The organism is Ferruginibacter profundus (assembly GCF_054783275.1).
Genome location: NZ_BAAGQW010000003.1, coordinates 1,290,116 through 1,405,458, shown reverse-complemented (window position 1 = coordinate 1,405,458; position 115,343 = coordinate 1,290,116). Strand labels below are relative to the sequence as shown.

Genomic DNA, 115,343 nt, shown 5'->3' with positions numbered 1-115,343 from the left:
GGATGAAATTGGTAAACTGCACCCTAATAATATCAAGGGTATTTTACAGTTTGCCAACGACAGAAATATTTTGCTCATCAACGGTTCGCCTACCGAAACCAATGCACTTAATTACAAACACATTTATAAACTGGAAAAAGACGATAAGCGAAATACAAAAATTAAAAGAATCATTACTCAATTATCGCCGGCATAGATGAAACTGCCTCTGCATATAGCAAAAAAAATGCAGCAACTGTTGCAACCCGGCCAAACCCTTGCCGGCAGTTGTATGCAACATGCTTCAGTTACAAAAATGCTGGATGATGGCTTATTGCAAAAGCAGCAAACAGGTAAAACCAAAACCCTGTTATTTATCACCGGTAAAGAAAAAGTGGCCGCTTATCTAAGCAATCATTTTGGCATCAATGACCTTGATGAATACATTTCTACGCTTGAGAGTAATGAGCAAAGCAGGGCAGCAAATATTGCAGTATCTGGCAATTCAAAACTGCAAACCGTAAAAACCTTTAAAGGATTTTTAGTTAACAGTTATAACGCTATTAATTGCACATTAAATGGTCGCCCTTTTCAGATTAATCCTGCCGCAGGCAGTTACACTTTTATACATGATTACGAAACGTTTATTCCTGATGCTGCTGTAACGATTATTGGTATCGAAAATTCCGAAAACTTCAGTCACATCGATAAGCAGCAATATTTATTTGAAGGTTTGCAACCATTATTTGTAAGCCGTTATCCGCAAAGTAATCACCTGGTAAAATGGCTGTCAGGTATTCCTAACCAGTATTTACACTTTGGTGATCTTGATTTTAGCGGCATCAGCATTTACCATTCTGAGTATAAAAAATACCTTGGTGAAAGGGCTACATTTTTTCTACCTGAAGACATCGTAATGCGTTTAGAAAAATATGGTAACAAAGACTTGTTTAACAAACAATATAATCCACTGGTTAATTATGCCGCAGATGAGCAAAATATACAGGAGTTGCTGAGGCTTATCTTTAAATATAAAAAAGTATTGGAGCAGGAAATATTTATGCTGCCCCAATAATTCTTTTTTTATCCAATAACATATTCCACTTCCATTGCTTCCCACAATTTGGGCACTTCCAGTTTATCAATCATTTTTTCTATTGCATTACCCGGTATTGTAAATTCCCTGTTTTTGTTTTGCGCCAAAAGCTTTGCATAGCTTGTCTCCACATACACCATTTTTATCCTTGGCTTATACGGTTCCATTAAATCAATCAGCTGTTCTCTCATTTGCAAAGTAATATTGGTGGCATTCCATACAAATGGTATTGCTTTTCGCAGGTATTCTTTTGCCTGTTCTTTTGCAGCCTGTATAACCCGGCCATTGCCTTTAGTGTCGCCATAATTTATTTTTAATGTCCGCCGCATATCATCTAAAGAAACAACCGGAAGCGAAGGATAATTTTTAAGTATATAGAAATCCTTGCCACTACCTGCAATACCCGACATGATGATCACATCCGTTTTTGTATCCTCAAAAGCTTCAAAATCCGGGTGCCGGTCTTCTTTTCTGAAATATTGGAATTTAGAGAGGTTGCTGGCGAACTGTCTGGGTTTATCCCGGCAATCATATTCAACAGCCAACTCATTAAACAAATCTATTTTGTACAATAATTCGTCTGCATCACTGCAAACTCTTCCCAATACATCAGCTTTTGCCAGCATTACCAGCAAACCAATATTCACTTCCAGGCTTGCTTGTAATAAAGCCTGCACAGGATTGGGTTTTTCAAATACCCACAAAGGCAATCCATGATAACGTACCAGTCCAACCACCTGTTCTCTTATATCAAACGGAACAACAAAATCCCTGTACAAGATTTGTCTTGTTGTTACAGCGCCTTTTTTTGCATGACCAGGAGACATAATATTGCCGTTCTCATCTGTAACTGTCGTTGATCTTTTTTCAATATCATGCATTAACGCAGCTGTCCAAATAATTTCCTGTTGCTGCTCATCTAATGATTTAAACTCAGCCAGGTTTTCTAATGCAGCCAATACCATTTGTGTATGTGTAGCCACATCACCTTCGGCATGGTATACCGGGCTTTGCGGTACGCCATACATATCATTTACCCAGCTTAGTTTTTTCAGCTGCTCCCAGTTTTTATCTTTTGTTAATGCCCACATTGCTTTCAAATTTTAAAGGTGCCCGCTTCCAGTTTCTTGTCCAGTGTTCGTCTGTTTTTACATGGCCTTTACGCACATATTTAAAAACATTTTTTTCAAAATCATCAATGTTGTATTCCAATATATTCCTGCTTACAATACCTTCCCTGCTGCAGGGTTTATTGGTTTGCACATCAATTGATTGATATACACTTTCTTCTTTTACCAGGGCCAGTATATTCTTTTCAAAAACTTTTTGTTCCGAAAAATCAGCTACCGTTTCCAATACCGGTACTACTGGTAAATCAAACATAGCAGCAATAAATTTTGTTTCTTCCCAGCTCAACCACTTATCCGATTCCCTTACCCCAAATACATAATAGTGTTCTTCAATTAAGGGGTATTGTATAGAATGGATGGCGTATAAATTTTCGCCGAAGATCTCATAATCTTCCAGGTCGTTTTTTAAAACTGCCCATTTTTCTCTCAGCTGTCTTGTCCATGGAGATGTTGTTGGTGCTGCATGCGATCTTGCAAATACACCATTGCGGCTTATACAATTATTTTCGCCGTCCAATTTTTCGGTATGAATAATTGTTGACAAAAGACTGATGTCCTGCCAGTAGTTGATATTAATTCTATCGTCGCTTGTTGTACCCGGAGAAAAAGGGTAATGAAATGTCCTTCCGTATTTTCTTGATATAGACATGATATAATTTTTAGAATGAAAAACTTAAGCGGCAAATAGTTTGCTGCTCATTAATCGGTATGTATTCTAAAAATTACATTGTATAGAAGTTGTAAAAGTTGATGCTTTGCTGATTAATAGATTCTATTCAATAGCTAAAGATTTTGCAAAACTAAGTATTGTTTTGTTTAGATTTATTTATTTCCCAATAATATTTTTTACCTCCCGGTCAATTTATTTCCCTCTTTTCTTTAACTTACTTCTTTAATCAATTACCACTCATGCGGCTGATAAAACAATCCTTTCTCTATTTTAAAGAAGGCAATTCTGATAAAGTGTATGAAATTGATCTGTGCGATGTAGGCAATGATAAGTACGTGGTTAATTTTCGTTATGGCAGAAGAGGAGCACAGTTAAAAGAAGGCAGTAAAACACCTGTACCCGTTACCCTGGCAGAAGCAGAAAAAATTTATGATGCCCTTGAAACAGAAAAATTAAACAAGGGGTATACCACATCCGAAAGCGGCGAACCAACTATTCCTGCAAAAACAGCTTTTAGTTTAGATAGCGGTACTATTGTGTTAAATACTAACTGGACCATTTTGCCGGCAAGCCGTAATAAAGCCATTTTACAAAGATTGCACAATGCTGTAAATGGCACAACAACTGATGCAAAGTTTCAATGGAAATTATCCCGTGTAATATGGAAAGCGGGCACTTACAAAATAAAAGAAGCCGCACCCTACATTATCAAACTATTCAGCAATGGCAACCAGTTGCACCAGTATTGTTGCACATGGGCACTTGTTCGTTGCTTTGATGGCAATGCGCTTACTATAACTGCATTAAAAGCAATTCATGTAACACATCCCGTTGCAGCTATTTCAAAATTAGCCGGCGCTGGTTTGGTTAAACACAGTGAAGGTATTGAAAAGGAAACACAGCTAACACAATATACCAACCGGCTTCCCGAAGACCTGAAAAAAGCTATTGCTGCCGAAAACGAAACTGCATTAAACCAATTATTACAGGTAAGAATAGTGCAGCAGCAACCTAATTATAACTGGCTGGAAGACCTCTATATTATTGCCACAGAAAAAAGATGGGTAAGAACCGGCCTGAAAAAAATATTGAACGAAATACCATTTCGCCCTAATTATTTTAAACACACCCGCGCTATTTTTAAACTGGCCGAATTACTGGATGATTTTGAAATTACCGGGCTGCTGGCCTGCAGGTTTGAAAGAGAGCAGGAAATGTTCCGGCACAATATTTCATTTGCCAATGCAGCAGACGAGGAAATATATATTCCTGAAATTGAAGAATGGGTAAAACTGCAAAAAGAATTTAAAAAGAACAGCAGCCGGTTGGCTTACTCACAAAAAACACGTTGGTATTTTCACAACAGGGTTTTCAGGCAATTATTATTAACCGGCAAAAATGATGATACTGATTATGTAAAACTGGCCACCGCATTATTGATCGGCTATAAGTTTACAAAAGATTTTAAAGCACATTATTCTACCTATAATTATGTTTGGAACAGGGGTACCTATGACCGTATTGAAACAAGGTTTTTGCAAAATGCGCAGGCTGTTTTTTTACACCAGGTGTTAAGCGGCAATAACCCCGAAATTGTTTTGCAGTCAAACCACTTATGGCGTATACGCACCGGCAACGAAAAACCGGCTGCCGGTTCAAACCAGCAAAAGCCCAAATCAACGGAAGGCGAAGGCCTGGGTGGCTTGATAAAAAAAATTACAGGGCTTTTTAGTAAGAAAAAAGAACCGCTTTTGCCAGCACCCGAAGCTGCAAGTACCAACCCTGTTGAAAATACTGTTGATAAAAACGGTACGCCATTTCTTCATTTATGGAATAAAGTGCCGCAGGCTTACCTGCAATTGATGATGGATGGAGAACTGGAAGAAGTACACCAGTTTGCTGCAGACAATCTTACTATTCATCCTGAGTACAATACCATAAAACAAAGATTAGATAAGCAGGCGTATAAACAACTGTTATTATCAGCATTTGAAATTCCTGCAAATTTTGGCTTTACCCTTGCGGCAGAAAAATATTCCAATTCTATTCCCGATGATGACCTGGTATTAGCTATGCTCAATAGTATTAATACAGAAGCTCAAAATAAAGGCAGGCAATGGGGAGAAGATTATAAGGCTACTTATTTTCAACAAAGCAATTTTATTACTGCATTAATTTTTGCAAAACATGCCGCAATAAGAAGCTGGGGGAAAGAGCTGATAAAAAATAATACCTTAACCGCTGACATAAAAAATGCAGTAGTTGGCAAAGCTGTTGCGGAATTGATGAGTTATGGTGAGCAAACAACCGAAAACGAGCGCATTATCAAAGATGCCGGCGATACTTTATTTGAACTGTTTGGCGACGCTTTACAACAGGTAAATATTGGCGTTACCGCAGATATGCTGCAGCATGAAAATGCAGCTGTTCTTTTATTTGGGTTAAGATTATTAAAGATACAAAAGCAACAGCTTGATCTTGACAATTTATCAGGAGCATTTTTATCTGGCTTATTGCAACATCAGCAAGCACTGGTAAGAGAAGAAGGTATTGAATTTTTAAGCAGTATGAGCGATGCCGCTTTACTACGGCACCAGGAGGATATCATTGGCTACTGTTTATCGCCTTATGAAAACTTAAGAAAAGGTTTGCCGCCGGTTATTCAGCGTATGGCGCAAAAAGAAAATGCTTTTGGTGTAAAAGCTGCCGAAAACTTAATGCCGTTTTTATTAAGAAAAGAAACTACAGAAGGCCTGCATGCTGATGTAAGTAAACTCTTGTGCAACCAACTGAGTAATTACCTGCAAAACGCCAATAAAGAAACGGCTTTAAATTTATTGTATTCCAATTACAGTGCTGCACAAAATGTAGGTGTTATTATTTTAGAGAAATATACTGATCCTTCGCAACTGACTATTCCGCAGGTAATTGCTTTAGGCGGGCACGAAAATTTAAATGTAAGAGAATGGTGTTGGAAATTTTACAGCACACAATCCCCCCGTATTAAATATGAAAAAGAAACCAGCATAAGAATAACAGAAAGTAAATGGCAGGATACCAGGCAATTTGCCATGCAGTATTTCAGGGAAAATTTTACTGAAGCCGACTGGAATGCGGAAACACTAATTACATTGGCCGATTCTATAAAGCCTGATGTGGAGGCTTTTGGCAGAGAGCTCATCACTAAATTTTTTACCGCCGAAAATGGGGTGCAGTATTTATTACAACTCAGCCAGCACCCCAGCGAAAAGATGCAGTTGTTTGCCACCAACTACCTGGAACGTTTTGCTGCAGGTGATGCCCACAAAATTCAGTCGCTGGATTTTTATTTCCGCTCTGTTTTAACCAGGGTAAACAAAAGCCGTATTGCTAAAAACAGGATCTATCTTTTTCTTTTGGAGGAGGGCAGAAAATCGGAAGCCGTTGCAAAAGTGGTATGTACCATTTTATCTGATGTATCTGCTATTGCAGCTATTGGCGATAAGGCAAAGTGTATTGACATCCTGCTGCAGTTAAAAGCATTGTATGATGTAATTACACCGGTGAAAATAAAAGAAACAGAAATACGTATGGCTTCAAACGCCAGTTAAAAATAATTATCATGTTATTTAATTATCGTTTTGCAGGAAGCACCAATGTAAGTAGTTCATCCTATCAAACCAGCATGAGCTTTGCACCCGACACCTTACGTGAAAGCGCCTGGTTTGTTGGTAAGCTGAATAAAAAAATTGCTTTTCGTGAAGCCATATCCGCATTGCATGATGTAGTGGTAAGTGACCTGCGCTTTAAACCAAAAGATAAAACTGCTTATAAAGAATGGGTGGCACAAAATGAAAGTTTGTTTTTAGCAGAATATATGGCTGGTTACGATGTAAATGTTGCCAATAACAGGATTGAAGAAATTAAAGCCACGCTTACAGCAGTAAGGGCAGACAAAGAAAAAATTATGGGGCCGTTTTATAAAGCCCGTCAGCAATATTTTAATTACCTCTACAGCAACAACCGTGAAGCATGGATCGTTCTTGACCCCGTAATTACCATTCACCCCGATGAATTATTTTTTGAGTGCTTTAGCCAGGATGAAAGTACGTATGGAAAACTGGGTTGCAACTATAATGTGTTTACTGCTATTGATGATTATAAATGTGGCACCACCAATGTTGATTACTCAAGAGAATTGTATGAGGAGTTTCAAAAGATTCGTGACTATAAAGAAACCGAATTAAAAGTTGATCCATCAGGCTTTACCGTTCAAACAACAGCTGAAGAACAATACAAAGAAGTAAAGATCGATTTGCCCGATAGCTGGGTACGTGGTTTTTTACAGGTAAGCAGTGCCATGACTTTACCTACCATACAATTCGATCTGCACCCGATGGATATTTACAGCATTTGTTTGCTGCTGCGCCGGTTTAAAGAAAAAAGAGGCCCCCGTTCTTTACGCTATATTTTAGAACCGGGACTGCCGGTAAAAATTATTTTAGAACCATGGGGTAAAGAGATAGTTTGTGCAAGAAGTGTATACACCGGCAATAGTAAACACGAAGTAAGAACCTGGGGCAGAAGGCGCTTACTGGTTTTGGAAAGATTGATACCTGTTGCAAAGAAATTTACAGTGCACTTATTAGGCACCGGTTTGCCGGCATTTTATATTGCTGATTTAGGCGACATGAATTTTACTCTGGGCCTTAGTGGCTGGACCAGTAACGACTGGAGCCATGCCGGAAATTTTGATCTGCTGGCACCACGTTTACAGGTAGATGATGCTGTTAAAGAAAAAGTTTTTCAATCATTGCAAAAAAACTGGTTCAATACGTCTCAGCAAATTGCAACTGATTTAAATATCGGTAATGCACAAGCTGCCGGTGCATTAAGTGCATACACACAGGCAGGAAGAGTTATTTATGATCTTAACCGAAAAGTTTACCGACTCCGGGAACTAAGCCGTGAGCCATTGCCATTTGATAAACTAAGGTTCAGTAATCCGCAGGAAGAATTAGCGGAAGATATTTTAAATAAGCAGGAGGTAAAATTTGCTGCACAGGAATTGCCAGATAAAAGCTTGCAATTAACCGGCACAGTAAAAGGCAAAAAGAAAACATTTAACCCTGCAATGGTAATAGATGCGGATGAAAAAATAAAATCTGCTCATTGCGATTGCAGTTATTATGTAGAAAATAAATTGTACAAAGGGCCCTGCGAACACATGCTGGCCATTCGCCAGGCTTTTAATAAAACAAGAATACAGGCTGATAATATACAGTAACAGAAATACAAAAAATAAAACAGTATAAACCGGTAAATTTAAAAACAGCAAACTATATTTGTTAACCGCATTTCATGTTCTTTGACAGAGTAAAAGTAAAGCTTGCACCTTGCTTCCTGAAAAGGAAAGAACGATGTTTCGTCGTTCATGCAACATGAGTTGATCATGCATCACCAAATGTAATCTTTACTATGGCATACGGGTCCTATCGCACTATTTACAGTGCAGGCACCGTGTGCCCAAATAGTGCGATAGGACCCGTATGCCTGGCGTTGATTAATCTGGTCGCCGGCGGGCACGAAGGCAGCAACTGCTTTTACTCTGTTAATACATGAATTTTTTCTTTCTAATTATGGCCGACATCAGATTAACCCGTCAACAGATCTACGACCGCATCAGGGAAAGTTCCAAAGAAGAATTTATTTTGGCAGAAATGAAACGCCTTGGCTTTTGGGGTAAAAAAGATGGTGAGCCCGGCATTCCGGAACTACTTATAAAAAAAGAAGCTGATCTTCAAAAAGAATTAAATCAACTCTGGGAAGAAAAGAGAAAATACCAGAACAGGGAAGCGGTGCTTAAAGAAATGCGTATGAAACGCATGGCCGAAGCAAAATTAAAACGGGAGGAAAATAAAAAGAAAAGAGAGCAACAACGTTTTGAAAAAGCTGAGGCATGGAAGAATAAAAAGAATACCGAAATAATTTATTTGGGAGAAAGTGTTTCCCTGGGGCTTAACCACACTGACAACAATATTGCTGCATTGCAAAAAAACAACCTGCCAGTTTTTGCCAATGAAACAGCTCTTGCCACAGCAATGGGTATTGATTTAAAAGAATTACGTTTTTTGGCTTTTAACAGAAAAGTTTCTACCGTTAGCCATTACCGCAAATTTTATATGCCTAAAAAATCGGGCGGTAAAAGAATGATATCTGCACCAATGCCCCGGTTAAAAAAAGTACAGTACTGGATATTGGAAAACTTGTTGAACAAAGTTGCCTTACATGATGCGGCCAACGGATTTACTTTAAACAAATCCATTGTTACCAATGCGCAACCGCATGTAGGCAAAGACCTGGTAATAAATTTAGATGTAAAAGATTTTTTTCCTTCGGTACATTTTAAAAGAGTGAAAGGATTGCTGCAACAATTAGGTTATGCCGAAAAAATTGCCACTATACTTTCTTTGCTTTGTACCGAAGCTGTAACAGATGAAGTAGCTATTGATGGTAAAAATTATTTTGTACAAAAAGGCAGCCGTGTATTACCACAAGGGGCACCAACCAGCCCTTCCATAACTAATATTTTATGTTTTAAACTGGATAAGCGTTTACAGGGCTTAGCCAATAAACTCCATTGCAATTATACCCGTTATGCAGATGATATCACTTTTTCCGGTAAAAAAGATACTGATGCACAACAATTGGTATGGCGTATAAAAAGAATTTTGCAGGACGAAGGTTTTACACCGCATCCCGATAAAATACGCATCATGCGTAAAGGCACACAACAGGAAGTAACCGGTGTGGTGGTAAATAAGCAATTAAACGTAAACAGAAAAAAGCTAAGAGAATTCCGTTCTTTATTGCATCATTTAAAAACAAAAAAGGATACCGATGTAAAATGGGGCACAGGCGGATTAACCAATAGCATTCTTGGCTATGCCAATTTTGTAAAAATGGTAAACCCGGTAAAGGGTGCTAAAATTCAGCAGGAAATTATTGCATTATTTCAAAGCAATACTTTACAGTTGCCCAAAAAAAGTATGCCGTCAGTTTCAACCCAAAAAGATGAAACGCCACCTGCAAAAAATAAATTGCCGGGAAAAGATGATACTGATAAGCCGTGGTGGAACGTAGTATAGAATATTAAAGCTTATATCTTATCATTTAACAATCACCGGCCAGTCGCTTTCCCATTGCAACTTTTCCATCCTCAGTTTTGATCTGCCGATGATCTTCTTGTAAGTACTCTTTACTCCCTTTTTGCAATTGTCAATAGAAGCAAATTAATAAATGATCGCTTTTAGAAAACATAAACGACAGCATCATTAAAAACATTGAGGACACTGATCCTGGTGTGGAAAAGCTGGCCGGGTTAATGAACATGAGTAAACCCACTTTATACAGGAAGATAAAATCACTTTCCGATCTTTCTCCCAATGAACTGATCAATATTACCCGTTTAAAAAGAGCTGCAGAATTACTGGCCGAAGGAAACTGTAAAATTTATAAGGTGGCTGATATGGCCGGTTTTGGTTCTCAAACCAATTTTGGAAGAACCTTTCATAAGCAATTGGGGATGACGCCTACCGAATAGGTGAGCCAGAAAGAAGCTGAACGAAACAAACAATAAATAAACCCTTATTTCTTCAGCGGCCCAAGCAATTCCTCTAGCCCGTTTATCTTAATTTCATAAATAGTAGCTAATAAAACACCCAGCTTTCCCTCGGGAAAACCTTTTCTTTGAAACCATTCTAAATAAGAAACGGGTAAGTTACAAAGTACCGTTCCCTTATACTTTCCAAAAGGCATCTTCATACTTACCAACTGTAACAGCAGCTCCCCATTCGGAACATTTTCATTATTATCCATAATCAAATCTAATGCGTAAACTTTATACCAATTATTATTCATTCAAAATTAAAGCCAATGTTAATGCAACGGTTATTCACATTTAAATACAATTAATCCACTTATTCAATAATAATCGTTAATTATCTTTTTTATTATTCAATGTATTTATACATTTACTATAATCAAAATAATTGTTTCCGAAAATTAATTCTGTATTAAACTTTTCTATACTAACCCATTCTAAATTCACATGAATACAACTACTGTTACTACCCCAAACTTTGAAGTAGTCAGCAATCATGCATTTGGTGATGTTTTGCTAAACACTTCTACCAATCAAAAATCATTGCATGCCACTGTTGCCATTCAACCCGGCCAGGTCATCAGTAAGTTTCATGCAGGCATTACGCAATCGTATGCTACGTACTTAACCGTGCAAACCGGTTTGGATACTCATATTACGTTGCAGCCGGAGTTTTTGCAATACATTAATCACAGTTGCCAACCCAATGTATTTTTTGACACCACTACCTTTGAACTGGTTTGTTTAAAACCTTTGCAACCGGGTGATGAATTAACTTTCTTCTACCCCAGTACCGAATGGGATATGAGCCAGCCTTTTGTTTGCAATTGCCAAAGTAAGGATTGTTTACAGTTGATCAACGGTGCTTCCCATTTAGATCAATCTACTTTAAATAAATACCGCTTAACAGATTTTATAAAGCAGCAGGCCGGTAATAAATCTGCTGTTTAAAAGATCATCTTACTATATGTCGTTACCGTCTGCATTTTTACCAATAGTTCCTCTTGAAAATCTTAAGGTTTGGGTACTGGCGCCACACCTGGTTACCAACGACGCAAATATTGATTACTATTACGATTTCAGCCAGAGTATTGAAGAATATACCAAAACCTTTGCTGCATTAAATATTGAATGGAAATGGCAACCCGTTACCATGCAGGATTATGCTGCAGTAATTGATACTATTGTGGCCGAAAAAACTGCAGGTATTTATACACCGGTGGTATTTAATATTTGCGATGGCGATGAAATAAATGGTACGCCAGGCGTTTCAGTTGTAAAACTATTGCAAGAAAAAGGATTGGTATATACCGGCTCCGATGAATATTTTTATACCATCACCACTTCTAAAATTCCCATGAAGGAAGCCTTTGATAAATACAAAGTGCCTAATGCAAGATGGGAGCCCATAAAAGTTAAGGATCAATATACCAATGGAATTTTCGACAGGTTAGGTTCACCTATAATTGTAAAACCCTCGGTAAGCGGTGGCAGTATGGGCGTGGGTATAAAAAATGTGGTAGAAAATAAAGCAGAATTAAATGAACAGATCGGTAAAATGTTTGATGGTTACCGCGGCTGGAATTTAGCAGCCGATGGTTTGATTGCCGAATCTTTTATTACCGGTCCGGAGTTTACCGTTTTAATTGTAGGCAGTTATGATAAACCCTCCGAAGCAAAAATTTATACTCCGGTAGAACGCATCTTTCATCCTTCTTTGCCCGATAAAGAAAAATTCTTATCCTTCGACCGGCTTTGGGAAATTTATGAAGAAGAAGAAGCCATGCCCAATGAAGGTAATTTTTACGAATACGAAATTCCTGATGCATCATTAATTGATGAAATTAAAAAAATAAGCTGGGATGCATATGTGGCTACCAGGGGAAAAGGCTATACAAGAGTGGACGTAAGAATGGATAGCAAAACAAAAAAATTATATGTGCTGGAAGTTAATGCACAATGTGGCCTTAGCGAAGATGAAAATTACACTTCTATTGGTGCTATATTAAGAATGAGCAATAAAACTTTTACAGAACTGGTAATTGAGATCATTAATGATGCATTTGTTCGTGTTGAAGAAAAAACTGCCGCAATATTACCCGGATAATAATAATGGAACATTCTCAAAATAATATTTCTTCTAAAAAAATAAACGGCACTGCAGTTACCCCCAACAAGTTGGGGAGCAGCGGTGAAGGTTTAAATATTTGTGTACTTCAACCCGACTATTCTACCTCCGGTGTGGATTACCAGTATTATGACCCTGCAAGAGACCTTTCTCATTTAATACCCGGTGCAAATTTTACACATGTACTTTTAAATAAGTTGACCACTTACAAACAACTTAAAGAACTTAAGAAAAAAAACTACGACATTTTTGTTAACCTCTGCGAAGGTTATTTAGAATGGGAAGTGCCCAGCATAGATGTTATTTATACTTTAGAATTATTGAACCTGCCTTTCACCGGCCCCACAACCTTACTTTACGATCCGCCAAAGGAACTGATGAAGTATGTGGCGTATACCGAAGGCATCAGCACACCGGCTTATGCTTTAATAGAAAATGAAGATGATATAGAAGCGGAATGCAAGCACTTAAAATATCCTTTGTTTGTAAAGCCTGCAAAAGCCGGCGACAGTTTAGGCGTGGATGATAAAAGTTTGGTGCATACTATAGAGGAGCTCAGGCAAAAAGTGCACGCCATTATTGATGAATACGGCCCTTTATTGGTAGAAGAATACATCAGCGGCAGGGAGTTCACTGTAATGCTGGCCGCTAATGATGATGGTAAAACAGTTACTGTTTTTAAACCTGTAGAGTATATTTTTCCTGAAGGAAATCAATTTAAAACCTACGCATTAAAAACTTCGGAATTGCATCCCAATGCCAATATTGCCTGCAACGATCCGGAACTGGAGTTGCAATTAAAGGAAGCTGCCACGCAGATCTTCCGCAGTTTTGGTGGCGTGGGTTACGCAAGATTAGACTTCAGGGTAAACGATCAAAAGGAAATTTTCTTTTTAGAGATCAACTTTACCTGCTCTGTTTTTTACAAAGACGGATACGAAGGAAGTGCTGATTATATCTTAAAACACGATGGTTTTGGCCAGTCCGGCTTCCTTAAACATATTATAAAAGAAGGTATTGCAAGACATCGCCGCAGGCAGAAAAAATACGTGATGAAGGGCAATTCCATAGCCGGCTACGGCATTTATGCCACCCAGGATATTACAGCTAACGACGTGATTTTCAAAGGAGAAGAAATGAACCAGCGCATTGTTACCCGCCGTTATGTGGAGCAAAACTGGGATATTAAAGAAAAAGAAATCTTTGCAAAATATGCCTACCCTCTCAGCAATGAAGTATATTTGCTGTGGGATGATAACCCCGGCGGATGGGCTCCGCAGAATCACAGTTGCAATGCCAATACCGGTTACTCCGGTTTAAATGTTGTCGCATTAAGAGACATTAAGAAAGGCGAAGAACTAACCCTCAACTACGCATCCTTCCTGGATGAAACGATGGAGCCCTTTAATTGCCGGTGCGGTGCACCCAACTGCCGTGGCTTAATAACCGGAATTACCCATAATTCGGTTACCGAGAGAGAAAAGATAGCCACGCTTTAAACTAACCCAACATCTTTCGGTCTTACACGAGCCCATTAAATTCTGGCTACGAAATCATATTTCGTATTAGAAATTTATTATTATAACGATTCAACCGAGCAAACCTATGTCACGTTTTCAAATTTTAAAGAGCTTAATGAATAAGCACCGTAGCCAGCTGTTGCTTACCTACATTTTATTTTCCTTAGAGATGCTGGGGGGATTGCTTAGGCCGCTGTTTTTGGGCATTGCCATTAATGACTTGCTGAAAGGTAGTTACCAGGGGCTGATTTTACTTTCTGCAGTTCATTTTGCCACACTTGTTATTGGTACGCTTCGCCACATGTATGATACCAGGACGTACTCAGCCATTTATGTATCGCTGGTAACAAAATTTTTAAGTCGCAGGGTGTACAAACAAGATGTAAGTAAACTTAGCGCCCATTCTACTTTAGCAAGAGAGTTTGTTGATTTTTTGGAATTTGACCTGGTATATGTAATTGAAGCGGTGTATAATTTATTCGGCTCGTTGATACTGATGTTTTTTTACGACGCTTCTGTGGTTACGCTATGTTTGATTGTTCTAATTCCCGTTATAGGTATCAGTTATGGTTATGGTAAAAGGATGAAACGCCTGAATAAATTAAAAAACGATGAGCTGGAGCAGCAGGTAGATGTTATCAGCAGCTTTGATAAAAAAACGGTACAAACGCATTATAACAATTTGCGTAAATGGCAGATAAAAATTTCTAACCAGGAGGCGTGGAATTTTGGTTTTATGGAGTTTTTAGTAATGATCGTTTTAGGCGCAAGTTTATTATTAACCTACAAAACTTCCGGCCCGGCAATTCTTGCGGGTAATGTGGTGGGTATTTTTTTCTACGTAAGCAATTTTGCCAAAGGCCTTGAAACTATTCCGTATACAGTACAACGCCTTACTTCTTTAACCGATATTACAAGAAGGATTGAATTGCAGGCAGAAGACTTTCCTGAAGATAATAACAAATTAAAACCGGTGAGGAAAGAGAAGAGGGCGAAAGTGGGAGATATGGCTGCGTAAATTTTAATCTCAAAAAATATTTTAAATCCATTTGCTTTTGTGAATGGATTTTTTTGCATCTATATCCGACACTGCCTGGTTATTAACCGGCCATCAACAAGTCTTATTTCTTTAGCCACCTGGTATAAAACTTCTCCTTCTTCAACAACCTTGTTATAGATTCTGCAATTCTTTTTGTTTTTGTTGCTTCCTGCTTCGCCTCCTTTATCCATTTAATGTAAAAGCTTTGTTCACTTTCGCTGAGTGTAAAAAAGAATTGTTTTGCTGCTGGTTCATCCTCTAAGCATAATAAAAATTCCTGTGGTATTTCTACAGGGCTGTTATCGGCGTATAAAATTACATGTATCGTATCTCCTTCTGTTTTACCAATGGCTTTTCGTATTTCGGCACGTACAGGTAAAAACAATTTACCATCTCCCATCGGCATTAATTTGTAGCGCTTTAATTCAAAACTATCAATAGTGCCCCTCACCTGCACCCACCCAAACCTGGCTTTTTTATCCGGTGCAATCTCTTCAATAACGGCATATATCCAGCCGCCTTTGCCGGGATATTTTTGCAATGTATATTTTTTATTTACCAGTGGCTTATCCATACAATAATTACAACAGTGCTATTTCTCTTTGTAAATTTTCTTTTGCCTGTAATTCAAATCTGGTAAAGAAAAAATCGGTTTTAAAGATTCTTTCCATCTGTAAAAAATGTTGCAGTACTTTTTTTCTTCCGGGGGTGTAGATGAGATCCGGGTAAAGTGAATATTCTTTTCTTACATTTTTAAAATACTGCTCATAAATTTCCCACGGTTGTCCTAAAATAGAAAGATCGGCATCAGTAAAAAAATTAGTATCGCTATCATCGCTTACAAGATGATCTTTTGTTGCCATTATCTGTTGTACGCATTTTTCAATTGCCGGTTGCGGAACACCGATCAATTGCATTTTTATTTTTGCAAACTCCGCACTTTTTTCTTCATTCGTTCTTTTTAAAGCATTATAGATCACATCATGGTAATAAAGCGAAAATAAAATGGTATTCCAGTCTTTAATATATTCCTTTACCTGTTGCAGCAGCAGTAATAAATTTTCCAGGTGTTGTAAAGTATGGTAATGTCTTTTTTTATCAGAATAGTTGTCTTCAATTTCCTGCCACAATTGTTTTACCAACCGGTCTTCGGTAGTGGGGCTGCTGATTAATTGTATAAATGTTTCTTTAAGCAAAAGCGATAGTTTTAATTATTCCTCATCTCTTTTTACAATCAAATACCAATTGTTCTCCAATGGCAGATAGCCATATTCGTAACAGTAAAAATAGGTCTTATCGGTTTTAGTGTGGTATAAATGGGTATGGTATTTAAACTGAAAACCTTTTTCAATCAGTTTATCACGGTTAGCTTTTGCTGTGGGTTCTCCTTCGGGTAAAAGGCTTTCTAAAATGCGGCGGTTTTTTCCTAAGGCATTATTGATGTTGCGGATGAGGTTGTTGGCAGCGCTTTTCAGCTCGTTATTATAGGCGGCCCGGCAATAATCATCACAAAATTTTTTGTCGCTACGGCCTTTTACAGTTTTTCCGCAGCTCAGGCATACTTTTTCTTCTTTTTCTTTTAACATAGTACCAGCAAGGGTTTGGTGGAAAAGAGGAGAAGGTTTTTTTGTATGCACCCGTTTACATACGGTTATAAAGGTAAGTAAAAGGCAATGATATAGAAGTTTACACCAAAGCCTGCATAAAATCCAAACGGGCGACAATTAGGTCGAAAATCAGCTTCAAAACTGCAAAGAGTTTTACTCGGATAGGATGCTCCATAGCATCAAAGCGTTTTCTACTATTTAAAGAACTCTTGCACAAGTATGCTAATTGATTGCTCCTATAGCTACGGCCATCACCGGTACTTGTCGGTATAAAGATAATATTTTTCCCTTTTATTATAAAATCATAATTTTATGCTCTGTTCAGATGAAATAGCGTTTTATGAGGACGCTCGAGCCTGAGACGCTCTGGGTTGGTTTTGACCAATCAGTAATTAACCTGTAAAACTGGTTAATATGAACTCCGAAAAAAAGAACACGCTTAACAGGCGTAGAATTTTCAAGGTATTTTTATTCTGGTTACACTTTCTGCTTCAATTTGTGATAATCACACTTGATATAATTATAATAACCAAACATTAATAATACCAAAAGCAGGCTTAATAGCCTGCTTTTTTTATTGAAAAGTTAGTAACGATTAGGGTTTAATTATCAAAGAGTCAATATTTTCTGTTTTATATATAGTTGTTGTATTATTTTTAGTGTTATACAAAAACATAGCAGACTTTGTCTGTCCGACAAAGCGAATAGTCGAATCTGTTTTTACAATTGTATTTTGATATTTAAAGCTATAATCAGGGCCTAACCCCTTTGTTGACATAACTGTAAGAGCTTGCCCACTTCCAAGAGCAATTAAATTGAATATTATTGAAAAGAAAAATAGACCAAGGTATATCTTTGGATTACCTTGTATTTTTTTAAAAAAATCTACTGACATAACCCCTATGGCAATCATTGAAAATAGCATCATAAAAATTAAGAAAGTAGAAAAATTATTAATAGTATTTTCAAGATAAGTACCAGAATTATGGTTCCCAATAAAGAATTTTACAGCAGTTGAACCAAATAAAATAATGTATATTATTATTACAGCAGGTTTATTTCTTTTCTTAAAATTTATTTTGACTTCGCCATCACTAAAAATAATATTAGGAATAAATAAAATAAAAGCAAACAACAAAAAAAACATTGGTATAATTAGCCATGTTGATATTGATATTACAACTTCAGAAAAATCAACAAATAATAGAATGTCAATCCCAAAAGGTAAATAATAAAAAAATAGATAAGTAAATTTAATTATGAAACTTATTAGAGTTAATAATGACGAGTACTCTATAAATTTTTTTATCATTTTTGCAATTTTTACAATATAAAAATAATCATTAAAAAAGCCTCACTTATGAGGCTGTATTTTTATTTGCTTTTTTTAGGTGGCGGCACACTTAATAATCCTTTAAGTTGCTTATCAAAGTCTGTTAATTCATTTTTTTTTGTGTTTGCAGTATGGGTACTTTCGGTTGGTAATCTGCCGGTGCTTTTCATTATATCAAGTGCTTTTTTAAACTCTGCTGTTTGGTCTTTATCCTGTATTATTTTATATTTTGCGTATTCGGTATGGGCAAAGTTATCCGCTACATCTTTTCTTATGCTTCCTGCATTTTCTAATACACTGTATTCATTAAACCTTAGAAACGCATCAACTCTTTGTATCCAATCTTTCATTTTCATTAATTTGTTTCTTTCTGCCTGTAGTTCGGCATAATCTAAAAACATTGTAACTAATGTATTCAATTCCCTTATTTCTTTTTCTTCCAAATAATTTTTTGCAACTGTAACATCTGCTTTCTGTATATCACCCCCTCTCTTCGCATTCTTAAAAGTTTTCAAATTCATGTTAGGTAATTCTGAATTTGCTCTTGTCTTTATTATTTCGGCGGCTGTTTGACCCACAATAGCATACTCTAATTTGTTTTGGATTTTAGCAAAGAAGGCTATTGTTTCTGGTGCGTTTTTGTCATAGTCAACACTTGTTGCGTAAAGGTCTCGGATTTTTTCATAGAACATTTTTTCAGATGCCCTAATCTCCCTTATCCTATCAAGTAATTCTTTAAAGAAATCCTTATTAAATAAATTATTCCCTTGCTTTAGCCTTTCATCATCAAGCGCAAAACCTTTTATTAAATATTCTCGCAGTATTCTTGTAGCCCATATTCTAAATTGTGTGGCCTGGTATGAGTTTACTCTATACCCCACGGCAATAATTACATCAAGATTATAAAAATCAACGCTCCTTGTTACCTCTCTATCTCCCTCTTTTTGAACCAGTGCATTTTTTGCACTGGTTGTGTCACGCTGCAATTCGCCGGTCTCATATATATTCTGTATATGCTTAGTAATGCCCGTTCTATCAATACCAAAAACATCTGCCATCCCTGCTTGTGTCATCCATACAGTTTCGTCTCCAATAATTACCTGCACATGTATTTTTCCGTCCACCCCGTTATAAAACAGGAATCGAGATGACCCATTAATTTCATCAAAACTTAATTCTTCCATTTAGCATTTTTTTAAATTATTATAAGTTAACCTCTTATTTGAAACAGCAGATAATATTAAATCAAACCTGCCTTGTGTTGCTAATTTACGAGTATTAAACCGATATGTAAACTCGTCAACATAAGATTGTAAATGTTCTTTTGATACCCAATGATAAATACCATCAATACCTCTTTTTAAATGAGACCAAAAGTTTTCGATACCATTGGTATGTGCCATTGCATTAACGTATTCTTTTGCACTGTGGTTAACTGTCTGGTGTATGTAGTCTTTCTTTAAATCATTGTAAGCAGGATAATCGTCTGTCATTAAATAACTTTCTCTTTCTACCACGTTACGGATAATCGGCAATAATGTTTCTTTGTTACGGTCAGGCACTACGATTGCAACCACATTGCCATCTCTTTCTCTCATACCAATAACTGGCTGTTGTTCGTGCTTAGTATTGCCGTCCTCATTTTTAGTTTTCTTATTAGTATGTTTATTCTTTGCTTCGCCACCGATAAAAGCCTCATCAATTTCAACCACGTTGCCTAATGTCTTTTGAAAATTAGGATGGTCAAAAGCATAGCGTAAACGGTGCAATAAAAACCATGCACTCTTTTGAGTAACTGAAATATCTTTTGCTAACTGATGGCTGCTGATACCTTTCTTATGAGAACTAAAAACGTATAGGGCTAAGAACCATTTTTGTAAAGGAATCTTTGTGTTATCGAATATAGTGCCGGTACGTACATTGAAGTACTTGCCTGTGTTTTTGCATTTGTATTTGTTACCTGCACATTTATAAACCTTGCTTGTTGCATCAAAAGGAGATACCGGATTACCAGCCCAGCTAAGATTTTCCAAATGGTCAATACATGATTGTTCTGTAGGAAATGCTTTCAGTAAATCGAAGATGCTTTTAAACTCTGGTAACATATCTCGTTGGTTTATGGTGTAAAGATATGCTCAATATTTGGCAATTGCAAATATTTGGTGTAAAATTATACTCTAATTAGTATTGGTTTTTATTTCTATATTTAAAAACTAATAAAACTAACTAACCTAAAATATTGCTGTGCCAAAAAAAGCTACAGAGGGCAAAGACTTAACGACTGCTGAAAAAAACAAATTGTTACAATATCTGAACACATTTGCTACATGGCTGTTAGAAAAGGGAATAATAAAAGAGTTGCCGGCACTAAAAAGGACTATTGATTTGCCCGATACCAATGAAGACTGGGTGATGAGATTTAATCCGAGAGACCAAAGTGTTTCTTTTAATACACACCTTCGTAAAAGATGTTCCTTTGATTATTACATGTCTATTGTAATACATGAGTTTTTCCATTTGGCTGTACAAAAGGTTCCAAATAAAGAAGATGCGGTTAAAATAAAGGACGATTTTGGGGATGAATGGATGAAGATAATTGATATTGAGGCTGACTTTTTTACCGCTGTTTTTTATAAAGAAAAACTAAATTTCACATTGGTTCAATTTTTGGAGTTATTCTATCAGAGTGGGCAAATTTTTGGCGATAAATGGATAAGGAAAGGTAAGTTAGAGCGTTACATTGGCACTTTGTTAACCGTTTGTAAAATGTTTTTGACCCATCCTAACAAAACTCCATTGGTAACAACCTATGATTTATATTTGCCTTCAATTGGTGCGTTATATACCGAAGAGAATCTGCATGTTATTGTATTAAGGAAAGAGCATATTTATTTTGAACAAATAGATGTAACCTTTAAAGATGTAACGCCTATAATGAAGTGCTATACTAATGTTGACAGTTTAACGTTAAAGGGATATGTAGAATTTATTGTAACCTTTACCTCAAAAGCCCTGTCTTTAAAAATACCCTTGAAGACCGAAACCGAAATAGGCAATCTAAAAAATTAACCATATGCAACTAGAGCAAACAATCCCATCTGCACAACAAATAATTAAAGGCGAACTTAAAAGCCTAGGGTACTATAAAATACATGTCAACAAAGAAGAGTCTGACGCACTTCAAATAGTTGCTGATGGCAATTTAAGAAGTATATTTTTAGAAGTACGAGTAACACCTGCCGCCGAATATAAAAACGGGCATACTTTCTCAAAACAAGAAATTGCTTTAATAAAAAAAGAAGCAGAGCATATTAAAAAAGAACCGTGGACAGCTGTAATTAAAATAGGCACTGATGGCAGCTTAATTGAGAGCATACTTTGGACTAATCTTTCTAAGAAATCATAAGATAATATTAATTCAATATAAAAAGGGATAGCATAAATGCTATCCCTTTTTTGTTAACTATAACGATAGGACGAAAATACATCTGGTGTAAACTTCTATATCATTGCCAAGTAAAAGGATAAATTCCGGCTAACGCTTTTTTGTGATCGCATCTTTGCATTGTCAATCGGAACAACACAAACAAACCCGGTTGGTTGAAATAAATTAAATCATCGCACGGCTTTAAAACATCAGCACGGCACAAAACGAAACAACATGTACGCATTAAAAAACAAAGTTCAATTGATTGGTAACCTAGGCAACGCTCCGGAAGTAAAGAACACCGAAAATGGTAAAAAGCTGGCCCGCTTCAGTATGGCCACTAACGAAACCTACCGTGGCCGTACCGGCGAAAAAATTACCGAAACCACCTGGCACAATGTGGTAGCCTGGGGTAAGGTGGCAGACGTTGCAGAAAAATTTTTAACCAAGGGTAAAGAAATTGCCATTGAAGGCAAACTCATCAACCGCAGCTACACCGATAAAGACGGTATCAAAAGATATGTTACCGAAATACAGGTAAACGAGTTGCTGATGATAGGAACCGAAAAGCCTGCAGCGTAAACAAGCTTGCGCCACAAAAAATCATATCCGTGAAAATCTGTGTAATCCGCGGCCAGGGAATTTTAAGCCTACGGCTTAAAACGAAACTCTTACAGCCACGGATTACACAGATTTTCACGGATTTTTAAAAACTGATTTATGCCAATACTTATTCATGAAGATTTGACCTATGGAATTATCGGGGCTTGTATGAAAGTACACCGTTTTTTAGGGCATGGATTTTTAGAAATTGTTTATAAAGATGCTATGCAGATTGAATTTGAAAAAGCCGAAATAAATTATGTAAGAGAAAAAAAGTTTGATATCGATTACAAAGGAATAATTTTACCACATAAATTTTATGCAGATTTTTTTGTGATGGATAATGTAATTGTTGAAGTAAAAGCTACTAAAGAAGGGATATCCAATGAGTTTATTGCACAAACTTTAAATTATCTTAAGGTTTCAAATTGCTCACTTGGCTTAGTCATTAATTTTGGCAAATCAAACCTTGAATATAAAAGGTTAGTGCTATAATCCTTCTTTTGTATTTGATCCGTGTAAATCTGTGTAATCCGTGGCTGACTTTAAATAAGCCAAAGGCTTAATTCTTCTAATAAAAAAATAATTGCTGTGGCAACAATAGAACGCAACGAAATATTTGACTTAGCTTATCGATTCGTAACAGAAACAAGTGAAAATATTTTCCTTACCGGCAAAGCCGGTACCGGTAAAACCACTTTTTTAAAATACTTAAAAGAAAACGCCACTAAAAATATTGTGGTGGCAGCTCCTACCGGCGTGGCCGCCATTAATGCCGGTGGTGTAACGCTGCACAGTTTATTTCAATTGCCCTTTCATCCGTTTTTACCTACAAGAAATCATAAAGAACAATTACTGGGTACAATACGATACAACAGGCAGCGCCAGCAACTACTTCGTAAAATGGAAGTTTTGGTAATTGATGAAATAAGTATGGTTCGTTGCGATGTGATGGATGCTATTGATACCATTTTAAAAAGTATCCGCCGCAATTATGATACCCCCTTTGGCGGGGTACAATTATTATGCATTGGGGATTTACATCAGTTACCACCCGTAGCACAAAACCAGGAGTGGAGTATTTTACAGGAATACTATGCCACACCTTTCTTTTTTGATAGTTTGGCTATTAAAGAGCAAATGCCTTTGTTAATAGAGCTCAATAAAATTTACCGGCAAAAAGAAGATTCATTTGTACGATTACTGAATAAAGTACGCAACAATCAAATGGATGCGGATGACTTTGAAGACCTGCACATGCGTTACGATCCATTGTTTTCTCCCATGCCGGGTGAAAAATATATTACTCTCACGTCGCACAATAAACAAGCTGCAGAGATCAATCAGAATAAAATAGAAAACTTATTTACTAATCCTTTTATTTATAAAGCTGAAATAGAAGAAGATTTCCCTGAACATATTTTTCCTGCGGAAGCAGAGCTGCTATTAAAAGAAGGTGCACAGGTGATGTTTTTAAAAAACGATATCGTTGCTAAAAGATATTTTAATGGAAAGATTGGTGTGGTAAAATTATTAGAGAAAAATAAAATTGTTGTTGACTGTGATGGTATTGACATTGAAGTAACCAAAGAAACCTGGGAAAATACCCGTTATACCTTAAACCGCAACGATGGAAAACTGGAACAGGAAACATTAGGCACATTTACACAATACCCTCTACGTCTGGCATGGGCCATCACCATTCACAAAAGCCAGGGACTTACGTTTGAAAAAGTTATGATTGATGCCGGCGCATCTTTCAGTAGCGGGCAGGTGTATGTAGCATTAAGCCGTTGCACCAGTTTAGAAGGTATTGTTTTGTTGAGTAAGCTTTCATCGGCAACGTTGTTCAGCAATGACAATGTAATTAAAGGCCAGCAATCACTTACACACAAGGGCTCACTTGCAGAGCGTTTTACCGGAGCCCGGCAGGTTTTTACCCAACAATTGATAAGCGATCTTTTTTCTTTTAATGATATTGAAATTGCTATTGCTTTATTATTGCACCATATCACTCAACAACAGGAAAAATTAAATGCCGAAAGTTTACCGTGGATAGAAAATATCAAACAACATTTTATTACGGATAAATCGGTAGGCTTAAAATTTATTGATGTAGTAAGTGGTATTATGAAAAACGAACCGGTGATTGAAAATAATGCAGCTGCACAAAAAAGGATCAGTGACGCTGCCAATCATTTTGAACCTAAATTTCTGGCCTATCAAAAAGCAGTACAAAATCATCCTTTAATTACGGAGCATAAGGAAACATCTAATATCATCAATGAGCAGTTAAACCAGCTGGCTTTGGCCATCCACAGTAGTGTTTATTATTTACAATATTGTAAACAACCATTTTCAGTAACTACATTTTTACAGCACAAACTAAAATTTGCACAGCCTAAATTTAATCTTACCTGTTACGCCAGTGGAAAAAAAGAAGCATACACAGATGTAGCCAATACAGAATTGTACAATACCCTGAAACGGTGGAGAGACATAACAGTGGAGGAAGAAAATTCTATTATTTATATGGTAGCTAACCAGGCTACACTAAAGGAAATTGCAACTTATCTTCCGCTTACAAAAAAAGATCTTTTACAAATAAGTGGTTTTGGAAAAGCCAAGGTGGATAAATATGGTGATGCAGTTTTAGAAGCTGTAGAGGAATTTTGTTCCCGTAATGGTCTTGAAACAAATATGCATGCTTTGCCCAAAAAGGCAGCAAAGGAAAAATTGATGAGAGAAAAAAATACAGTAATAAAAACTGATACTAAAACGCTCTCGTTTAATTTGTATAAAGAAGGGAAGACAATTGCTGAAATTGCCGAGGAAAGAAAGCTTAGCGTTGCAACTATTGAAGGCCACCTGTTGCCATTTATTGGTGATGGTAAAATTGACCTTAACGAACTGGTACCTGTAAAAAAACAGCAATTAATTTTAGATGCTGTTGCTATACACGGTTCATTAAGCCATAAAACGCTTATTGAAAACCTGCCTGATACAATTACTTACAGTGATATAAAAATGGTATTAGCGGCAGGAAAAACAACAACAGAATAAAAATGAAACTAACAGAAGAGCAAAAAGATATTATCGATTCAAAAGGCGATATAAAGATAAATGCCGTTGCAGGCTCAGGAAAAACAACCACTATTATTGAGTACGCTAAAACAAGACCACAGAACGCAAAAATTTTATACCTGGCTTTTAATAAATCGGTAAAACTGGAAGCCATTAAAAAATTTGCAGAAAAGGGTTTAAGCAATGTAACTGTAGAAACAGCACATTCGCTGGCTTATAAAAATATTGTTTTCAGGCATCAGTATAAAGTACTGGCACAGGGATATAAAACACACGAACTGGCAGCTTTGCTTGGTTTGCAGGGCAATGGCGAAAAACATCATGAGTATGTAATTGCCAACCACATCAATAAATTTATTGCACTTTTTTGTAATAGCGATAAATTAAAAGTTCAGGATGTAAATTATTTAGACACCATCAGTGATGCCAAAGCCAAAACATTTGTAAAAACTTTTTATCATTTTATAGAAACTCAAACCAGGGCTTTATTAGCTAAAATGGATAAAGGTGAAATTGACATCACACATGATTTTTACCTGAAAAAATTTCAACTGCAAAATCCTGTTTTGCCATTTGATTATATTCTATTTGATGAAGGCCAGGATGCTTCACCTGCAATGCTGGATATTTTTTTACAGCAAAAGGCTACCAAGGTAATTGTGGGAGATACACATCAGCAAATTTACAGCTGGCGTTATGCAGTAAACTCCCTGGAGAAAACCAATTTTTCCTCTTACAATCTCAGCCACAGTTTCAGGTTTGGTGCAAATATAGCCAACCTTGCCACACAGGTTCTTTTTTGGAAAGACATTATCAGATCCACAACGCCTCTTGCTATTAAAGGGCTGGGTACAACTGGTGATACAAAAACCAGGGCCGTTATTGGCCGAACTAATTTAGGTTTATTATTAAAAGCGATTGAGTATGTAACCGAAAAGAAAAATATTAAACAAATCTATTTTGAAGGCAATTTCAATTCTTATACTTATGCGGACGAAGGCGCTTCTCTATACGATGTATTAAATCTGCAGAATAATAAACTCCATCAGATAAAAGATGCCTTGATAAAATCAATGGGTTCTATAAAAGAGCTGGAAGAGTATATTGAAAAAACAGAAGATGCACAATTAAGCATGATGCTGGAAATTGTAAAAAAATATGGTAATGATATTTACGATATTATTAAAACCATAAAAAACAAGCATGTTGAAAACGATGCGAAAGAAAAAGCGGAGGTTGTTTTTTCTACGGTTCATCGCTGCAAAGGCATGGAATATGATTCTGTGCATTTGGTAAAAGATTTTATTACAGAAGATAAAATAAAACGACAGGTGGCAGATTTGGAAAATGATGAAAAGAAGATCAATAAGCTTAATGAAGAAATTAATTTATTGTACGTAGCCATTACCAGAACAAAAAATTCTTTGCATATTCCCGAAGAATTATTGCCTGCCGATTTTCCAAAACTTGCACAAATAAATATTATAAAAAAGGAGGAGCCAAAAGAAATTAAACCTGTTGTAATTGAAACGCCTAAATCAAAATATGGATATTCAAAATACACCGGCAGTTCTGGCAAAACCTTTTCGGTAGAATTGCTACGTACCAAACATGGCGAAGCCTATAAACCATGGACGACGGAGCAGGATGAAAAATTAACGCAGCTATTCAACAATAATGTTTCCGATTCTGAAATTATAAAACAGTTTGGCAGAAATGCCGGAGCCATACAATCAAGATTAAGAAAGCTGGGGTTGAAGTAAATCTGCCACAGATTAACACGGATTTTTTTTCGCAATAATTAAGACCGTTTAAATTATATAAATTGAAAAGGCAGCCGATAAAAATCAGCTGCCTGAAATATAGTTTTGTATTTATCTGTGTAATACGTGGCCAACCCCTATCTTCCAAAATCATCCTGCACCCTTACTATATCATCTTCATCGCTTGGGTTTGCTGCATCAGTATGGCGCCAGATCTCGGCAATAATTCCCCAGCCTGATGTACCCAATAAACGATGGCGCTCGCCTTGTTTTAATTGTATAATATCTCCGATACTTAAATCTTTAGTTTCTTTTTCTTCATCCGTATCACTGGTTACCACGCCTGCAACACCACCAATCAGTTTCCAGATCTCAGCACGGCGATGATGATATTGCCAGCTTAATCTTTTGCCAGGTGCTACTACCAAAATCTTAGGACTTAGTTTTCCTGAAATATTCAATTCTTCCTTAGTGAGATGCGGAAAATATAAACTGATAAATTTTTCTGCTTCATTTTCTTCAATCACAAAAAAACCTCCCCATGGCCTGGTACTATCCTGTTTGTGAACTTTTAAATTTTTGTGGTGCAGGTATTCTGCAACATTTTCAAAAACTAATTCTTTTGGTGTATCTGTATTAAAATTCAATGGCATTTTTAAAATTTTGTATTTAACGCTTTGTTGCAGAAAATATTTTGATTGTTCATATTTTTATTATGTTTAATATCATCTACCCATAAATACCATCAATATCTGCACATCACTTGGGTTTACACCGGATATACGTGACGCCTGTCCTAAAGTACGGGGTTTTATTTTCTTAAATTTCTGTTTGGCTTCGGTACCCAAAGAAACCAGTTTTTCATAATCAAAATTATCAGGAATTACCAGATCTTCCAGTTGACTCATTTTAGCCACCAGCTCTTTTTCCTTCTCAATATAGGTATCATATTTCAATTGAATTTCTGCCTGTTCCAATGTGTCTGTATTAAAATCTTTTAACGCAGTTTTTAAAGAAGGAATATATTCCATCATTTTTTCAAGTCCAATATTGGGCCTTAGTAAAACCTGTGCTGCCTTTTGTTTTGCTACTAACGGCGACGATTGTACGCTTTCCAAAAATGCGTTGGTTTCGTCCGGTTCCAGGCTGATAGCCGCCAATATTTCTTTCAGTTTTTCTACCCCTTCCTTCTTTGCTTTTACCAATTCCATTCTTTCCTGCGAAGCCAAACCAAGGCGATAGCTTTTTTCGGTTAACCGCAGGTCGGCATTATCCTGGCGCAACAAAGTACGGAACTCTGCCCGGCTGGTAAACATGCGATAGGGTTCATCTGTTCCTTTGTTAATTAAATCATCAATCAATACACCAATATAGGCTTCACTCCTTTTCAATACCACCGCTTCCTGTTCACTGGCTTTTTGGTGGGCATTTATCCCTGCCATTAATCCCTGGCAAGCCGCTTCTTCATAACCGGTGGTTCCGTTTATCTGGCCTGCAAAAAACAGGTTCTCAATAAGCTTTGTCTCCAGGCTGAACTTTAATTGTGTAGGTGGAAAATAATCGTATTCTATGGCGTACCCGGGACGGAACATCCTGCAGTTCTCAAAACCAACTACCGACCTAAGGGCCTGAAACTGAACCTCCTCCGGTAAAGAAGAAGAAAAGCCATTCACGTATATCTCTACCGTATTAAAGCCTTCGGGCTCAACAAACAACTGATGCCTGTCTCTTTCTGCAAAACGATTGATCTTGTCTTCTATACTTGGGCAATACCTTGGCCCTGTTCCCTGTATTCTTCCCTGGAACATTGGACTTTTCTCAAAACCCGTTTTTAAAATATCGTGTACTTCGGGGCTGGTATATGTAATCCAGCAGCTGCGTTGTTGCGCTGCGGTAATTTTTTTAGTGGGCAGGTAACTAAAGCCTACCATTTCTTCGTCACCTTTCTGTTCTTCCATTTTGGAATAGTCCAGGCTGCGGCCATCAATCCTGGGAGGTGTTCCGGTTTTTAAACGATCGCTTTCAAAACCTAAAGACACCAATTGCTCGGTTATACCGGTAGCAGCCTTTTCCGCCATACGGCCTCCCCCCAGTTTCTTCTCTCCAATATGAATAACACCATTTAAGAAGGTGCCATTGGTTAAAACCACTGATTTTGCCTTTATTTCATGACCTAAACCCGTTACAACTCCGTAAACACGACCACTTTTTACCAAAAGTCCGTTCACCATATCCTGGTAAAAATCAACATTCCGGGTATTCTCCAGCATTTCCCTCCATTTGCCGGCAAATAACATGCGGTCGCTTTGTGCCCTTGGGCTCCACATAGCCGGGCCCTTACTTCTGTTCAGCATTCTGAACTGGATCATGCTTTCATCAGTAACAATCCCACTATATCCACCCATGGCATCAATTTCTCTTACAATCTGCCCTTTGGCAATACCGCCCATGGCCGGATTACAGCTCATTTGGGCAATCGTCTGCATATTCATAGTAATCAGCAGCACTTTACTGCCCATATTAGCGGCAGCAGCGGCAGCTTCACAACCGGCATGGCCGGCTCCTACTACTATAACATCATATTCTGGAAACATGTGGCAAAGGTAGTTTAGAAATTATTCAGGTTATAAAGAAGTTTAAAGAGAGCGTATCTAGCTACCAAACTTCCTGAGTATCTCTCTTTCTAACAGAATATCTTTGATTGAGGTGCCTTGATTGAATTTTTCGAACTCATCCTGGCTTAAAGTAGCAATATTTTCCAGGTGCTCTTTATTATTGATGATAAAGTTCTCAATGGCGGGGTGACTTTCGATATTAGCAACCTCTATTTGTGAGAGCTTATCAATCATTTGAAGGCAAAATCCATAACCGGTTTTATCATACAGGTCCTGGAAATAAGGTTTTGCAGCAAGTACATCTATCCGGTTACCCCTGTTTTTGTTTAATTCAAGCTTTTCTACCCTGATATTTATGAAGTTCCAGCAAAGCTTAAGGTCTTCTTCATTGTCAAAATCAAAGTAGGTAACAGGCACTATATGATCAAATTGCCAGGCCTTAGCAAAATTACCCCAGTTCAAATCTTCCGTAAACTGTAATTCGATCCAACCCCTAAAACCATTTACATCCAAACCAAAGTATGGCGCATAGGCGGCAGCGGCTTTTTTCTCCAGTATATACCGCCTTAGTGCTAATTGCCACTTACGTTTCTCTCTAAATTTTAGCAAAGCATCTGTTATCTCTTCTTTCGGTGTCCATTTCTTTCTTTCCATACCCAAATATATATTATGTTTCCGGTTGAAACTGGGATTCGTGGAACCAAGAGGTTATTGCTAAGACTTGGATGAATTTAAAAATGGGATTCGTGGAACATTACTTAAAATAAGCAGTCAAATACCTGTCTTCTGCCGCCCTCATCAGCCTGGCATCCTTTGGCGACTTATCCTTATACCCACAAAGATGCAATGCGCCATGAAAGATAACACGGTGTAATTCCTCCTTAATAATAACTCCCAGTGTTGCAGCGTTATCTCTTACCCGGTCAGTACTAATATAGATTTCCCCGGTTATCGCTCCTGGTGTTTCAGATAAATCGAAAGTGACAATATCTGTATAGTAATCGTGATTAAGATGAGACTTATTGATCTCTAAAAGGTAGTCGTCTGAACAGAAGATATAAGTGAGATTCTCCAGCGTCTTCTTTTCTTCCTTGAAGATGCTTTTAATAAAAGTCTTCAGAGACGACCTCCGGGTAAGTGATATGTTTTGCTGCAGGAAAAAGAATTGTATTGCCATAGCTATTTTCTAAAATCGAAATTATTAAACAATTATGAATGAATACTTTTGCAGTAAATAAAACAATAAGGATGGACAGGCGATTATCGGAAGTTGAAGTAGGAAAGACGGTGGTTATTAAGCATTTTGAAAATGACGATATTTTTTTAAAGCTGATGGAGATGGGTTGCGTACCTGGTGAGAAAATAATTGTTGAACAGATCGCTCCACTTGGCGATCCAATTTCTATCCTGGTAGCTGGTTATATTTTAAGCCTCAGATTAAATGAGGCGGAAAATATATGGGTAGAAGAAATCCCTGTTTTCTCAAAATAAACATAAATAATTCATTATCAAATAGTTAATGAAAATAGGACTATATTTTGGCTCATTTAACCCTGTTCATGTAGGACATTTAATTATTGCCAATCATATTATCAATAACACAGCTCTGGACCAGGTATGGTTTGTTGTTTCTCCCCAAAATCCATTTAAAACAACGGCTTCCCTGCTGAACGAATACCAACGGCTGCATATGGTAAATGTAGCTATCGAGGGCGAAACCAGGTTAAGAGCAAGTAACGTGGAGTTTAAATTACCCAAGCCATCATATACTATCGACACGCTCACCTATCTCCGGGAAAAATATCCTGATTATGAGTTTGCTATTATAATGGGAAGCGACGGCTTTCAAAATATCAATAAATGGAAGAATTATGAAAACCTGGTAAAAAATTATTCTTTCTATATTTATAAGCGACCAGGCTTTGATGTTTTAGAAACCTTTGGTGCAAACACCACCATACTTAATGCCCCGCTACTGGATATTTCAAGTACAGAAATCCGTAAACTAATTAAAGAAAAAAAATCAATTCGTTTTTTGGTTCCCGATGCAGTAAAAGAAGAAATTGAAAGGAATGCTTATTACAGGGTATAATTAAAAAATAAGGCCCAGCAACAGACAGAATAAAACAATAAATGGTGCCGGTATTTTTGTAAGTTGTAATAATAAAAAAGTGCCGGTAATAACACCAATATTTAAAAAACTAAGTGTATCAAACGAAATTATAGAAACGTCTTTTAACAGATACAAAGTAGCCGCCCACATTATTCCAACTACCACAGCATTTATTCCTTCCAGTGCCCGATAGACTACCACATACTTTTTTAGGTATTGCCACACGGGGAAGAAAAATAATACCAATAGTGCACTTGGTAAAAAAATGGCCACTGCTCCTATTATACAACCCAACAATTGCATTTCTTTTCCTTCCTTTTTCATGGCTACTCCACCGGTAAAAGAAGCAATTGAAAAAACCGGCCCCGGTATTGCCCTTACCATACCTGCCCCCGTAAGCAACTCATCTCTTTCAATCCTGATTATATTCGGATCGTTCTTTTGAATAATTCTATCCGAATTTGGCCTGGCTACATACTGATCCAGCATCAGTGGTATCAATACATCGCCGCCACCAAATACAAAACTTCCAAACCGGTAAAAGTTTTCAAAAAGGTTAAATGCCTTTCTGTTCTCCCAGTTCTGCTTTCGTGCTGTTTCGCTTAATGCACCAGCTATTAAAAATATCAAAACAAATACCCAGATATTGGTCCATCGGATATGCCGCGGTTTTATTACTTCCTTTTCGGGAATACGTCTGCTGCTGAAATTGGTGGCAATACCACCGGAAACAATCAGGGCCGGAAATACCCATGGCGTTTTGAATAAAAAATAAGTGGCTATCATAGCCACCAGCATTATTACCTGTGTAATAAAATTATTAATAGAAATCTTAAAAGCTTTAAAAGCCGCATAAGCTAAAAATCCAATGGCCATAGGTTGTATGAATTGAAAAATACTTGTATTTAGTTTTTGCGTACCAATACCCGAAACTAAAAATGATAATCCCCCCATTAAAAAACAGGCAGGCAAGATCCAGATAATCAGTGTTAACACAGCTAAGGGTACGCCTCCCCGTTTGTAACCGATTAAAGTAAGTATTTGAGTAGATGATGCGCCAGGCAAGAGCTGACAAAAAGAATTATATTCCATCAATTCTTCTTTGGTCACATCTTTTCTCCTGTCCACAAAAGTTTTCATCATCATACCCATGTGCCCCTGCGGACCGCCAAATGCGGTTATACTGTGCAGGAACACAGACTTTAAAAAAGAAATATGCCGGAGTAGTATCAATGTATGTGGCTTACTTATTTTTTCAATCCTATTTCCCTCAGTCTTTCGTCAAGATATTCACCTGCAGTGGCATCCGGGTAGGCCTTTGGATGACTGGCATCAATACAACTGCTTAAGCACTCAAGACTCATACTGCTTTTTGGATGAAGGAAAAAAGGAATAGAAAAACGGGACGTATGCCATAGTTCTCTTGCAGGATTTACAACACGATGAGTTGTACTGCGCAATTTATTATTGGTAAGTCTTTGCAGCATGTCACCAACATTCACAACAATCTGTTCGGGTAAGGATGTAACACCTACCCACTCATTCTGTTTGGTAAGAATTTGAAGGCCATCTGCAGAAGCACCCACCAAAAGTGTGATCAGGTTTATATCTTCATGTTGTTCTGCACGTATGGCACTTTTAGGCTCACTTGTAATTGGTGGATAGTGTATACTTCTTAAAATTGAATTTCCATTATGTACATATTCATCAAAATAATGCTCATCCAGCCCTAAATACAAAGCAATTGCCTGGAGCAGTGCGGTACCGGATTTTTCAAACTCCCGGTAAGCATGTTCAAAAGTGGGATTAAAGGCTGCAATCTCATTTACTGCAACATTAGGTGGATATTCCTCTTCATCAAAATTATCTCTTGGTACCTGGCCATACTGAAAAAATTCCTTCAGATCCGGCGCATCACTACCCTTTGCATGTTCTTTTCCAAAACTTGTATATCCTCTCTGCCCCGCCAATTCAGGTATTTCATACTTCTTTTTTTGCTCAGAAGGAAGGGAGAAGAACTCCTGAACATATTGATACAGATCGGCAATTAACTCGTCCGGCACCCCGTGATTTTTAACTGCTACAAAACCTACTTCCTCATAAGCTTTCCCCAACTCCTGCACAAATGCTGCTTTACGCACAGGGTCACCGCTTAAAAATTCTGCTAAATCAACTGAAGGAATTGCCATATAGATTACTTTTATCGTTAACGAATGTAGATTTGTTTATGAAAAATTACAAAACTTCTTTTTTATTCAGCATTAAAATTTCAGCTTTTTTACTTTGCATCATACTCGTTTCCTGCACAAAAAAAAATTATCCGGCGATAACCAACCATCAATCGTATACAGCTACCAATAAGCCGGATTACTCAGACCTGTACTACTGGGCAGCTCATCCCTGGAAGAAAGATGCCAGTGATAGTGTTCCCAAACCCCTTCGTTCATCCTATCATCCTGATTCGAGTGTTGATGTTTTTTTTCTTCATCCTACCACTTTAACTAATTATAATGACCAACGATGGAATGCGCCTATTGATGACTCGGTTATAAATAGCAAAACAGACAGGTCCACAATTTTATACCAGGCAAGTGTATTTAATGAACAATGCAGAGTGTTTGCACCTCGTTACAGACAGGCACATATCAAAGCATTTTTTATTGCCAGTAAAGAGTCGGAAAAATATTTTGACACTGCTTATGAAGATATCAAAGCCGCTTTTATTTACTACCTCGAAAACTTTAATGGCGGAAGACCAATAATAATTGCCTCGCACAGCCAGGGCACCAAACATGCTGCCAGGCTGTTAAAGGAATTTTTTGAAGACAAGCCCTTGCAGCATAAACTGGTATGTGCTTATATTCCCGGCTTAGCTGTTCCGGAAAATTATTTCAGTTCTATACCGCCATGTAAAGATTCCACATCAACCGGATGTTTTGTAAGCTGGCGCACTTTTAAAAGGGGTTATACAGAACCAGATTTTGTAGCGAAAGAAAATTTTAAAGCAGTTGTTATTAACCCGCTTACCTGGACCTCGGATACTGCGCTGGTACCTGCTAAAAAAAATTCTGGTGGCGTATTATTAAAATTCAATAAAATTGTTCCTCATGTGGTTAATGCTAATATTTACCGCAATGTGCTGTGGACCAGTAAACCCAATGTTGCAGGAAAACTGTTTTTTACTAAAAAGAATTACCACGCAGGTGACATCAATTTGTTTTACATGAACATCAGGCAAAATATAAAAACAAGGATTGCAGCATTTTGGAAGCAATAAAATCTGTTACCGGCTATAAACCATATTTAGCGCTAATCTCCAGCATCCTGTCAATTGGCTTTTTAGCAGCCAGCCGCAATTCCTCATCCATAGTTATTTCGGGTAACTCGTATTCCATACACAAATACAATTTTTCCAACGTATTCAATTTCATATGCGGACAATCGTTGCAGGCGCAACTATTATTTGGCGGAGCAGGTATAAAAGTTTTGTTGGGGTTATTTTTTTGCATCTGGTGTAAAATACCGGTTTCGGTTACCACAATATATTCACTGGCATCGTCCTTTTGTGTAAACTTCAATAAACCGGTTGTGCTGCCAATATAATCAGCAATGGCCAAAACAGGAGCTTCGCATTCGGGGTGTGCAATAATTTTTGCTTTAGGGTGCCGGATTTTTAATCTGGTAATTTTTTCGAGACTAAAAATTTCATGAACCATACAGGCCCCATTCCACAGCAACATATCTCTACCCGTTTGTTTGTTGATATAAGCCCCAAGGTTCCGGTCTGGTGCAAAAATGATAGGTTGGTCGGGCGGTAAGCTTTCAATGATTTTTTGGGCATTAGAAGACGTACAGATGATATCACTCAGCGCCTTCATACCTGCAGAGCAATTAATGTAGGTAATTACCAGGTGATCAGGATGTTTATCCTTAAATAATTTAAATAAAGCAGGAGGTGCACTATCACTTAACGAGCAACCTGCATTTAAATCGGGTAATAAAACTTTTTTACCGGGATTTAAAATTTTTGCCGTTTCTGCCATAAAATGAACACCTGCAAAAACTATGATATCAGCTTTTGTTTTTTCAGCTGCCTGTGCAAGGCCTAAACTATCCCCGATAAAATCCGCCACGTCCTGGATATCCGGTTCCTGATAGTAGTGCGCCAGGATAATAGCATTCTTTTCTTTTTTTAATCTCTCTATCTCTGCAAACAGATCCATCTCGGGGTTTATGTTTACATCCAAAAAACCGGCGGTGGTTAAATTATTTTTTGCGCTGTTAATATCTACCATAATATGTATTAATACTTATTATTTATATAATCACTTACTACTACTATGGGTGTTAATAAGTGTAAAGAAATATTTTTCTCTTTGATGTAAAATTAAAACCTTTTACTTATTCACCTTCATCCACATCTAATTAACATAAAAAAAATTGCAGATATACATTTATAAGGCCCGTTACCACTGCATAATATTTTTTTGCTGCTTTAATTATAAACAGTGGTTAATAAAAAATGCAGAGGAAAACTAAATCAACAATTTTTTAAAAAGGCCTGTTAATATCCGTGGTATAAAATGTCATCTTCCAACATTATGATTTATGAATTTACATTTTGTAGATTTTAAACCCATTTTACAAAGACTTTTTAATGACAAAAACTATCGTTATCAACACTAAACAGGGTTTATTAACAAACAGGTGTTAAAAACCCTGTTTTATATATATGTTGATAAAAATAATCCGGCCATCCGGCCAGGCGGCTTAAAAACCCTGCTACTACTCAATTTTTAGTGCTATAAAGGCCCAAAATTTAAATGTTAATATCTTATTTTCCCCTATTTTTGCCGTCCATTTTAATTACAGGAAAAATATGCAAGTAATTCAGACAATTCGTGACAAAGGTGCTGCAGTGGTTATTGCAGTAATTGCTTTAAGTTTAATTGGCTTCTTATTAATGGATGCTAATTCAGGTACTAAAGGCGGCGGTGGTTTTTTTAAATCGTTAGCCAGTAATGTAGGTAAAGTTAACGGAGAAGCGATTGAAAAAAGTGAATTTGACAGGAAATATAATGCTGCTTATGATATGGATAAAGAGCAGTCGGCACAAAGTGGAAGAACCACCGAACCTGAAAGAATCAGGGAGCAGGTATGGAACCAAATGATTAACGAAGCTATATTTTATAACGAAGCGGATAAACTTGGTATTGATTATACTTCTGAAGAGCTGAAAGCTTTTCTTTATAGTAACGATCCTTCCAACCCTATGTTACAGGATAAAAATATGGTTGACCCGGCAACAGGTAAACTGGATCCTGCAAAAGTTAAACTGGCCATTGCTGATCTTAAAAAAGCAAAAGACAAGCGTTTGGAAATGATACAATCCCGTTTACTGGAACCACAAAAAATTGCCAGTGTATCAGGAAAATATTTTGCCTTGCTTAATGCAAGCGCTTACTATCCTGCCTGGATGCAGGAAAAAGACAAAGCAGAAAATAAAAACTTTGCCAATATATCTTTTGTAGAAGTTCCATTTAGTGTAATCAGCGATAGTACTATCAGGGTTAGTGATGATGAGATTAATGCTTATGTAGCTAAACATAAAAAGCAATTTAAACAGGAAGAAGGCCGGATGATATCTTATGTTGCGTATAGCCAGTTGCCTAACAGCGAAGACAGCGCTAATATTAAATCGATTGTGGCTGGTTTAAAAGATAGTTTTGCTACTGCTCAAAACCCGGCTAACTTTTTAGCAAGAAATGCCTCAGTAATTCCATTTGACACCAGCTACCAGTCTAAATCAAAAATCGGTTCATCAGCAACTGATACTATAATAAAACAACCAATCGGAACAGTATATGGTCCGTTCCTTGACGGAGGTAATTATGTACTGGCAAAAGTACTGGGAACAAAAAACTATCCTGATAGCGTAAAAGCAAGACATATATTAATACCAACAGCCGATCCGCAAACCGGTCAGCCGATTATGGAGGATAGCGTTGCAAAAAATAAAGCCGATAGCATTTTAACCGCAATAAAGGGCGGAGCAGATTTTGCAGTACTGGCAAAACAATTTGGTACCGACGGAACCAGGGATAAAGGAGGAGACCTTGGATTTTTTGGTTTTAGCGGCCCGATGGTGGAAGAATTCAATCAACAGATTTTTGGCAAACCCGTAGGAACAAAAGAGGTAATAAGAACCCGTTTTGGTTACCACGTAATAGAATTGACTGCAGAAAAAGGCAGTATAACTGCTTATAAAATTGCCTTTATGGCAAAAGAAATCAGTGCCAGCCCCGCAACAATCAGTACTGCCAACTTAAATGCAACTAAATTATCCGGCCAAAAAACAGCTAAAGATTTTGAAGCCTATGTTGCTAAAAACGGTTTGCAAAAAATAACCTGGCCAACAATTGTTAAAGAAAACGATTATGCTGTAGGGCAATTACAAAACGCCAAAGTATTGGTAAAATGGGTTTTTGATGCTAATGTAGGTGATGTAAGTGAGCCCTTCAATATTGGCAATCAATTTATAGTAGCTACAGTAGATAAAGTACAGAGCGAAGGCATACAGGATGCAAAACAGGCAAGGCCAATGGTGGAAGGCGTGATACGCAATAAAAAGAAAGCCGAAGCTATAATTGCTAAACTGGGAACCCCGGCTACGCTGGAAGCAGCAGCAGCAGTATATAACCAACAGGTTTTAACTGCGGGTGCAGACAGTTCATTAACCTTTAACAGCCAGATCATTCCTAATGTAGGGCCTGAACCAAAAGTTATTGGTGCAAGTTTTAATAAGGATAATCAAAGTAAGATTTCTGCACCAATTGAAGGTAATTCAGGTGTATTTGTAATTAAAGTAAATAGTGTAGGTACCAAACCGGCTGATACTCCCGAAGCTGAAGCACAAAGAAAGGCACAGCAAATTACAACAATCCGTAACCAGGTTGGTGCCGGCTGGTTTGAAGGTATAAAAGAACAGGCTAAAATAGAAGACAGCCGCAGTAAATACGGTTATTAATACCTGATAGATATTTTTTTAACAGCCCCTGCTTTAGCGGGGGCTGTTTCATTTACGAGAAAAAGAATTTTTTATAAGGCCAGGCTTTGCCGGCATATTATTGGTATAACTTTGTACTATGGAAGAAATAATGTCCAATAAGGTAGCAGAAAGCGGTATCATCACCCTGAACCTGGAAGATTATTATCCCAAGGGGGATACAGCTGTATTTGACCTGAAGGATTATTTATTTATGGGTTTAATATTAAAGGAAAAGGATTTCAGGGAAGCACTGAAAAATTTAGACCTTACACCTTACAGCAACAAAAATGTGGCACTTACCTGTACTGCTGATGCTATTATACCCATGTGGGCATACATGCTGGCAGCCAGTTACCTGCAGCCAGTTGCAGCCAATGTAGTTTTTGGAAACGAAGATTTTTTGCAAAAAACATTATTCTTAAAAAATCTCTATAGTATTAACACAGCAGATTTTACTGATAAAAGAGTGGTGATAAAGGGTTGTGGCGATCTGCCTGTTTCAGAATCTGCCTATGTGGAAATTACAAACCTGTTAAGGCCGGTTGCAAAAAGTATTATGTATGGGGAACCCTGCAGTACAGTTCCAATTTTTAAGAAGAAGGCGTGAGTCGTGAATGGTGACACGTGAATTGGTGATCTGTCAAACAGCCTTATTAATCATTGACCATTCACGTCTAACGCTCTAAAACCATCCCCGTTTCCTAAATATCCTGATCATAATTAGCGGAATACCTATCATAGCAAATGCAGCAATTATAAAAGTAGTATTTGTGTGCAGCCATTTCATGTTTTCAAAATTCATCCCAAAAATGCCACCAATAACGGTAGCGGGTGCCAGCAAACAGGTAACTACGGCCATTACTTTCATCACCTCATTCATCTTTAAATTAACGTTACTTAAATAAAGGTCATTTAAGTTCATCATCATATCGCGATAGTTTTCTGCCAACTCGTTAGCCTGTAAAATATGGTCGTACACATCTTTAAAGTATTTTTCGGTACGCTCTTCAATCAGTTCGCTATCGCTTCGTAAAACACCATTTACCAATTCCCTTACCGGGGCAATGCTTCTCTTTAAAACAATCATTTCTTTTCGAAGCATATTTATTTTGGCCAATGTACGGGTGTTGGCGTTGCGTACAATATCTTCTTCAAGGCCCTCGATCTTTTCTCCCAGCTTTTCCATTACCACAAAATAATTATCAACTATCATGTCAATTAAAGAATAAAACAGATAATCAGCCCCATTCTGCCGCACTTTACTGCCCGGTATTTTTAAACGCTCCCGTAATGGATTAAATACATCTTTTGCTGCATCTTCCTGAAAACTGATCACAAAATTTTTGCCCAGCACAATGCTTATTTGCTCAATTTCAACAGCCGAATCCTTTTCATTGAAATACATCATATTCAGCAGGCAAAAAACCAGCCCGTCAATTTCATCCATTTTGGGGCGCTGGCCAATACTTAAAATATCTTCGGTAATAAGATAATGAATGCCATAGTGAGCACAGATCTTTTCCACATCTACTTTGCGCAAACCATCCACATTTAACCAGGTAATTTTTGGAGAATCCAGGAATGCAAAGCATTCGGGCACTGTTTTCAGCTCCCTCATATCTGCCTGGGTAGCATTATAATCAAAAACGAAGATCTTTATTTCTTCGGGCTCCACCCTGGGAGCAGCCACAGTAGGGTTTACCTGCAATACCTTTTTGGTACGCAGTAATTCCAGTGGATTCAATATATAGGAAAAATATTTTTTACTCTGTTCGAACATGGACCGGTATTTAAAAAACAATTTACAGAATATTTTTTATACCGGATTTTGTTTTAAAAGAGGCTATTTTTTGTCTATCTCCGTTCAATATTAATTTGTTATAAGAAAACAGCATTTAACACAGGCGAATGAAACAATGCCAAAAATAATATAAGGTAAGTGTAAACCCGAACAAGAAATTTTAATAGAAAAGAAGCGCTTAAATGATAAGGTTATTTTCCGGCAACAAAAAGACTGTAGCCATTTTACTATACCGTGTAGACGAAAAACTACCGGGCTAATCTTTAAAGAAATCTTCCAGAGAAATTTCAAGCGCTTTACTTAGCTTATATAAAGTGCGAATAGTGGGATTTGATTTTCCGGATTCTATCCTGGACAAACTTGCTTTTTCAAAATCACACTCCATAGCAAGTTGATTTTGAGTCATATTTTTACTAACTCGAATTGTTTTGATTCTTTCGCCCAGTTTTACAAGCACTTTATGCTCACCCATCGTTTGGTTGTTTTTTACAAAAGAAGTGAAGATAATGGGATAGATTGTTGTCATAAAGGACAATTATCATATAAGTAGCTGATTTAAATCAGTTGTATAAACAAAACAAAAACAGGTGTATATCAGAAAAAATATTAAGAAAAATTTCTTTTTGTTGTTTTTTATTACAACTTTTGTTTAATAAATTGTACCAATAAATTAAACTATCCCTTTCGTATTAATTTAAAGGCAGCTCCTGGCTGGTAAAACAATAAGCTTACTGTAATAAATAAGCATAGCTATGCCTATAAAATAAATGAAAAATAATAATACGATAATTCCGGGGCATTTTGGAAGAGAGCCTTTTTTCTGCATCAATGCAAACGGTTGTATAAATGATGTTAATCATGCTGCTGAAAAGATTGCGGGAAAACTTTTGCAGGAATTAAGCGGTAGTTATTTTAAAGATTTATTTACTAATCCGCAAAGGGCAGAGGAAATGTTGCACAGGATTTTAACCGAAGGTGCTATCAGTAATTTCAGTTTATCATTTTGCTCGGATAATGAAGAAAGAAGGAAACCTGTTTTATTGAATGCTTTTTGCCTGCCTGAAGGCTATAAAAAAGAAAAAACAATTTTTGCAATAGCATCGTTACCGGAAACAGAGGAGGGCAGGTTTCAAAAAATACTGAAAGAAATTGCTGATTATAAATATGCACTGGACGAATCTGCCATTGTAGCAATTACTGATCAAAAAGGTATTATTACTTATGTAAATGACAATTTTTGCAGTATTTCAAAATTCAACAGAACAGAATTGATTGGAAAGGACCACCGGATCATTAACTCCGGCCATCACCCTAAAGAATTTATCAGGAACCTTTGGCTAACCATTGCCAGCGGAAAAATCTGGCGTGGAGAATTAAAGAATAAAGCTAATGATGGTTCCTATTACTGGGTAGATACCACCATTGTTCCATTTCTGAACCAGGATAATAAACCCTACAAATATTTAGCTATAAGGGCAGATATTACTTCCAGGAAATCGGTGGAAGAAAACCTGCAAGCCAGCCTTAAGGAGATATCTGATTATAAATATGCGCTTGATGAATCTTCCATAGTGGCTATTACCGATCAAAAGGGTATCATTAAATACGCCAATTATAATTTTTGCAAAATTTCCAAATTCAGCTACGAAGAATTGATAGGAAAAGACCACAGGATCATTAACTCGGGCCATCATCCCAAAGAATTTATCCGGAACCTTTGGGTAACTATTGCCAATGGAAAAATCTGGCGTGGCGAATTAAAAAACAAAGCCAAAGACGGCACTTATTATTGGGTGGATACCACGATAATTCCTTTTTTGGATGCTAACGGTAAGCCATACCAGTATGTTGCAATAAGGGCCGATATAACACAGCGCAAGCTGGCAGAAGAGGAAATAATTGTATTGAATGAAGAACTGGAAAAAAGAGTAAAGGAGCGGACAGAAGAAATAGAGTCCTTTTCTTATTCGGTATCGCATGATTTAAGAGGCCCTTTAAGAGCGGTTAATGGTTATGCTAAAATACTGGAGGAGGACTATAACACTATTTTTGATACAGAAGGAAAACGTTTGTTAGGGGAAATACAATATAATGCAAAAAAAATGGGGACCCTTATAGACGACCTGCTTTCATTTGCAAGACTGGGAAGAAAAGAAGTACAGGGTTCGGTGATTGACATGAATAAATTAGTGGCAACAGTTATCAGGGATATTAATCAAAACACGGTTCATCATGCGGCAATAAAAATAAAAAAACTGCTGCCTGTAAAGGGAGACTATGTTTTGCTGGAACATGTAATGAATAACCTTATTGGCAATGCGATAAAGTATTCTTCAAAACAGGAAAAGCCAATCGTGGAAATAAAATCGAAAAGGGGGAACAGGGAAATGATTTATTCCGTAACTGATAATGGCGTGGGTTTTGAGATGGAATATAAACACAAGTTATTCGGCGTATTTCAACGGCTTCATTCGGCCGAAGATTTTCCCGGTACAGGAGTTGGCCTGGCAATTGCATACCGGATTATTGAAAAACACAACGGAAAAATATGGGGAGAAAGCATACCGGGTAAGGGGGCTACTTTCTTTTTTTCGTTACCGGATATTAATCACCTGTAAAACAACACCCATGGAAAATACAGAAATAGAAATACTACTGGTAGAAGATAACAGGAATGACGCCGAGCTAACCATCAGGGCACTTACCAAAGGCAAAATTGCCAATAGTATTGTACACCTGCAAGACGGAGCAATGGCAATTAATTTTTTATTTGGCACAGGCGACTTTGCACATAGAAATATTAACAACCGGCCTAAAATTATATTGCTGGATTTAAAAATGCCTAAAGTAGACGGTCTTGAGGTATTGAAAAAGATAAAATCGGACGATCTTACAAAAAAAATTCCTGTGGTTATTCTTACTTCTTCAAAAGAAAACCCCGATATTGAAAGAGCTTATGCCCTTGGAGCAAACAGTTATATTGTAAAACCTGTTGAATTTGATGGATTTGCCAAGGCTATAGGCGACCTGGGATTTTACTGGTTGCTGCTCAATCAAAACCCCTACTAAAACGTAAACTGCTATGGAAACAAAACTAAAAATACTGCACCTGGAAGATACTGCGTATGATGCAGAACTGGTGGAACGGGAATTAAAAAAGGGCGGCATTCTGTTTGAAAAAATAGTGGTTGATAATGGCAGGGATTTTGAAACAGCACTGAATGATTTTATTCCCGATATCATTTTATCAGATCACTCATTACCTTCCTTTGATTCGGCAGGAGCAATTAAAATGGTACAAAAAAAATGCCCCGAAACCCCAGTGATATTAGTTACGGCAACAGTATCTGAAGAGTTTGCAGTAAATATTTTACAACATGGGGCAGCAGATTATATTTTAAAAACAAACCTTAACCGGCTCCCGTCAGCAGTAAAAAAAGCAATAGAAAAAAGCCGTATGATACGTGAAAGAGAACAGGCAGAAGAAGAATTAAAGCATTCTTACCTGCAGATACGAAAGCTGGCCTCCCATTTACAAAATATAAGAGAAGAAGAAAGGGCATCGATGGCAAGGGAAATACATGACGAGCTGGGCCAGCATTTAACGGCACTTAAGCTGGATGTATCGTGGCTATCGATAAAACTTAAAGAAACTGATCCCCAGGTTTTAGAAAAAGTAAAAGGCATGGAAAGATTGCTGACCACGGCACTTATTACAGTAAAAAAACTGGCATCAGAGCTGCACCCGGCTTTGCTGGATAAATTAGGCCTTATTGAAGCTATAAGATGGCAAAGCAGGGAATTTGAAAAAAGAACCGGTATTAAAATAACGCTTGACCTGCCAGAAGAACTGACGGGTATTTCCAGCAAAACAAATATTGCACTGTTTCGTATTTACCAGGAATCGCTTACCAATGTTGCCCGGCATTCAGGTGCGGCCACTGTTTATTGCAACCTTAAAAAAGAAAATGAAAACCTTTTGCTGACAATAACAGATGATGGAAAAGGTTTTGACGTAGCGGAAACGGAACAAAGACACTCGCTGGGTTTACTGGGCATGAAGGAACGTTCTGTAATGATCGGTGGTAAATATACACTCACCAGTGAGCCGGGTAAAGGAACAACAGTAGAAGCTATTCTGCCGGTTAATGAAATATCCTTACCCGAATTATAACTTATAACTATTGGCAAGTTCCTTTAACTCCAGGATATTAGTAACCTTTAGTTTTTCAAACACTCTGGATTTGTGCGTACCCACTGTTGATATCTGCAGGTGCAAAGTTTTTGATATTTCGCTCACCGATTGACCTGTTAACAACAAGGATGTAATTTCAAATTCCCGGGGAGATAATTTATCAAAAGGGTTATCCGGTGTACCTGCAAAGGAAGCATCGGCCAGCATTTCGGCAAAAGATTCACTGATATATTTGCGGTTATTTAAAACCATATTGATGGCTTTCTTGATCTCGTCCAAAGACGAATCTTTAGATAAAAAACCCATAGCACCGGCTTTTAAAAAGCGTTTGGCATAAATATTTTCTGCACTCATTGAAAAGATCAGCACTTTTGCTTCAGGGTACCTTACCTGGATATATTCCATCAACCCCATGGTGTCGCTGTTGGGCATTTGTATATCCATCATAATCAGGTCGTACTGATGTTGTTTCAATTTTTCTGTAGCACTCTCACTGTCACCGGCTTCATGAATTTCGCAGGGTTTAAATATTTCGGAAAGTAAACCCTGTATACCGGAACGGACTACAATATGGTCATCAACCAATAAAAATTTTTTCATAGTAAGGCTTAAGCTATACTTAAATATAGGAACAATTCTACATAAAGTCAATTCTTTGTACTAAGAAATACCAAACCAGGCTGTATGATATTTGTACAGTCAGTAAAATCCAATCCTGTACCAAACCCTTGACCATGATGTCCCGTTTTATATCCAATAATAATATGAATGCTCCCAAAAGCGGGCCAGAATGTTTACGTCATTTGGTTGCCCGGCCACGCTTTTGTGTGCCCCTGACTGCAGGGCGCAACATATAATAGTATACCTATGAAACCAACTTATATAGGAGAACTGCAGTTGCAGGTAAAAGAAAAATCAGACCGGCAGATGAATTATTTTCTGATTGGCTTTTTTTTTATTGGCTTGCTGCTGGCTTTTTACTACGATACCTGGTTAATTGCTATTGGTGTAGGTGGTCTTTCATTACTTTCTTATTATTCCGCCAAATTAATTTTACCCAATTCAAAATTTTACCAGTATACACTGGCTGTAGTACTGGGCATTTTTATGGCGCAATTTATTTACCAGATGCATGGCTTGTTTGAAATGCATTTTTTTGCTTTTATAGCAAGTGCTGTTTTAATAACGTACCGTAACTGGAAACTGCAGATTCCCCTGGCCATAGTAGTAATATTGCATCATGCTGCATTTGGCTATTTACAATTTACCGGCTTTAATACAATTTATTTTACGCAGCCGGAAGTGATGAGCCTGCAGGTTTTTACTATTCATATTCTGCTGGCAACATCTATATTTTTACTTTGTGGTTTAACAGCTCATAACTTTAAAAAATCCGGGGAGCATGATGCCAAACAAAGTTTTGAAGTAGGTAAATTACAGGAAGCCAATGAGCAGAAAGAAGTTTTGATTGTAATGAGCGAAAATCTTAAGCAGAGTAACGAAAAATTGAGACAAGCGAATGATGAGCTTGAAAAAATATTCAATACTGTAGATGAAGTGCTGTTTTCGATGGATATGGTTAATTACAGGATCAAACATATATCCATTGCCTGCATAAAAGTATATGGGTATACGCCGGATGAATTTATGACAGACAGGGATCTCTGGTTAAAATTAATTCACCAGCACGATAAAATTTTTGTGGGAAAGATTTATGAAAAGTTACAAGCGGGCAATACTGTTTTTAACAAATACCGCATCATACATCGTGACAATAACATCCGCTGGGTAGAAACTAAAATGATACCAGCGCTGGATACAAGAGGACGGCTTATACGCATTGACGGTATTTGTAATGATGTGACAGAAAAAATGAAACTGGAAAAAAAATTAGCCACAGAAAGAAAACAGCAGGTGCAGGAAATAACTGCTGCTGTAATTGCGGCACAGGAAAAAGAAAGGGCATTTTTAGGAGAAGAGCTGCATGATAATATCAACCCTATTTTGGCAACGGCCAGGTTGTATATGGATTGTGCGGTATCAAGGGAAGAAAGCCGCATCAACCTGATAAAAGACAGCAAGAACTTTATTACTACGGCAATGGATGAGATAAGAACACTTTCTAAAACGCTGGCAGCACCATCATTGGGCGACATCAGTTTAACCGATGCCATTGCGGATATGATTAGCCATATTGAAAATGTACATGAACTGGAGTTTAGCACTAAATGGGCCTGCGAGGATGAAGGCATGATCAACGATAATCTTAAGCTGGCCATTTACCGGATAGTGCAGGAGCAGTTGAACAATATTTTAAAACATGCCAGTGCCAAAACCGTGTTTATTACTTTACAACAGCAAGGCACTAAGGTTGAGCTGAATATTACGGATGATGGTATTGGTTTTGATGTTACCCAAAAAAGAAATGGTGTGGGTCTGCAGAATATTATAAACCGTAGTGCCATATTTAATGGTAAAGTTAATATAGCATCTGAACCGGGCCAGGGTTGTGAACTTACGGTACTGTTTAATGCTGCAGAAGAAATAACTGCAAAAAATATGGCGAGGGCATAAGATTATTTTGCCGGGTGTAATTTCTTTTTATTGGCAATAGCATTTTTTATCATTTTCATTAAAATGCCGGTATCAATGTCTTCCAGTTTTTGAATGTGAATGCAACCACCATCAACTTTATGTTTCCCCAGTTTCAATAGTAACTCTTCTCTTTTATCAAAAGTGGCCCCAAGATAAAATGTAAGGACATTAGCTCTTGGAGCTATACTGAGCAGGGCAGCTTCCCCCTCCCTGCCGCTATCGTATTTGTAGTGATAACTGCCAAAACCAACAATAGCGGAGCCCCACATTTTGGGTTCCAGTTTTGTAGTTTTTGTTACCAGTTCAATTACAGCCAAAAAATCGTTACGCTTCTTCTCGTCTTTTATTGCAGCTACAAAAGCAGCAACACTATTCCCGGTTTCAACGGTTTTGTTTTTTGCCATGATGCAGAGTTATTTAAACGATTATGTTGACAGCAGATTTACCTGTCGAAGCCTAAACAAAATTGAAAATAAAATTGATTATTTCTGTCAACCGGTGCGTTAATAATGTCTCCTCCTCTCATTTGCCAGGCAACATCTTTTAAACCATATCGATAACCTACTCTAAAAATTTGCCAATAGAAATTTGCTGCTTTAGGACTTTTGAGTTTTAAACCTAGAGCAAAATCAAGATAGTTTTGAGAATGAGTTAAATTAATTGTGCTTGCCTGGCCTGTAAACAAGTCATTAAAATTTGCTTGTGTTGCTGATTTGTGAATATACATATTTAAAAAACTACCTACATAGCCAATCTGTGGGTGTAATACTATCGGGCTTTTCTTAAAGAGGTTTGTTGCTATGTAAAATCTTCCATGTACTCCTTTAAAACTTGCATTTTTGTTATCGAAAACATATCCGTTCAACTCCACACCATACGTCATAATTGGTTTGCCAATAGCTAAACTTGCCCCAAGGCCTGGTACAGTAGTTTTTATTTCCTCTTGTCCGATTGATTTTAATCTTTTGTTCAGGTTTTTAAAATCAGTAAAATAGAGCCCTATATTGGCTAACAATTCCACCGTTACAACCTTGCCTCCATTTTTATTATTTAGCTTCCCAACAATTTCTTTATATCTATCAGAATTTTTTAAGGAGTCATAATTGCTTCGCCAAAGTTTATTGAGTTCTCTTTGATAGTATTTGACAGAATCTTTTACCGGCTTTTGATTTGGGATTTGTGCATTTGAGAATAACGACAAACCGGAAAGAAAAATTAAAAAAATATATTTCACATGTAGAATTTTTGAGTCTTTTAAAACCTGTAGCTAACTCATAAATATCCGCAACGGTACGAAAAGCGTTAACAGCCTGTACAAAACTATTACAATGATAATTTTGAAAGCCGGGTATTAAAAACTACAATTGCTCATACAAAGCCCTCAGCTTTTCCCTGGTCATAATTTTTTCCCAGTCTTTACCCAGGGCATTTTCCCAAAGTGGTTTCATGCCTAATGATACATTGATCATTTTATCAAAATCTTCATCACTAAGCCCGGCACAGATATGTTGAGGAATATCGATCTTATTTTTTGCTACCATTATTTTAAACTCTTTTACACCTTCGGGATAATACTCCTGCAATTTATCAAACACAATACAATTACCCACGCCATGTTTTGTACCCAGCAAATAACTGAGGCCATAACTAACGGCATGGGCTACACCCACCTGGCTGTATGCAATACTCATACCGCCTGCATAAGAAGCCATCATCAGTTTATCATCGCTGTCGGCATCCCAGCCACTCTTGTTTACATATACTTCACGGCAAAGTTGCAGGGCTTTTTCGCCATAACTTTTGCTGAATTCATTTAAATAAGTACCGGTTAAACTTTCAATGCAATGGATATAACAATCCATGCCGGTATAAAAACGCTGGTTGGCCGGCGCATCGGCAGTTAATTCAGGGTCTAAAACGATCTGGTCAAAAGGCGTAAAATCGCTGTTCATGCCCAGCTTTTTTGTGGGCCCGGTTAATACAGTTGTACGGCTTACTTCGGCACCGGTACCGCTTAAAGTTGGAATACCCACTTTATATACCCCGGGTTGTTTTACAAGGTCCCAGCCCTGGTAATCGGCAGAAGAACCGGGGTTGGTCATCATCAGCCCTACTGCTTTGGCAAGGTCCATGGCCGAGCCGCCGCCAATACCAATCACACCGCTAACGGTACCAAATTCATCTTTCAGCTGGTTGGCTAAACTATCTACATAAGTGGTTTTAGGTTCGTAGGTAACATCCACAAAAATGATCTTGTCGTTGCCACGAAGGGGTACCCTACCGGCCAATGCCTTGCCTTCAAAAAAATGATCTACCAGGAAAACCATTGGTGCTCCGGCCTTACGGTGTGGTGCAATAATTTCATCTAACTGGTTAAAACTACCGCGGCCATAAATTACATAGCCCACCATTTTAAAATTTCTGAATGCCATAGAATGTTTTTTTAGCCGTCACGAAATTAGTGAAAATGCCACAGATGCAGGGCAATACAGAAGATGTTTTGCCTGTGGCAAAAACCAGCCACGGATTACACAGATTTGTTTATTCCTTAAGAGAATAGGAAAACTGTTATTTTGTAACTACAACATCTTCTCTGCTCTCTCCAGATCTTCCGGAGTATCAATTTCTACACCCATATATTTTGTAACCACCATTTTCAATGGCACACCATTTTCTAAATAGCGGAGGCATTCTACTTTTTCTGCTGCTTCCAGTGGCGTCATGGGCCAGTTGGTAAAGTTGAGTAGTGCCTGCTTGCGAAAAGCATATACACCGATGTGTTCGTAATAGGTAACGGACACATTTTTATCTCTCGGGTAGGGTATCACACTACGGCTGAACATTAATGAATTCATGTTTTTATCAACGGCAACTTTTACATAGTTAGGGTCGTTAATAAATTTTTCATCGTACAATACCTGCATGAGTGACGCTACCTGTACCGATTCGTCAGCAAATGTCTGCAGTAATTTCTCTAACGGGTCTCTTTGTACAAAAGGTTCGTCGCCCTGCACATTTACCACAATATCTACTTCCATACCGGCAATGGCTTCTGCAATACGGTCGCTGCCACTTTCATGCGTTTTTATACTCATTTTGGCTTTGCCGCCGTGCTGTGTTATTTCGTTAAAAATAATTTCACTGTCGGTTACCACCATCACCTCATCAAACAAGCCTGTAGCAACTGTATTATCATACGTATGCCTGATAACAGTTTTATCTTTTAATACCTGCATCAGTTTGGCAGGAAAACGGGTGGCAGCATAACGTGCCGGTATCATGGCAATGGTTTTCATCTAAAAAAAATTAATACACAAAGTTACCAATATTATGGCATGTGCTGCATACTCCTTTGGAACGGCGATATCAAGGAAAAAACTTATTATTTATATCACCGGATTCTGTTCCGCCGCATTACAATTATAAAAACTGTTTTTGTTTAATCCCTTTTTAAAACAAACTGAATTCCCTATATTTGAATACCTGACTTTTTCCGATTGCAAGCCTTAATTTTTTAAAACTAACTGTTATGCAAGCAAGCGAACTGGTGCAATCGTATTTGGTAGATGCAAATACCTGGGATGAAATGTATAAAGATACTGCCGTAAGGGAGCAGTATAAAAAGGCACTGGATTTTTTGCAGCAACTCTCCGTAGATGAACTGAATAAAAAAGAAGAACTGGCCAAGCGTTTGTTCATGAGCCAGGGTATTACTTTTACAGTATACAGCAGCGGCGAAGGCATTGAAAAGATATTTCCTTTTGATATTATCCCCCGTATCATTACCGCACCCGAATGGGATTTTATTGAGAAAGGCATTAAACAAAGGCTGCGTGCCCTTAACCTTTTTTTAAAAGATATTTACAGCAACCAGTTCATCATTAAAGATGGTGTGATACCGGCGCAAATGATCTACAGTTGCCCGCATTATTTAAGAGAGATGCACAACTTTCCTGTGCCGTACGATATTTATGTGCATATATCAGGTATCGATCTGATAAGAGACAGCGACGGCTCGTTTTATATTTTAGAAGATAATTTGCGTACACCCAGCGGTGTGAGCTATATGCTGGAGAACCGGGAGATCACCAAACGTATCTTTCCCGATCTGCTGCCGCAAAATAATGTAAGAACGGTAACGGAATATCCGAATATCCTGCACCGCAATTTAGTATCGCTTTCGCCAAGGCAGATTTATAACCCCACTATAGTTTTATTAACACCGGGCATTTATAACTCTGCTTATTTTGAACATACCACATTGGCAAGGATGATGGGTGTGGAATTGGTGGAAGGAAAAGACCTGGTGGTGGATAATCATAAAGTGTATATGAAAACCACATCGGGCCTGCAACAGGTAGATGTGATCTACAGAAGGGTGGATGATGAATATCTTGATCCGCTGGTTTTTGACCCCGGAAGTTTATTGGGCGTTGCCGGTATTATGAGTGCTTACCGTAAAGGCAATGTGGCCATTGTAAACGCAGTAGGCAATGGTGTGGCCGATGATAAGGCTATTTACACTTTTGTTCCGGCCATGATACGGTATTATTTAAACGAAGAACCGTTGTTAAAAAATGTACCTACCTATCAATTGGCCAAAGAGGATGAAAGGGAGCATGTATTTAAAAATATTGAGCGCATGGTGATTAAAAAAACCAATGCCAGCGGCGGCTACGGTATGCTGATGGGCAGTGCAGCGGATGAAAAGGAAATAGAAGATTATAAAAAAGAAGTGTTGATTAATCCAAGAGAATTTATTGCACAACCCATCATTAGTTTATCCAGTTGCCCTTGTTATATGGATGGCACTTTAAAAGCAAGAAGAATTGATCTGCGCCCTTATGCCTTATGCGGTCCTGGTGGAATAGAAATTGTTCCCGGTGGATTAACGAGGGTGGCGCTTAAAGAGGGGTCGCTGGTGGTGAATTCGTCGCAGGGAGGTGGTAGTAAGGATACCTGGGTGCTGGCGGAGTAATTGTGCCGCAGATTACACAGCTGTCGCTGAGGCGAATGAATAAATATTTTAATCAACAACTAAAAATCAATCTGCGCCTGCAGCGAAAACTGCGGGCCAAATAAAAACGATGTTAAGTAGAGTTGCAGACAGTTTATTTTGGATGAGCCGTTACATGGAAAGAGCGGATGGTATTTTAAGAATGCTGAAAATTAATTATGCTTCTTCGCAGGATGACATACAGGAATTTTCGTGGAAACCGGTATTAAGGATATTTACTTTTTTAACGGATGAAGATGCTACCCGTTTAGCAAAAGATACCAGGGCTGTTTTGCAATTTATGGTTACAGATAAAGATAACCCTAATTCGGTGTTGAATGTGGTAACACAGGCAAGAGAAAACGCCAGGAGCGTACAGGATCACATCACCAAAGAAATGTGGCAATGCCTGAATGATTTTTACCATACTGTTCGCCAGGAAAGGCTGATCTATTTATTGCAGAAAGAAGATCCAATAACTGTATTGGATACACTAATAAAAGAGGGCTTATTGTATTATGGTACTACCGATGTTACCATGGCAAGAGGAGAAGGCAACTCTTTTATTAACATTGGAAAATTACTGGAAAGAGCCATCCAGTCTGCCGATATTTTAGATATTAAATTCAGTGACTTAAATTACCAGTTAGATAAGCCAGCTGATACCACTTATTGGAAATACCTGCTGATGTCTATTTCCGGTTATGAATTGTATCTTAAATCTTATCGTAGTGGGTTTGAAGCTAAAAAAGTAATGGAGCAGATCATATTGAATGAAAATTTTCCCCGTTCGGTAATTTATTCTGTAACGCACCTGCATAAATATTTCAGCCGGTTGAAGAATAACAGCAATAGTATGAGCTTTAATGAGATTGATTTTATGATCGGTAAGCTGGAGAGCAAGATAAAATTCTCTACCCCCGATTCTATTATCGACGAAGGCCTGCATCATTATTTAATGGAAACCAAGTCGGCACTATTTCAGATCGGCAGTACGTTAAGCAAAAATTATTTCGGCAACAGCTAGGGCGTGAATGGTGAATAGTCAATGGTGAATAAACACTTTATTTTTAATCTCTATTATTCACCATTCACTATTGATGATTCACAACTGCCGACTCACCACCCACGATTTTAAATTATAAAAGCACTCCAACCATGCCTCAGTTTGTAATTCATCATGCCACAAAATATACTTACCCCGAACCAGTAATGGACAGCGCTAACCAGATCATGCTGTTTCCACTAAAAGATGAATTCCAGGAAGTAAAAAGCCAGCAGCTCTTTATTACCAACAATCCTTTTTTAGAGGTATTTAAAGATTATTACGGCAACGAGATCGGTTCGTTTATGAATATTGCGCCACACCTGGAGTTGCGTATAGATTCTACCATTTCGGTGGTAACCAAACCACGTTTATTACCCGCTGATGATGAAGATACCCCGGTGCAATGGAGCCATTTGGAAGATATAAAATACATCATTCCCTTTATAGATTTTTTAAAGCAGGAAAATTTTAAAGATCTGGCTGAAGTAAAAGCCATTGCAGATGCAGGATTTTATAAAACTGTGTCTGTATTTACTGCAGTAAAACAACTGAATGAATATGTGTATAAAAACTTCAATTACATAAAAGGCATTACTACTGTTGAAACAACTTTAGACGAAATATGGAAATTAAAAGCCGGTGTTTGCCAGGATTTTGCTCATATTTTATTGGTGATGCTGCGTTTGCTGGGTATACCTGCACGTTATGTTAGCGGGTATGTTTGTCCGCACGACAGCAGCCTGCGTGGTGAAGGTGCTACTCATGCCTGGGTAGAAGCGTATATTCCTTTTTATGGCTGGCTGGGTGTTGATCCCACCAATAATTGTATGGTGAATGATCTGCATGTACGCTTAGCAATCGGCAGAAGTTTCAGTGATTGCTCTCCTGTAAAAGGCACTTATAAAGGCACTGCCAAACAAACTTTGGAAGTAGGCGTTTCTGTTTCGCATGAGGATGGATCTGTGGCGAGACAGGAAGCAGCGATATTAACGCCACAGGTGGTAACCGCTTCTTTGATCAGTGATGAAGATGACGGCAATAGTTACAGAAGGTATATGCAAATGGTGCAACAGCAACAGTAGCCGTGTGCTTTAGCTCACGGACGTAAAACCGAAGTGATAACTTCAGCGTACTACACGCCGGAGGTCCAGTAAATTACCGCCTGATCATTCAGTAAAAAAATCTCAAATTCTGTAACGGCACCTTGTGTACTGGTGATGGTTATTTTTTTCGTCATCCCCGGCTTTCCATCAAACATTTCATGCTCTACATCCACCGTTTTTTCGCCAACGGCAGTAGTAACAACTGATTTTTTTGTTGGAAAAGGATCTTTCTCTGCAATAAGATCAGGGTATTGATTGAGGATGCGTAACAATAAAAAACATTCTTCTATACTAAAGCCGGGTAAGATATACACTTGCGAACTGGTTTCATAACCTTGCGCTTCGTGCCACTCCATGCCATTTTTAAAAAACTGCTTGGTAAGAGAAGATTCGCCCATTTCATTCAGCGCTTCGTCTGTTTTTTTAATTACCAGCGGACTGCCGGTGGCAGAGGACAGTTGTGCAAAATATTCTTTTAATGTTTTAGTGCCGGCTTTGGGCGGAGGAACAGATAATAAATAATTACTTACTACATAACCTTCCTTGTTGTTGTATTTTACTTTCCACCAGCGGCCGCTAAAACCTTCTGTGGTAATTGCTTTAGGCGGAAAAGTATCTGCTAAAGAAATTACCTTTTCTGCATAATTAATTTTCTCCATCACTTTTGCACCGGCGTTAGGCGTTTCCCTTAAGCTGATGCCGGTTTTAGCTGCAACATAAAACACGTTTTGCGCTGGTGCAGAAAAAGCGAAGGCAATAAAAAGCAGTAAAAATATCTTTTGCATGGTACTAATTTTACGATGCAAGTTTACAAAAAGAAACAGCTATGCAGGTAATGGACTTATTATATGGTGCTGCTGAAATAGTAAAAGGTCTTTTACACTATCAGCATTTAAAAGCTAAGAGGCAATTCATCCACCACACTTTTGCAATGCCGGCAGCGGTATTTTTTACTATAGGTGGAGGTTTGCCCGTAAGCGATCTGGTTTTTTAGTTTACCCCAAAAACTTTCCGGCTTATCTATTTTTACTTCTGCACTTAAGCCGGTTTGCTTGCAATACGGGCAAATAAGTTCATCCAGGTATAATGTTTCTGCTTCTTTAATTAAATCAACAGCTCTTTCTACCTGCGTTTCTTCCACCATTAGTTTTATGCCACCAACGGCGGGGTTAAGTAAAGGATCGATGGTAACGATATTTTCATCTTTTAAATGACAGTTGATATAATTTTCTTCCAGCATGCCCAGCGTCATATTGGCCAGCATAAAATTATCAAAAGTGGCAATCTGCTTAAAACCCATATTATTTTATTGTTTTCCGTCGATGATCAATGGTGTATTTCCCTTACCCATCACAATCACTTTTGCATTAGCGCTTAAAGCCAATTCTTTCATGGCTTTAATTTGTTCGTATTGCAATTGCTGATCGGTAAGTCCGGTGTTAATGATGCGCTGGTAATCTGCAATACCCTGCGCCTCTACTCTTTTACGTTCCGCTTCCTGTTTTTCTTTCTGCAAAACAAATTCCATTTTCTTAGCATCCTGTTCTGCATTTATTTTAGATTCAATAGATGCTTTTACAGAGTTAGGTAAAGTAATATTTCTAACCAATAATTGCTCCAGCATTAAACCCCGTTTTTTAAAATCCTCTTCAATACTTTTATAAATGCGTTGCTGAAATTCGTCTCTCTTATTACCAAACAGGTCTACCGCCTGGTAGTACACTGCGTTATCCCGGATCTTTGTACGGGTAAGCGGACGAACAATTTTATCTTCATAATCATTACCGGTTTCTTTCAACAATTTTGGCGCTTCGGATGCAACAATGCGGTATAAAACGGTAAGGTCAATTGTAACTTCCAGCCCGTCGCTGGTCAATACCTTAATGGCATCATCTCCTGATTTACGGCCTTCGTCATTTACACCACTCATGGTATAATTCTGTGTTTTTACGTCTAATTTTTTAATATCCAGCAATGGATTTACAAAATGCAGGCCACTACCCAGCACATCATTTTGAACACTACCGAATAAAACCTTTACGCCAATTTCGCCTGCATCTATTTGTTTAATGCAGGAAGTTAATATGCCCAATACTATAAAAACAAGGCCTGCCAATCTTCCGATAGGTTTAAATTTTTCCAGGGCAGGATTATTTTTTAAAAATGCGGTAACACCAACAAAAATGATAATACCGAGTACAATTAAAAACATGGTTTATAAGTTTAGAGCTGTAAGTTCGGTAGAAGAATTAAGAATCGGGGGAATGGTTTTGCACATGAAAATTGCTGCTGCATTAATCACTAATTCGTGATTTGTGTAATAATGCCTCTATCAGCACGAAATCTTTGTGAATTGAAAACGCAATAACCCAATCGTTAAAATAAGTACAGCGAAGATCTAGTTTATTAAAGGTAAGGTTATGACAGTGTTTAATTTGTGTAGGTTTAAAAAGAGTTTTTTGTAAAAATGCCTCATACCTGCTTAGCCAACGTAAGCCGGCATTGTGAGTGTTTTTACTTTCAATAAAATTTATAAGACTAAGCAGAGAAGCGAAGGCATCTTTTGTGTAGTTAATCTGCATTATACTTGTCCCTGATTATTTTATGGGCCTGCTCGATTGAAATTATACCGCTTGCCCTGCTTTTTTCAATTAATTGCGTTAGCTCTTCGGGAGTAAGGGGTTTGCCGGGAAGGTGCAGGTTATTGTCAACATCATCAATTAATGATAATTTCAGATGATTTTGTTCTGCAAAAGCTAATAGCTTATCAATATTTGCTTTGTTTGTATTTTCCAGTTGTAAAAGCATATATAAATATACAAAATCCTTTTCTATAATAAAAAAACCGAAGCTATTAACTCCGGTTTCAAATATATCACACAGTCTCCGCAAATTCCTCCTTCAGAGAGCGACGGCGATTGCTTAATTATTCAGCATCAATGGCATCACCAGCATCAGTAACTCTTCATTATCTGCCTGTTCGGTTGGTTTGATGATACCTGCTTTTGTAGGCGTGCTCAATTCCATATTGATCTCAGGAGTATCGGCACCATTCAGCATTTCAATTAAAAATTTAGCGTTAAAAGCAATTTGCAGGTCTTCACCATCATATTGGCAGGCCATGCGTTCGTTACCTTCAAAACTAAAATCCACATCCTGTGCAGCCAGTTGTAATTCGCTGCCGCTGATGCTTAATGCAACCTGGTTGGTGCTTTTGTTACTGAACACACTTACGCGGCGCAAAGCATTTTGAAAATCACTTTTGCTGATGGTCATTTTATAAGGATTGTCGACAGGTATCACCACTTTATAATCGGGGAAACGGGCATCTATCAACCGGCACACTAATTCGGTACCACCATGTTTTACAAATAAATGATTGCTGTTGTAGCTGATGTTTAATTCATCTTCATTATCAGGTAAAGAACCTTTTAATAAACTCAATGGTTTTTTGGGAACGATGAATGAATCTTTTTTAGGACAGCTTACATCGGTTCTGGTATACCGTACCAAACGATGGGCATCGGTGGCAACAAAGGTCATCCCTTTTTTATCCAGCTCAAAAAACACACCCGTCATTGCAGGGCGCAGGTCATCGTTGCTTACCGCAAAAATGGCTTTATTGATAGCAGTAACCAGTGCAGTAGAAGTCATGGTAAAACTGTTGGCATCATCTGCAGCCGGTTCTTTTGGAAAATTATCCGGGTTTTCTCCCATCACTTTATACTTACCATTATCGCTGGTTAATTCCACACCAAAATTCTTATCAATATTAAAAGTCAATGGTTGTTCCGGAATGTTTTTTAATGAATCCATTAAAATTTTTGCAGGAATACACACTTTGCCACTGTCCTTGGCTTCAATATCCAGGTGTACTTTCATTACCGTTTCCAGGTCGGTGGCCACTACGGTGAGTTTATTTTTTTCAATTTCAAACAAAAAATCTTCCAATATCGGTAATACCGTATTGGCATTAATAACACCACTGATCTGTTGCAGTTGTTTCAGCAAAGCCGAAGAAGAAACGATAAACTTCATAAAATATATATATTATAGCTCCAAAGATAAAAGATTGCTTGTAATGAAGATAATAAAAATTGGTGCCCTTGTGAATAACTGGCTAATATTGTTATTAAAGCTTGATTTTGCTGTAAGCAGTCTATTTTTGCACCTGCATGAACCCTCAAAAATTTACACCACAACAGGCCCTGCCCAAAGCCAAACACTATTGTGCTTACCAGGAGCGTTGCCATAGCGAAGTAAAGGAGAAGTTGTATGGTTTTGGGTTAAACACCAGGGAGGTGGACCAGATTGTAAGCACCCTGATTGAGGAAAATTACCTGAATGAAGAACGTTTTGCCATACAATTTGCCGGAGGGCATTTTCGCAGTAAAAAATGGGGACGGGTAAAGATCGCTTATGCATTAAAGCAAAAACGGATTTCTCCTTATTGCATAAAAAAAGCACTGAAACAAATTGACGAAGACGAATATTTAAAAGTGCTGCAAAAGCTTTTTGAAGAAAAACTACGGACGCTGAAAAGTGAAAAAAACAGCTTCATTAAAAAAAGAAAACTGCAGGATCATTTGATGCAGAAGGGTTATGAAACTGATTTGATAAGGGAGCTGATGAATGCACTTTAAGCTGCCTGCGGCGGTTGAGACGGGAACGCAGATTTTTATGATAATTAAGATTTGCACAGATGAATCTTAATTTATCATAACCATCATAAAAATCTGTGTTCCCGTTCGATAAAAGCACCGCAGGTGCTTTCTCTATTCTTTACTCTTTTTCTCTGTCACATAAAACACTTTCGGTTCGCTTAAACTTTCGCCATTACCATCAGTTTGGTTTAAAGGCTGGCCAAGATTATCTAAAGTCTGTATGGTCCAGATAAATTTTTTACCCATCATTTTTTTTGAAGTGAGTGTATCCGGTTTGTTTTCTTCACCAACATAAGGCAGCATACTTATTTGTGGTTGCCAGATAAATTGCGTGGTGCCAATAATATTCTTATCTAACAAAGGTTGATTGCTTCTTAATGCCTGTACATCATGCTGGTTTTCTAAAATTTCAAAAACCCGAAGGCGGTAAGTAACCGGTGTGGGAGATGAAGGCACAACCGGTGTCCAACGGAAAGTAATGGCAGTTTGTGCCAGCATGTTATTTAATGCCGCATCATTAGCCGGTTGTGTTAAAATAGGTAATTGATATGCGGCAAGATAAAAAGTTTTGCAAACTTCTGCAGAAGCAGGCTTATAATCAGGAAGGCTGAGCAACTGCACACAAAGCATATAATTATCTGCAGGTAATTTGCCGGTCTTTGCTAATGTAGTTTGATATTTTCCGGAGAAGATCACATGCTCCAGCGGCAATACATCCAGGGCATTTAAAATTGTAGAAGCGCCTTGTTGCGGTGTAAATATCCTGGCTGTGTTTACATTGGTTGATCCGATAATTGTACCATCTAAAGTTTTAATGGTGGTTTTTATTTTTACATCGGCCTGCACGCTTTGAGCAGGCCCCATGATCAACGTTAATACATCTTTTCGGTTTCCCCATTCGCTTAAATTAGCAGGCGGCCTTCCGGCTAAAGAGAGATTTACACTGATTTGTGCCTGCAATGATTGCATGGCCAGTAATAAACTTATTATGGTAATGAGCTGCTTCATAATTACTTCGTTTTCTTTGTGTCAAACTTATATTGAAAGCCGGTGCGGCAGGTACTTTCCAAGTAGTTTGCACCGTTGGGAACAATAGCATTGCCGTATTTAAAATAATTGGTGGATAAATAGGTGTTCCAGCTGAACTGTTTGGTGATCTTCCAATCCACACTGCAGGAAGCAATACAATTATTATCTCCTTTATACGCATTTAGTTTAACTACATTGTATTGCAACTGCCCACGTAATTGTATTTTCTTTTTAGCAACCGGCATACTTAAACCACTACTGATGGTAGCTAATTTTGTTTTGGCTAAGGGCACATCATTGTAAAAATACATCGCACTAAAATCAGGTGTAATGTCTTTGGTAAAATAAGAAGGCACATAGGTAAGCAAGGCCGTGTGGGTATTATTGCTGGTGGTTAATCCTGTTAAAACATCCCGTTCGTCGTATTTGCTGTAATTGTAACTAAAGCTGAGCAGGTTACTCATTTTGGTATTGCTCCAGGTATAAGCAGGACTGATACCTAAATCGTTATTTACATTTTTTATACCATAAGGATTAAGGCCGCTGGCAGATTGAAAACCAAAATTATTGTAGTTCACATTCAAGCTCCATTTGTCATTGAACTGTGTAAACCAGTTGAGGTTACCAATAAACTGGTTGGCTCTTAAACTGGTATTGCTGATATTATTTACACGCTGCCCGACACTGGCAACAATATTCATTTTATTTTTCCAGGTATTCCATTTGGTGTTTACGGTATAATCTAAACGGTCGGGTTGTAAATAAGGATACCCCACTGTTTGAAAACCGGCACCAAAATATTTACTACTGATGCCAATATCAAAGTTTTTACCTTTTTTACCAATAGCGCCGCTACCTGCATAATCTCTTGTGGTGGAAGTGTGTGCTTTAATAAAGGGTTCAAATGCTTTTATTAAAAGTGTAGAAGCTGTGGTTAGATCTTTAGTAAAAACAGATTGAGCACCTTCAATTTTGACATACCAGCCTTTGTTAAAAAAAATATTGGTAACTAAGCTGGTTACAAATCCTTCCTGTGGTTTTATGGTTAGTGGCGGAGGTGCAGATGAAGTAATAGCATCTTTTCCCTTTGCAAAATTAAACGCTACCTCATATTTACCTTCCTTTTCTTTACCCACCTGGAACATCCAGTTACTGCGTTTAAACGCTCCTGTAATGTTGGGCGGGCCGGCAAAATAATTTATGCCCGGTTGCGATGTACCCATAAAGAATTTAAAACGGTATTGCCCTGGCCTAAGATCAAAACCTGCACCAAATACACCAATATCGCCGGTACTTAATTCGCTGTAGCGTAAATATTGTGTGCCCAGTTGCAACTCCGCCCATTTGTACCTGGGATTAACAGCAATATTGTTTACAGGGTTAGCAATCCATTGTTTAAAATTTTGTTTTGGTCCACCGGGAATATAACCGCTGTAAGGCCCTGCAAAATTAGTAGGCAATGCTGCCAGGTTAATATTAAAGGGTACAGAAAAATTTTTACCAAACTGAAAGTTGGGCATAAAATTAAACCGTACCTGGTTCCATGGGCGGCGTGGTGTATAGCCCGTCCAGCCGGCAGGATTTCTATCCAGACCATAACCCTCATAACTCACACCCATGATACCGCTCACAGAAAACGATGGCTTTTTAGTTTGTGCATTTACACAAAAACTATTAAACACCATATAAAAAAATATTCCTACAATCTTCACTTTCATAAGCATTTTTTATTGGGGTATAATTACCGTTAGCCTGCAATCGCATTTGGTACCACCGCAGGTGCCCGATAAATTATAGGTGTAGGTACCAGGTTGTAAAAAAGTGAAATTATAATTCGGCCCGGTTAAAACGGAAGTAACCCCGGATATATTGTTGGTAATGGTTACCGCTAAATTTGATGGTGTACAATTTTGTGAGGCCGGCGTACAGGTAAATCCGGGATTTAGTGAAACCGGAATATTACCTTTCATTAAAGTGACAGAACCGCCACAAGCTACTTCTTTTTTGCCGCCTTCGTAACTAAATACAGGTTTCCAGTTACAGTTACATACATTCCCATCATCATGGCCGCCACCGCTGGTTTTACAATCTTTACCATTATAGGTTTTATAACAAATGGTTGTATCGCACATTACACAGGCGGTATCAGTAAATGTGTAACGTAAACAGTATTCAATTGTATCGCAGCAGCAGGCAATAGGGCTGCGTGGCGGCAAAGGAATACTGAAGTTTAATGGCACGCCATTGGTAAAATTATAACCGGCACTGTCTTTCCATTGTATCAAATGAGTGAATGGAACATTTGCAGGAACGGTATTAAATGGTAGCGGACTGCTAAGGTTAGTAATGTTGCCAAACTGTTTAGGATTTTTTACACAGAAGTCGCAATCCTTCGGATGTTTCACTTCAAAATTTACTAATGAAACCGTTACTTTTTTAAGTTTAACAGGCCCTGCAGTTAATGTGGCGTTTATAGTTAACACATCATTATTTACACTCTGCGTAGTGGTAATTTTTTTCAGCAGGTCTTTACAACAACCTGCAGGTGGTACTTCCGGTGTTACCACTTCAATACAAACAGGGTTACTTTCAACAGGGTTGATGGTATACGCACCGGTTGTAGCTTTGGCAATAAAACCAACCGTATTACAATCAATTAATCCATTTGCGGTGCCTGCCGGTATTTTTGTTTGAAAGGTGTATGTATAACTGGCTCCTGGCGCCAATGTAAAAGTAGGATTAAAAGTAAATTTCACTCCGCCATTGGCAACTGCACCGCTCCATACACCGGCAAAAGAAGGCGTACCTGTGGCCGGCCACAGGGTATTTATATTTTGTGTGCCGGTATATTGCGCTGTATAATTAATATTGATGGGTGCTGTAAGCATCTGCATATTAAACTGGTTACTCACCGGTGCCGAAGCCGGGCTACCCAGTATCGTCAGGTTACCAATTGCAGGGACCCTGTCTATCACTACTAAATTATCTACAGCAATCGTTCCCGTATTGCGAACTGTTATTTCATAGTCTACGGCAGTATTAGGGGCACCATTACCGGTAGTACCAAAGCTGCCATTCAAACTTCCCTTTACTTTTTTATCAATACCAATAGCAGCAAAGGCACAGATATTAAAAGACGTATAACAAATATAATTTTGAGGATAGGTTAAATTACCGCCGTATGCAGTGTTGTAAAATCCATTAGGACCACCCACAGCACCGCTTTGTACTACTGCTTTAAGGCAAATTTTATACGTGTTGGTTCCTACAGGAATATTAGGCAGGTTGAACTTAATATTAGTTGCCGGCATGATGGTAGGATTGGGAGAAAACCCTGTGTACACCACGCTTGAAGTAATGGCCTGCAACCAGGATGGCAGTTGTATATTATAGATACCACCAACTAAAGTAGCATCACCATTGTTGAGGAATTCATAACAGAGATCGATAGTATCACCAATGTTTTTACAACCGGGAACAGAAGGTTGTGCCACACAAACAATATTAGGTTGCGGATTATAAACAATCACCGGGTTTTGTGTTCCGCCAGGTCCGCATGGAATGCAACTCACCGGAGGTGCCACGCAATTATAGCTTATGGCCAGGCTATCTTTATATGGAGGATTACCGGCAGGACCACTGCATGATGAGGTAAGATCGTAATACAAAGTAATACCGGCGTATTGGCCGGGCATTAAATTATTAATGGTGTGATCGAATTTTGTAGTGTTGGCTGGCGCATTATTATCGGTGGCACCATTACCAAGTAATGCATAGGGACCATTTGGAACAGAAGTACAATTGTAATATTTAACCGCACCCACTAATCCCGGCTGTGTAGTACTTTGCGATACCGAAGTTGGCGTGGTTTTTAAATGTACTGCCGGTAAAAAATTAGTAGCCGTTAAGTTAAGCGGCGTATTGCCGGAGTTAAAAATATTGTAGGTAAAGCTGGTAGCCGATGCACTTGTGTAAACTGTAATGCCTGGTGTGGCAGCCGGTGCCGCAGGAATTAAATACGACGCTGCAACCGGGCCTTTAATGGTACTATTGGCTACACCACAGTTTACGCCCTTCATGGTTACATTGCTGGTTAGCGTTTGTCCCAAACCGGTATTACATGGCAACTTTACCACGTAATAAAAACAATCGTAAGCCCATTGATTAAAAGCGGTGGTGTTAGGTGTAATGGTTGTACCCGAGAGCGTGTACGTATATGCACCACCATATACAGAGGTGATGGTGCCCAACGCAGGTGATAACGCAATGGTAAAGCCTGGGTTTTTAATTTTAAAACAATCAGGATTATAAAAACAAACCTTGTAAGTGACTTCAGCGGTAAGCTGGTTAAAGGAATGGAAATTGTGCGATAAAGAAACATTATTGTTTAAGATACCATTAGCTGTACAGGTTGAGTTTTGTGTGGTAGCTAAATTATCGGTAAGTACACCTGTAAACACCGAGGGTTTAACTACACCGGTACAGGAATCGGGACAATTAAATTTAAAACATACATTAAAACTGATAGCACCGGTGTTGGTACAGGCTGATAAGCTACTCATAGTAATGGTCAACTGGCTACCGCTATTGGTGATTGCCATACATGCCGGCAAACTTGCTGCACAACTGGCATCGTAACTTACCAGGGTACTGTTGTAGTTGATTACAACGGTAGCACTGGTGGTAGTGGGTGTCCAGTTAAAAGATACATTTAAGGGAAAGGTGGTGCCTAAGTTATTGGGCGCTGCTGCCGTGGTAATTGAAAAACCATTTACCTGCGCTCTTATATTACCACACAAGGTTATTGTTGCGATAAGTAAAATGAGTTTGAAATATTGAGTTATCTTTTTCATAATAATTTTTTTTGGCTTTTAAAATAGGTTTACTGTGCTTTGCGTTCTATTTCGTAACACTTCACTATATCACAAGCATGGCAACAAAAATCCCAGATGGTATAGCGTATGCAAACCTTTATTTTATCGCCGCAGCATTTTAAACTGCTACCGGGTGGCACCGCAACAGGCAGAGAAAAAGTATTGAGTTTTATTCCCGGATTAGGATTGATAATAATGATGGGCCCTGTACCGGCATTGGCAAGTTTAGCATTTTCAATTTCTTTACTATCTGCGGCAACACCTGTTCCGCAGGTAGCACATTTGGCTTGTGGATTACCATGGTCAACACCTCCGCCGGTTCCGCCACCGTGGCTGTCACATTCTTTTTGTACTGTGGTTAACCAGGTCCATTCCCTGCCAAAATTCACACCGTTTAAAACACCGGGATTATAACCTGAAAAATAAGCGCTTGAAGGTTTTATAAAATTACCCCACTCTTTATTCTCTGCACATTTCACACAATTGCTGTCGCCGGTTTGTACAATATCATAGTACACCAGTTCCATCGTTATCTTTTTAACTACAGACGGATTTAATCCGCTTAATAAGCCCGATAACAATATTTGTCCGCTGTTACTTGCCGTTGTGGTAAGGGTATCATTCTTTAAACTAACACCCATTGTTTTGCAGGGATCGCATTCGCATTGTAATGTATCACAGGTATAACTGCTTGCTGTATTCAGTAATGGATTGGCTTGTTCTTTTATGTATGCCTTTAAACAAACGGTGGTTATTGGTGTGCCATAGGTAAAGGAACCCGAAACATTAATATTTCCATTGTTAGGAATGGTGGAACCAATGGGAGGAATAGTAGGTGTGATATTTATTGGCGTAATGGTAACACCATTTACCACCACTACTTCTATCCTGTCAAAAATGGCAACGCTGTTATTGGGGTTACCAACATTAACTGTAAAATTATAACTGTTGCCTTTAGGGCATTCTACAATAAGGTTTTGAATGGTGATGCCATAATTGCCCATCACACTAAAACTCCATGGCTCGCTGGTACCATTGTTATTACCTATCGGGTTGCCTTGCCTGTTCAATGCCTGCACAGTCCATATATAATCGCAGAGGTAAGGTGGTTTACACGGGCCTGTAAAAATATTTGATATCATTGCCTGCGTAATATTCTCTACATCTTTTGTAACAATGGGTTGGTTACTTTTCATTGCAGCGGTACCATTTTGGCCTTGCATTAATTGCCACACTTTTAAACGATAAGTAACAGGTTCTTTTGGTTTGGGCACTAAGGGTGTCCACCTGAAACTTAAAGGCCGTTTTATTTCAGCTTCGGTATAAGTTTTGCCATTCGCCGGGGTGATCAAAGTGGGCGGAGCATAGTCTTCGGCTTTTGCACTTTCTACTTTAAACTCTTTACATACTTCATTGCTGATGGCAATACGGTCCTGGTTATAAAACTGTACGCATAGCTGGTAATTACCTTCTTTTAATACGCCACAATTACCCATCATTCCCGTAAGTTCATTGGTGGTAAGTGTTTTTACATCAAAAGGGCTCATAGGGCTTGCTGTGGCCACATTGTTACCGCAGATAAGGGCACCATTACTTTTAATTTGTATTACCAGTTTGGGTTCTTTCAATTGTACGGTGGGTGCTTTTTGTGCCGTAAGAATTAATGCGGCAGGTATACTTATCCAATCGTCGATCTTGGCGGGCAAAGTATTTTTTACCTGGAAGCTCACAATTTTTATCTGGCTGATCTGGCTGAGTGCGGCTGTGCATGCAAAGCATGTTAATAGCAGCAGTAGTTGTAGTTTCTTCATTGAAGCAATTTTTTTTGCATCATAAAGATTGAAAGAAAGAATGGGGCTTTTTACCAGATTGTATACTTGCGCTTTGGCATTGTATAAGCGTTAACAGGAACACGGACCAGATAGATCTAATATGATTTTCCCTGGCTTAAAAGATTACTGAATCAAATAACAGACACTGTTTTTATCCGTTCAGCCCGTGCCCTCCGTGTGTGTGCCTGCACTAATTTTTCCGTTTGATCCATTTTTCAAACCGGGAGAGGAATTCTTCTTTACGACGTGTGGCAACAGGCAATTCCTTACCATTTTCCAATACCACATCGCCGCCACTGCCTTTAATGTATTCTTTGATGTAAGAAAGATTGATGATGTACTTATCGTGTATGCGGATAAAGTTTATTTCGGGTAATAACTTTTCATATTCGCCCAACTGGCGGCTTACCATTATTTTTTTATCCTCACACAAATAAAAATTAGTGTAGTTGCCACTGCTTTCGCAATACATGATATCGCTGAGTTTTACAAAGATCAAACCGTTGCTGGTAGAAAGCGGAATTTTTTCCGGTTCGGATTTCTGTGTATTCTGTTCTAATAAAGAAAACAGGTTTTTATTGATATTTTTTGCTTCAATTCTTTTTGCAGCAGTATTAACCGCAGCAATTAATTTATCTGTGTTCACGGGCTTGGTAATATAACCTGTAACCCGGTGTTCAAATGCTTCTACTGCATAATGACTGAAAGCTGTTACAAAGATCACTTCAAAATTTACAGGCTCCAGTTTCTTCAGTAATTCAAACCCGTTAAGGTGTGGCATTTCAATATCTAAAAAAACCAGCTGCGGCTGTAGTTGTTCAATTAACTGCACTCCGTTTTTGGCATCGGTATCTGTTGCCAGAATTTTTATATCAGGGCAATGCATCTCCAGCATTTTTTGCAGCAGCTTAATATTCTTTGCTTCATCGTCAATTATTACACAGTTGATCATGGCTTAAGGTCTAATGGAATTTTTACAATTATTATTGTGCCGGCAGGTTTCCCTTTTTCATCTTTTTTATCAATTATCTCCTGCTCAATATTATACAGTTCGGCTCTTCTTTTAGAAATATTCATTCCCTTGCTCTGGTATTCAATATGCATCCTGCTCTTTAGTTCGGCTGCCCTTGCCCTGCCAATCCCGTTATCCTCAATAGCACAAACTAAAACATTGTTTTCAATTTTTGCTGTGATATTTATTTTTCCATCCCTGGTTTCTAAAAAACGCATGCCGTGCCTTATTGCATTTTCAACATAGGGTTGTAATAACATAGCAGGCACAAAAACCTTTTCAATATCTACAGAAATATAAATATTGATCCTGTACTCAAACTTGTCTTCAAAACGAAGTTTCTCTAATTGCAGGTAATTATCCAGGTAATGCATTTCATCTTTTAAAGAAATAATAGAAGCATCCGAATTATCAATGGTACTTCGCATAAGTTCTGCAAACCTGTCGAGGTAGCGATCGGCCTGTTTATAATCCTTATCATAAATAAAACCCTTGATGCTGTTAAGGCAATTAAAAATAAAATGCGGATTGATCTGTGCTTTTAATGCCTGCATTTCCAGTTCGGTAATTCTTTTTTCTGTCAGCACTTTCTGTAATACAAGTTGTTGTTTTCTTTTGTTACGGCGTTGCTGTAAATACCACAATACTACCAGTAAAAAAGCAACTACCAAAGCCCAGAAAATATTGCTCTGCCAGAAAGCCGCCTTAATTTCAAATTTAACCAAAGCCTCGTTGGTACTGGGTTTTCCATCGCGACGGATAGCACGTATTTTTATCTTATAATATCCCGGAGCTAATTTTTTCAATTCAATTTTTTCGGTACGTTCCCATTTGCCGTCGTTAACATTGTATTCAAAAAAGGGAATAAAACCAGTAAGGTCAACACCGGAAAAATTGATGGTAATATCATTTTCATCGTGTTGTAAAGTATAGGATTCCTTTAATTCTCCGGCAGTACTGTTGATAGCTACACCCGAAATAAAAGTGGTGATGTTGGAAACCGGCAAGCGGATATCCCGTGGCATATAACTGATGCCTTCATTGGTAGCTACATACACTGTACTGTCTTGTATGGTGATATCGTTTATCTGCTCGCCAATTAAACCATCGGCAGTGCCAAAGTATGTATTGCTATAATGGAGCTGATCGTTGGAATAAGTATAATTGATCCTGTTCAACCCTTTATTGGTACCCAACCATATTTCACCGGCTTTATTACTGTATAGCGATTTACAAATGGTACCTGGTATAATATCACCCAGCGCAACGGATGCCAGCCATTTACCTTCCTTCATCAACATCAGGCTATCGGAGCCCAAACCAATCCACATCAAATTATCGGGAGAGCAGGTAATGGCGTTTATTTTATACGAAAGCCCTTTATGATTTTCTGCTGTGGCGATCAGCTTTTTTTCTTTCCATAAAAATAAGCCTTCATTGCTGCCGATATAAATATTGCCCGACAGATCGCACCCCAGGCTTACCACACGTTTGTTGATGCTGTCGGTTACTTTACCGGTTCTTAAATTGTACCGGTAGGCAAAAGCGTGGCCGCCCAATAACAATACCGAATCGTTGATTAAATAAGCCGCTTTGGTACTGCGGTTTTCAGCGCCACGAAAGGCTTTTTTCACCGTCATGGTTTTTTCATCTACCAGAAAAGAACCGGACTGTGTGGCTATATAAAGGCCATAGCCGGTACTGATTATTTTACGAACCCAGGCATCGGTGTTTTTATCCGTATTAGGCATGAGCTTTTGTACATACAGGCCATCATACTTTATTAATGCACCATAATTGTTACCGGCAAATATGTTTTTGGTTTTAATGATGGCATTAAAGTTTTGTTTCAACTCAGGGTTTTCTAATGATGAAATTCTTTTTTGCTGCACTTTTACCAGGCCACGGTCCATGGTAGACAACCAGATATTATCATCTTTATCTTCCTGTACATTTCTAACCGGCAAGCCTTCTGCAGCAGAAACGATTTCAGAAATATCCAGCGTATTTTTATCCAGCAGATAAGTTGTACCATTAACTGATGTAACGGCAAAACGTTTGCCGGTTTTGCAGAATATCCTTAATTGAAAAGGATAAATTTTTTCTGCCAGCAGCTGTACATTGCCACTGCTATCAAACTGGTATGTAAGAACAGCATTTGTGGTGGCAATGTATACTTTGTTGCCAACAGCCTCGCAGGTGATAGCTGTTTTATTTACAGCCAGCCTGCTTTGTATTTTTCCATTATTAAAGTCCCTTATACTGTCTTCTGCAAAAATTAAAAACCTGTCTTTTTGATACTCTGTAATTTTTAAAGGTGTTCGGGCATAAGGGCTGTATTCTTTTAAAAACGATTGTGTTTTATTGTTGGCATAGATAAATATCTGGCGGTTGCCATTACTGAAAGCCACACCACCAAATTGTAATATATGCGGTCTGTTGGAAGTGCCCAGCTGTATTTTTGCCAGCTCAGGTTTACTTTCATCATTCTCAAATTTATCGGTAGTGGAATTATAATAACAGGGTGAACGGCGAAAAGGAATAACCCACAATACCCCGCTGCTATCAGTAAAAAGATCGGTTATCTCGTTATCAGTAAGGCCATCGGTTGTACTATAATTCCTGAATTTTTTTCCGTCGAAACGGCTAAGCCCGATTTCTGTAGCGATCCATAAAAAACCCTTTGCATCAATAATACTCCGGTACAAAGCATTTGAAGGAAGGCCGTCTTTTACAGTATAAATGATTGTTTGGGTATTTTGAGCAAAAGAATAAACGGGTAAAGAATAACAACCAATAAATAACAAACAGAACAGTAATAACTTTTTATGAAGCAATTCAGGCAAAGGTTTGATTTGGTATTCATGCAGCATTCTGCTATAAATATAAAAAAAGCGAAGCAATAATATTGCCCCGCTGTATAAGTTGTTCGTTTGATTGTATAAGTGCTCAACCTGACCCTCGTTTATTGATCAAACAGGGTAAAATATAAACCGGAACTTAAAAGCTCCGGTTTGTATGTATACATGGCTTTACTTTTTACAATCCCATTTCATCGGCACTTGGCCCGTAACTGCCGGGGATAGGCACATTCAGCAAACGAAGGAATACACCCATTTGAGCACGGTGATGAATGATCTGCCCGAAACACATTCTTAATACATCGTGTTTATTATCATTTACCCAGATCTCTTCGCCGTTACGCATGATCCAGTTATCTTTCAGCTGTTCATCTTTTCCGTTAGCCAAAGCAGTTCTTCCCTGTACTAAGTTTTTTTCAAATAAGGTCATCAGCTCCGGTGTTGTGTTTACCTCTTCAGCCTGGTAAGGATTTTTGGCAAAGTCCAGTTCGCTGGTATTTATCACCATACCAAACCAGGTAAAGATGTCGGCAATATGAGTAGCCAATGCTTTAATGGTCATACTTTTTTCGTGTGGCTTCCAGCCAAACTTGTCGGTAGGGATAACGGATAGCATTTTGCGTGTGGTTAATGCTTCTCTTTCTAATTCCTGTTGAAATGCGGTGATTTGTGACATGGTATAAGTTTTTGTTTATACCACAAAGAAAACAAGGGGTTATGACAGCCTTATGTCAGCAGTAAAAGATTTATTTTGAAATGGATCGGGATTATTGAAATAAGCCCTTTATTCGAACCATATTTTTATGATCTTTTGCGTAAATCTTCATCATCATAAAAATCTGCGTTCCACAAAAAATGGCCGCAGGCCGCTGTATTATTACTTTACTTTCTTACCAATTGAGATCAATAATTCTTTCACAATCACCTTCAATTCCGGCGGCTTAACAATATCAGCATTATCACCAAAATGCATATACCATCTTGCAAAACCATTTAATGACGCAGATAAAAAAGTCATTTCAATTTTATCACCCAGTTCTTTTTGTGACACAAAGCCGTTGTAATATTTCTGATCGCCAAAATAAGGAAGAATATGTTTATCAATTAATAACACCACGGTCTGCAGGTTTTTCTCTTTCGATTCTTTAGATAAAAAACTTTTTAAAGAAGGATGCTGTTGTTTAAAATGTTCATCAGTAACATGAAGTTTATTAATGCTGCCGAATTTAAAAGTGCGGTAATCTTTACGCAGCCTGCAATAGGCCACCATATACCATTTTTCTCCTAAATAATAAATACCCACCGGCTCCACATCACGTTTACTGTGCTGTTGATTATGATTGGCAAAATAATCCAGCTGCAACACATTTTTTTGTGCAATGCTTTGCAATACATTTTGCAAGTGAATGGTGTCATTGGTTCGCTTAGGCACATACTGGTTTTCTATTACCTCAATATGCTGTTCCATATCTTCCAGGTAATCTTTTTCGGTAAGGCGCAATACCGCTTTTACTTTAAGCATGGCGGTAGCGTAATTTTTTTGGGTAGAATCATCGGTTAATTTTTCTACCAGTTTTTCAGCTGTTAAAAAAGCAGTGGCTTCTTCTTTGGTAAACATCACCGGTGGTAAACGATAGCCTTCCATAATAGAATACCCAACACCGGCTTCACCAATGATAGGCACACCAGCTTCATCCAATGCTTTGATATCACGGTAAACAGTGCGTAAACTCAGTGTAAACTTATCAGCAATTTCCTGCGCCTTTACAACTCTTTTAGATTGCAGTTGAACAAGAATAGCAGTAAGACGGTCGATGCGGTTCATGAAAAAGGTTTATCTTCAAAAGTAAAGCAACTTTAAAAACTTTAGAAGAGAAATAACCAAATCATAAAACAAAAAAGTGAAGTTGTACAAACTAGTATTTTTTCAGCGTATCAGCATACGCATTAAAATCAGTAAAGTTGTTATCCCATGTGGTTATTGTAAACTCATAATCCCACGGTTCAATATAACGGGCCCTTATAAATTTGGCCTGTTCAAAAACTTTGGTATAATCACCTCCCGGAAAACTGGCTGTATTATCAGAACGATCAATTACCTGGCAATAAATATCACCCGGAAAATTCTTTAATACTGTGATGAGTGCGGATTGATATGTGGTGCCACCCGATATCCACCACATGGCCGCACCCACACGATGGTCCAAAATATTATCCGCCCAGAGCGAATTAATAATAGATGAAGCAGGCGTGGAAGAATTAAACAGGTCGTGCACTTCAAAAGCCAATGCTTTTTTACTGAACGCCGTGGCAAATCTTTTTGCGTTTTGAACAGAGGCGTTGATCCATTTAGCTTCGGTATAACCAGCGTTTATAAAACTGGTTTGGTTAAAACCATTTAAATGCCCTTCTACACCATTAGCAGTCATTTGGGGAACATAAACCAATAACAACGATGTATCATTATTATATCTTTCAGCCAATTTATCTGCTAATTTCCCCAGGTAAGTTAATACGGTATCGTTCCATATCAAAGGCAATTTATAAGGTTGACCCTGGAACAGGTAGTCAAAATACGGTACATTTTTTTGGGCGATCAGCCAGCCGGGACTTCCGATACCACCTGCCAGAATAGAAAGCGAATATTTTTTATTCCTTGATTTTACAGCATTGACCTGGTTGTCGAGTGCAGTAAAATTAAAACCGCCTTCAGTGGCTTCAATATCTTTCCAGAAAGCCCTTATTAAAACGCCCCTGTTATTATTGTTATTCAATACAGATGTGGAAGTGGCGCCGGCACTTGAGAATACACCGGATGGTTTTGCTACGCCGCTAGTGGGTGTTACCGGTGCAGCAGAAGAACCACCTGAATTTTTTTTACAGGAAAATAAAAACGGAAAGGCAATAATTAAAAACAGGTATTTCATAAGCAGTTTTTTGTAGGACCTTATAATGCTGGCAGAGTTTAATAAAAATATCGGCATTTTAAAGAACGCTTATACTGCCGGAATATTTTCTACCAGCATTTCATTTCCCGCTTTGTCGTAATAGCTGCAGGTCATTGTTGCCATATCAACTACCCATTTTTCTACCCCGTATTTTGCGCAGCTCCGACAAAATGAAAGATAATCAGATCTTCCCTGCTGGTGTTCCTTCAGCTCTTTTATAAAAGGGACAGCATCACTTTTATCAGCTATTGAAAGAGGGGCATATTTTGCAACTGACTCAACGGAATAATTATCTTTTCCGGAAAATATGGTATGGCTGTCGCTTACATAGGTTGTATACCCTGTAACACCCAGTGTAATGATATCCTGTATGTAAGCAGGAAAATCTGCTCCTGATTTTACTTTGGCATGTGCTGCTTTAATGGCATCAATTGTAAACATGTGAATTTTGTTTTTATATAAATGATTTGATACTGCAAAGTTGCAGCAATAGTTATGGCAGCAATTGTAAAAAATCGTTTTTCTTATTGGGGTGAGAAAAATACCCGGGGTGTTTCGCCTGTAAAATTTTTAAATTCTTTTATGAAATGTGCCTGGTCATAAAAACCTGCTTCGTAGCCCAGGCTGGTTAGTGAATTTTGCGGATTGTAATTTTTAATGCTGTGTTTAAGGCGTACGATAGCAGCGAATTTTTTTGGAGAAGTGCCTACCGCCTGCCGAAATCTTTTTTCCAGCGGGCTTTGGCTGATATGTAATTGCGCCATTAAATCTTTTATTGTTATATTGCCTTTACTTTTATGAATCAATGCTAATGCCGTCAGCACTAAACTATCCTGTGCAACAGGCCTCATCCTGGAAATAAGAAAATCTTCTACCACTTTTATTTTTTTATCGTCTGTTGCAGCAGCATAAAGTTGTTCTTCAATAAGCAGCAATTCGGAACGCAGCACAAAATTATCCAATGAAATACTCTCCCCGAATAATTCATGAATAGGTTGTTTAAAAAACTTAGCTGCACAGCCTTCATTAAAATAAACCAATACTGTCCCGGTATCTGCAGCATTTTTAAATACGCGGTAACTATCATGTAAACCGGTAAGCCCCGATTTATTTAACGCAATTTGTTGTTCATTACTAATATGCGACAATTTGCCTTTGTATTGAAAACCAATCACCAAGCCTGTATCGGGTAATACCTTGTATGTTTTTTCTTCATCACTTTCAGCAATAGCAAAAGCTTTTATGTACGGTTTTAAAACCGGGGATGGTATAAAAGTGATGAACTTCATCGGGAAATTTACTACTGATTTTTACAATCTCGGGTTAGCAGGTTTAATTGATTTATCAAAATTGTTAGCACCACGGGTTTTTAATTTTCTTCTGAACACTTTATCACCGGCAGTGATGTATAATATATTAAAATCAGCGCCGCCAAAATACATATTAGATACCTGGTTGTTGGAAGGAGGTATTGGCAATATCGCATTCACACGCCCCAACTGATCCATAATTTGTAAACCAATTTTTGTGGCTACATAAACCCTTCCCGCAGTATCACATTTCAATCCATCCGACCAGGCATTGTCATCAGCATCTGCAGCATGCAACCAGCCATAATGTTGTTTATACGTTAGCGTACCATCTGGTTTTATTTTATAGATCCATACCCAATGTGTAGCCGATTCGGTAACATATAATTGTGTTTGATCCGGCGACAATGTAAGGCCATTGGCAAATTTCAATCCTTCATCTACTACCAACTTTTCGCCATTGGGACGAATAAGGTACAACCTACTTGGTTTAGTAACGCCATCAGGAGATGTTACATACATATTACCATTATTGGCCACCACAATATCATTGCTGCCAATGCTGTCTGCAACTACGGTTGCGGTTTCGTTTTTATCATAGCTTAAAATTTGTTTGGCCCCACCTGCAGCAGTGTATCTTTTTCCCTCCACGCCAAAACTGGTACCACTTGCTCTTTTGCTATCAATATTCAACGTAGATAATTTTCCGTCTAATCCAATGGTATACGTTTTAGAAACAGGAATATCATGGAAATAAATTTCACCCTTGTTATTGGCAGCAATACCTTCTGTGAACTGGTAGCCTTCCCCTGCTAATTGCCAATCTTCACCGGGAATAAGCAAGTCGCTTAAAAACTGGTTTTTGCTTTTGCCTGTTGCAACAGCCTTTGGCCAATCTTTCCACAGCCAACGCATCGCATCCGGAAAAACAGCTGTGCCCTGGTTGCCATTATGCCCGTATTCACCCCAGGCATGATTAACTTCGTATCCTGAAAAAGTTAATGCTCTTTCCATTGTTTGATTGGCCATCCACCAATCCCCTGCATAAATGTTCAGGTCGTTGGCGCCATCCTGCAAAAAAATGCGGATAGGTTTTGGTTCGTATTTACGAATGAGAATCGGGTAACGATCGGCACCGCGTAAACCGATATAAGTTCCTATTGCACTAAACACTCTTGAAAATGCTTCCGGATGCTCCCATGCCGCAGTAAACGCACAAACTGCACCGCTGCTGCTGCCACCAATGGCACGGTCGTTTCCATTTTTAGATAAATGTATGGCACGGCCATCGGTGGCTTTTTGTTTTTCTACTTCGGGTAATATTTCTGTCAGTAAAAATCTTGCATATGCATCACCCAAACCGTCGTATTCAAAACTGCGGTTAAAACGGTCCTGTGCATTGGAACTATCTGCCAATACTTTTCCCGGTGTGATGAATACACCAATAGTTACCGGCATTTCTTTGTTGAAAATAAGATTATCAAAAACTGTTGGTGCTTTCCACTGTATGCCATCCTGGTTTACATAAACACAGGCAGGTTGTTCAGGCTTATATTGTTTTGGAATGTAGATCCAGTAGTCTCTTGTGGTGCCGGGAAATATCCTGGATTGATTAAAAGTAAATTTCAATACCTCCCCTTTGGGCACACCGGCATGTTCTACACTTGCAGAATCAATTGGATATTTTTCTATTGGTTGTTGGGCGAATAGATGAATCGTTGCAAGCAGGCAAATGAAAACAAGAAATTGTTTCATGATGAATCGTTATTGGTTTGAAAAGATTGCTTTTATGACCGGGATTAAAGATAGAAGGTTTGCGAAGTAAATACAACGTTTGTTTCAGGATTTATTTTCATGATCGTTTTCAATAAGTATAACGGCGTTTTTATTACTATCCCAAAGCTTTTCATACCAGTTATCTAAGTATATAATGGCAACAGGAATTAAAAAACTGGCTGACAGAAGGTCTGAATAATTCGATCTGTATGCGTTTAAAATATTCGGCAAGGTATATTCATAATTAAGGTCGTAAAACTGCATATCAAGCAGTACCCAGCAAAAAAAACCGCATTGTATGAAAAAAAATATTGCGAGGAATTGAATTGAGAATCGAAGAGCAGCATTTTTAAAAAGAATATATCTCTTTAACAGGGTTTTAAAAATTATAACGGAAACCATAATGGGCAAAACAGTAATTACTGAGTTGAATAAAAAATTATAACCTAACCACTCAACGCTAAAATCAAGATCTTTTAATGCTATAAAAAGGCTGTGGCAAATGCCGAAGAAGGCAGTAGTTAAAAAAGTAATGATGACGATATATAAAACTTTAATTTTTAGACGTAATAAATAAACAATCAAAAGGATCATTAAGAATAGGAATACTAATATTTCCATTTTTATTATAATAAAATTAATCTTTCTAAATTAAGTATAAAAAAACCGAAGCTTTAAAACTTCGGTTTCAAATATCTATAATCAAACTGACTAAAACTCCGCACTCTTCGGATACCTTGGAAAAGGAATCACATCCCTGATATTGCCCATGCCGGTAACAAACTGCACCAAACGTTCAAAGCCTAAACCAAAACCTGCATGCGGACAAGCACCAAACTTCCTCGTATCTAAATACCACCACAACTCTTCTGCAGGAATATGCATTTCTTCCATGCGCTTTAATAATTTATCCATGCGTTCTTCTCTTTGGCTACCACCTACAATTTCACCAATGCCGGGTGCAAGAATATCCATTGCAGCAACGGTTTGCCTGCCAGGCTCGCAATTATCATTCTGGCGCATGTAAAACGCTTTTATCTCTGCAGGATAATCGGTTAAAATAACCGGTTTTTTAAAATGCTTTTCTACCAGGTACCTTTCGTGTTCACTTTGTAAGTCAACGCCCCATTTATCAACTAAGTATTGAAACTTTTTCTTTTTATTGTGATTGCTCTCTCTTAAAATTTCAATCGCTTCAGTATAAGTCAAACGTTGAAAATCATTATCCACTACAAAGTTTAATTTATCAATCAGCCCTAATTCACTACGGTCGTTTTGGGGTTTTTGTTTTTCTTCTTCTTCCAAACGTTGCGCTAAAAATTCAAGGTCTTCTTTATTATGCTCCATGGCATGTTTAATAACATACTTGATGAACTCTTCTGCAAGGTTCATATTATCTTCAAGGTCATTAAACGCCACTTCCGGTTCAATCATCCAGAACTCAGCAAGGTGCCTTGTGGTATTACTATTCTCCGCACGAAAAGTTGGTCCGAAGGTATAGATATCACTGAAAGCCATAGCCGCTAATTCGCCTTCCAGTTGTCCGCTTACCGTAAGATTGGTACTGCGGCCAAAAAAATCTTCTTTATAATTGATAGAACCATCTTCATTTTTAGGAGCGGTACCATCTAATGGCAATGCAGTTACTTTAAACATTTCACCGGCACCTTCTGCGTCACTTGCTGTAATGATGGGGGTATGTAAATAAACAAATCCTTTATCATTAAAGAATTTATGTATCGCAAATGCCAGTGCATGACGTACCCGAAACACTGCACTGAAGGTATTGGTGCGAAAACGCAAATGAGCGATCTCCCTTAAAAATTCCAGGCTATGTTTTTTGGGTTGTAAAGGAAATTTTTCTGCATCACTATCACCCAAAATTTCTATTTCGGTGGCTTTTAACTCTACCTTTTGCCCTTTACCTAAGGAAGCAATTACTTCTCCTGTTGCTTTTATACAAGCACCGGTGGTTAAGCGTTTTAACAAAGCATCATCAAACTTACCCAGTTCTGCAACTATCTGAATATTACTATTGGTACTGCCATCATTTAATGCAATAAACTGGTTGTTACGGAAAGTACGCACCCAACCCATTACAGTGGCCTGGTAATTAGCGTTATCGCTGGCCAATAATTCTTTGATCCTGGTTCTTTTATTAAACATAAATTCTATTTGTGGAGTGCAAAGATAAGCTACAGAAGAAGTTTTGCCACAGATTACAGAGATTTTCATAGAAAGAAGAAAAACAATTTTACCACACATACTTCAACCAGCGCTGTACACGAATTGAAAACAATAATCCTTGTTAATCTGTGTAATCCGTGACCAACCCCAAAAAATTTTTTAGTTTTTGTAAAAAACGCCGTAATATTGCACTGGAATCCAACTGATAAGGTCTATCCAATCGTTTGCTTCATCAGCTACTCATATTCCATCAACTATAAATTCTCATTTACATTTTTCAGATTTAAGACGGCTTTTTTGAAGAAATTATTTTCAACTTTTTATGTACGATATTTCACAACTGAACGACCTGCTCGTTCCTGAATTGCTTGATATTGCAGATCATTTAACAATCTCTAATGCAAAAAAATTAAATAAGCAGGATTTGATAACACAGATCCTGGATAAACAATCCCTTATGAGCACAGCAAAAAACGAAGAGGAAAAACCTAAACGTAAACGCATCATTAAGCCTGCTGCCGATGCAGCACCTGTACAAGCTGCAACACCCGAACCTAAAAAAGAAGCAGCACCAAAAGCAAAAAAACATGAGCCCGAAAAAAGGCAACAGGTAAAAAAAGTGGCTGAAGAAACCGAACAGGAAGAAACAGAAGACCTGCAACCGATAACGAGTGAGCAAAGCACCATTCCTGCTGCTATTGCACAAATGCTGCAGGCAGAAGATGGCGATATTCAATTGCCGGAAATGACACTGGAGGAAGAAAAGCCACAACAGAACAAACCTTTTCAGCAACGCCGCGACCAGCCTTCTTTCAATATAGAATTTGATGGTGTTATCCTGGGCGAAGGTGTTTTGGAAATGATGCCTGATGGCTACGGTTTTTTACGCAGCAGCGATTATAATTATTTGTCTTCCCCCGATGATATTTATGTTTCTCCTTCCCAGATAAAATTATTTGGTTTAAAAACAGGCGATACCGTTTACGGAAGTGTTCGTCCGCCAAAAGAAGGTGAAAAATATTTCGCTTTATTAAAAGTAGATACCATCAATGGTAAACGCCCCGATGAAGTAAGAGACCGTGTGCCTTTCGATTACCTGACACCGTTATTCCCTTTTGAAAAACTAAATCTTTGTACCCGGTCAGATAATTACAGCACCCGGATCATGGACCTGTTTACACCTATTGGTAAAGGACAACGTGGATTGATTGTTGCCCAGCCGAAAACGGGTAAAACCATGTTGCTGAAAGAACTGGCCAATGCCATTGCAGAAAATCATCCTGAATGTTATTTAATGATTGTTCTGGTAGATGAAAGGCCGGAAGAGGTTACTGATATGGAACGGAGCGTAAGAGCAGAAGTAATTGCTTCTACCTTTGATGAACCTGCAGATAAACACGTAAAAGTAAGTACCATCGCTTTGCAAAAAGCAAAACGTTTGGTGGAGTGCGGTCATGATGTGGTGATATTATTAGATAGTATTACCCGTTTGGCAAGAGCACATAATACTGTGGCACCAAGCAGCGGTAAAGTATTAAGCGGTGGTGTGGAAGCGAATGCGATGCAGAAACCAAAACAATTTTTTGGTGCGGCACGTAAAATAGAAAATGGCGGATCGCTGACCATTATTGCAACAGCACTAGTAGATACCGGTAGTAAAATGGATGAGGTGATCTTTGAAGAATTTAAAGGTACCGGTAATATGGAATTACAATTGGAACGTAAATTATCTAACCGTAGAATTTATCCAGCTATCGACATTGTTGCTTCTTCAACAAGGCGTGATGACCTGTTATTAGACAAAGATACTTTCCAGCGCATGTGGGTATTGCGTAAGCACATGGCCGATATGAATCCTGAAGAAGCCATCAATACTTTATTGAAGAATATGAGAGGTACGAAGGATAATGCGGAGTTCCTTACTTCGATGAATGGATAAGGGATTAATAAATAATTGATAATGAAGTAATGAATAATTAAGCCACTGAATTTTCGGTGGCTTTTTCTTTTATGAAAAACATTATCATTGCGGCGAGTAGCATTGATACTCCCCCAACCAGCATAATGTAAATTGTTTCGCCATTAAAAAAATGCTTGCTCATGTAGCCCAATAAAAATGCTGCGGTTACCTGCGGAATAACTACTGAAAAATTGAACACCGCAAAATAACTCACCATTTTTTCCTCGGGTGCAATGCTGCTGATGATACTATAAGGAACATTGCCAATACTGCTCCAGGCAATACCAATAAAACTAAATGAAAGTAGCAGCAGGTATTTTTCTTTTATAAAAAATAACAGCAACAAACCAATACCGCCAATCAATAATGCAAAGGCGTGAAGTTTTTGTTTAGAGATATGTTGCACTATTTTAGGAATGGCAAATGCTAAAAATGCAGCGAGTGTGCTATAAAAGGCAAAACAAATTCCTACCCAGGTAACACCGGTTTCAAAGGCCGGGCTTTCGGCATTGGTACTATTAAAAACATAACGGGTAATAACCGGCGTGGCATAAATCCATAATGCAAATAAAGCCAGCCAGGTAAAAAACTGCACCACAAAAAGCGGCAGCAGGTGTTTCAATATTTTTATCATGGTAATAAATATAGTTTAGTTTTTTGTTTGTGTAACTTAGGGGCTTATAAAAATGCCTGTACAAAAAGTAACTATAGAAGAGTTTTTACAACTGGCCCGGCAGCATCCTGTTTTTGATGTTCGCAGCCCGGGTGAATACCTGCATGCACATATACCCGGTGCTATAAGCCTGCCTTTATTTACTGATGAAGAAAGAAAAGTGGTAGGCACTGCTTACAAACAACAAAGTAAACAAACGGCTATAAAAATCGGCCTCGATTATTTTGGTGTTAAGATGAGAGGGATGGTAGAAGACGTAGAAAAAATTACAGCAGCATTTACAAAAGAAAGCCACAAACATGATGCACAAGTTCCAGCTTTAGGGAGCGCAGGCAGTATTGTTCTGGTGCATTGCTGGCGTGGCGGCATGCGAAGCGCAGGTGTGGCCTGGCTTTTAGACCTGTATGGTTTTAAAGTGTATACCTTGATTGGCGGCTACAAAGTATATCGTAAATGGGTACTGGCACAATTTGAAAAAGATTATGCCTTTAAAATAATTGGCGGCTATACCGGTAGTGGAAAAACATTGGTGTTGCACCAGCTGGCACAGCAACAGCAAACGGTGATTGACCTGGAAGCTTTGGCGAATCACAGAGGCTCGGCATTTGGGGCGTTGGGAGAAGCAGCACAGCCTAAACAGGAAATGTTTGAAAACCTGCTGGCGGGCCGGTTGTCAGCTGCCGCTAATAAGATGGAAACGGAACAGCTGGTTAAAAACAACAGCGATCACCTGTCAGCTACTATCTGGTTAGAAGATGAAAGCCAGCGCATCGGCAACCTGCAGATACCTATGCCGCTCTGGTACACCATGCGTAAAAGCCCCGTTTATTTTCTGGATATCCCTTTTGAAGAACGGCTCCATCATATTACAGAAGAATACGGCAGATTTTCAAAGGAAAACCTGGTAAATGCCATCATACGTATACAAAAACGCCTGGGCGGACTGGAAACCAAAAACGCCATCAATCACCTTTTGGAAAACGATCATAAAGCCTGTTTCAGGATTTTACTGGCTTATTATGACAAATTATACCAAAAAGCCCTCCAAAACAGGGAAAATCTTTCAACATTACTAAATAAAATACCCTGTTCGGGCGTTGATACAGCTACCAATACCCAAAATATTTTAGCATGTCATACCGTAAGTACATAAGTTTTGTTTTTTGTCTTTTATGCGCCTCGCTGCACCTGGCAGCACAACAAAAGTCAACAGACGATATGGATATTACCGGCCTGTGGAGAGGGTTTATGTATAACGATACTACTCAGAAAAATTTTCGTTACGAAGTGGCTATCAGCGAAGAAAAAGGCAAACTATTCGGCTATTCCCACACTTTTTTTATTATAGGAGATAAAGAATATTCCGGCGTAAAAAAGCTAAAGATCAAACGGGATGGAAATGAGATCACCACCGAAGATGTGGACCTGATTGCAAATAACTACCCGGAAAAACCACCCAAAGGTATCCACATGAAAAATGTGCTCACCTTTACATTAAAAGATACGGTGATGATATTAAGTGGTTTGTTTACCACAAACACCACAAGATTTTTTAGCCGCAATACGGGTTACGTGCATGTGGAAAGAAAAAGAGACTACAGCCAGAGTGCTTTAGTACCACATTTGCAGGAACTGGGATTAGTAAAAAATTTATCCTTCCTAAAAGAAGAGAATACTGCACCGGCAGATGAAACAATTGCGGTTTTAAAGCCCATGCAATCTGAAGAAGAGGAACAGCTAATTGTAACGGCAGCAAAAAAACAGGAAACTGATATTAACATTAAGCCTGCTACAGCTGTTGTAAAAACAACATTGCCAAAAATACCGGAGCCTGTGGTTGCAAAACCTGTGGTACAAAAACCAGCCGAACCCGTTGTAGCAAAAGTTGCAGTACCTAAAACAACAGAACAGCCGGTAACCAAAAAACCCGAAACAGTGGTGGTAAATAAACCAACACCACCTAAAACTGAAGCGCCTGCTGTTGTAAAGGCGCCGCCGCCAAAAATTGTTGAAACGGTTACCGCACCGCCGGTAGTGGCTAAAAAACCAGAACCGGTAGATCCTCTGGCAGCAATTGATGCCAGTAAAAGAAAGGTTGAAAATATACAGGCCTTATATTTTAAATCGGATAGTTTACAACTGATACTTTACGATAACGGTGAGGTGGATGGCGATACCGTAAGCGTAATTATGAATGGTACGGTGATTATGCCAAGAGTGGGCTTAAGTACCAATGCTGTTAAAAAAACAATCGATACCAAAGATGCCGGAGACAGTATCCAGATAGTAATGTATGCAGAATCATTGGGTACTTTACCGCCCAATACCGGCTTATTAATTGTGTACGATGGTAAAGACCGTTATGAAATCAGGTTTAGCGGCGATATGCAAAAAAGTTCGGGTATTGTTTTCAGAAGAAGAAAAGAGTAACCGGAGATTCCAAAAATTATTTTACCCCAATAAAAAGAGCTTCAATCTGACAGAAGCTCTTTTGTTTTATTGCCTTTATCCGTGTTAATTCATGCAATCCGTGGCAAAAAATTCCTAAGCCGAAGGCTTATAAAAAACAGTATCCCTAACTTAGCGGAATGGATACAATAAAACTCACCCAATATTCTCATGGTGCCGGCTGCGGTTGTAAGATATCGCCAAAAATATTAGACGAAATTTTAGCCAGCAATTTTGCCATGCCCGATAATAATAAACTGATCGTTGGCAATCATAGTAAAGATGATGCCGCAGTATATGATTTAGATAACGGCACCGCATTAATTTCCACCACAGATTTTTTTATGCCGATTGTAGATGATCCTTTTGAATTTGGCAGGATCGCTTCGGCTAATGCTATCAGTGACATTTATGCTATGGGAGGAAAACCCATTTTAGCAATAGCCATCTTAGGCTGGCCCATTAATATTTTACCACCCGCTGTTGCACAAAAAGTAATTGAAGGCAGCCGCAGTATTTGTAAAGAAGCTGGTATTCCCCTGGCAGGCGGGCATAGTATAGATTCGCCGGAACCTATTTTTGGTTTGGCAGTAAATGGTTTGGTATCTGTTGAAAACATCAAACAAAATAACCAGGCCAAAGAAGGCAATGTATTGTTTTTAACCAAACCATTGGGCGTGGGTATTTTAACTACGGCAGAAAAAAAAGGCATTTTAAAAGAGGAGCATATCGGTATCGCCGCAAAGCAAATGATGCAACTGAATAAAGTGGGCGAAACACTGAGCAAATTAAAAGGGGTAACCGCTATGACAGATGTTACCGGTTTTGGATTGTTGGGGCACCTGGTAGAAATGGCCGAGGGCAGCGGATTGAGCGCTGTGATAGATTTTGAAAAAGTGCCGGTGATCATCAGGGATATAAAAAATTATGTAGATCAGAAATCTGTACCAGGTGGCACTAACCGTAACTGGGATAGTTATGGTGAAAAAATCGGTCCATTAACAGACTATCAGAAAGCAATACTGGCCGATCCGCAAACCAGCGGTGGATTATTAATTGCTGCAGATGAAAATTCGGTAGCAGATGTACAGGAAATATTATCCCAAAACGGGTTGTCGAAATTTGTAAACCCTATCGGTACCATCATTGCACAACAGGAAAAAACAGTTTCTATTGCTTAACGGCAAAAGACCAAAATTCTACTTTTATGAGAAGCGTATTTGTAAGTGTACTTTTAATTCTTATTGCAGCTACTGTAACCTTATCTCTTTTTGTTTCGGTGAATTTTTGGTGGCTCGCCGGATTTTTTATCCTTCTTTTTATTTTAGGCCTGTACGATATGATACAGCCAAAGCATAGCGTAATGCGCAACTTCCCATTGTTTGGCAGGGCACGCTGGTTAATGGAATACTTACGCCCCAAACTATACCAATACTTTATTGAAAGTGATACTGATGGCAGGCCCATTAACAGGATAGACAGAAGTACCATTTACCAAAGGGCAAAAAAGCAAACCGACAGTATGCCTTTTGGTACACAGCTGGATGTGTATGCAGAAGGTTACGAATGGATGACGCACAGCATAGCGCCCTTAAACTTTGATAAACTTAATCATGATCCCCGTGTGGTGATTGGGAATAAAGATTGTAAACAACCTTACAGCGCCAGCATATTTAATGTAAGCGCCATGAGTTTTGGCAGTTTGAGTTATGCAGCCATTGAAGCGTTAAATGCCGGGGCAAAAATTGGCGGCTTTGCACATAATACAGGCGAAGGTGGCCTGAGCCCTTATCATTTAAAACATGGTGGTGATATTATCTGGCAGATTGGTACGGGTTATTTTTCGGCACGAACAGCTGACGGTAATTTTTCACCAGAGGCCTTTCAGAAAAATGCGATCTTGCCACAGGTAAAAATGATTGAGCTAAAATTATCGCAGGGCGCAAAACCGGGCCATGGTGGTATTTTACCGGCAGCAAAAAATTCGGAAGAAATTGCTGCCATCAGGTTAGTAACACCACACACCACCGTGTACTCGCCACCGTATCATTCCGCTTTTAATTCTCCGAAAGGACTGATACAATTTATACAACAGTTAAAACAACTGAGTGGCGGAAAGCCTGTTGGTTTTAAACTTTGCATTGGCCATAAAAGCGAATTCATTGGTATTTGCAAAGCGATGATTGAACTGGATAGTTATCCTGATTTTATAACGGTAGATGGTGGCGAAGGCGGCACGGGAGCGGCACCACAGGAATTCAGTAATTATGTTGGCGCACCATTAATGGACGGCCTTGCTTTTGTACACAATATGTTAATGGGGTTCAATATACGCCGGCATATAAAAATTATTGCCAGTGGTAAAGTGCTCAGTGGTTTTCATTTAATAAGAGCCATGGCTTTAGGTGCAGATACCTGCAACTCTGCAAGGGCAATGATGATGGCCCTGGGTTGTATACAGGCCTTACAATGCAATACCAATAAATGCCCTACAGGTGTTGCCACACAGGACAAAGGACTGGTAAAAGGATTAGTGATTGATGATAAAAAACAACGTGTGGCAAATTATCACGAAGACACGATAAAAACTTTTGTGGAATTATTAGGTGCAGCAGGCATTGCTGATTGTGGTAAACTCACCCGCAGTCATATTTACCGCCGGGTGTTTATGAATGAAGTACGCACCTTTGAAGATATTTACCCCAGCTGCGAAGTTGGCTGCCTATTAAATGGACATATACCCGAAAAATATGTACATGATATGGAAAGGGCTTCGGCGGAAAAATGGAATTAATTGGCCAATAGGGCATCAATTTTTTTCGCCAGCTTTTTATCTTTATCCGTTACAATATCACCGGCATCATGGGTGTTTAACCATATCTCCACTTTATTGTACACATTGGTCCATAAAGGATGATGGTCCATTTTTTCTGCCTCAATAGCTACTCTTGTCATAAATGCAAAAGCTTCAGAAAAGTTTTTGAACTCAAATTTTTTATAAAGTGTATTATTTTCTTCTTTCCACATAACAGGTAGGTTTAAAAAATTTTTACTGCACAACCAATGGTAATAAAACCGGAATTCTTTTTTGAAAAAACGTCTCTTTCAAAAATATGAGTAAGAGATGCATTTGCTTTTACGATCTTCTTCTTTCCAAAATAATATCCTATACCGGGCTTTACACCAGCATACACGTTATCTTCAACAAATGAAGGGCCGGCTGTAACAGCTATCTCCATATATTTTACAGGGGTGTAAACAAAACCGGCAAACGTTGTAAGTACAAATTGCTTTGGGCCTGTAGTTTGGCCATCATCCAAAACAAATAAAATCTTGTTGCTGCTAAATAAATTTCCATTTATATCCAGCTGTGGTTTTAATGTATGTTTTGAATTATAGTAAACCTGCAATCCTGCCCCAACGCCCGAATGAGTATAGCTAATAAATCTGTCGTACGCCATTATATTTGCACCTGCAGAAAAATAGCCGGTAAGCAGCTGTTTTTTTTGTGCATTGATTGCAAGACTGCCAAGAACAAAGAAAAATATTGTGCTTAGTTTTTTCATATATTATTTTATGAAAGACACAATTAAAAAATCAGGTGCTGCTTATGCTTAATCTTTTCATTCGTCATTTCGTTCACCAACTGTACACCAGGTAAAGAACGTATGGATTGCATCAGTGATTTCAATTCTTCGGGAGAAACGGCTTCGCCCTTTATCAGCCACAAAAAATCGAGGTGTTTAAATTCGGGTAATAAATATTCGCCATCAAACTGGTTATTGTATAAATAATGTACCAGGCAGGTGGAAGGTACAGCATATTCGTAAATAGCAAAGAAATATTTGCGGTCTTTTTTAGTGAGCTGAATTTCAAAATCGTTATTCACCCGAAAGTTAAAACCCAGTATCTGGTTCAGTTGCCAGCTGAACTGGTAATCTTTAACAGGCGCAACAATACCTAGTAGTAAAGAGTCTTCAAAAAACTCCTGCGCTAAGGTTTCATTGTCTATTTTGAGTTTCATTTATAATACGCCACTATTTTTTAAAATAACTTCAATTTCTTTTTTAGTAATGGTTTCTCTATCCGCCTTGTCGTAAATGGATACCAGGTAAACCTTTGATTCGATTATTTTTACACAGGTAATAACTCTTGCGCCTCCACTTTTGCCGGCACGTTTAGCTGCTATATTCATTCTTATTTTGTAACAATTATTACCCAATGATTCCCCTGTAGCCGGGTTGCTTTCCAACAAAGCAAGAAGCGTTTCAAAATCTGAAGGAAGAGAAATGTATTTTTTGAAAGTTGTTTAATTTCTTTTTGAAATTGTGGAAGTGCAACAATATTAACCTTTGCCATTTTTTAATTCTTTTAATAAATCCGCACCTGATTTCGCTTTTAATTTTCCCTGCTCTACAAGCTTCATTTCCTTAAACCCCTGAACCAATGCACTCTTTCTTTTTTTACTTATTCCTTTTTTTTGCAATGTTTTTTTCTCCTCTTTGATTTCTAAAAAATCAAAAGATTTCAAAAGCTCTTTAGTAAAAGCGGCTTTGTTTTGTTTTTTTATTTTTACGATAAGTGTTTCCATATTTTAAAGTTACCTATTTAAAAGATGATATCAAACACCAACTCCTCATTCCCCCTCTTTACTTTCACTTTTGTGGCATCGCCTTTATTAAATTTACCCAGTGCTCCCATATAGCTTTGTACGTCGGTAAATTTTATATCGCCTAATTGTAAAATAATATCTCCGGGTTTAATACCAACCTTCTGCGCCGTTTTTCCTTCGCTAACGCCATCTACTCTAACCCCGCCACCACTGAAAGTATAATCGGGCATTATTCCCAGGCTTACTTTAAAACTGTTTTTGCCGGTTGCGGCAGCTTCTCTTGTTTTGGTAAAAGCTAATTTTCCTTTTTTATTGGCGGCATCAATAATATTGTACACATATTTTACTACCTGCAACTCGCCGGTGTAATTGATCTTATCTGCATCATCGCTGGGTTTATGGTAATCGCTATGCACACCGGTAAAGAAAAATAAAACGGGAATATCTTTCCTGTAAAAAGATGTGTGGTCACTTGGACCTGTTCCGCTGCTGTCAAATTTTATAGTAAAGAATTTATCTTTTTCGGTAAGTAATTGCCCCCATAGCGGAGAAGTACCATAACCACCAATAGTTAAACCATGAGTACTGTCATTTAAGCGGCCCACCATATCCATATTGATCATATAGTTGGCATTACTTAAATCAATAGAGGGATGCTCGGTAAAATATTTACTGCCAAACAAACCTAGCTCTTCACCCGAAAAAGAAATAAACAAATAATTATTGGCTTTAAATTTTGATGCCTTTAGTAATTTACCCAGTTCAATTAAAGCGGCAGTGCCGCTGGCATTATCATCGGCGCCGTTATGTATTTGTGGTGTGGTACCGGTATACAGTGAGTTGTGATCTTCACCATAACCCAAATGATCGTAATGAGCACCAAGAATTACGGTTGTTGCAGCACCATTATCAATATAACCCACAACATTATGGCCGGTTCTTTTTTTATCGCCAATATCCACTTTCAGTTTAATGTCTATTGTAGCTGTTTCATCATACAAATATTTTTTCTTGATGTTTTGTGTGATATACAATACAGGGATTTTAACCAGTTCGCTTTTTGCTTTAGGCTCAAATTTTAAATCATCAGCAATAGAAGAAGTGTTGTAAATGATAAGCCCTGTTGCACCTTTGGCAGCAACATCATTTGCCTTTGTTTTAATAGCATCGGTTACATCAAAATGCGGATTGGTTTTATTTTCTTCCAGTTTATCTTTCAGGTCCCAAAACCAAACGGTACCACTTTCTCTTAATGCCATGGAAGGCGCCGCTTCTAAAGATGCGTTCGGTGAAAAAATAAAAGGAAAATATTCTTTTTCCACATCAAGGTCAAAACCATTAATAATTAAATGAGAAGACGGGTTGATCTGTTTGCCTTCGTTTACTTCAAAAGCCTGTATAAATGTTCCATTATCGCCTTTGGGTGTTAAGCCGGTTTTACCAAACTCTCCACTGATATATTCATAGGCTGATTTTTCTCCGGCGCTCCCGGTTCTTCTGCCTTCTAATTTATCGTCGGCTAAAAACCCGATATGGGTTTGTAAATTGGTTACAATAACTTTATCTGCCTTCTTTAATTTTTGCGCAGCTACAAACTGGGAGGTTAACACAACGAGCCAGACAATACGTTTCATACTAAATTTTTGGTGAGATGGAGCAAAGGTAATTCAGCCAATGACTAAAAGATTAAATAATATATCAAATTATTGCTAAAAGCCTTGTTTCTTATTTCGTAACCGCAAACCATTTAATGATGTTAATTTTGCAGCACCCAGATTTTGAGTAAAAAGTTAAACATAGCATTAGTAGGCAATCCCAATAGCGGAAAGACCTCACTTTTTAATGCCCTTACCGGCTTAAATCAAAAAGTAGGTAATTTCCCCGGTGTTACTGTAGATAAAAAAACCGGCACTACTACTATTGCTCCGGGTTTTGATGTTACTATTATTGACCTGCCCGGTACTTACAGCCTTTATCCCAAACGGGCAGACGAATGGGTGGCCTATAAAGTTTTACTGAACCAGGATGAAACAGTAAAGCCCGATATGGTTTTACTGGTGGCAGATGCCAGCAATCTTAAACGCAATCTTTTATTCTGTTCGCAGATCATCGACCTGAAAATTCCGGTTGTGGTGGCATTGTCGATGATGGACCTGGCGGCTAAAAAAGGAACGCAGATTGATATTCCGGGCCTGGAAAGAGAACTTGGCGTGCCAATAGTTTCTATTAATCCAAGAAAGAACAAAGGCATTGCGCCACTTAAAAAAGCAATAGAACTGGTGGCAGAGAAAATGCAGCAGCATGTGCCAAGGGATTTTATAGACATCAATGCCATTGCCGAAGCACCTATTACAGCATTAAAAAAGCATTTCCCCGAATTCAGTAATTACAGAACGGTTCATTATTTAATTAACCACGAACATTTTTTGCTGGATAATGCAACGCAGGAACTGGTTGAAAATATTGAACTGGAACATAAATTTAATCCTACCAAAACGCAGGCAGAAGAAATTATGCAGCGTTATGGCCGCATTAAACATATTATGCAGCAAACGGTAATAGAAGCCGATCCGCTACAAAGAACCCTGCTAACCGAAAAACTGGATAATATCTTATTACATAAATACTGGGGTTATATCATTTTACTATCCGTATTATTCCTGTTATTTCAAAGTGTTTTTTGGGTAGCGCAATACCCGATGGATGCTATTGAGTGGATATTCGGGCAACTGGGCGGTTGGCTGGGCACCCAATTGCCACAAGCGTGGTGGAGCGATCTGTTAATTAATGGCGTAGTGGCCGGTTTAAGTGGTATCCTGGTTTTTATACCGCAGATAATGATATTGTTTGGCCTGATAACCTTATTGGAAGATACCGGTTATATGGCAAGGATAAGTTTTTTAACCGATAAACTGATGCGTAAGGTGGGCCTCAATGGAAAAAGTGTGATGCCGATGATCAGCGGTTTTGCCTGTGCGGTACCCGCAATAATGAGCGCCAGGAATATCGAGAATAAAAAAGAAAGATTACTCACCATAATGGTAACCCCATTGATGAGTTGCAGTGCCAGGCTGCCGGTATACACCATTTTAATTGCATTGATCATCCCCTCTAAATTATACTTTGGCTTTTTAAGTTTACAGGGTTTGGTAATGATGGGCCTGTATTTATTGGGTACTGTAATGGCATTGATTGTTGCCTGGGTTTTAAAATGGTTTATTAAATCAACAGAACGTAGTTTTTTTATTTTAGAACTACCGGTATACCGTGGGCCAAGATGGAGCAATGCCTTAGCCACCATGATTGAAAAAGCTAAAATATTTGTGTTTGATGCCGGTAAAGTGATCATGGTAATAAGCCTGTTGCTGTGGGCTTTAAGTACTTACGGGCCTAAAGAAAAAATGCAGGCCGTTACCACTAAATACGAGCAACTGATTGCTGCAAACCCTTCGCAGGCGAATGAATTAAATAAACAACGCAAAACAGCTTTATTACAAAGCTCTTTTGCAGGTACCTTGGGCAAAGCTATTGAGCCTGCAATAAGGCCATTAGGGTACGATTGGAAAATTGGTATTGCATTGATCACCTCTTTTGCAGCAAGAGAAGTTTTTGTAGGCACCATGGCAACTTTATATAGTGTGGGAGAAGATGCGGATGCCAACAACAGCACCCTTCGCCAGAAAATGTCTGCCGCAGTAAGGCCGGATGGTACTAAGGTATATGACCTGGCTACAGGGTTATCGCTATTGATATTTTATGTACTGGCCATGCAATGTATGAGTACCCTCGCCATTGTAAAAAGAGAAACCCGCAGCTGGAAATGGCCGGTGATACAATTGATCTATATGACCGGGCTGGCTTATTTTATGAGTTGGCTGGTGTATGTGCTGGTAAAATAGACAGCATATACCGCTTTTCGTTTTTCATTTACAACATAAAAACTGCTTTTCACCCTTCTTAATCTTTCATTTGAGGAATTAATTAAATATAGTTTTTTCTGCTTTCTACTTTTATTAAACAAATCAGGAAGCAATGAAAAAAGCAGTATTTGATTTAAAAGTTCTAATTACAGCAACAATAATTTTTTTTAGTGCCGGTTTTTGTGCCGCACAAACATTTACTGTAAGCGGACGGGTATCTGATGCTGCACTTAAAACTCCCTTACATAATGCAACTGTTACAGTAAAATCAATTTCTGACAGATCATTTTTTAAAACTGAAATTACTGATGCAGCCGGCACATATACAATACCGGTTCCCCGTGCAGGATATTATAGCATTGAAGCTGGTTTTACAGGCCATACCTCCCGGCTTAAAGATTCGGTATTTATAGATGAGCAGCATGCTGTTATTGATGTAATTTACCTGGCAACAGCAGTGAAAGATCTAAAAGGGGTAACTGTAAAAGCAAAGCCAGCTTATCTGACACTTAAATCCGATAAGATCGTTTTAAACATTGCGCAAAGCCCGGTAGCTTCCGGCGGCAACGCATACGATGCCTTAAAAAACGCTCCGGGAATTATAGCCCAGGGCGATCAATTAAATTTCAGGGGAAAATCAATATCCGTTCTAATAAATGGCCGCCCCTCCAATCTTTCCGGCGACGACCTGGTAAATATGCTTAACAACCTGCAGGCCTCTGGCATTGAAAAAATAGAAATTTTACCCAACCCTTCTTCAAAATATGAAGCTACAGGAGCATCTGTGGTAAATATCATTTTAGTTAAAAACAAATCGTTCGGAACCAGCTATGTACTTACAACCGGTATAGGAACCGGTAAATATGTAAGGGCTAATACAGGCATTGATTTTAATAACCGGAATAAAAAAACGAATATTTACGGAGGGTACAGTTTTAATCACGAAGCCCAGTATTATAAGACCAATGGCTTGCGCTATGTAAGTAACGGCATCATTTCTTCTGATGAAGATGAAGTACGCAAAAGAAATAACCATGCAGCCAAACTTGGTTTAGATTATGATATTAATAAGAGGAACAGTTTTGGTGTTTTAATTACCGGTTACATTAATTACCGGGACAGGGATGTTATCAATACCGCTTCATTGCATTATATCACCAATACCGCTGATTCGGTATCAAAAGTATTTACAACCGGAAGGGCCATATTTAAAAACCCGGCGGTTAACTTCTATTACAAAACTGTACTTGACACAACCGGTAAAGAACTTGTACTTAATGCCGACTATCTTAATTATAATAAAACCTGGAACGATGATTTTATGAACAGGTATTATAATGCCTATGGTGAAGAATATATAAATCCTGATTACTTAAAAGATAATTCACCCGCAAATATTAATGTATATTCCTTAACTGCAGATTATACTATGCCCACTAAAAAAGCCAAATGGGAAATGGGTATAAAAACCGGCTACACTATTACGGATAATGATATTGTGTGGCAAACAAATACGGGCACCGGCTGGAAAACAGATGCAGGAAAAACCAATCACTTTATTTATAAAGAAAATGTAAATGCCGCTTATGCTAACTATATACGCAGTATAAAAAAGTGGAACTTACAAACAGGCTTAAGAATAGAACAAACCAATACTACGGGGCAATTGGTAACACTACAGCAGGTTAATAAAAAAAGCTATATCGATTTTTTCCCCTTTGTTCAGGCATCGTTTACAAAAAATCAAAATAACGAATTCGGGTTCAGTTACAGGAAAAGCATACAGCGTTTTGGATTTGAATTTGTGAACCCGTTCATTGTATATCAAAATCAATATGCATACAGTAAGGGTAATCCTGATTTAGATCCGCAGATCAATCATGCTTTTTCGATAAACTATTCATTAAAACAAAGCTTTACCATGGGGGTGGAATACTCACATTCAGTAAAATCGCTGGGGGTAAGCTATGCGTCGCAAAACAATGTTACGGTTTCCAGCTATGCTAATTTTAAAGGTTCAGATGTGGGTTACCTCTACCTTAACTATTCAAAAAAACTATGGCAGGTATGGCAAATGAATGCCAATGTATATGGCGGGTATTTTAAGTACAATGTAAACACCAACGCCTACACGCAGCAGCAAAGCCAGAACCCGTTTTATGGCATACAGCTGAGCAATAACCTGGCTTTTAAAAAAGGATTTACTGCAGATTGTTCAATTGCATACCGCAGCACATTGGTTTCGGGCATATTTGAAATGAAGCCATATTATTATGCCGACGCCGGTGTGGCAAAGAGTTTTTTAAAGAATAAACTGCTGTTCAAACTCTCTGTATCCGATGTTTTAAATACGCAGATCATAAAGATGCATACCGATTACCAGGGCGTGGTTTCAGATAAAAAAGTAAAACCCGAAAGCCGTTTCTTAAAACTCACCTGCCGGTACAGCTTTGGCAATAAAAATGTAAGGAGCAAGAGAGAGCGGCAGTCAAAATTATCCGATATAAAAAACAGAATTAACTAACAAAAAAACCGTTATGAAAAATATAATAACACTTGCGGCTACACTACTGTTTATAATGGCAGCAGCAGCACAAAAAACAACTTTGCAAAATACTATTTTATGGAAGGTTAGCGGTAACGGGCTGGCAGAAAACTCCTTTATCTACCTTACTGGGAAAAGTTGTGACCAAAACCTTAAACTTGATGAAAAATCAAAGAACGCTTTAAATGAAGTAAAAACAATAACAGCAGAATATGATTTATATGGCAGCAAAGATGCCGGTAAACTTGCCAGGGGAAACTTTGCCATTGCCGATTCGCAGAAAATAAAAAACAATCTCTCCGCCGGTCAGATAACAGCCTTTGAAAATAAACTTAAAGATGCAGGCTACCCTGTACAGGCATTACCGCAATTGCAGGCGTATAAAATGAATATGATTTATTATATGCTTGCTTCTGTTATAGGCCCATGCGGTACAGAAAGCCAGGGACTGGCGTATGAGATAGACTTACGCTCTATAGCAAAAAAAACCAATAAGGAGTTTGCCGTACTACAAAGTATTGATGATGTTTTAGCAGAATCAGGCAAAATAGATAACTACTACTGGAAAAAAAATATCAGTTACCTGCTCGATAATGAAGACAAAGTGAAGGCACAATATAAACAGGAAGCCGATTTATACAAGGCCAGAGATATAAAAGAATTGCAACAACTATATAATAACAACCCACTGTTTATGCAGTTGTATAAAACCGATATACAGAAGCAGCATGTTTTTTTCCTGGCAGATAAAATTGAGCAGGCGCTTAAAACAGGACCTTGTTTTTTTACAATACAGTTTTCCAATATTGTTTACAGCGATTTTTCTGTTTTTGACATACTGGCAGCAAAAGGGTATACCATTACCCCTGTTTTAAATTAAAATTCTGGAAATCATAATAAGGTGATAAAAATTAAATGTAACAAACATGAAACCGAATGAACCGAAAACAAAACTGGCGCTGAAAAAGCAGGCCATCTCTAATTTAACAAATCCGCAATTAAATGCTATTAAGGGTGGTAATGAAGAAGCATGGACCACTTCAAAAAGAGCCTGCACCGGATTTTTATGTTGCGAACCACCACCAACGATCAATTGCAGTTTTACAGATTGTACAGCCTGCTTTACAACAACGATTACAATTTAGCACCTGAAAAATTTTAAAAATACAGCAATGAAACGAAACCCGGATAAAGGAAGATTAAAGTTAAAGAAACAAGCAGTTTACAATTTAACAGCTACAGCATTGCATAATATTAAAGGTGGCAATGAAGAAGCCTGGACCACTTCAAAAAGAGCGTGTACCGGATTTTTATGTTGCGAACCGCAAACAGATGCCTGTCCAACGAATCTCACATGTACAACTATTTGCACAACAATATTTTTATAAAAGGCATTTAAAAAAACATACAAATACAAATTATGAAACCAAATCTTATCAAAAGAAAACTGCAACTTAAAAAGCAAGCCATTTCAAATTTATCCAATAGTGAACTGAAAATCATCAATGGTGGAATCGGAGAACAGGTGACAGAATCCCGGGTAACATATTGTTGTTCGCTAACCTGTACAGAATGTGCCACTACATTAACTACAATAACTGAAACTATCATAACAATCACTCTTTTGTAAAAGCAGGTGAAAATAAGGATGGGGTAATTACTAAAAATTAAAATCGTCAAACATGAAACAATACCAGGAAAAAGGAAAGCTGCAGCTTAAAAAGCAGGCCATTTCAAATCTTTCCTTAAACGAGATGAAAGCTATTAAAGGCGGCGCAGGTGATGGAGATGCCACCACCTCTTCCCAAATTCTTTGCTTTACCTGGTGCCTTACCCATACCATTTATGATTGTGCAACCCTGTTTACCTGTACCATTTCTGTGAACTGATAAAAAGTATAGCATTCAAAATATTTCTTTGGCCAAAAGGAAGAAGGGGAATCCGAAAACCTTAATAACAGAGTAGGAAATTATTAAAAATCAAAACCGACAAACATGAAACCAAATCCGGTTAAAGGCAAACTGCAACTTAAAAAGCAGGCTGTTTCAAATTTAACACACGCTGAATTAAGCACCGTTAAAGGTGGAGTAGCAGAAGCCTGGACAACATCAATTGGAAATTGTACAGGGTTTTTGTGTTGTACCGTTACACAAACCTGCGGTACACAATTATGTACTGTAAACCTTTGCCTTTCCTTACTTACAACCTTAGCTTAAGGATTGCAGTATTGAAACAAAGGTTTTTTTCAATGTTGAAATTATCCCCGGCATAAAGCCACGCCGATATGTCGGGGCATAATTTAACCGGTTTAAAATTTATAAAAGTTGTGTTTTGGCAAAATTTACAAACATGGAACCGAATCAAACCAAAAGCAAACTGCAATTAAAAAAACAAGCAGTTTCAAATTTGTCAAATGCAGATTTAAACACTATTAAAGGTGGTGCAGAAGAAGCCTGGACCACATCTATCGGAAATTGTACAGGCTTTGCATGCTGTGGCGAAACACAAACCTGCACCACTGCTCTTTGTACAGTAAGCCTATGTACTATTATCATTACAATTATTCTGTAACGAAGTAGTTTAAACATTGCAGGGTATATCAAAAATTGTCCCCGGCATGATCCAGATTTATGCCGGGGTATAATTAAGTTTTTAAAATTAAAATGCCGCATTGGTCAAGGGGTTAAGACGCATTCCTTTCACGAATGAATCACAGGTTCGATTCCTGTATGTGGTACATTTTTTTCTCCTTAAAATTTTAACATGAAAACCGGAAATCAAAAAATTAAACTGGGTAAAAAAACTATTTACAACCTTACAGGCAAGGGCCTGGCAAAAATAAAAGGAGGTGATGCCACCTGGACCATAACTACAACCCTGGCTTCAATTCTTGAGCAAACCTGCAAGTGTACATTTCCTCCAAAGTGCACTTCGGATAATGCAACTATGTAAGCAGAAAGCGGGGTAAAAAAATCCCCCGGCCAATAAAAGCCAGGGGGCATGTTTATAACAAGGTTACAAACATGAAACCTTAACAAAGGTAGAAAATATATTCAGTATTTAAAACTTATCGCACCATGGCAATACCGTATACATATCATCCCAAACTGGTTATGCGTACCCCTCAAAATCCATTACGTACTTCTGTTGGCACCGAGAATGATTTTTTACAACAGCTGCTGAAAGACAGGAGTTTCCTGGAAGCCCTGTTCCTTGCCTCGCCGGTATTGCACGAGGAACTCTTAAAATACGGACAAGGTGCTATGCCCGATACAAAAGGTATTAAAAAACTTATATTTTCTCTTACTAAATACCACCTGCGCATGAGTAACAGGTGCACGCCCTTTGGTTTGTTTTCTGGTTGCGCCGTAACGGAATGGGATGATAATGAAACATCAATAATAATTGATACCGAGAATAAACTTGACCGGCATACCCGCTTTGATATGCACTATCTCTGTGCCCTGGCGCAACATATTGCCGCACTCCCGTTTATAAAAAGCAAGCTGCTGTATTATCCCAACAGTGCGTTTTATAAAATGGCAGAAGAAATACGGTACGTGGAATACCACTACCGAAACGGGCGCCGCAAACATCTTATCAGCGCAGTACTGGCTTCAGATTATACATTGGACATACTGGAGGCTGCGGCCAATGGAATAACTGTACAGGATATGATCAACCGCCTGGTTGGAGAAGAGGTTACAGAGGATGAAGCAACAGCATTTATTGATGAAATAATTGCTGCACAACTGGTAGTAAGCGAAATGGAACCATCAGTAACAGGCAACGAATTTTTATACCAGATCATTGCTGCGCTTAAAAAAATTAATACCACATCTGAAATGGCTATCAATGAAATGATTGGCATGCTGGAGCAGATTAATACACTAATTCAGCATATTGATACCAATGGTATTAATGACAGTACCGAATACACTACGATTACCAACTACCTTAAAAAACTCAACATACCTTTTGAACTTAATAAATTATTTCAGTGTGATTTAAATATAAAGCTGTCGGCAAATAAAATAAACAGCAATATTAAAAATGAATTGGCAGAAACGCTGAATATTATTAACCTTACCAACAAAGCAATTCCAAACCCGAATCTTACCGCATTTGCCAGCCGGTTTTACGAACGCTATGAAGATGCAGAATTGCCCTTGCTGGAGGTTTTGGATAATGAGACCGGTATTGGTTATGCAGAACAACATACAGGAAACATAACACCGCTGCTGGATGGGATGGGTATTGCCGGTACACCCGGAGATAGTAAATTTGAATGGAGCGTAAGAGATAAATTTTTCTTTGGTAAACTGCTGGCAGCAAACGAAACCAGGCAAAATGTAATTGAATTTGAAGAATCAGATTTTAAGGATTTTAAAAATGGCTGGGACAGCCTGCCACCCTCTCTTTCTGTGATCTTCCGCTTGCTTGATGATAACCGTATTTTGCTTGAAAACAGCGGATCATCCAGCGCCGCAAATCTTTTAGCAAGATTTGCACATGGCAATAAAGATATTCATACTATAATTGACGATGTGGTGAAAGACGAGGATGAAAAAAACCCTTCGGTTATTTTTGCAGAAATTGTACATCTTCCCGAAAGCAGAATCGGAAATATTTTATTGCATCCTTCGTTCAGGAAATATGAGATTCCTTTTTTATCGAAGGCTGCTGTACCTGCTGATTGCCAGATTCCCCTACGTGATTTAATGGTAAGTGTAAAGGCGAATACTGTTTTTTTACGGTCAAAAAAACTAAATAAAATTATCATTCCAAGATTAAGCTCTGCCCATAATTATAGTTTTGGCGCCTTGCCTATCTACCAGTTCCTGGCCGATTTGCAATTGCAGGGAAAACAAGCAGGCATTCTTTTTAACTGGGGAATTTTGGAAAACCAGTTTAAACAATTACCCAGGGCTGTCTACAAAAACGTGGTATTAAAAGAAGCCCAATGGAATTTTGTAAAAAAGGATATTGAAATGCTGCTCAATAAACAGGGTAACGATTTTACTGCTGCAATTAACCAGTTTAAAGAAACATGGCGGTTACCTTCACTTATTGTACTGGCTGATGGTGATAACGAATTGCTGATTAACCTGGACGATAACTTGCTGGTGGAAGTGTGGCTGGAAGCTGTAAAAAACAGGAGCAGTTTTACCATTAAAGAATTTTTAGGAGGCACAAAAAGCAGCGCAGTAAAAGACAGTATTGGAAATTTATATGCCAACCAGTTTATTGCTGTGTTGATGCGTAATACAGCTGCTTACCATTTTCAGGAACCACAAAAAGAAGTGGCGTTGGCAACGGCCGAACAAAAGAACTTTGCATTGGGTACAGAATGGGTTTATTATAAATTGTACTGTGGCCATAAAACAGCAGATACTGTTTTGCAAAGCATAATTCAACCACTGGTTCAGCAACTGACAGCAAATAATATCATCGACTCTTTTTTCTTCATCCGCTACAACGATCCGCATTTTCACCTTCGTGTACGTTTTCATATTACAGCGATAGAAAATTTGGGCGTTTTATTAAAACTGGTACAACAGCATTTAGAGCCGTTTTTGCAACAACGGCTTATCTGGAATATTCAGAACGATACATATAAAAGAGAAATAAACCGGTACGGCCACCAAACCATTGCCGAGGCAGAAAAACTTTTTTTTCATGATAGCGTTGCCGTGTTAAAATTTTTAGACCAAACCGAAGGGGATAACAGGGAGCAGTTGCGCTGGCAATGGACCTTCAGGGCAATAGATGAATGGCTGAATGCATTTGATTACACAACAGCACAAAAGCTGGCGTTGCTGGAATTATTGAAAAATTCTTACCATACGGAATTCAATTCGAATAAATTTCTTAAAGAATTTCTTGGTAACAAATACAGGACGCATAAAACTGCTATAGAGCAAATTATGAATACTGCGATTAATGAAGGCCATCCGCTGTTTTCGCTGATCACAATTCTGCAAGAAAAAACTGAAGCAATGCGGCCTGTACTGATGACAATGTTAGAAAAAGAGAAAACGAAAAAAGCGTCTCCGGCACTATCAGAAACAATGGCCAGTTACATACACATGTTGGTAAACCGCATTGTTACCAGCAGTCCCAGGGAACATGAGCTGGTTATATACGATCTGTTGCATTGCTTTTACAAATCCAGGATTGCAAGGGAAAAGGCGGCCGATAAAAATATGATGGCATTAAAAATGGCAGTTTAACAACAAAAACAAATCACATGTTTAAGTTTCCTCATTATAAGCAGTACGACGAAATGGATTGCGGGCCATCCTGCCTGCGCATTATATGTAAATTTTATGGCAAAACCTTTTCGTTGGAATATTTCAGGTCGCTTACTTTCACAAGCCGGTCCGGAACCAGTATGCTTTCTTTAAGCAAGGCAGCAGAAAAATTAAAGCTCCGCACCATGGCGGCCAAACTCTCCTTTGATGATTTGATGGAAACACAACCGTTTCCCTGCATTGCGTACTGGAATCAAAAACATTTTCTTGTAATATACAAGATCAGAAAAAATAAAATTTACGTGTCCGATCCGGCACACGGCCTGTTAACCTACAACAAAGAAGAGTTCCTTAAATCCTGGTGTGTTGATAATGATAAAGGCATTATTTTATCATTGGAACCTACTTCCGAATTTCATGACGAACCCGATGAAAAACAAACCAGCTCAGAAAAAAACTTTGGCAGCATATTTAAGTATGTATTAAAATACAAAAGGGAAATGGTGCAAATAATTGCCGGGCTTGTGGTGGCAAGTTTGTTACAGGTTTTCTTTCCTTTTTTAACCAAAAGTGTTGTGGATATTGGTATTTATAACCGCGACATGCAGTTTATATACATGGTGCTGCTGGCACAGTTGATGGTTTTTTTAGGTAAAACAGCTATAGAGGTTTTAAGAAGTTATATGCTGCTTCATGTAAGCACCAGGGTTAACATTCACCTGCTTTCCGATTTTTTTATAAAACTCATGCGCCTGCCACTGGGATACTTTGATGCAAAAATGGTGGGAGATACCATTCAGCGTATCAGCGATCACAGAAGAGTGGAGAGTTTTTTTACTTCCGGCGCCATCAACTCTATCTTTTCCCTGCTGTCGTTATTGGTGTTTGGTGGTGTACTGGCTTTATACAGCCCGTTTATTTTCGCTGTGTTTTTAAGTGGCAGCCTGTTGTATATTTTATGGATCACACTTTTTATGAAAAAACGTGCTGCACTGGATTATAAACTTTTTGCACAAATGAGTGCCAACCAGGAAAAAAACTATGAAATGATAGTAGGCATGCAGGAAATAAAATTGCATAACGCAGAGCAGAAAAAAAGATGGCAGTGGGAATTATTGCAGATAAAGCTCTTTAAAATTAATATTAAATCGCTTTCCTTAAAGCAGTGGCAATCGGGAGGTGCAGTGGTTATTAACGAACTTAAAAATATTATCATCACCATTGTGGCAGCAGGCCTGGTGGTTAAAGGTAGTGTGTCCCTCGGTGTTATGCTTTCTGTTTCCTATATAATCGGCCAGCTTAATTCCCCTATTTTACAACTGGTAGAATTTTTTCAGTCGTACCAGGATACAACCTTAAGTTTGAACCGTATTAACGAGATCCATAATAAACCGGATGAAGAAAATATATACGACCAAAAGATCACAGAAATTCAGAGCGGCGATATCTGTATTGAAAACCTCTCATTTAAATATGATAATAACCCGGTTACGCCCTTTGTTTTAAAAGATATTAATATCACTATTCCGGCAAATAAGGTAACAGCTATTGTGGGTAGCAGCGGCAGTGGCAAAACAACACTTTTAAAACTACTGATGAAATTTTATGAACCCACTACCGGCACCATTACAATCGGCAACCAGCAATTCGGCAGCTTATCTAACAGTAAATGGCGTGATAAATGCGGCGTGGTAATGCAGGAGGGATATATTTTTAACGATAGCATTGAAAGTAATATAGCTGTAGGCGACGATGTGATAGATCTTATAAAACTCGAAAATGCAGCACAAATCGCCAATATCCAGGATTTTATTAAAACACTCCCGATGGGTTATAAAACCAAAATTGGTAACAACGGAATGGGCATCAGTACCGGGCAAAAGCAAAGAATATTAATTGCCAGGGCCATTTATAAAAACCCGGATGTATTGTTTTTTGATGAAGCCACAAGTGCACTGGATGCTAAAAATGAAAAGCTGATCACCGAAAACCTGAATACTATTTTCAAAAATAAAACTGTAGTTATAATTGCCCACAGGCTGAGTACTGTTAAAAATGCAGATAATATCCTGGTATTGCAAAACGGAAGTATTTCAGAATCGGGCCACCATAAAAAACTGATAACAGAAAAAGGATTTTACTACAACCTGGTGAGTAATCAACTTGAATTAGGTACCTGATCATTAACATTTAAAACTGTACAATATGCCTGGTCAAAATAATCAAACCCCATTGTATAACGATCTGGATGAAGTGTTGAATAAACCGCCCAAAAAAATGGTACGCTATGGAAATATGCTGCTGTTGCTGGTAATTATAATGGTTTGCTGTATTTCCCTGGTTGTAAAACACGAAGATATTATCGGGTGCAGGGCCACCATACTTCCCGAACATTTTGCAACCATACAATCGCCGCAAATAAAAACAACGGTAAAAAAATTTTACCTAAAACGTGATACACTGTTACATACAGGCGACACCATTGCGGTAGTAGCACCGGTTGCTGATAGCACTTTGCCAAACGAAATAGCTATAACAACGCCCTATGATTGTAAGGTTTTGCTTAAACGTATGCCGCAACAGGGAGAAGTATTACAACCTGTAACATCGCTGGTAAGTATAGCAGGCGCTCAAAATAAATTTGATGTGCAACTGGAGATACCGGAAGCATATACCCAAAAAGTACAACTCGGTTCAGCAGTAAAATTCAATGGCGGGTTTTTGTCGGGGCCGTTGCATGGAGAACCGGTTTGTACAATAATATCCACCCCTTACTTTGATACCATCTCAAAAAAGATGATTGCAGATGCCCGGTTGGTATTTATCTCAAAAAATAATACCTCACCCAAACCAAATTTTATTTTTAAACAAACTATGGCTGCCGGTATTGTTTCCGGAAAAAAAAGCCTTGCTGCAGCATTTACAGAGTTTCACTAAAACTTATCGCAGCTGTATAAAATATGTCTTTTATTTAAAACAGCATTGACAATAATGCATTGAATAATCCTTAAACAATACAAACATGAAACAAAAAAAAAGCAGGTTGAGTTTAAAGAAAAAAACGGTGCTTGCGTTTAAAAACAACCGTAATGTTTTACAAACCACCACCGGGGTTGAGTATTGCACACTGTCTGTTCAAACACTTGAAAGCTGTGTAACTAAAAAAGCAAACCAATAGGGCAAATGCCCCTTGAGGGCATTTGTTTTAAACAAAAACATGAGCACACTTAAGCCATATCCATTAATAAACGGCTATGACCAATCAATTGGCCAGGTAATTTGTTTCCTGGAATTTGCCAGGAGCTGTACGCTTAAAGTGGTGGAAAACCATACCACAGAAGACCTGGATTTTTTACCCGAAGGTATCAGCAATTCAACAGGCACATTACTCAGGCATATTGCAGCATTAGAGTTTCAGTTTCAGCAGGTAACTTTTTATAATCAAACGCTTAACCACCAACAAATGATTGAATGGTATGGTGGCTTTGCAACAGAACTATCACTTAATTATGTAAAGCGCCAGCCTTTAACCTATTATACTACTTTACTTGCAAAGCAACGAAATGAAACACTGGAACTTTTTAAAGCAAAAACAGATGAATGGTTGCTTGCAGATAACCCTGTTGTGCCTAAAGCAAACAATTTATTTTTTTGGTACCACCTTGCAGAAGACGAATTATCACATATGGGCCAGATAAAACTCATTTCAAAAATGCAGGCCAAAGATTGTAAAAACATTACGTAAAAATAGTTTCACCTATCGCAAAAGCCGTTTTGCGGATAAAATAAATTAATGGCTGTTCAGTTTTTTAACTTGTATCTCATAAATTTAAAACTATAAATCATGAACAAAAAGAACCTTACAATCAACAGCAGTAAAAAATTACAACTTAAAAAAACTGCTATTTCTAACCTGGCGATCAGCGACGAAAAAATGAAAATGCTTATTGGTGGCTTAGGTAATACTTTTGACACTTCTAATGCCGCAATAACAAATTGCACATCCTGGCCCACAACAAATGATACTAAATAGTTGTAAATTCAATTATTTAGCAAACCAAGGGGGTAAGCCAAATGTAATACCCCCATCTTTTTTAACGCTTTTACCGTGAGGTAAAGGCTATTTTAAGTTGAAAGACCCTTGTTTATATTATGAATAAGCTGGTATGTATATTTATTTTTTGTTGGGGCTATATTTTTTTTGCACAGGCGCAGCAAACGACATCAATTAATAAAGATGTGGATTTCATTATTCAAAAAATAAAAACAGTTTATGCCGGTTACGATAGTACTATTTATGTAAAGCCCTTAAAAAAACTAAGCAAAGAAATTACAGTACAACCCATAAGCGATACACTTTCAGCATATTCAAAGCTAACAGCGCTTTTTAACGACCAGCACCTGGCATTATATGAACTAAGGCTGACAAAAAATATTGATTTAACTGCCTGCTCCGCCAATGTTGCATACCTGAAAAATGCGGCAGCAGCGCCGGCGCAAAATAATAAGTACGAAGGCTATTGGATAAATGATATCAACACCCAGGTGATTTACCTGAAATACGCAGGCAGTGATGAATATTACGGGTATTTAACAGAGTCAGACAAGGATATTCCTGAAGGATACAAAATAATAAAACTCTACAAAAACTTTAAATCTCAAAGAACTGTTGATTATACAGATCCCGTAAGGCAGTTCAGAACAATTACAAAGGCTTTTTTCAAAAACCACACTACATTATGTGTCGGTACTTTTTCAAAGTGGTATAAAATAAAGAATTATAATGCCCATTATCTTGCTTCCAAAAAACCATTTATTGAAAAACCTTCCGTTGTTGCGCTGGATAGTAATAATGTATTGATTAAAATGCATGACTTCAGTTCGAGAGGAATTGCAAAGATATACGACAGCCTTATTACAGTGCATAAAAACATTTTAGCAAACTGTAAAACTTTAATTATTGATATCAGGAATAATGCCGGCGGAACAATAAACAGTTTTTTTCCGTTACTTCCATTTTTTGGTGATCAGCCAATTGTTACTGTGGGCGCCTATAAACTATGCAGCCAGGATTTAATTGATGATGCTTTGGCCGATAAAAAATTTTATGCATCAAAGAACGATACCGCTAAAATTAATGAACTTAACAGTGCGATAAAAAAAATGGAGGATAACAAAGGGCATTTTATTTACCTGCAACCCGATACGATAAAGTTTAAAAAAGAAACATCAAAAATTAAAAATGTTGCGTTGCTGATTAACCATGGCTGCCGAAGTGCTGCCGAATTGATGGTATTATATTTAAAACAACAGGCCATTGTAAAAACTTTTGGCGAAAATACCGGCGGCGCCGTTGACTATCTTGATTTACTGACTTACCGCTTACCGCAAACAAATTTTATATTCTGGGTAGGCACTACAAAACGAGAAATAACAACACAGCAACCTAAATTTGATAATACCGGCATAAAGCCGGATGTGCAAATAAATGAAAATACAGAAGACTGGATCCAGGTAATAAAGAACTACTATGAGTAAATTAAAATATCATCTTATTGGTGTTGGTATTTATACAGCCACTGTATCTTTTATAGATTTCGGGCTTAACGATAATGTAAACTTCAGCTTGTTTTTTAATGTTTTGCTACACCAGGTCTGGGTTTTTTATACGGTATATGCTTTTCTTTACTTTGCATTTCTTAAAAGCCCCAAAAGGATCTCATTGGGTATATTTTTCTTACTCATCAGCCTGGTGATTTCTTATGGTTTTGTTTATTGGTACAGGTATGCCCAAAACCCCGGTAAACCGATAGATCTTTTTACCAAAAAAAACCTGATCAGTATTATTACCTATTACTTACATTTTTCCTTATATTCTATTGGTTACTTTTTCTTTGAGCGTTCGTTGCAAAACCAGCGCAAAGCTGCATTGCATGAAAAAAATATTATCCTCACAGAAAAGAAAAATCTTGAAAACGAAAATAAGATACTGCTGTTGCAGGATGAAAAGGCTACGCTGAACAGTAAGCTATTTCAGTCAGAAACTAATTTTTTAAGGGCACAGATAAACCCACACTTTCTTCAAAACTGTTTAAACTTTTTATATTCCGATACCAGGAAAACAAACCCTGATGCTGCCGAGGCAATTCTGCTACTGTCTGAACTGATGCGGTACTCTGTAGCAGATAATAGTGCCACCGGGGGGATGGCAATGCTGGAAGACGAATTAAACCAGGTAGAAAGCATTATCAACATTAACCAGCTGAGGTTTAAGGAAAGCCTGAATATTGTTTTTATAAAAGACGGCAATGTTTTAAATAAAAGAATTGTGCCAATGATACTGCTTACACTAGTTGAAAACCTTATTAAATATGCTGATCTTAATGATACCCATAACCCGGCACGTATTCATTGCACTGTTAATGAAGCAGAAAACAAAGTGCTTTTTACAACCATTAATAAAAAAGCATTCGCAGCCGCAACCACCTCCTCGGGCCTGGGCTTTAAAAATATTAATGAACGGCTTACATTAATCTGGCAGGATAGCTTTACCTTAACCCACAATGATGCCAATGGTTTTTTTACTGTAAACCTGGTAATGCCATTTATTAATATTAAACCCGTAGGTACTAAAAACTAAAATTGCTCTTATGATAAACTGTTTAATAATAGACGACGAGCAACCTGCTATTGAAATTATAGAAGATTATGTAAAAAAAGTGCCGTACATGAAATGTGTGGCAACCACCACCAATCCTGTGGAGGGCCTGGCAATAATTAATAAAGAAAACATCAATCTCGTTTTCCTGGATATTCAAATGCCGTATTTAACCGGTATTGATTTTGTAAAAGCCATACAGGGAAAATGCAAAGTGATCTTTACTACAGCTTACGATAAATTTGCCATTGAAGGTTTTGAACTGGATATTATTGATTACCTCTTAAAGCCGGTACCCTTTACACGGTTTTTAAAAGCAGCCCAAAAAGCTTTTGATATTTTTGAATCTGAAGAAAATAAAAAACCAGTTGCAGGCATACCAAACTATATAATGCTAAGGGGCGATACCAAGGGATCTTTTGTAAAAGTGGAACTTGCGGATATTGATTATATAGAAGCAACCGGTAATTATGTTTGCGTGGTGTGTGGCAACAGGAAAATAATTGCCCATACCAAAATGAGTACACTGGAAAACCTGCTGCCTGCCGAACAGTTTATAAGGGTGCAGAAATCTTACATCGTAAACATTTTTAAAATTGCTACAATTAACGGTAATTCTATTAAGCTGAAGAATAACGAAAAAGCAGATATCATTATTGGAAGTACCTACAAAGAGGCTTTTTTGGAAATTGTACGCAACAGGTTGGCAGACAACTAATAATATTTTACCTACGATAAACAGCTTTTTACAACAGAGAAAAGAAGGTTTACAAAATATAATTTACTATACGCTGTTATTGCTGAATCTTTGGTGGTATGGAAACAGAAACTACTACCTCCGCAATAAATTTAAAAGATACAGCACGGCAAAAAATAAGTGCGATCAATAATATCCTGCAGACAAATACTGCCTATCACCACGGTTTTTTAGGTGGTAGCCTGGGTTTATTATACTATTATTTTAATGCCCATAAAGTATTGCAATCCCCCGCTATTTTAGAAAAAGCCGAAGACCTGCTGGCACAGGTTTTTGAAGATATCAATGAAAGCGGCAGGGGATTAATAGGGGCATCTTTAAGTAATGGTGCTGCAGGCTTTGCCTACACGGTAAATTACCTGCAAAAAGAAGGATTGATAGATTTTGACATAGCTGCTGAATTTTCAGACATGGACAGCTTTTTGTTTAATACAGCTGTTGAACAACTGAAAAGAGATGAGATTGACTACTTACACGGAGCACTTGGGGTGCTGTTTTATTTTACAAGCCGGGATAAAAATGATGCAGGAGCAAAAAAATATGTTACAGCACTTACCGAAGCGGTTTGCAATAAAGCAATGGTAAATCAAAACGGGTTGTGGTTTAAAAATTACAGCATCGAGCGCTTAAAAGATCCGGACACTGCTGATTTGGGCCTGGCACACGGCCTCTGCGGTATGCTGATGATCTTAATGAATGCATGGCCTTTTTTAGATGACAGGCAATTACTTGAAAAAACCATTATTGCAGGAATTGATTTTGTACTCTCTAATCAAATACCTACCGATCCTGCCGAAGAAGAATTCTCCATATTTCCCGTATCGGTAAATACCGGGACCAATAAAATTACCAGCATAAACAGGCTGGCATGGTGCTATGGCGATTTAAATGTGGTGCTTTTATTATACCGTGCCGGGCAATTATTTTTAAATAGCGAATACACCGAAAAAGCCGACGAAGTAGGTATTAAAACACAGGAAAGAAAATCGGGTAAAAACACTTTGTGTGCAGATACACATTTTTGCCATGGTACAGCCGGCCTGGCACAATTTTACCTGTGCCTGTATAATGAAAGCGGGCACTTCAGCTACTACAGAACCTATGAGTACTGGATTGAAAAAACAATAGCCCTGGTAGATAATGAAATTGCCAACAACGCCTATGCGGCAAACGTGGTGGGAATACTGGAAGGATGGGCAGGAGTTGCAATGGTACTTACAGAATATATTAACGAAGGCGAAGCAATGAATTGGGGAAAAGCATTTTTGCTGTAAAATACCTGTATCATTATCAGTAACCACTGCCAAAACACACTCCTGTTAAGGGCTAAAAAATACCGGCTATGAAAAAATATAAATTCTTTTTACTGATGTTCTTTCTTTTTAATAATTACTCTTTATTAAGCCAGAATACTGCTGCTGCAGAAATGGGTGCTGTAAGGCAAAAAATTGCTATCAGGGAATTCAGGGGGCGGCAAATTACTTTAGAGGCAACAGTAAGGGTAAGGCAGATTGATGAAAAGGCCGGTGCTATTTTATTTTTAAAAGTGCTGAAAGAAAACGGGCAACCCGGGGCTGTCTTTTATTCAAGCCCGTCTATTTATAAAAACAGCTGGAACACCTATACACTTAGCGGTAAACTTGATGATGATGCCGACACTTTAAGTTTTGGCAGTTTATTTAGCGGAAAAGCCATTTACAGTTATGATAGTTTTACACTGCGGGTAAACGAACAAATAATACCCTGTAAAGACAATGGATTTGAAAACACGGAAGATATAAAAAACTCCCCATGGGCGGTACCGCTTTTACCCAAAGGGTTTTTAGTAAATATTTCATCGGCATATGCGTTTGAAGGAAAACGTTGCCTTGTTATTGACGGATCAGGAGGCGCCGAACTAAACACACCGGGAGAAAATGACAAGGCCGGTGCGGTTGCAAATATTAATGGCGTTAAAATTTATTATGAAATCTATGGTAGTGGCGAACCATTATTGTTGCTTCACGGTAATCAGCAGGCCATTGCTGTGTATAAAGACCAGGTAAAAGAATTCTCAAAATATTATAAGGTTATTGCGGTAGATACAAGAGGACAGGGAAAATCTACCAGCGATGATAAAATGTATACGTATGATTTATTTGCAGACGATATGAACGAGCTGCTGAACCAGTTACACCTGGATAGTGTGAATATTGTTGGCTGGAGTGATGGTGGTAATACGGCATTAATAATGGCCATGAAATACCCGGCTAAAGTAAAAAAAGTGGTAACCATGGGAGCCTGCGTTTTTATTGATAAAACGGTGGTAGACAAAAAAGTTTTTCGCCAGGTAAATACGGTTATTGAAAAACTGAAGAAAGATACTACAGGCAGTAACCTAAATACAATACGGCTTTACAATTTATTGATCACAGAACCCAGGCATAGTTACCAGGATCTTAAAGCAATTTCCTGCCCCGTTTTAGTAATGGCAGGCCAAAAGGATATAATTAAAGAAGTACATACAAAAGGAATAGCAGCCCACATCTCTAAATCACGGTTATTAATAGCGGCTAAACAAACACACTATTACCCGGTGGAAAATCCCGCTGCATTTAATGAACAGGTATTGAATTTTTTAAAAGAAAAATAGTCCTTATGAATATCAAAGAGCCATGGCTTTTTGCATGGCTCTTTCTTATTATTTTTTGCTTACCAGTCTACCGCATAGGTGATCCTGTTTTTTACCTGTGGATATATTTTACGGTACAACTCATTTAACACATCTTCTTTACGGGGCTCATTGTAATTCCTGTTATTAATAATGGCCCAGTCGTTAGTATCTAATGCACGGCTGTCGCCGGTATAGGTTGCATGTTCTTCTTCCCAGCGGTAGTCGTCACTGTAACTGTTATAGCTGATGCTTTTTCGTCTATTCACGTCAGTTATGTTTACATCCATCTGGCCACGGGCCGTAAAGGATTGTTTGGTAATATTGATAGTGGCGCTTACTGTTTGATACTTTGTTTTACCACTGGTATCCCGGCCATTTTCAATCTGCTTGCTTACGTTACGGCTATAGGTGTAAGAGGTTGGCCTTGGTATATTCATGTTACGCAAGGTTAAATCCACTACCCAATCAGGTTTTATATTATCCCTCCTGGCTTCCCAATCGGTATAAAACTTAGCGGGGTAACGGCTGGCATAAGTGCTGCCCAATTCACGTATTAAGGTCTGCTGAAAATATTCGTTGCTGTAGTTGTAGCCGGTATTGCCCCAACCGGTATTAAAGAAAAAAGAATTATCCTGTACGGGATTAACCACCACGTTGATGATAGCATTCTGAAATGCTTCGTCCATTTTTGATTTGGCATCCCTGTAACCATTCACATAATTATCCGATCTTTTAAAATAGTTGTAGGCTTTTTTTGCATCGTCCCTTCTGTCGCTTTGCAAAAAACCTGCAGCCAGCTGATAATAATCTTCTGCAGCTGATTGCCTGGCATCATAAATATCATTCTGATAATTGGCTGCATTTACCAAACGGCTTGCGGCACCGGAACTGCTGATGGCTTCATACATTTGTTGCAATGTGCTGTATTCGGCAATCACTTTGTCCCAGCGGCCGATATCTTTATAAGTTTTATAGGCATTGATCCTTTTCAGGTGTACCTGCTGCACCCTTTCATAAACAATGGGCAATGCCCTGGTGGCAGAATCATCGCTGCTGCGCTTGTTTAATGTTTTAACAATGTCAAACAATGTTTTGTCCTCATCACCCCGGGATAAATAATCCTTGGTGGTTTTGCAGGATGTTAATAAAAGTACTGTTGCAGTAATAAGTAAAAATTGTTTCATATTTAGGTTCCTCCTTTACAGCTATATTACAAAGCCGGTGCCATTGAAGATAAACGAATTGTTGTTGTATATATTTTAACGTTTGAGTTTTTATTAACTTATTGGCCAGTGTTCGATGCAACCAATTTGTTCTACCTCCTTTTATTGCTGTAAACTTGGGTGCTTGCAGGTTTTTCTGATTTCTGCTTCCGGGGTGCTGTATTATAGGTACCAGAATCGCTTTTTCCTGCAGGTACTACCGGCTTTACCCCGGCCCTGGTACGGAATAGCCCTGAAGATGATACGGAGTAACCTGCCTTTTGCCCCGTCTTTTTCCTGTGTATAACAGGGATGTCGTATAGCGATATGATGGCTTGACCATTATTTTATATTTTAACTGAAGCGATTACCATCTTCCGGTTTTTAAAAGCCGGCTCCGATACATGACCTTGTTTTCCCCAAAAATCCCCCAGATTTTCGCCACTCAGCCCTAAAAATTTGCCATTCATCAATTCCCGGGAATTTTATAAAATAGCCATAATCTGACCAAACCCTTTACTGTATTGATTTCTGTGCTAAACAGACTAATAGCCAGCACCCACTACTGTAAAAAATATGGTATTATGTGTTGCATAGTACTGAAATAGTATTATCTTTGTGATGTGATAGGGAATAAACCGGTACAAAACCTTTTCACAACAGTTCTTAGGATCGGCTCACGACAAATCATTTAGCCATGAAAAATGAGCAGATCAAAATAAAGTATAGCCATGAATTTTAAATTAAGAAGCCATGAACATTGATAACACAGCCAGCCAGATGCGGAAAGGAGTACTGGAATTTTGTATCCTTTCGGTGATTAAGCAGGGGGAAGCCTATCCTTCGGATATTATCGACAAGATGAAAGCAGCCAATTTCAACTTGCTGGAAGGAACACTTTACCCCCTGCTTACAAGGCTTAAAAACGCAGAATTTTTAACCTACCGATGGGTAGAGAGCAACAGCGGGCCGCCACGAAAGTATTTTTCCTTAACTGAAAAGGGCGCAAATTTTTACAAAGAACTGGAGGCAACGTGGAATGAATTGTCCAATGCTGTAAAAGCTGTAACCGATGTGGATGCTAACAACAACCTTAACAATAACCCTGTATAAAACCGGGATCAAAAAAACTTCAACAACCCTTAATAAACAAAAAGTATAGCCATGATTTGTTTTTTAAGCCCATCAACTAACGAAACAAAAACTATTTAGCCATGAAACAAGTAATCAATATAAATTTCCAGGGCCGGGTGGTACCAATAGAAACCACTGCCTTTGAAATATTAAAAAACTATACCGACAGTCTCAGCCGCCACTTTGCCAACGAAGAAGGTAAAGAAGAGATCATCAATGATATTGAAAGCCGCATTGGCGAACTCTTCCAGGAAAGATTAACCAAAGGTGCTACCTGTATTACCGATGATGATGTAAATGCAATCATTAACAGTATTGGCCGCCCTGAGGATTTTGAACCTATGGATGATGCGCAACCTGCATCTTCTGCCTCGGCTTCATCATCATCTTCTTCTAACGCTTACCAGCAGCAATCTGCCAATAGCAGTAACGCAACAGGCCATAAAAGATTATTCAGAAATGAAAACGATAAAGTATTGGGTGGTGTGTGCAGTGGTTTGGCCAACTATTTTAATATAGATGTGGTGGTGGCAAGGATCATTTTTGTAATACTGTTGTTTTCGGGTATCGGGTTTTTAACCTATATCATTATGTGGATTGCTGTACCCAGCACTGCAAGTGCAGCAATTGGCAGCACCAGAAAAAAATTATTCCGTGATCCGGACGAGAAGATGATAGCAGGTGTATGTAGCGGTATCGGTAATTATTTCGGTATCAATCCATGGATACCAAGAGCCTTATTCCTGTTGCCATTTCTTTCTTTTCTTTCCCGTTGGGGCCATTGGGGCGGCTTTTGGGATTTTGGTGATGTTATCCGTTTCACCTTTAGCCCTACATCATTAATAGTGTACATTATTTTATGGATAGTAATACCTGAAGCAATAACCACATCGGAAAAACTGGAAATGAAAGGTGAGAAAGTTGATATGCACTCTATAAAAAATTCTGTAATAGAAGAAATGAAAGGAGTGGGTAAAAAAGCATCCAGCTTTGGTAAAGAAGCATCGGGTATGATCAATGAAAAAGCAAAAGTAATGGCAGGCGATGTACAAAACTTCAGCAGGCGCAGCCGCGGCGGATTGGGGAATGTAATTGCCATGATAGCTAAAATATTTGCCTACTTTATTATTGGTTGCGTGTGCTTTGGATTAGTAATGGGTTTATTCGGACTGGGTATTTTTTCAATCGGTGTTTTTCCATTGAAGGATTATATACTTAAAGGCACATGGCAGAACTTTTATGCCTGGGGTACATTGGTATTATTTATTGCAGTGCCTATCATCGGTATCATTACCTGGCTGATAAGAAAGATCGCCAAGATGAAAAGCAACAGCAAAATACTGCGCCTTACTTTTGGCAGCTTGTGGACTTTGGGTTGGGTTTGTATCATAATGCTTATTGCAACTGTTACACGTGATTTTAAATCTTCAAGCCGTTTAGACGAACAACCTGTTGCATTAACTAACCCACAGGTAAATAAGCTGGTGGTTACTTCATCA

107 protein-coding genes and 1 tRNA gene (2 of these 108 running past the window's edge) are annotated in these 115,343 nt (G+C 38.2%); 58 read left to right on the top strand and 50 right to left on the bottom strand.

Features of this window, described 5'->3' with window-relative positions; all coding sequences use genetic code 11:
* Together ACYVM0_RS25695 and ACYVM0_RS25690 are read left to right on the top strand one after the other, a co-directional pair.
* Positions 1-196 carry the final stretch of an ATP-binding protein gene (locus ACYVM0_RS25695; protein WP_460562107.1) on the top strand. 3,455 nt of this gene lie to the left of the window's left edge, so only the last 196 of its 3,651 coding nucleotides appear in the window; its start codon lies beyond the left edge, outside the window; it ends in the stop codon at positions 194-196.
* 30 nt (positions 197-226) lie between these two features.
* Entirely contained in the window at positions 227-1,054 is an 828-nt protein-coding gene (locus ACYVM0_RS25690; RefSeq protein ID WP_460562105.1) for a hypothetical protein, read from the top strand.
* A gap of 8 nt (positions 1,055-1,062) precedes the next feature.
* On the opposite strand, the gene ACYVM0_RS25685 is transcribed toward ACYVM0_RS25690, so the two are convergent.
* Positions 1,063-2,166 (bottom strand): AAA family ATPase, encoded by a 1,104-nt coding sequence (locus tag ACYVM0_RS25685; RefSeq protein WP_460562103.1) that lies wholly within the window; start codon positions 2,164-2,166, stop codon positions 1,063-1,065.
* Positions 2,144-2,854: an RNA ligase family protein gene (locus ACYVM0_RS25680; protein ID WP_460562101.1), complete on the bottom strand. Its 711-nt coding sequence runs from the start codon at positions 2,852-2,854 to the stop codon at positions 2,144-2,146. Before ACYVM0_RS25680 ends, ACYVM0_RS25685 begins: the two co-directional genes overlap by 23 nt.
* A gap of 260 nt (positions 2,855-3,114) precedes the next feature.
* Between ACYVM0_RS25680 and ACYVM0_RS25675 the strand changes: the two genes are divergently transcribed.
* The 4 genes from ACYVM0_RS25675 (at position 3,115) to ACYVM0_RS25660 (ending at position 10,457) form a co-directional block, all read left to right on the top strand.
* On the top strand, positions 3,115-6,465 hold the full coding sequence (locus tag ACYVM0_RS25675) for a WGR domain-containing protein (protein WP_460562099.1): 3,351 nt from the start codon (positions 3,115-3,117) through the stop codon (positions 6,463-6,465).
* 11 nt (positions 6,466-6,476) lie between these two features.
* Entirely contained in the window at positions 6,477-8,141 is a 1,665-nt protein-coding gene (locus ACYVM0_RS25670; protein WP_460562097.1) for an SWIM zinc finger family protein, read from the top strand.
* A 352-nt stretch (positions 8,142-8,493) separates the two neighbouring features.
* On the top strand, positions 8,494-10,002 hold the full coding sequence (locus tag ACYVM0_RS25665; protein WP_460562095.1) for a reverse transcriptase family protein: 1,509 nt from the start codon (positions 8,494-8,496) through the stop codon (positions 10,000-10,002).
* A 236-nt stretch (positions 10,003-10,238) separates the two neighbouring features.
* Positions 10,239-10,457: a helix-turn-helix domain-containing protein gene (locus ACYVM0_RS25660; protein WP_460562093.1), complete on the top strand. Its 219-nt coding sequence runs from the start codon at positions 10,239-10,241 to the stop codon at positions 10,455-10,457.
* Positions 10,458-10,501: 44 nt separating this feature from the next.
* Here the strand turns inward: ACYVM0_RS25660 and ACYVM0_RS25655 are convergent, their stop codons facing one another.
* A complete protein-coding gene (locus tag ACYVM0_RS25655; protein WP_460562091.1) occupies positions 10,502-10,774 on the bottom strand; it encodes a DUF3820 family protein in 273 nt (90 codons plus the stop codon).
* A gap of 190 nt (positions 10,775-10,964) precedes the next feature.
* On the opposite strand from ACYVM0_RS25655, the gene ACYVM0_RS25650 reads away from it, so the two are divergent.
* The 4 genes from ACYVM0_RS25650 (at position 10,965) to ACYVM0_RS25635 (ending at position 15,183) form a co-directional block, all read left to right on the top strand.
* Positions 10,965-11,468, top strand: a complete 504-nt coding sequence (locus tag ACYVM0_RS25650; protein ID WP_460562089.1) for an SET domain-containing protein — start codon at positions 10,965-10,967, stop codon at positions 11,466-11,468.
* 16 nt (positions 11,469-11,484) lie between these two features.
* Complete coding sequence (locus ACYVM0_RS25645; protein WP_460562087.1) at positions 11,485-12,624, top strand: D-alanine--D-alanine ligase family protein; 1,140 nt, start codon at positions 11,485-11,487, stop codon at positions 12,622-12,624.
* 5 nt (positions 12,625-12,629) lie between these two features.
* Positions 12,630-14,144, top strand: a complete 1,515-nt coding sequence (locus ACYVM0_RS25640) for an SET domain-containing protein-lysine N-methyltransferase (protein ID WP_460562085.1) — start codon at positions 12,630-12,632, stop codon at positions 14,142-14,144.
* Positions 14,145-14,280: 136 nt separating this feature from the next.
* Positions 14,281-15,183, top strand: coding sequence for an ABC transporter permease (locus ACYVM0_RS25635; protein WP_460562083.1), 903 nt, complete (start codon positions 14,281-14,283; stop codon positions 15,181-15,183).
* A gap of 103 nt (positions 15,184-15,286) precedes the next feature.
* Here the strand turns inward: ACYVM0_RS25635 and ACYVM0_RS25630 are convergent, their stop codons facing one another.
* The 6 genes from ACYVM0_RS25630 to ACYVM0_RS25605 all read right to left on the bottom strand — a co-directional run bounded on the left by ACYVM0_RS25630 (position 15,287) and on the right by ACYVM0_RS25605 (position 20,249).
* Positions 15,287-15,778, bottom strand: a complete 492-nt coding sequence (locus ACYVM0_RS25630) for a DUF1905 domain-containing protein (RefSeq protein WP_460562081.1) — start codon at positions 15,776-15,778, stop codon at positions 15,287-15,289.
* A gap of 7 nt (positions 15,779-15,785) precedes the next feature.
* Positions 15,786-16,400, bottom strand: coding sequence for an HD domain-containing protein (locus ACYVM0_RS25625; RefSeq protein ID WP_460562079.1), 615 nt, complete (start codon positions 16,398-16,400; stop codon positions 15,786-15,788).
* Positions 16,401-16,415: 15 nt separating this feature from the next.
* The gene (locus ACYVM0_RS25620; protein WP_460562077.1) at positions 16,416-16,790 is read right to left on the bottom strand and encodes a hypothetical protein; all 375 of its coding nucleotides are present in this window, start codon (positions 16,788-16,790) and stop codon (positions 16,416-16,418) included.
* A gap of 616 nt (positions 16,791-17,406) precedes the next feature.
* Entirely contained in the window at positions 17,407-18,123 is a 717-nt protein-coding gene (locus tag ACYVM0_RS25615) for a hypothetical protein (RefSeq protein WP_460562075.1), read from the bottom strand.
* Positions 18,124-18,185: 62 nt separating this feature from the next.
* Complete coding sequence (locus tag ACYVM0_RS25610) at positions 18,186-19,328, bottom strand: virulence RhuM family protein (protein WP_460562073.1); 1,143 nt, start codon at positions 19,326-19,328, stop codon at positions 18,186-18,188.
* Entirely contained in the window at positions 19,329-20,249 is a 921-nt protein-coding gene (locus ACYVM0_RS25605) for an IS1595 family transposase (protein ID WP_460562071.1), read from the bottom strand.
* Positions 20,250-20,388: 139 nt separating this feature from the next.
* On the opposite strand from ACYVM0_RS25605, the gene ACYVM0_RS25600 reads away from it, so the two are divergent.
* The 6 genes from ACYVM0_RS25600 to ACYVM0_RS25575 all read left to right on the top strand — a co-directional run bounded on the left by ACYVM0_RS25600 (position 20,389) and on the right by ACYVM0_RS25575 (position 27,021).
* Positions 20,389-21,213, top strand: a complete 825-nt coding sequence (locus tag ACYVM0_RS25600) for a hypothetical protein (protein ID WP_460562069.1) — start codon at positions 20,389-20,391, stop codon at positions 21,211-21,213.
* 4 nt (positions 21,214-21,217) lie between these two features.
* A complete protein-coding gene (locus ACYVM0_RS25595) occupies positions 21,218-21,550 on the top strand; it encodes a hypothetical protein (protein ID WP_460562067.1) in 333 nt (110 codons plus the stop codon).
* A gap of 255 nt (positions 21,551-21,805) precedes the next feature.
* Positions 21,806-22,153, top strand: a complete 348-nt coding sequence (locus ACYVM0_RS25590; RefSeq protein ID WP_460562065.1) for a single-stranded DNA-binding protein — start codon at positions 21,806-21,808, stop codon at positions 22,151-22,153.
* A 138-nt stretch (positions 22,154-22,291) separates the two neighbouring features.
* A complete protein-coding gene (locus tag ACYVM0_RS25585) occupies positions 22,292-22,669 on the top strand; it encodes a GxxExxY protein (protein WP_460562063.1) in 378 nt (125 codons plus the stop codon).
* A gap of 96 nt (positions 22,670-22,765) precedes the next feature.
* A complete protein-coding gene (locus ACYVM0_RS25580; protein WP_460562061.1) occupies positions 22,766-25,237 on the top strand; it encodes a helix-turn-helix domain-containing protein in 2,472 nt (823 codons plus the stop codon).
* Between the two features lie 2 nt (positions 25,238-25,239).
* Positions 25,240-27,021: a DEAD/DEAH box helicase gene (locus ACYVM0_RS25575; RefSeq protein WP_460562059.1), complete on the top strand. Its 1,782-nt coding sequence runs from the start codon at positions 25,240-25,242 to the stop codon at positions 27,019-27,021.
* Positions 27,022-27,158: 137 nt separating this feature from the next.
* On the opposite strand, the gene ACYVM0_RS25570 is transcribed toward ACYVM0_RS25575, so the two are convergent.
* From ACYVM0_RS25570 to ybeY, 4 genes are all read right to left on the bottom strand, one after another.
* The gene (locus ACYVM0_RS25570; RefSeq protein WP_460562057.1) at positions 27,159-27,674 is read right to left on the bottom strand and encodes a cupin domain-containing protein; all 516 of its coding nucleotides are present in this window, start codon (positions 27,672-27,674) and stop codon (positions 27,159-27,161) included.
* 72 nt (positions 27,675-27,746) lie between these two features.
* Complete coding sequence (mnmG, locus tag ACYVM0_RS25565; protein ID WP_460562055.1) at positions 27,747-29,615, bottom strand: tRNA uridine-5-carboxymethylaminomethyl modification enzyme MnmG/GidA; 1,869 nt, start codon at positions 29,613-29,615, stop codon at positions 27,747-27,749.
* Between the two features lie 57 nt (positions 29,616-29,672).
* The gene (locus tag ACYVM0_RS25560; RefSeq protein ID WP_460562053.1) at positions 29,673-30,290 is read right to left on the bottom strand and encodes a hypothetical protein; all 618 of its coding nucleotides are present in this window, start codon (positions 30,288-30,290) and stop codon (positions 29,673-29,675) included.
* Positions 30,291-30,390: 100 nt separating this feature from the next.
* Positions 30,391-30,813, bottom strand: coding sequence for an rRNA maturation RNAse YbeY (ybeY, locus tag ACYVM0_RS25555; protein ID WP_460562051.1), 423 nt, complete (start codon positions 30,811-30,813; stop codon positions 30,391-30,393).
* A 38-nt stretch (positions 30,814-30,851) separates the two neighbouring features.
* On the opposite strand from ybeY, the gene ACYVM0_RS25550 reads away from it, so the two are divergent.
* Positions 30,852-31,127 carry a FeoA family protein gene (locus tag ACYVM0_RS25550; protein WP_460562049.1) on the top strand — a complete coding sequence of 92 codons (276 nt, stop codon included), beginning with the start codon at positions 30,852-30,854 and terminating at the stop codon, positions 31,125-31,127.
* A 28-nt stretch (positions 31,128-31,155) separates the two neighbouring features.
* Positions 31,156-31,728 (top strand): nicotinate-nicotinamide nucleotide adenylyltransferase, encoded by a 573-nt coding sequence (gene nadD, locus ACYVM0_RS25545; RefSeq protein WP_460562047.1) that lies wholly within the window; start codon positions 31,156-31,158, stop codon positions 31,726-31,728.
* Here nadD and ACYVM0_RS25540 read toward each other — a convergent pair whose 3' ends face one another.
* Positions 31,729-32,982, bottom strand: a complete 1,254-nt coding sequence (locus ACYVM0_RS25540; protein ID WP_460562046.1) for a chromate transporter — start codon at positions 32,980-32,982, stop codon at positions 31,729-31,731.
* Between the two features lie 14 nt (positions 32,983-32,996).
* Positions 32,997-33,938 carry an isopenicillin N synthase family dioxygenase gene (locus ACYVM0_RS25535; RefSeq protein ID WP_460562044.1) on the bottom strand — a complete coding sequence of 314 codons (942 nt, stop codon included), beginning with the start codon at positions 33,936-33,938 and terminating at the stop codon, positions 32,997-32,999.
* Between the two features lie 38 nt (positions 33,939-33,976).
* Here ACYVM0_RS25535 and ACYVM0_RS25530 point away from each other — a divergent pair, with 38 nt between their 5' ends.
* Positions 33,977-35,026: a DUF3089 domain-containing protein gene (locus ACYVM0_RS25530; protein ID WP_460562042.1), complete on the top strand. Its 1,050-nt coding sequence runs from the start codon at positions 33,977-33,979 to the stop codon at positions 35,024-35,026.
* Positions 35,027-35,039: 13 nt separating this feature from the next.
* Here ACYVM0_RS25530 and nadA read toward each other — a convergent pair whose 3' ends face one another.
* Positions 35,040-36,044, bottom strand: a complete 1,005-nt coding sequence (gene nadA / locus ACYVM0_RS25525) for a quinolinate synthase NadA (protein ID WP_460562040.1) — start codon at positions 36,042-36,044, stop codon at positions 35,040-35,042.
* A 584-nt stretch (positions 36,045-36,628) separates the two neighbouring features.
* Here nadA and ACYVM0_RS25520 point away from each other — a divergent pair.
* Together ACYVM0_RS25520 and ACYVM0_RS25515 are read left to right on the top strand one after the other, a co-directional pair.
* A complete protein-coding gene (locus tag ACYVM0_RS25520; protein ID WP_460562038.1) occupies positions 36,629-38,776 on the top strand; it encodes a peptidylprolyl isomerase in 2,148 nt (715 codons plus the stop codon).
* A 118-nt stretch (positions 38,777-38,894) separates the two neighbouring features.
* Positions 38,895-39,404: a DUF2480 family protein gene (locus ACYVM0_RS25515; protein WP_460562036.1), complete on the top strand. Its 510-nt coding sequence runs from the start codon at positions 38,895-38,897 to the stop codon at positions 39,402-39,404.
* Between the two features lie 75 nt (positions 39,405-39,479).
* Here the strand turns inward: ACYVM0_RS25515 and corA are convergent, their stop codons facing one another.
* Positions 39,480-40,577 (bottom strand): magnesium and cobalt transport protein CorA, encoded by a 1,098-nt coding sequence (corA, locus tag ACYVM0_RS25510; RefSeq protein ID WP_460562034.1) that lies wholly within the window; start codon positions 40,575-40,577, stop codon positions 39,480-39,482.
* Positions 40,578-40,854: 277 nt separating this feature from the next.
* Positions 40,855-41,124: a helix-turn-helix domain-containing protein gene (locus tag ACYVM0_RS25505; protein WP_460562032.1), complete on the bottom strand. Its 270-nt coding sequence runs from the start codon at positions 41,122-41,124 to the stop codon at positions 40,855-40,857.
* A 241-nt stretch (positions 41,125-41,365) separates the two neighbouring features.
* Between ACYVM0_RS25505 and ACYVM0_RS25500 the strand changes: the two genes are divergently transcribed.
* Genes ACYVM0_RS25500 through ACYVM0_RS25490 form a run of 3 tightly spaced genes read left to right on the top strand, consistent with a single transcriptional unit; the run spans position 41,366 to position 44,772 of the window.
* The gene (locus ACYVM0_RS25500) at positions 41,366-43,216 is read left to right on the top strand and encodes a PAS domain-containing protein (protein WP_460562030.1); all 1,851 of its coding nucleotides are present in this window, start codon (positions 41,366-41,368) and stop codon (positions 43,214-43,216) included.
* A gap of 10 nt (positions 43,217-43,226) precedes the next feature.
* Positions 43,227-43,667, top strand: a complete 441-nt coding sequence (locus ACYVM0_RS25495) for a response regulator (RefSeq protein ID WP_460562028.1) — start codon at positions 43,227-43,229, stop codon at positions 43,665-43,667.
* Between the two features lie 13 nt (positions 43,668-43,680).
* A complete protein-coding gene (locus tag ACYVM0_RS25490; RefSeq protein WP_460562026.1) occupies positions 43,681-44,772 on the top strand; it encodes a sensor histidine kinase in 1,092 nt (363 codons plus the stop codon).
* On the opposite strand, the gene ACYVM0_RS25485 is transcribed toward ACYVM0_RS25490, so the two are convergent.
* Entirely contained in the window at positions 44,767-45,393 is a 627-nt protein-coding gene (locus ACYVM0_RS25485) for a response regulator transcription factor (protein WP_460562024.1), read from the bottom strand. The genes ACYVM0_RS25490 and ACYVM0_RS25485 overlap by 6 nt on opposite strands.
* A gap of 267 nt (positions 45,394-45,660) precedes the next feature.
* On the opposite strand from ACYVM0_RS25485, the gene ACYVM0_RS25480 reads away from it, so the two are divergent.
* The gene (locus ACYVM0_RS25480) at positions 45,661-47,367 is read left to right on the top strand and encodes a sensor histidine kinase (RefSeq protein WP_460562022.1); all 1,707 of its coding nucleotides are present in this window, start codon (positions 45,661-45,663) and stop codon (positions 47,365-47,367) included.
* A gap of 2 nt (positions 47,368-47,369) precedes the next feature.
* On the opposite strand, the gene ACYVM0_RS25475 is transcribed toward ACYVM0_RS25480, so the two are convergent.
* The 4 genes from ACYVM0_RS25475 to kdsB form a co-directional block, all read right to left on the bottom strand.
* Positions 47,370-47,792: a DUF1801 domain-containing protein gene (locus tag ACYVM0_RS25475; protein WP_460562020.1), complete on the bottom strand. Its 423-nt coding sequence runs from the start codon at positions 47,790-47,792 to the stop codon at positions 47,370-47,372.
* Positions 47,793-47,830: 38 nt separating this feature from the next.
* Complete coding sequence (locus ACYVM0_RS25470; RefSeq protein WP_460562019.1) at positions 47,831-48,622, bottom strand: hypothetical protein; 792 nt, start codon at positions 48,620-48,622, stop codon at positions 47,831-47,833.
* 124 nt (positions 48,623-48,746) lie between these two features.
* Positions 48,747-49,820: an iron-containing alcohol dehydrogenase family protein gene (locus ACYVM0_RS25465; RefSeq protein ID WP_460562017.1), complete on the bottom strand. Its 1,074-nt coding sequence runs from the start codon at positions 49,818-49,820 to the stop codon at positions 48,747-48,749.
* A gap of 147 nt (positions 49,821-49,967) precedes the next feature.
* A complete protein-coding gene (kdsB, locus tag ACYVM0_RS25460) occupies positions 49,968-50,684 on the bottom strand; it encodes a 3-deoxy-manno-octulosonate cytidylyltransferase (RefSeq protein ID WP_460562015.1) in 717 nt (238 codons plus the stop codon).
* 233 nt (positions 50,685-50,917) lie between these two features.
* On the opposite strand from kdsB, the gene ACYVM0_RS25455 reads away from it, so the two are divergent.
* The 3 genes from ACYVM0_RS25455 (at position 50,918) to ACYVM0_RS25445 (ending at position 54,514) form a co-directional block, all read left to right on the top strand.
* Entirely contained in the window at positions 50,918-52,366 is a 1,449-nt protein-coding gene (locus ACYVM0_RS25455; protein WP_460562013.1) for a circularly permuted type 2 ATP-grasp protein, read from the top strand.
* 109 nt (positions 52,367-52,475) lie between these two features.
* Positions 52,476-53,411, top strand: a complete 936-nt coding sequence (locus ACYVM0_RS25450; RefSeq protein WP_460562011.1) for an alpha-E domain-containing protein — start codon at positions 52,476-52,478, stop codon at positions 53,409-53,411.
* 131 nt (positions 53,412-53,542) lie between these two features.
* Entirely contained in the window at positions 53,543-54,514 is a 972-nt protein-coding gene (locus tag ACYVM0_RS25445; RefSeq protein ID WP_460562009.1) for a transglutaminase family protein, read from the top strand.
* Between the two features lie 50 nt (positions 54,515-54,564).
* Here the strand turns inward: ACYVM0_RS25445 and ACYVM0_RS25440 are convergent, their stop codons facing one another.
* The 5 genes from ACYVM0_RS25440 to dnaN all read right to left on the bottom strand — a co-directional run bounded on the left by ACYVM0_RS25440 (position 54,565) and on the right by dnaN (position 58,573).
* Positions 54,565-55,320 (bottom strand): SH3 domain-containing protein, encoded by a 756-nt coding sequence (locus ACYVM0_RS25440; protein WP_460562007.1) that lies wholly within the window; start codon positions 55,318-55,320, stop codon positions 54,565-54,567.
* 107 nt (positions 55,321-55,427) lie between these two features.
* Positions 55,428-55,835 carry a putative signal transducing protein gene (locus tag ACYVM0_RS25435; RefSeq protein WP_460562005.1) on the bottom strand — a complete coding sequence of 136 codons (408 nt, stop codon included), beginning with the start codon at positions 55,833-55,835 and terminating at the stop codon, positions 55,428-55,430.
* A 6-nt stretch (positions 55,836-55,841) separates the two neighbouring features.
* Positions 55,842-56,747, bottom strand: a complete 906-nt coding sequence (locus tag ACYVM0_RS25430) for a prohibitin family protein (protein WP_460562003.1) — start codon at positions 56,745-56,747, stop codon at positions 55,842-55,844.
* Positions 56,748-57,106: 359 nt separating this feature from the next.
* Positions 57,107-57,343 (bottom strand): hypothetical protein, encoded by a 237-nt coding sequence (locus ACYVM0_RS25425; protein ID WP_460562001.1) that lies wholly within the window; start codon positions 57,341-57,343, stop codon positions 57,107-57,109.
* A gap of 114 nt (positions 57,344-57,457) precedes the next feature.
* A complete protein-coding gene (dnaN, locus tag ACYVM0_RS25420) occupies positions 57,458-58,573 on the bottom strand; it encodes a DNA polymerase III subunit beta (RefSeq protein WP_460561999.1) in 1,116 nt (371 codons plus the stop codon).
* A gap of 137 nt (positions 58,574-58,710) precedes the next feature.
* Between dnaN and ACYVM0_RS25415 the strand changes: the two genes are divergently transcribed.
* The gene (locus ACYVM0_RS25415) at positions 58,711-59,178 is read left to right on the top strand and encodes a regulatory protein RecX (protein WP_460561997.1); all 468 of its coding nucleotides are present in this window, start codon (positions 58,711-58,713) and stop codon (positions 59,176-59,178) included.
* 132 nt (positions 59,179-59,310) lie between these two features.
* Here the strand turns inward: ACYVM0_RS25415 and ACYVM0_RS25410 are convergent, their stop codons facing one another.
* The 14 genes from ACYVM0_RS25410 to asnS form a co-directional block, all read right to left on the bottom strand.
* Positions 59,311-60,207 carry a hypothetical protein gene (locus ACYVM0_RS25410; protein WP_460561996.1) on the bottom strand — a complete coding sequence of 299 codons (897 nt, stop codon included), beginning with the start codon at positions 60,205-60,207 and terminating at the stop codon, positions 59,311-59,313.
* Positions 60,208-60,209: 2 nt separating this feature from the next.
* Positions 60,210-61,946 carry a hypothetical protein gene (locus tag ACYVM0_RS25405; protein WP_460561994.1) on the bottom strand — a complete coding sequence of 579 codons (1,737 nt, stop codon included), beginning with the start codon at positions 61,944-61,946 and terminating at the stop codon, positions 60,210-60,212.
* Positions 61,947-61,955: 9 nt separating this feature from the next.
* Complete coding sequence (locus ACYVM0_RS25400; RefSeq protein WP_460561992.1) at positions 61,956-65,081, bottom strand: hypothetical protein; 3,126 nt, start codon at positions 65,079-65,081, stop codon at positions 61,956-61,958.
* Between the two features lie 29 nt (positions 65,082-65,110).
* Entirely contained in the window at positions 65,111-66,913 is a 1,803-nt protein-coding gene (locus tag ACYVM0_RS25395) for a hypothetical protein (RefSeq protein WP_460561990.1), read from the bottom strand.
* Between the two features lie 211 nt (positions 66,914-67,124).
* Complete coding sequence (locus tag ACYVM0_RS25390) at positions 67,125-67,886, bottom strand: LytR/AlgR family response regulator transcription factor (protein ID WP_460561988.1); 762 nt, start codon at positions 67,884-67,886, stop codon at positions 67,125-67,127.
* A complete protein-coding gene (locus ACYVM0_RS25385; RefSeq protein WP_460561986.1) occupies positions 67,883-70,783 on the bottom strand; it encodes a sensor histidine kinase in 2,901 nt (966 codons plus the stop codon). Before ACYVM0_RS25385 ends, ACYVM0_RS25390 begins: the two co-directional genes overlap by 4 nt.
* A gap of 202 nt (positions 70,784-70,985) precedes the next feature.
* Positions 70,986-71,483, bottom strand: a complete 498-nt coding sequence (locus ACYVM0_RS25380; RefSeq protein WP_460561984.1) for a DinB family protein — start codon at positions 71,481-71,483, stop codon at positions 70,986-70,988.
* Positions 71,484-71,684: 201 nt separating this feature from the next.
* Positions 71,685-72,632 (bottom strand): helix-turn-helix transcriptional regulator, encoded by a 948-nt coding sequence (locus ACYVM0_RS25375; RefSeq protein ID WP_460561982.1) that lies wholly within the window; start codon positions 72,630-72,632, stop codon positions 71,685-71,687.
* 91 nt (positions 72,633-72,723) lie between these two features.
* Positions 72,724-73,734 (bottom strand): hypothetical protein, encoded by a 1,011-nt coding sequence (locus tag ACYVM0_RS25370; protein WP_460561980.1) that lies wholly within the window; start codon positions 73,732-73,734, stop codon positions 72,724-72,726.
* Between the two features lie 69 nt (positions 73,735-73,803).
* Positions 73,804-74,196 (bottom strand): DUF1398 domain-containing protein, encoded by a 393-nt coding sequence (locus ACYVM0_RS25365; protein WP_460561978.1) that lies wholly within the window; start codon positions 74,194-74,196, stop codon positions 73,804-73,806.
* An 83-nt stretch (positions 74,197-74,279) separates the two neighbouring features.
* Complete coding sequence (locus ACYVM0_RS25360; protein ID WP_460561976.1) at positions 74,280-75,044, bottom strand: helix-turn-helix domain-containing protein; 765 nt, start codon at positions 75,042-75,044, stop codon at positions 74,280-74,282.
* A gap of 21 nt (positions 75,045-75,065) precedes the next feature.
* Positions 75,066-76,820 (bottom strand): SMP-30/gluconolactonase/LRE family protein, encoded by a 1,755-nt coding sequence (locus ACYVM0_RS25355; protein ID WP_460561974.1) that lies wholly within the window; start codon positions 76,818-76,820, stop codon positions 75,066-75,068.
* Between the two features lie 84 nt (positions 76,821-76,904).
* Positions 76,905-77,462 (bottom strand): hypothetical protein, encoded by a 558-nt coding sequence (locus ACYVM0_RS25350; RefSeq protein WP_460561972.1) that lies wholly within the window; start codon positions 77,460-77,462, stop codon positions 76,905-76,907.
* Between the two features lie 90 nt (positions 77,463-77,552).
* Positions 77,553-79,007, bottom strand: a complete 1,455-nt coding sequence (gene asnS, locus ACYVM0_RS25345; RefSeq protein ID WP_460561970.1) for an asparagine--tRNA ligase — start codon at positions 79,005-79,007, stop codon at positions 77,553-77,555.
* 343 nt (positions 79,008-79,350) lie between these two features.
* Here asnS and rho point away from each other — a divergent pair, with 343 nt between their 5' ends.
* Entirely contained in the window at positions 79,351-80,967 is a 1,617-nt protein-coding gene (gene rho / locus ACYVM0_RS25340) for a transcription termination factor Rho (protein WP_460561968.1), read from the top strand.
* Between the two features lie 37 nt (positions 80,968-81,004).
* Here the strand turns inward: rho and ACYVM0_RS25335 are convergent, their stop codons facing one another.
* Positions 81,005-81,622 carry an MFS transporter gene (locus ACYVM0_RS25335; RefSeq protein WP_460561966.1) on the bottom strand — a complete coding sequence of 206 codons (618 nt, stop codon included), beginning with the start codon at positions 81,620-81,622 and terminating at the stop codon, positions 81,005-81,007.
* A gap of 52 nt (positions 81,623-81,674) precedes the next feature.
* Between ACYVM0_RS25335 and mnmH the strand changes: the two genes are divergently transcribed.
* From mnmH to ACYVM0_RS25315, 4 genes are all read left to right on the top strand, one after another.
* Positions 81,675-82,814 (top strand): tRNA 2-selenouridine(34) synthase MnmH, encoded by a 1,140-nt coding sequence (mnmH, locus tag ACYVM0_RS25330; RefSeq protein WP_460561964.1) that lies wholly within the window; start codon positions 81,675-81,677, stop codon positions 82,812-82,814.
* The gene (locus tag ACYVM0_RS25325) at positions 82,793-84,091 is read left to right on the top strand and encodes a hypothetical protein (RefSeq protein WP_460561962.1); all 1,299 of its coding nucleotides are present in this window, start codon (positions 82,793-82,795) and stop codon (positions 84,089-84,091) included. The genes mnmH and ACYVM0_RS25325 overlap by 22 nt, the downstream gene beginning before the upstream one ends.
* Before the next feature lie 158 nt (positions 84,092-84,249).
* Positions 84,250-85,290, top strand: a complete 1,041-nt coding sequence (gene selD, locus ACYVM0_RS25320; protein WP_460561960.1) for a selenide, water dikinase — start codon at positions 84,250-84,252, stop codon at positions 85,288-85,290.
* A gap of 26 nt (positions 85,291-85,316) precedes the next feature.
* On the top strand, positions 85,317-86,903 hold the full coding sequence (locus tag ACYVM0_RS25315; protein WP_460561958.1) for an FMN-binding glutamate synthase family protein: 1,587 nt from the start codon (positions 85,317-85,319) through the stop codon (positions 86,901-86,903).
* On the opposite strand, the gene ACYVM0_RS25310 is transcribed toward ACYVM0_RS25315, so the two are convergent.
* The 6 genes from ACYVM0_RS25310 to ACYVM0_RS25285 form a co-directional block, all read right to left on the bottom strand.
* Positions 86,900-87,136: a 4a-hydroxytetrahydrobiopterin dehydratase family protein gene (locus tag ACYVM0_RS25310; protein ID WP_460561956.1), complete on the bottom strand. Its 237-nt coding sequence runs from the start codon at positions 87,134-87,136 to the stop codon at positions 86,900-86,902. The genes ACYVM0_RS25315 and ACYVM0_RS25310 overlap by 4 nt on opposite strands.
* Positions 87,137-87,147: 11 nt before the next feature.
* Positions 87,148-87,675 (bottom strand): hypothetical protein, encoded by a 528-nt coding sequence (locus ACYVM0_RS25305; protein ID WP_460561954.1) that lies wholly within the window; start codon positions 87,673-87,675, stop codon positions 87,148-87,150.
* A 23-nt stretch (positions 87,676-87,698) separates the two neighbouring features.
* Positions 87,699-88,133 carry an IPExxxVDY family protein gene (locus tag ACYVM0_RS25300; protein WP_430990039.1) on the bottom strand — a complete coding sequence of 145 codons (435 nt, stop codon included), beginning with the start codon at positions 88,131-88,133 and terminating at the stop codon, positions 87,699-87,701.
* Positions 88,134-88,331 carry a type II toxin-antitoxin system RelE/ParE family toxin gene (locus tag ACYVM0_RS25295; RefSeq protein ID WP_460562324.1) on the bottom strand — a complete coding sequence of 66 codons (198 nt, stop codon included), beginning with the start codon at positions 88,329-88,331 and terminating at the stop codon, positions 88,134-88,136. It abuts the gene before it with no gap.
* A 123-nt stretch (positions 88,332-88,454) separates the two neighbouring features.
* The gene (locus ACYVM0_RS25290) at positions 88,455-88,700 is read right to left on the bottom strand and encodes a hypothetical protein (protein ID WP_460561952.1); all 246 of its coding nucleotides are present in this window, start codon (positions 88,698-88,700) and stop codon (positions 88,455-88,457) included.
* 17 nt (positions 88,701-88,717) lie between these two features.
* Positions 88,718-90,355: a M28 family peptidase gene (locus tag ACYVM0_RS25285; protein WP_460561950.1), complete on the bottom strand. Its 1,638-nt coding sequence runs from the start codon at positions 90,353-90,355 to the stop codon at positions 88,718-88,720.
* A 144-nt stretch (positions 90,356-90,499) separates the two neighbouring features.
* Between ACYVM0_RS25285 and feoB the strand changes: the two genes are divergently transcribed.
* The 22 genes from feoB (at position 90,500) to ACYVM0_RS25175 (ending at position 111,487) form a co-directional block, all read left to right on the top strand.
* Positions 90,500-92,620: a ferrous iron transporter B gene (gene feoB / locus ACYVM0_RS25280; protein WP_460561948.1), complete on the top strand. Its 2,121-nt coding sequence runs from the start codon at positions 90,500-90,502 to the stop codon at positions 92,618-92,620.
* Positions 92,621-92,753: 133 nt separating this feature from the next.
* A complete protein-coding gene (locus ACYVM0_RS25275) occupies positions 92,754-95,165 on the top strand; it encodes an outer membrane beta-barrel protein (protein WP_460561946.1) in 2,412 nt (803 codons plus the stop codon).
* 13 nt (positions 95,166-95,178) lie between these two features.
* Positions 95,179-96,066, top strand: coding sequence for a TraB/GumN family protein (locus tag ACYVM0_RS25270; RefSeq protein ID WP_460561944.1), 888 nt, complete (start codon positions 95,179-95,181; stop codon positions 96,064-96,066).
* A 46-nt stretch (positions 96,067-96,112) separates the two neighbouring features.
* On the top strand, positions 96,113-96,331 hold the full coding sequence (locus ACYVM0_RS25265; protein WP_460561942.1) for a class I lanthipeptide: 219 nt from the start codon (positions 96,113-96,115) through the stop codon (positions 96,329-96,331).
* Positions 96,332-96,358: 27 nt separating this feature from the next.
* Complete coding sequence (locus ACYVM0_RS25260) at positions 96,359-96,574, top strand: hypothetical protein (protein ID WP_460561940.1); 216 nt, start codon at positions 96,359-96,361, stop codon at positions 96,572-96,574.
* A gap of 32 nt (positions 96,575-96,606) precedes the next feature.
* Positions 96,607-96,816, top strand: a complete 210-nt coding sequence (locus ACYVM0_RS25255) for a class I lanthipeptide (RefSeq protein WP_460561938.1) — start codon at positions 96,607-96,609, stop codon at positions 96,814-96,816.
* 52 nt (positions 96,817-96,868) lie between these two features.
* The gene (locus tag ACYVM0_RS25250) at positions 96,869-97,075 is read left to right on the top strand and encodes a class I lanthipeptide (RefSeq protein WP_460561936.1); all 207 of its coding nucleotides are present in this window, start codon (positions 96,869-96,871) and stop codon (positions 97,073-97,075) included.
* 105 nt (positions 97,076-97,180) lie between these two features.
* Positions 97,181-97,402 carry a class I lanthipeptide gene (locus ACYVM0_RS25245; RefSeq protein ID WP_460561934.1) on the top strand — a complete coding sequence of 74 codons (222 nt, stop codon included), beginning with the start codon at positions 97,181-97,183 and terminating at the stop codon, positions 97,400-97,402.
* 133 nt (positions 97,403-97,535) lie between these two features.
* Complete coding sequence (locus ACYVM0_RS25240; protein ID WP_460561932.1) at positions 97,536-97,757, top strand: class I lanthipeptide; 222 nt, start codon at positions 97,536-97,538, stop codon at positions 97,755-97,757.
* A gap of 94 nt (positions 97,758-97,851) precedes the next feature.
* Positions 97,852-97,923: transfer RNA gene (locus ACYVM0_RS25235), tRNA-Glu, on the top strand.
* A 26-nt stretch (positions 97,924-97,949) separates the two neighbouring features.
* Positions 97,950-98,138, top strand: a complete 189-nt coding sequence (locus tag ACYVM0_RS25230) for a hypothetical protein (protein ID WP_460561930.1) — start codon at positions 97,950-97,952, stop codon at positions 98,136-98,138.
* A gap of 125 nt (positions 98,139-98,263) precedes the next feature.
* Positions 98,264-101,419, top strand: coding sequence for a lantibiotic dehydratase (locus ACYVM0_RS25225; protein WP_460561928.1), 3,156 nt, complete (start codon positions 98,264-98,266; stop codon positions 101,417-101,419).
* Between the two features lie 17 nt (positions 101,420-101,436).
* The gene (locus tag ACYVM0_RS25220; protein WP_460561926.1) at positions 101,437-103,620 is read left to right on the top strand and encodes a peptidase domain-containing ABC transporter; all 2,184 of its coding nucleotides are present in this window, start codon (positions 101,437-101,439) and stop codon (positions 103,618-103,620) included.
* Positions 103,621-103,645: 25 nt separating this feature from the next.
* Entirely contained in the window at positions 103,646-104,377 is a 732-nt protein-coding gene (locus tag ACYVM0_RS25215; RefSeq protein ID WP_460561924.1) for a hypothetical protein, read from the top strand.
* Between the two features lie 85 nt (positions 104,378-104,462).
* On the top strand, positions 104,463-104,618 hold the full coding sequence (locus ACYVM0_RS25210) for a hypothetical protein (RefSeq protein WP_460561923.1): 156 nt from the start codon (positions 104,463-104,465) through the stop codon (positions 104,616-104,618).
* A 39-nt stretch (positions 104,619-104,657) separates the two neighbouring features.
* Complete coding sequence (locus ACYVM0_RS25205) at positions 104,658-105,185, top strand: DinB family protein (RefSeq protein WP_460561921.1); 528 nt, start codon at positions 104,658-104,660, stop codon at positions 105,183-105,185.
* A gap of 99 nt (positions 105,186-105,284) precedes the next feature.
* The gene (locus tag ACYVM0_RS25200; RefSeq protein ID WP_460561919.1) at positions 105,285-105,473 is read left to right on the top strand and encodes a hypothetical protein; all 189 of its coding nucleotides are present in this window, start codon (positions 105,285-105,287) and stop codon (positions 105,471-105,473) included.
* Positions 105,474-105,592: 119 nt separating this feature from the next.
* Complete coding sequence (locus tag ACYVM0_RS25195; protein ID WP_460561917.1) at positions 105,593-106,978, top strand: S41 family peptidase; 1,386 nt, start codon at positions 105,593-105,595, stop codon at positions 106,976-106,978.
* Positions 106,971-108,080, top strand: a complete 1,110-nt coding sequence (locus ACYVM0_RS25190) for a sensor histidine kinase (RefSeq protein ID WP_460561915.1) — start codon at positions 106,971-106,973, stop codon at positions 108,078-108,080. The genes ACYVM0_RS25195 and ACYVM0_RS25190 overlap by 8 nt, the downstream gene beginning before the upstream one ends.
* A gap of 10 nt (positions 108,081-108,090) precedes the next feature.
* Positions 108,091-108,816 carry a LytR/AlgR family response regulator transcription factor gene (locus ACYVM0_RS25185; RefSeq protein WP_460561913.1) on the top strand — a complete coding sequence of 242 codons (726 nt, stop codon included), beginning with the start codon at positions 108,091-108,093 and terminating at the stop codon, positions 108,814-108,816.
* A gap of 98 nt (positions 108,817-108,914) precedes the next feature.
* The gene (locus tag ACYVM0_RS25180; protein ID WP_460561911.1) at positions 108,915-110,129 is read left to right on the top strand and encodes a glycoside hydrolase family protein; all 1,215 of its coding nucleotides are present in this window, start codon (positions 108,915-108,917) and stop codon (positions 110,127-110,129) included.
* Positions 110,130-110,197: 68 nt separating this feature from the next.
* Positions 110,198-111,487: an alpha/beta fold hydrolase gene (locus ACYVM0_RS25175; RefSeq protein ID WP_460561909.1), complete on the top strand. Its 1,290-nt coding sequence runs from the start codon at positions 110,198-110,200 to the stop codon at positions 111,485-111,487.
* 59 nt (positions 111,488-111,546) lie between these two features.
* Here ACYVM0_RS25175 and ACYVM0_RS25170 read toward each other — a convergent pair whose 3' ends face one another.
* Positions 111,547-112,692 carry a hypothetical protein gene (locus tag ACYVM0_RS25170; RefSeq protein WP_460561907.1) on the bottom strand — a complete coding sequence of 382 codons (1,146 nt, stop codon included), beginning with the start codon at positions 112,690-112,692 and terminating at the stop codon, positions 111,547-111,549.
* 771 nt (positions 112,693-113,463) lie between these two features.
* Here ACYVM0_RS25170 and ACYVM0_RS25165 point away from each other — a divergent pair.
* Both ACYVM0_RS25165 and ACYVM0_RS25160 read left to right on the top strand, forming a co-directional pair.
* On the top strand, positions 113,464-113,823 hold the full coding sequence (locus ACYVM0_RS25165) for a PadR family transcriptional regulator (protein WP_460561905.1): 360 nt from the start codon (positions 113,464-113,466) through the stop codon (positions 113,821-113,823).
* A 101-nt stretch (positions 113,824-113,924) separates the two neighbouring features.
* Positions 113,925-115,343: the 5' portion of a PspC domain-containing protein gene (locus ACYVM0_RS25160; protein WP_460561903.1), read on the top strand. 795 nt of this gene lie beyond the right edge of the window; only the first 1,419 of its 2,214 coding nucleotides appear in the window; the start codon lies at positions 113,925-113,927; its stop codon lies beyond the right edge, outside the window.

Bases quoted from the DNA above. Each gene is read 5' to 3' on its own strand.
- ACYVM0_RS25690 (WP_460562105.1), top strand. From the start codon at position 227: ATGCAGCAACTGTTGCAACCCGGCCAAACCCTTGCCGGCAGTTGTATG.
- ACYVM0_RS25685 (WP_460562103.1), bottom strand. From the start codon at position 2,166: ATGTGGGCATTAACAAAAGATAAAAACTGGGAGCAGCTGAAAAAACTA.
- ACYVM0_RS25680 (WP_460562101.1), bottom strand. From the start codon at position 2,854: ATGTCTATATCAAGAAAATACGGAAGGACATTTCATTACCCTTTTTCT.
- ACYVM0_RS25675 (WP_460562099.1), top strand. From the start codon at position 3,115: ATGCGGCTGATAAAACAATCCTTTCTCTATTTTAAAGAAGGCAATTCT.
- ACYVM0_RS25670 (WP_460562097.1), top strand. From the start codon at position 6,477: ATGTTATTTAATTATCGTTTTGCAGGAAGCACCAATGTAAGTAGTTCA.
- ACYVM0_RS25665 (WP_460562095.1), top strand. From the start codon at position 8,494: ATGGCCGACATCAGATTAACCCGTCAACAGATCTACGACCGCATCAGG.
- ACYVM0_RS25660 (WP_460562093.1), top strand. From the start codon at position 10,239: ATGAACATGAGTAAACCCACTTTATACAGGAAGATAAAATCACTTTCC.
- ACYVM0_RS25655 (WP_460562091.1), bottom strand. From the start codon at position 10,774: ATGAATAATAATTGGTATAAAGTTTACGCATTAGATTTGATTATGGAT.
- ACYVM0_RS25650 (WP_460562089.1), top strand. From the start codon at position 10,965: ATGAATACAACTACTGTTACTACCCCAAACTTTGAAGTAGTCAGCAAT.
- ACYVM0_RS25645 (WP_460562087.1), top strand. From the start codon at position 11,485: ATGTCGTTACCGTCTGCATTTTTACCAATAGTTCCTCTTGAAAATCTT.
- ACYVM0_RS25640 (WP_460562085.1), top strand. From the start codon at position 12,630: ATGGAACATTCTCAAAATAATATTTCTTCTAAAAAAATAAACGGCACT.
- ACYVM0_RS25635 (WP_460562083.1), top strand. From the start codon at position 14,281: ATGAATAAGCACCGTAGCCAGCTGTTGCTTACCTACATTTTATTTTCC.
- ACYVM0_RS25630 (WP_460562081.1), bottom strand. From the start codon at position 15,778: ATGGATAAGCCACTGGTAAATAAAAAATATACATTGCAAAAATATCCC.
- ACYVM0_RS25620 (WP_460562077.1), bottom strand. From the start codon at position 16,790: ATGTTAAAAGAAAAAGAAGAAAAAGTATGCCTGAGCTGCGGAAAAACT.
- ACYVM0_RS25615 (WP_460562075.1), bottom strand. From the start codon at position 18,123: ATGATAAAAAAATTTATAGAGTACTCGTCATTATTAACTCTAATAAGT.
- ACYVM0_RS25610 (WP_460562073.1), bottom strand. From the start codon at position 19,328: ATGGAAGAATTAAGTTTTGATGAAATTAATGGGTCATCTCGATTCCTG.
- ACYVM0_RS25605 (WP_460562071.1), bottom strand. From the start codon at position 20,249: ATGTTACCAGAGTTTAAAAGCATCTTCGATTTACTGAAAGCATTTCCT.
- ACYVM0_RS25595 (WP_460562067.1), top strand. From the start codon at position 21,218: ATGCAACTAGAGCAAACAATCCCATCTGCACAACAAATAATTAAAGGC.
- ACYVM0_RS25590 (WP_460562065.1), top strand. From the start codon at position 21,806: ATGTACGCATTAAAAAACAAAGTTCAATTGATTGGTAACCTAGGCAAC.
- ACYVM0_RS25585 (WP_460562063.1), top strand. From the start codon at position 22,292: ATGCCAATACTTATTCATGAAGATTTGACCTATGGAATTATCGGGGCT.
- ACYVM0_RS25575 (WP_460562059.1), top strand. From the start codon at position 25,240: ATGAAACTAACAGAAGAGCAAAAAGATATTATCGATTCAAAAGGCGAT.
- ACYVM0_RS25570 (WP_460562057.1), bottom strand. From the start codon at position 27,674: ATGCCATTGAATTTTAATACAGATACACCAAAAGAATTAGTTTTTGAA.
- mnmG (WP_460562055.1), bottom strand. From the start codon at position 29,615: ATGTTTCCAGAATATGATGTTATAGTAGTAGGAGCCGGCCATGCCGGT.
- ACYVM0_RS25560 (WP_460562053.1), bottom strand. From the start codon at position 30,290: ATGGAAAGAAAGAAATGGACACCGAAAGAAGAGATAACAGATGCTTTG.
- ybeY (WP_460562051.1), bottom strand. From the start codon at position 30,813: ATGGCAATACAATTCTTTTTCCTGCAGCAAAACATATCACTTACCCGG.
- ACYVM0_RS25550 (WP_460562049.1), top strand. From the start codon at position 30,852: ATGAATACTTTTGCAGTAAATAAAACAATAAGGATGGACAGGCGATTA.
- nadD (WP_460562047.1), top strand. From the start codon at position 31,156: ATGAAAATAGGACTATATTTTGGCTCATTTAACCCTGTTCATGTAGGA.
- ACYVM0_RS25535 (WP_460562044.1), bottom strand. From the start codon at position 33,938: ATGGCAATTCCTTCAGTTGATTTAGCAGAATTTTTAAGCGGTGACCCT.
- ACYVM0_RS25530 (WP_460562042.1), top strand. From the start codon at position 33,977: ATGAAAAATTACAAAACTTCTTTTTTATTCAGCATTAAAATTTCAGCT.
- nadA (WP_460562040.1), bottom strand. From the start codon at position 36,044: ATGGTAGATATTAACAGCGCAAAAAATAATTTAACCACCGCCGGTTTT.
- ACYVM0_RS25520 (WP_460562038.1), top strand. From the start codon at position 36,629: ATGCAAGTAATTCAGACAATTCGTGACAAAGGTGCTGCAGTGGTTATT.
- ACYVM0_RS25515 (WP_460562036.1), top strand. From the start codon at position 38,895: ATGGAAGAAATAATGTCCAATAAGGTAGCAGAAAGCGGTATCATCACC.
- corA (WP_460562034.1), bottom strand. From the start codon at position 40,577: ATGTTCGAACAGAGTAAAAAATATTTTTCCTATATATTGAATCCACTG.
- ACYVM0_RS25505 (WP_460562032.1), bottom strand. From the start codon at position 41,124: ATGACAACAATCTATCCCATTATCTTCACTTCTTTTGTAAAAAACAAC.
- ACYVM0_RS25500 (WP_460562030.1), top strand. From the start codon at position 41,366: ATGAAAAATAATAATACGATAATTCCGGGGCATTTTGGAAGAGAGCCT.
- ACYVM0_RS25495 (WP_460562028.1), top strand. From the start codon at position 43,227: ATGGAAAATACAGAAATAGAAATACTACTGGTAGAAGATAACAGGAAT.
- ACYVM0_RS25490 (WP_460562026.1), top strand. From the start codon at position 43,681: ATGGAAACAAAACTAAAAATACTGCACCTGGAAGATACTGCGTATGAT.
- ACYVM0_RS25485 (WP_460562024.1), bottom strand. From the start codon at position 45,393: ATGAAAAAATTTTTATTGGTTGATGACCATATTGTAGTCCGTTCCGGT.
- ACYVM0_RS25480 (WP_460562022.1), top strand. From the start codon at position 45,661: ATGAAACCAACTTATATAGGAGAACTGCAGTTGCAGGTAAAAGAAAAA.
- ACYVM0_RS25475 (WP_460562020.1), bottom strand. From the start codon at position 47,792: ATGGCAAAAAACAAAACCGTTGAAACCGGGAATAGTGTTGCTGCTTTT.
- ACYVM0_RS25465 (WP_460562017.1), bottom strand. From the start codon at position 49,820: ATGGCATTCAGAAATTTTAAAATGGTGGGCTATGTAATTTATGGCCGC.
- kdsB (WP_460562015.1), bottom strand. From the start codon at position 50,684: ATGAAAACCATTGCCATGATACCGGCACGTTATGCTGCCACCCGTTTT.
- ACYVM0_RS25455 (WP_460562013.1), top strand. From the start codon at position 50,918: ATGCAAGCAAGCGAACTGGTGCAATCGTATTTGGTAGATGCAAATACC.
- ACYVM0_RS25450 (WP_460562011.1), top strand. From the start codon at position 52,476: ATGTTAAGTAGAGTTGCAGACAGTTTATTTTGGATGAGCCGTTACATG.
- ACYVM0_RS25445 (WP_460562009.1), top strand. From the start codon at position 53,543: ATGCCTCAGTTTGTAATTCATCATGCCACAAAATATACTTACCCCGAA.
- ACYVM0_RS25440 (WP_460562007.1), bottom strand. From the start codon at position 55,320: ATGCAAAAGATATTTTTACTGCTTTTTATTGCCTTCGCTTTTTCTGCA.
- ACYVM0_RS25435 (WP_460562005.1), bottom strand. From the start codon at position 55,835: ATGGGTTTTAAGCAGATTGCCACTTTTGATAATTTTATGCTGGCCAAT.
- ACYVM0_RS25430 (WP_460562003.1), bottom strand. From the start codon at position 56,747: ATGTTTTTAATTGTACTCGGTATTATCATTTTTGTTGGTGTTACCGCA.
- ACYVM0_RS25425 (WP_460562001.1), bottom strand. From the start codon at position 57,343: ATGCTTTTACAACTGGAAAATACAAACAAAGCAAATATTGATAAGCTA.
- dnaN (WP_460561999.1), bottom strand. From the start codon at position 58,573: ATGAAGTTTATCGTTTCTTCTTCGGCTTTGCTGAAACAACTGCAACAG.
- ACYVM0_RS25415 (WP_460561997.1), top strand. From the start codon at position 58,711: ATGAACCCTCAAAAATTTACACCACAACAGGCCCTGCCCAAAGCCAAA.
- ACYVM0_RS25410 (WP_460561996.1), bottom strand. From the start codon at position 60,207: ATGAAGCAGCTCATTACCATAATAAGTTTATTACTGGCCATGCAATCA.
- ACYVM0_RS25405 (WP_460561994.1), bottom strand. From the start codon at position 61,946: ATGAAAGTGAAGATTGTAGGAATATTTTTTTATATGGTGTTTAATAGT.
- ACYVM0_RS25400 (WP_460561992.1), bottom strand. From the start codon at position 65,081: ATGAAAAAGATAACTCAATATTTCAAACTCATTTTACTTATCGCAACA.
- ACYVM0_RS25395 (WP_460561990.1), bottom strand. From the start codon at position 66,913: ATGAAGAAACTACAACTACTGCTGCTATTAACATGCTTTGCATGCACA.
- ACYVM0_RS25390 (WP_460561988.1), bottom strand. From the start codon at position 67,886: ATGATCAACTGTGTAATAATTGACGATGAAGCAAAGAATATTAAGCTG.
- ACYVM0_RS25380 (WP_460561984.1), bottom strand. From the start codon at position 71,483: ATGTCACAAATCACCGCATTTCAACAGGAATTAGAAAGAGAAGCATTA.
- ACYVM0_RS25375 (WP_460561982.1), bottom strand. From the start codon at position 72,632: ATGAACCGCATCGACCGTCTTACTGCTATTCTTGTTCAACTGCAATCT.
- ACYVM0_RS25370 (WP_460561980.1), bottom strand. From the start codon at position 73,734: ATGAAATACCTGTTTTTAATTATTGCCTTTCCGTTTTTATTTTCCTGT.
- ACYVM0_RS25365 (WP_460561978.1), bottom strand. From the start codon at position 74,196: ATGTTTACAATTGATGCCATTAAAGCAGCACATGCCAAAGTAAAATCA.
- ACYVM0_RS25360 (WP_460561976.1), bottom strand. From the start codon at position 75,044: ATGAAGTTCATCACTTTTATACCATCCCCGGTTTTAAAACCGTACATA.
- ACYVM0_RS25355 (WP_460561974.1), bottom strand. From the start codon at position 76,820: ATGAAACAATTTCTTGTTTTCATTTGCCTGCTTGCAACGATTCATCTA.
- ACYVM0_RS25350 (WP_460561972.1), bottom strand. From the start codon at position 77,462: ATGGAAATATTAGTATTCCTATTCTTAATGATCCTTTTGATTGTTTAT.
- asnS (WP_460561970.1), bottom strand. From the start codon at position 79,007: ATGTTTAATAAAAGAACCAGGATCAAAGAATTATTGGCCAGCGATAAC.
- rho (WP_460561968.1), top strand. From the start codon at position 79,351: ATGTACGATATTTCACAACTGAACGACCTGCTCGTTCCTGAATTGCTT.
- ACYVM0_RS25335 (WP_460561966.1), bottom strand. From the start codon at position 81,622: ATGATAAAAATATTGAAACACCTGCTGCCGCTTTTTGTGGTGCAGTTT.
- mnmH (WP_460561964.1), top strand. From the start codon at position 81,675: ATGCCTGTACAAAAAGTAACTATAGAAGAGTTTTTACAACTGGCCCGG.
- ACYVM0_RS25325 (WP_460561962.1), top strand. From the start codon at position 82,793: ATGTCATACCGTAAGTACATAAGTTTTGTTTTTTGTCTTTTATGCGCC.
- selD (WP_460561960.1), top strand. From the start codon at position 84,250: ATGGATACAATAAAACTCACCCAATATTCTCATGGTGCCGGCTGCGGT.
- ACYVM0_RS25315 (WP_460561958.1), top strand. From the start codon at position 85,317: ATGAGAAGCGTATTTGTAAGTGTACTTTTAATTCTTATTGCAGCTACT.
- ACYVM0_RS25310 (WP_460561956.1), bottom strand. From the start codon at position 87,136: ATGTGGAAAGAAGAAAATAATACACTTTATAAAAAATTTGAGTTCAAA.
- ACYVM0_RS25305 (WP_460561954.1), bottom strand. From the start codon at position 87,675: ATGAAAAAACTAAGCACAATATTTTTCTTTGTTCTTGGCAGTCTTGCA.
- ACYVM0_RS25300 (WP_430990039.1), bottom strand. From the start codon at position 88,133: ATGAAACTCAAAATAGACAATGAAACCTTAGCGCAGGAGTTTTTTGAA.
- ACYVM0_RS25290 (WP_460561952.1), bottom strand. From the start codon at position 88,700: ATGGAAACACTTATCGTAAAAATAAAAAAACAAAACAAAGCCGCTTTT.
- ACYVM0_RS25285 (WP_460561950.1), bottom strand. From the start codon at position 90,355: ATGAAACGTATTGTCTGGCTCGTTGTGTTAACCTCCCAGTTTGTAGCT.
- ACYVM0_RS25275 (WP_460561946.1), top strand. From the start codon at position 92,754: ATGAAAAAAGCAGTATTTGATTTAAAAGTTCTAATTACAGCAACAATA.
- ACYVM0_RS25270 (WP_460561944.1), top strand. From the start codon at position 95,179: ATGAAAAATATAATAACACTTGCGGCTACACTACTGTTTATAATGGCA.
- ACYVM0_RS25265 (WP_460561942.1), top strand. From the start codon at position 96,113: ATGAAACCGAATGAACCGAAAACAAAACTGGCGCTGAAAAAGCAGGCC.
- ACYVM0_RS25260 (WP_460561940.1), top strand. From the start codon at position 96,359: ATGAAACGAAACCCGGATAAAGGAAGATTAAAGTTAAAGAAACAAGCA.
- ACYVM0_RS25255 (WP_460561938.1), top strand. From the start codon at position 96,607: ATGAAACCAAATCTTATCAAAAGAAAACTGCAACTTAAAAAGCAAGCC.
- ACYVM0_RS25250 (WP_460561936.1), top strand. From the start codon at position 96,869: ATGAAACAATACCAGGAAAAAGGAAAGCTGCAGCTTAAAAAGCAGGCC.
- ACYVM0_RS25245 (WP_460561934.1), top strand. From the start codon at position 97,181: ATGAAACCAAATCCGGTTAAAGGCAAACTGCAACTTAAAAAGCAGGCT.
- ACYVM0_RS25240 (WP_460561932.1), top strand. From the start codon at position 97,536: ATGGAACCGAATCAAACCAAAAGCAAACTGCAATTAAAAAAACAAGCA.
- ACYVM0_RS25230 (WP_460561930.1), top strand. From the start codon at position 97,950: ATGAAAACCGGAAATCAAAAAATTAAACTGGGTAAAAAAACTATTTAC.
- ACYVM0_RS25225 (WP_460561928.1), top strand. From the start codon at position 98,264: ATGGCAATACCGTATACATATCATCCCAAACTGGTTATGCGTACCCCT.
- ACYVM0_RS25220 (WP_460561926.1), top strand. From the start codon at position 101,437: ATGTTTAAGTTTCCTCATTATAAGCAGTACGACGAAATGGATTGCGGG.
- ACYVM0_RS25215 (WP_460561924.1), top strand. From the start codon at position 103,646: ATGCCTGGTCAAAATAATCAAACCCCATTGTATAACGATCTGGATGAA.
- ACYVM0_RS25210 (WP_460561923.1), top strand. From the start codon at position 104,463: ATGAAACAAAAAAAAAGCAGGTTGAGTTTAAAGAAAAAAACGGTGCTT.
- ACYVM0_RS25205 (WP_460561921.1), top strand. From the start codon at position 104,658: ATGAGCACACTTAAGCCATATCCATTAATAAACGGCTATGACCAATCA.
- ACYVM0_RS25200 (WP_460561919.1), top strand. From the start codon at position 105,285: ATGAACAAAAAGAACCTTACAATCAACAGCAGTAAAAAATTACAACTT.
- ACYVM0_RS25195 (WP_460561917.1), top strand. From the start codon at position 105,593: ATGAATAAGCTGGTATGTATATTTATTTTTTGTTGGGGCTATATTTTT.
- ACYVM0_RS25190 (WP_460561915.1), top strand. From the start codon at position 106,971: ATGAGTAAATTAAAATATCATCTTATTGGTGTTGGTATTTATACAGCC.
- ACYVM0_RS25185 (WP_460561913.1), top strand. From the start codon at position 108,091: ATGATAAACTGTTTAATAATAGACGACGAGCAACCTGCTATTGAAATT.
- ACYVM0_RS25180 (WP_460561911.1), top strand. From the start codon at position 108,915: ATGGAAACAGAAACTACTACCTCCGCAATAAATTTAAAAGATACAGCA.
- ACYVM0_RS25175 (WP_460561909.1), top strand. From the start codon at position 110,198: ATGAAAAAATATAAATTCTTTTTACTGATGTTCTTTCTTTTTAATAAT.
- ACYVM0_RS25170 (WP_460561907.1), bottom strand. From the start codon at position 112,692: ATGAAACAATTTTTACTTATTACTGCAACAGTACTTTTATTAACATCC.
- ACYVM0_RS25165 (WP_460561905.1), top strand. From the start codon at position 113,464: ATGAACATTGATAACACAGCCAGCCAGATGCGGAAAGGAGTACTGGAA.